Consider the following 115,343-nt stretch of genomic DNA (forward strand, 5'->3'; position numbering starts at 1 on the left):
CGTGCTCTACGGACTCGACAAGTCGTTTGCGCCCTTTACCTACTTCCAGCTTCTACTGCCGATATTTGCCTCTGCGGTCGTCGGAGGGCTCGGCAATCCGGTTGGTGCGATCGCCGGCGGTTTCGTCGTCGCGTTCTCCGAAGTCACGCTCACCTACGCATGGCGCAAGGTACTCGGCTACATGCTGCCGGCGGACCTGGCCCCGCACGGGCTCGTCCAGCTTCTGGCCACCGAATACAAGTTCGCGGTCTCCTTCGCGATCTTGGTGATTGTGCTTCTGCTTCGACCGACGGGGCTATTTAGGGGGAAATCGCTATGAGTTCGACGTTTCGTTCGACCCTCTTTTTCCTGGCTGTCGCCGCGCTCTACTTGCTTGCGGGTATTTTCCAGAGCTGGTCTTTGGCCATAACCATCCTCAACGATAGTCTGATCGTTGCAATCATGGCGCTCGGCGTGAACATGCAGTGGGGATATGCTGGCCTCTTCAACGTCGGCGTAGCAGGCTTTTTTGCTTTGGGCGGACTTGCGGTCATACTGGTCTCGAAGCCGTTTGATGCCGCCGCCTGGTCAGCAGGCACGCCTGCCATTCTGCTTGCGCTGGTTCTCGGGGCTGTCGGCATCTTCATCGCCACCCAAATCCGCAGCCGGATGGCCCGAGGCCCTAAGCGCATTGGTGCGATGATTGCAGTGTTGCTTGTCGGCTTGGTCGCGTTTCGCACCATCTTCGATCCGGCGGTAATTTCGGTCGAAGCGATCACGCCTGCATCTACCGGCAATATCGGCGGTATGGGTCTTCCGATCCCTATGTCCTGGCTCTTTGCAGGAGTGCTTGCGGCAGCCGCCGCTTTCGCAGTCGGAAAAATCGCATTGGGGCTACGCTCCGATTATCTCGCCATCGTGACGCTCGGCATCAGCCAGATCGTCATCGCGATCATGATGAATGAGGACTGGCTAGATCGCGGCGTGAAGAACGTCACCAATATTGGCCGATGGCCAGTGCCCGAAGAAGTCGCTTTGCAACAACAGCCGTGGTTCGCCTCACTCGCTCAATCGGTGGGCATGGATGTCCGCGCCGGTTCCACGGTCTTTGTCGGACTGTGTTTCGCGGGACTTTTCACGGCTGTGCTCATCATCGTACTTACGTTCGCCGAGCTTTCACTGAAGTCGCCCTGGGGTCGCATGATGCGGGCGATCCGGGACAATGAGGTCGCGGCTGAGGCGATGGGCAAAGACGTTAAGCGCCGACACTTGCAGGTTTTCATACTGGGCTCGGCGGTGATCGGCGTTGCGGGTGCGCTGTATGTGACGCTGCACGGGTTGCTTTCCCCCACGAGCTACAACGATCCCCTTCGTTACACCTTCCTGATCTGGGCCATGGTGATCCTGGGCGGTTCTGGGAACAACTGGGGTTCCGTGCTGGGAGCACTGATTGTCATGCTCGTTTGGGACGAGGCGGAAAGTCTTGGTCCCGCACTATTCAGAACCGCAACCGCGTTGCTGGATGATGGACCGCTGAAGCAGCATCTGCTCGACGCGGCGGTGCAGACGCGATTGCCGATCGTGGGCCTGGTACTTCTCCTGGTGATGCGATTCCGGCCAGCGGGGCTGGTGCCCGCGAAGGGCTAAACGCCAAAACCAGATCAACAATCCGATACCGCATTTAGACAACCCCGGTCCTGGAACAGCAGCAGGCGAGCGAAAGCCAAATGTCAGAGCAGCACGACAACAACATTGCGGGTGTCGCCGTCGACGGGGAAATCCTGTCACGTCTGTCACCGAACCGGATCGAGGCTATGAGCAGGGAGGCATCGGAGCTCTCGGCAGCAGTATCGAGAACGCCGCTTCCCCCTCATGCCGAACCTTCGTCCTTTCTGCGCGCAATGACGTTTTACGCTTCCAAGGTCGGTCAATGAAGACGCTCGCGGAACTTTCATACGCCATCAAGACACGCAGGATTTCTTCGGAAGAAGCCGTCGGCCGTGCACTCGGCGCCGCTGATAAATGGCAGCCTCGTTTGAATGCTTTCCGTGCGACTTACCCTGAGTCCGCGGCCCTGCTCGCCAGGCAGATCGACAATGCCAGCGAGGAGAAAGCGACAAAGCCTCTTTGCGGGGTGCCTCTCGCTCACAAAGACATGTTCGACTATCCGGGGCATCGTTCCTCTTATGGATCTCGCATACCACAAGAGGTCCCGGCCAAAACCGCGGCGACCGTAGTTGATCGCCTTGAAGCGGCGGGAACGGTTACGGTCGGGTTTCTCTCGATGGCCGAGTTCGCACTTGGTCCCACCGGACACAACACTCCCTTTCGACACTGCCGCAACGCGCGCGATCCCGAGCGGATCAGCGGAGGCTCATCGGCAGGATCTGGAGCCGCAGTGGGTGCCGGTATCGTGCCGGCGTCACTCGGATCTGACACCGGTGGTTCGGTGCGCATCCCGGCATCGGTCAATGGCATTACGGGGCTAAAGCCTACACAGGCACAGCTCAGCCGTGCCGGTGCGATGTTGCTTTCACCATCACTTGATTGCGTCGGGACACTAGCCCGCAGCGCCGAGGACTGCGGAATACTGATGGCGGCCGCTTCAGGTCGCGATCTCCGCGATCCCACTGCGCTTTCGGGCGCATTCGCGGGCAATGGTGTTTTTGATGGCCGCGCGGCCGACCCGGGCAAACTTCGGCTTGGTTTTCCGAAGGATGTCAGCGATGTAGATAGCGACGTGCTGATCGCGCTCACGGGCGCCACGCTCGATCTCGAACGAGCTGGCGTTGCGATCGACGATGTCGAACTTACCGATGTCAGTCATTTGCACAAGCTCGCAGACGTTATCCAGAAGGCCGAGTCCGCCGCCGTCCATCGCGGGCGCCTCTCGGAGCGCGGCGCTGACTATACGCCCCATATTCGCCGGAGGATCGAACCTGGCTACTTCGTGTCCGCCGCGACCTACATTGACGCTCTGTCGCAGCGGGAATTGTGGCTCCAGCGATTTGTCGAGGAGACGCTTGCGAAGGTCGATGCCTTGATTGTGCCGACTGTCGGGGTTGCCGTTCCGACTGTCGAGGAAACCGACGAGGAATTGCTGGGCGCAATGCCTGATCTCGTCGGCCGTATGACCCGATGGACCCGCTGGCTCAATTATCTCGGCGTGCCTGCTTTGACAGTGCCGTGTGGGCGCGACCGCAATGGAATGCCCGTTGGAATGCAGATCGTCGGCCGTCCGTTCTCGGAGGCTCGTCTCATCGAAATCGGCATGCTGTTCCAGACCCTCACGGACTGGCACCTCGATGTACCCGACCTCTTCTCGGATCCGCCACGGACGAGCACACGACAGGATCAGATCGAAAATAGGCAACACGCATGATAGTCAAGGACGTTATCTTCGCGCCAGGCATGGGCGCATTCTTCTACGATGACCAGGCCGCCATCCGCGCGGGTCGTGACACAGACGGCTTCGTCTACCTTGGCGCGCCGATCACCCCGGGGTTCGACACTGTCCGCAAGCCTGGCACCTCGCTTGGCATAGGGCTTGTACTCGGCCAGGGCACGACGGCTTGGGGCGACATGATGAGCGTTCAGTACGCCGGAGCAGGCGGGCGCGACCCGTTGTTCGATCCCGTCACCGCCCAACGATTGTGTGAAGAGGTTCTACTTCCGCGGCTGAACGGTTTGGACGTCACGGACTTTCGGGCTGCCTGCCGGGTCGTTTTGGCCGCTCTTCCCGGCGGAAAGCGCCTGCCACTTTCGATCGAATATGGCGCAAGCCAGGCGCTGTTGGCTGCTGCTGCAGCGGCGCGCAAGGTGACGATGGCCGAAGTCGTGGCGGCGGAATTCTCCTGTCCAGTCGTCGCGAGGCGGGTCCCGATTTACGCACAAAGCGGCGACGATCGGCGCAACAACGTCGACAAGATGATCCTGAAATCAGTCGATATTCTGCCGCATGGCCTTATCAATTCCCGCTCCAAGTTTGGCGAGCGGGGAGAAGTGTTCCTTGAATATGTGGACTGGGTCGCGCGACGCGTCGAGCGGCTCGGCCAACCTGCGTACAAGCCGGTACTCCATTTCGACGTCTACGGATGGGTGGGGCTCGGGCTCGGGCTCGATGTCGATCGGATCGCGGATTTCATGGCGCAAGCCGCGGAGCGCGCGGCGCCCTTCGATCTCCAAATTGAAAGCCCTGCCGACTTCGGCAGCCGCCAAGGTCAGATCGACGGCTTCATCATGATTATGGAAGCGCTTGCTCGAAAAGGATGTCGAGCGAAGATCGTCGCCGACGAATGGTGCAATACGCTCGATGACGTCAGAGCCTTCACTTCGGCCGGTGCCGCTCACCTCATCCAGATCAAGATGCCGGATGTGGGCAGTATCGCCGACAGCGCAGAGGCCGTGCTGCTTTGCAAGCGCCACGGCATCGGCGCCTATCTGGGAGGAAGCTGCGTCGAAACCGATCTTTCGGCCCGCATAGCAGTCCACATCGCAGTAGCGACCGGCGCCGACATGATCCTTGCCAAGCCAGGCATGGGTGTCGACGAGGCGATCTCGATCGTCGGCAACGAACAATCGCGCCTTCTCGCTGAACTGACACGGAAAGAGGCAGCTAACGTTAGAGGGCAGGATCACTGATGCAGGATGATCTCAAAGGCTTGACTGTCGTAGCGATCGAACAGGCGGTCGCGGCACCTTATGCGACATGTCGCCTCGCGGATGCCGGCGCACGGGTCATAAAGATCGAGCGGCCGGATGGCGGCGACTTTGCTCGCCACTACGATCGATTGGTCGAAGGGCAAAGCGCATACTTCATCTGGCTCAACAGGGGCAAGGAATCGGTCTGTCTTGACCTGAAGTCCCCGGCCGACGCGGCGCTGCTGAAGACGATGATCCTGTCGGCGGATGTCTTCATCCAGAACCTCAAGCCCGGTGCGCTCGATAAACTTGGTCTTCGTTCCGCTTCGCTCCGCGCCGAGAACCCCCGCTTGATTACCTGCGATATTACCGGATTTGGCACCGAAGGGCCACGCGCCGGCCTCAAGGCCTACGACCTTATCGTACAGGCAGAGAGCGGCCTATGCGCCATAACCGGAACCGTCGCGGGGCCGGCCCGCGTGGGGGTATCGGTTTGTGATATATCTGCCGGAATGACAGCCCATGCGGCAATCCTCCAGGCGCTGGTTGCCCGGAACCGTACCGGCAGGGGGCGTTCGATCCAGGTGTCGCTGTTCGATAGCATTGCCGACTGGATGAATGTTCCAATATTGCAGTACCTCTATGGCGGCCAGGTGAGCTCGCGGAGCGGTGTCGCTCATCCAAGCATCGCACCTTACGGAGCATTCGCCTGCAGCGACGGCTCCCAAGTCATCTTCTCCATTCAGAACGAGCGGGAATGGCGACTGCTGTGTGAGCAATTCCTGGAACTGCCGGACCTCGCGCGCGATCCCCGGTTCAGAGATAACAGCAGCAGGGTAGCCAATCGCCCTGAACTCGACCAACTGATTGCGGAGCGCTTCTCGCTGCTCGATGTTGATGTGGCCGTTCAGCGCCTTGAAGACACAGGCATTGCCTATGGCCGATTGAACGATCTTCACGAGGCGTCTGCCCATCCCCACCTGCGGTTTGTCGAGGTGGCTACGGAGACTGGCGAAATCCGCGTCATAGCGCCGGCTGCCATCGAGGACGCCATCGCGTTCCATGCCCGTCCGGTCCCGCCACTCGGCGAACATACGGCGGCGGTGCGACGCGAGTTCGCGACGGCGTTGAGCGCATGACAGGGAATGTGCAAGTGCGCCGCGCATGGCGGTCGCTGTTGTTCGTGCCGGGCAACCAGGCTCGCCTGCTTGCCGGCGCGGCAAAGAGAGGTGCCGATGCTGTCGTTGTCGATCTCGAAGACAGCGTTCCCGAAGCTCAAAAAAGCACAGCGCGCGATGGGTTCGCTGCCGCGCTCGCCCGGAACGAATGGCATGATTGCGACCTGCTCGTTCGAATAAACAACCTCCCGGATCGGTGTGAAGCAGATGTGATGGCGGCGATCCAGGCCGGTGCAAACGGTATCGTCGTTCCCAAGGCGGAAGATGCTGACAGCCTCAACCGTTTTTCCGATTTGCTCGGCAAAGCGGAAAAGGGGTGCGGCCGTGCCAGCGGTGCTACCGTTCTCGTACCCTTGGTTGAAACACCCGGCGGCCTGTTCCGCTTGCGGGAGATCGCCGCAGCAGCCCGCGTGGCGGCCATTGCATTCGGTGATGAGGATTTGGCGCTGGCACTTGGCTGTTCAGTCGAGTCCAGCACCCTGGCGACCTACAAGCATATGCTGATTGTTGCTGCGGCTGAAGCTGGTTGCCAGCCGCTTGGGCTCGGGGCCAGCATCACGCAGTTTGGCGATCTTCAAGTGTTCCGCGCTGGTGCGATGGCGGCACGGTCGTGGGGAATGACAGGTGCGTTTTGCATACATCCGGCCCAGGCCGCGGTCCTCAACGAAGTTTTTGCTCCAAGTGAGGAGGAAGTTGAGCACGCAAGAAACATAATACGCCATTTCGAAACTGGGAATCGGAACGGCCATGGCGCCGTAGCCTACAACGGCACCATGATCGACTGGCCCGTCGCTGCTCGCGCCTTTCGAATTCTGGAATTGGCAGGGTCTACACAAAGTCGCGCGCTTTGCGGAACAGGCAGATGATCGTCATTCGCGAAAACGACCTCCGCCAGAGTATCAGGGATGCCTTCCAACTGATCTCGTTTGCCCATCCAAGGGATTTCGTCCGTCATCTCGCCGCGGCATGGGAGCGTGAAGAAAGTCCACTCGCCAAGAGTGCGATGGGCCAAATCCTGGTCAATTCTCGAATGGCACTCCTAGGCCGGAGGCCCATTTGCCAGGATACGGGTGTTGCCAGCGTCTTCTTGCGCGTCGGCATGAATGTCCGCATCGATACAACCCGCGCGCTCGAAGACATCATCAACGACGGTGTACGGGCTGCCTATTGCGACGATGCAAATCCGTTGCGTTCTTCCATAGTCGATGATCCGCTCTTCGGCAGAAGCAACACGCACGACAACACGCCTGCAATTGTTCACGTGGAGCTGGTTCCCGGCGACACGGTTGAGGTTTTTGCCGTGGCGAAGGGGGCCGGCTCTGAGAACAAGACAAAGTTCGCCGTGCTGCTGCCGCGTGATGACGTTATTTCCTGGATAGTGGATCAAGTTTCGCACATGGGAGCTGGCTGGTGTCCGCCAGGCGTGCTCGGAATTGGCATAGGCGGCAACGTCGAACGCGCCATGCTCATGGCGAAAAAGGCGCTGCTCAGCCCACTTGACATGCATGAGCTCGTGGCAAGGGGAGCTGCGGATCGGCTCGATGAGATGCGCCTTGAAATATATAACCGCGTGAACGCTCTCGGTATCGGGGCTCAGGGTCTTGGTGGAAATACCACGGTACTGGACGTCAAAATCCTTACGCAGCCCACTCATGCTGCTTCCCTCCCCATCGCGCTGATTCCCAACTGCGCGGCGCACAGACATGTTCATTTTGTTCTGGACGGATCTGGACCCGCGGAGCTTGAAGCACCATGCGCGGATGACTGGCCGCAGGTCGTCCTCGACCAAACCGGGATTGTTTCTCGACAGGTCGACCTGGACACACTCTCCCGCGAAGACGTGCAGTCGTGGCGCGCAGGCCAAACCCTGCTGTTTTCAGGAAAGCTGCTGACTGCCCGTGATGCCGCCCACCACCGGATTACCAGACTTCTCAGTTCTGGAGACCCGCTTCCGGTTCCACTTGCAGGGCGGGTGATCTACTACGTCGGACCGGTGGACGCCGCAGGAGACGAGATCATAGGCCCGGCCGGGCCGACGACCGCAAACCGGATGGACCCGTTCATGGGTACGGTCCTCGGTGCGGGCGGGGCTTTCGCTACGATCGGCAAGGGAGAGCGTGGACCCGGTGCCATAGAGGCGATCCAGAAGAATGGCGCCGCCTCGTTGATCGCTGTCGGCGGTGCGGCCTACCTGATCTCGAAATCCATTCGTTCCGCAAGGGTCGTGGCATTCGAAGACCTGGGGATGGAGGCGATCCACGAATTCGAAGTAAAGGATATGCCGGTCATCGTCGCTGTCGATGCCAGCGGTCGATCCATCCATGATACGGGTCCGGCAAAGTGGCGCCGGTCGTAGGTTCGTTTCAAGACAGTCGTCGGAGCGTATCGCTGATTTGGCTGGTTCGCAGCGCCGACCTCTGGGCAAGCATAGAAAAATTGGGCCTCTGCTTGGCAGGTAATCTCCTCTGCGTGCAGGCTGAACAATTGTTGTACGAGCACACTGAGCACTCTGACGAAGCGACGATCGAGTAGCGTTGCCGAAAGATCGCCCGAAAACTGGATGTCTGTGACTTCAGCGTCTTTCCATGCAGCAGAGACTGTCAGCCTGACAGTCGAGAGACACCCTCGTATCACCCTCCTGCGTTCATCGTCCGGGCGAAGGTCTCGGCGATTGCCAGAACGGCGGCGTGGATCGGCCCCGCAGTGAGACCGGGCATCACTGAAGCATCGACGACAAAAAGATTGTCGAGCGCTTTGAGCAGCAGGTCCGCGTCGACGACGGCATCGGTATCCTTGCCCATCCTCAAGGTGCCGCAGGGATGATGATGGGTGATCACCGCCCGCGCTATAAAATTGTCGATCTCGGCTTCGTCGTTCAGGGACGTCGGCAGAAGTTCGTGCTCGCGCCATTCGGCGAGTTCGTCCCGATGGCCGATCTCTCTTGCCGCTTCTAGAGCCTGGCGAAACAATGCCCGATCCCGGTCAGTTTGCAGATACGCTGGGTCGATGATCAACCGGTCGCCGAGTTCCGGCCCACTGATGCGCAGGCTGCCGCGGCTGGTCGGATGGGTGATGCCGAACAGCAGTGAGTAGGCTGTGCCGGCGGCAGGCGCCTGGAAGCGTTCGGATACGATCGGCGCAACGCCGCAACCGACGACGATTTCGGGCTGCCCGCCGGCGGTGAAATTGCCGGCGCGCATATAGGCCATCGATTCGGAATGTTGCAGTCGCGATGGCGGGACAGGCTTGCGGGCGGCATAGAGATTTCCGGCGCCCAAAAGATGGTCCTGAAGGTTGCGACCGATTTCCGGCATGTCGATCAAGCAATCAACGCCGGCGGCCTGGAGTATGTCGTGCGGGCCGATGCCCGAGCGCATCAGCAAGGCCGGACTTTCCAGCGCCCCGGCGCACAGCACCACCTGATCCGCAGAGACTTCGAAAGGGCTACCCTGCCGCCCCACGACTTCGAGGCTACGCACCTGATTGCCGTCCAGGGTAAGCCGCCGCACCAGCGATCCCGTCAGGATGGTCAGGTTTTCGCGGCTTCGAACAGCCGGCGTGAGCCAGGCATCGGCCACGGTTACCCGCTTCCCGTCGTGAATGTTCAGCGAGTTCGGCGTGACGCCAATCATCTGTCCGCTGTTGTGGCCTTCAAGGCGCGGCAGGCCGAGTGAAGCGCCGGCTTCGATGAACGCGCGCGCGACCGAGCTTATCTCGTTCGTCGGCAAATGTACGGGCATCGGCCCGCCCTTGCCGTAAAGGCCGTTGCCTCCGCGAGGGTGATCTTCGACGGCTTGGAAGGCGGACAGCAGTCCGTCCCAACTCCACCGGCGATCGCCAGTCGCGTCGACCCATGTCTGAAAATCCGAAGGATGGCCACGCATATAGCCCATCGCGTGCAGGCAGCTCGAGCCGCCGACCAACCGCCCGCGCGCCCAATGATGTACCCGGCCCGCAGTCCCGGCTTGCGGCTCCGTGCGATAATCCCAATCATAGCTGCGGCCCTGAAGCGCCGGCCAAGCGGCAGGGTTCCAGATATCCGGGTCCTTCGCTTCTTCGCCGGCTTCGATCAGCAGGACACGACGGGCAGGCTCCTCACTCAAGCGCGCGGCCAACAACGCGCCGGCCGAGCCGCCACCGACGATGACGACATCGGCATACAGTTTGCGCTCAACAGCCGCGTTGGTCATTGCCACTCCCTATTGCGCGTGCTGGCTCCGATAGCCGGCATGTCCGGCATCGCCACGGCAAGCCCCCGGCGCGCCGATCTCTGTTGAGCGGATACGCAATCCGCGACGTCAGGAAGGATTTCGAGACTTCAGACGGCAGTGCCACCTTCCGGTAAAACTCAGCCCGCACTATCCATGGATATCTTTGCCGCCGCCTTTGCCTTCAGAAGGTGTTTCTTCGAAGCTTTGCGAGCGGCCTTCTCATCGCCGGCGGCGATGGATTCATATATCTCCCTCATCTCCGCCAGGCTGCTTTGTGCTCTGCCCTCAAGGGACATCGACCGTCCCCGGAAGAAGCTGATCCTGGCCACCAGGCCACGATGGACTTCCTCTAGGATGGGATTGCCGCAGTTCGCCAGTATGATCGAATAGAAGTCCGCGGCGGTCGCAACCTGCGCCAGGCTGTCATGGCTGGCTGCCGCCTCCTCGAATGCGGAAAGGGACTTCTCGAGTTCACGCAGCTGTTCCGCTGGAATTCGTGACGCGCATCGTCCCGCCGCCTCGACTTCCAAAAGCTCTCGAACCTCGTAGATGGCGGTTGCCTCTTCCCACGAAAGCGCTGGCACCGACGGCCCGCGATTGGGTACGATCTCAATCAGGCGTTCGGCCTCGAGACTCCGCAATGCCTCTCTTAGCGAGGGGCGGCTGATGCCGAGCTGCGCGCACAGCTGGCTTTCGACAAGGCGGCTTCCCGGCTGGAACAGACCGGACAGGATGGCGAGCCGCAACTTGTCGACGGTCTCCTGCTGAACCGTTCGTGGCGAAATCCGCAAATTCAGATCTGGCGGCATTGGTTACGACTCATCGGCTCCAGGTCACAGTCCGGCGCATCATATGCGACGCCATCAATATTGGACAGCAGGAGCGGTCAGATTGTCAATTCTCAAGATTGCAAGAATGTCAGACAATCTTGTTGACGGGTCTTTGCTAATATGATCCTCTTGCCTGAGACGGGCCGCAACAAAAAGGGTTATAAACATGGCGGCAGACACACCTTCCGACCAGCCAGGCTTGCGACGTATCGATACGGGTCGCATCGTTTTGAATGTACGCGAGACAGGCAGCGGCCCGTCGCTGCTGTTCTTCCATGGCATCACGTCCAACTCCGCCGTTTTCACGCCCCTGATGGCGCGGCTCTCGGATCGCTTCACGACCATGGCGGTTGACCAGAGGGGGCACGGCCTCAGCGACAAGCCGGAAAGCGGCTACGAGGCCAATGACTACGCGGACGATATCGCCAGCCTGATCCGCACGCTCGACCGGGGTCCTGCCATCCTCGTCGGTCATTCGCTCGGCGCGAGAAATTCCGTCACGGCCGCAGCGAGATATCCCGATCTGGTGCGGTCGGTCATCGCAATCGATTTCACGCCCTATATCGAGACCGAGGCACTGGATGCGTTGGAAGCCCGGGTGAACGCCGGAAACCAGCTTTTCAAAGATGTCGCTGCCGTCGAAGCTTATCTTGCCGGTCGCTACCCGAACGTCCCCGTCGAGGCGATCAAGATTAGGGCCAAAAGCGGCTATCATGCGGTCGATGGCGGATTGCGCCCATTGGCGTCGCCCCCGGCCATGGCTCAGACCGCCAAGGGCCTGCGGGCAGACCTGACTCCGGCCTATCGGGAAGTGAAAAAGCCTGTCCTTATCGTTCGTGGCGAACTCAGCAAGCTGGTGTCGGCGGCCGCGCTGGCGAAGACAAGTCGGCTGCGGCCCGATCTGCCGGTCGTCGTCGTCCCGGGCGCCGACCACTACGTCAATGAGGTGTCTCCCGAGATCACCCTGAAAGCCATCACCAATTTCATCGATGCCTGACGGCCGAATAAGCCGTCTTCTTGTACGCAGGATCAGGATAGAAAATGGCCAATGTAAACAAAACTCCGGGAAAGGCTCGTCGTGCCGAGGTCGCCGGCGGCGGCTTTGCCGGCCTGACGGCTGCCATCGCTCTGAGGCAGAACGGCTGGGATGTCAGGCTGCACGAAAAGAGCTCGGAACTCAGGGCCTTCGGCGCGGGCATCTATCTCTGGCACAATGGCCTTCGCGTACTCGAGGGACTGGGCGCCCTGGATGATGTTCTCCAGGGCTCGCACACACCGCCGACCTACGAAACCTGGATGCACAACAAGTCGGTTTCCAAGGAGACGTTCAACGGTCTTCCCTGGCGCATCATGACCCGGAGCCATTTGCATGATGCGTTGGTCAAGCGCGCCCGCGCCGTGGGTGTCGACATACGAGCCAACTCCGAAGCGGTCGCCGCCGATCCGCAAGGCCGCCTGACCCTTCAGACCGGCGAAGTTCTCGAAGCAGACCTGATCGTCGGCGCCGACGGCGTTGGCTCCAAGGTCCGGGACTCCATCGGCTTCAAGCAGGATCGATGGGTTTCGAAAGACGGTCTGATCCGACTGATTGTTCCTCGCAAGAAGAAGGAACTCGGTCATGGCGAATGGGACAACACCATCGACATGTGGAATTTCTGGCCGCGCGTCCAACGTATCCTCTACTCGCCCTGCAATGAGAACGAGCTCTATCTGGGCCTCATGGCTCCGGCCGCCGATCCGCGCGGATCAGCGGTCCCGATCGACCTCGAAGTCTGGGTTGAGATGTTCCCCTTCCTGGAGCCGTGCCTGATCGAGGCGGCGAAGCTGAAAACCGCCCGCTACGACAAATACGAGACCACCAAGCTGGACAGCTGGACAAGAGGCAAGGTCGCTCTTGTGGGAGACGCCGCGCATGCAATGTGCCCGGCTCTTGCCCAGGGCGCCGGTTGCGCGATGGTCAATGCCTTCAGCTTGTCGCAAGACCTGGAGACAGGCTCCTCCGTCGAAGACGCGCTCCTCGATTGGGAGAAACGCATTCGCCCGACCACCGATCGCTGCCAGGCCCTTTCAGGCGACTATGCGGCGAACCGCTCGCTCTCGAAGGGGAACATGTTCACGCCGGCAGCCCTGGAAGCAGCCCGCTACGACCCGCTGCGCCGCGTCTATTCGTGGCCGCAGTAGGACCTGACAGGCTGATCAACAAATGACTTGGCGCGGCGGAAACTGCGCTCTCCCCAGGAGATGGAAATGAACTATTCGGTAGAAGTTGAAAAACACTACGAGGTGCGGGGCTGGTATTCCACCGTCCACGAGATCCGGCATGACGGCGGAGAGCCGGGCGATGTTCTCGTCAAGGCCGTGGTGGGGGTTGTCATCCGCAATCCTTTTGCCGGCAAATTTGTTGCTCAGTTGTCCGATCTGACGGACCCGAGCCCCGTCATCGGCCATGCGCTCGGCGAACGAGCGGCCGCGTTGCTCGGCGGCCGCAAGGTCGAGAGCTATGGCAAGGGCGGTATCGCAGGCACGGCGGGTGAGCAGGAACACGTCGTGGCGTGCATCACCACAGTGTTCGGAAATCCCCTGCGCGAGCAGGTCGGCGGCGGCGAAGCCTGGATATCGTCGGTCAGCAAGGTCGGTTCCGCCGGCACGGCCATCGATATTCCGCTCGCCCACAAGGATGAGCTCTACATCCGCTCCCACTACGACGCCGTCACCTTTTCGGTGCCGGATGGTCCGCGCCCCGATGAGCTTCTGATCTGCGTCGCCGTCGCATCGGGTCCGCGCGTGCATCAGCGTGTCGGGGGCAAAACCGTCGCCGACCTCGAGACCGCCGTCTAGCTCGATCGATATTGCTTAAAGGACAATTTTTATGCCCCTGAACATCAAGGACCTCAAGATTACCTCGGCGGATTTCCAGCCACTCGGGAAATTGCGCGACGAGCATGCCGGCGACAAGGGCAACGTGTTGCCGAGGCTGACCGTCAGCGGCGTCCCGGCGGGCGCGAAAGAACTTGCGGTCATCTGCCACGATCCGGACGCCCCCTTGCCCAACGGTTTCACGCATTGGGTCGTCTACGGCATCGATCCGTCGACCACCGATCTTTCGAACGTGCAGGAAAAGTTCCGTGTGGCACCCAACGGCGCCGGCAACGCGTTCTACTACGGGCCGCAGCCGCCCGCTGGCCATGGCCCGCACCATTACTACTTCTGGGTCTATGCCCTGGACACGAAGGTCGAAGGGATGCCCAGCCGGGAGGAATTCCTCCAGAAATATGCCGGAAACATCATCGAGCAAAACCGGATCGTCGGCATCTACCAAAATTAATGAACGGCGCGGTCTCGGCGGTCAAAAACAAGAAGAAAGATCGAGACCGCCGCTTAATGGGAGAATTTGGATATGAAAGACAGCAGTCCCGCTCGCCGGAAGGTTTTCGAGGAACTGGTTACAGCGACGAAGATCCTGTTGAACGAAGGCATTCTGGACACGTTCGGGCACATCAGTGCCCGTGACCCAGAGGATCCTGAAAGTTTCTTCCTAGCTCAGAAACTTGCTCCGAGCCTGATAACGACAGCCGACATCCAGCGTTTCAATCTCGACGGCGAGACCTCGGACAATCGGCCGTCCTATCTGGAGCGCTATATCCACAGCGAGATCTACAAGGCGCGGCCGGACGTTCAGTGCGTGCTCCACAGCCATTCCCCGGCCGTCTTGCCCTATTGCTTCACGGATCAGCCGCTGCGTCCGGTGACCCATATGGGTGCATTTCTCGGCGAGAGAGTTCCGGTCTACGAAATTCGCGACAAGCAAGGTGACGCCACGGATCTTTTCGGGGGCAGCCCGAGCGTCTGCCGGGATATCGCCGAAAGCCTCAGCGACCGGCCCGTGGTCCTGATGGCGCGGCACGGCGTCGTCAATGTCGGCACTTCTGTCCGGCAGGTGGTGTTCCGGGCTTTCTATCTCGAGCAAGAGGCCGCGGCACAGACCGCCGGCCTGCGGATCGGCACGATCAAGTATCTGTCGCCGGGCGAGATCAAGGCAGCGGGAAACCTGGTCGGCGCCCAGATCGATCGAGGATGGGATCACTGGTCGGAGCGCCTCAGGCAAGCGGGCCTGGGCTAGCGTCCACGGGCTTTTGAGCACTACCTGGAAAAGCTTGGTCTCTGCCAAGGCTTCCAGCCCAACCTCAATAATTCTCTGACGCCATGGCGTCGGGCGAAGGCAATGAAACCATGCCGCACGCGGAAAGCTACGATTACGTTATCGTTGGGGCCGGATCGGCCGGTTGCGTGCTCGCCGACCGGTTGAGCACCGACCCGCGATGTTCGGTGTTGCTGCTCGAGGCCGGCGGCTGGGATCGCGACCCGATGATCCACATCCCGCTTGGATGGGGCAAGATCTTGACCGAGCGCCGCCATGACTGGATGTATTTCTGCGAACCGGAGGACAATGTCGGCGGACGCAGGGTTGAGTGCGCGCGCGGCAAGGTCATTGGCGGGTCGTCGTCGACCAACGCCATGGCCTATGTGCGTGGCAATAGAGGCGACTACGACCGATGGGCTTCTAGCGGGCTCAGCGACTGGTCATACGATAAAGTCCTGCCATATTTCCGGAAGCAGGAACGTTGGGAAGGTGGCGAGGACCGCTTTCGTGGTGGCTCAGGCCCGCTCAACACCCAGTTCTGCCGCTACAAGGACACGCTGATCGACGCCTTTGCGCAAGCCAGTGTGCAGGCAGGCTATGCCCAGACCGACGACTACAATGGCGAGCGGCAGGAAGGTTTCGGCCGCCTCCAGATGACCATCTCGAAAGGTCGACGCAGCTCGACTGCTTCCGCCTATCTGAGGCCGGCCATGAAGCGGCCGAATCTGACCGTGCTGACCGGAGCGATGGCGACGAAGATCGTCCTCGAAGGCACGCGTGCCGCCGGGGTGACGATCAATCATCAGGGCCGCGAACGGACGGTCGTCGCCCGCAGGGAAGTCCTGCTCTCGGGCGGCGTGATCAACACGCCGCAACTGTTGATGCTGTCTGGCATCGGGGCACCGGACGAGCTGGCGGCGCATGGTATCCAGACACGGGTCAATCTGCCGGCAGTCGGCAAGAACCTGCAGGATCACGTCTCGGTCATTCTGATGTACCGGCGCAAGACACCGGGTCCGTTCCTGCGCAACATGCGCGCGGACCGGATCGGGCTGGATTTCGCCAAGACCTATCTCACCGGCCAAGGCTTTTCGGCAGATGTGCCCGGCGGGGTCGTTGCATTCCTGAAAAGCGGTCCCGAGCGGCCGCTGCCGGACGTCCAACTGCTGTTCACGGCGGCTCCGCTCGCCGCTTGGCCGTATTTCAAGCCGTTCAAAGCGCCGTTCGCCGATGGTTTCGCGACGCGGATCGTGGCGACGCAGCCAGAGAGCCGGGGGACGGTGAAGCTGGCCTCGGCCGACCCTTCCGCCGCGCCGCTGATCCACCAGAACTTCCTCGCCTCGCCGAAGGACTGGCAATCGCTGCGCGCCGGCTTCCGGGTGGCAAGGGACCTTGCGGCCCAGCCCTCCATGCAGCCCTTCATCGAGGCGGAGTTCTTCCCCGGTCCCAAGTGCCAGAGCGACGACGAGATCGACGAGCACATCCGCAAGACCTCCATCACCGTGCATCATCCGGCCGGCACTTGCCGGATGGGCGCCGACGCAGCCTCGGTGGTCGACCCCGAACTGCGTCTTCGCGGCGTCAGCGGCCTTCGCGTGGTGGACGCCTCCGTCATGCCCGACCTGGTCTGCGGAAACATCAATGCGGCGGTCATCATGATTGCCGAGAAAGCCGCGGACCTCATCGCGGCATCAAAAGCAACAACGGAAAGCAGGGCAGCGTGATGATCCAGCGTATCGCCATCATCGGTCTGGGTACTATGGGACCAGGCATGGCCGCCCGGCTCGCCAGAGGCGACCTTCAGGTGACCGCCTATGATGTGGCCCCGGCAGCGATCGAGCGCGCACGCGCCATGCTGGGCACTGCGGAGGGCGTTCTCGACGCCCTGGGCATCGCGCCGCCGCCGGCAGGCGTTGGAACGGTTCGGTTCACCGACGATCTCGGCGAGGCAGTCTCAGGCGCCGACCTTATCATCGAAAACGTTCCCGAAAACATTGTGGTCAAGGCCGATGTCTATCGCGCCATCGACGGCCTGATCGCATCGGACACGATCGTTGCATCGGACACCTCGGGCATTCCGATCACCCAACTACAGGCGCATATCTCGCATCCAGAGCGCATGGTGGGGATGCATTGGTCGAACCCGCCGCACATCATCCCGATGATCGAGGTCATCGCCGGCGAGAAGACGGCGCCGCAGACCGTGGCGACGATCCGCGACCTGATCCGCTCGATCGGCCTGCTGCCGGTGGTGGTGAAGAAAGACGTTCCGGGCTTCGTCGAGAACCGCGTACTCTACGCGCTGTTGCGCGAGGCGGTCGACCTCGTCGAACGCGGCGTCATCGAACCGGAAGATCTCGACACCTGCGTCTCCTGGGGCATCGGCTACAAGATCGCCGTCGTCGGTCCGATGGCGCTGCTCGATATGGCGGGGCTGGATATCTACAAATCCGTCTCGTCCTTCCTGAACGCCGACCTTTCCAATCGCGACGACGTGGCGCCGATGGTGCTGGAGAAAACCGGCGCTTCGAAGCTCGGCATCAAGTCGGGCGAAGGCATGTTCTCCTACACGCCAGAGCAGACAAAGGCCCTGCAAGCCGACCGGGCGCGCAAGCTCGTCGCGGTGCGGCGCATCCTGGAAGGCCGGGAGTAGCCGATGGCTCACAACACGCAGCAGGGAACAGGCAGGATCGGGGATCACGCGGCGGCGCGAGGAGGTACAAGCCATGCGCATTGACACGATCCGGGCCGCCGGCGACAGGCCGGCTCACTTCCGCCATGACGACCTTATCGCCGTCAAGGGCGTGTCCGTGGTCTACGCCCGGCAGCTGGTGCTCCAGAACATCGATCTTTCGGTGCCGAAGGGATCGTTCGTCTCGCTGATCGGCCCTTCCGGTTGCGGCAAGAGCACCTTGCTCAAGGTGCTGGCCGGGCTGGTGGAGCCGACAAGCGGTAGCGTTTCGATCGCCGGGCTTTCGCCGGTCGAGGCGGCGCGCAAGCGCATGATCGGCGTTGTCTTCCAGGACGCCAACCTGTTGCCGTGGAAGAACGCCGTCGACAATGCGTCCATGCTGCTCGGCATCGCCGACAAATCGCTTTCGCGCGCCGAGCTTCGGGCACGCGGCCAGGAGATGCTGGAACTGGTGGGGCTTGGCGATTCCGCCCACAAGCGTCCGAACGAATTGTCGGGTGGCATGCGGCAGCGGGTGGCCATCGCTCGGGCCCTGGCGCTCGACCCAGCCGTGCTTTTGATGGACGAGCCCTTCGGCGCGCTCGACGCCATCACCCGCGACTCGATGGGCCAGTCGCTGCTGGAGATCTGGCAGCGCACCGGCAAGACGATCGTGCTCGTGACCCATTCGATCGACGAGGCCATTCACCTCTCGCGCCATGTGCACGCCCTGGGCATCAAGCCCGGTCGGATCACCGGCAGCATCGATATCGGCCTGCCCTATCCGCGCGACCTGGCGGTAACGGAAGACCCGGAATTCGTCAGGTTGGTGGTCCAGCTTCGCACGATGCTGCGCGCCAGCCATCAACCGGGAGACGCGTCGTGAGCGAGCAACCCATCAGCAGTGTTTCCGAGCCTCGGCTGACCTCCAGTTTCGCCGCCGCGACAAGCAGCTGGCTGCCGTCGGTCATTCTGCTGTTAGTCACGATCGTGGCCTGGGAAGCCGCGGTGCGGATCTTTGCCATATCGACCTTCATCATTCCGGCCCCATCGCAGATCGCACAATCGCTGGTCGCGCAATGGGGAACGCTGATGCAGGCCACGCTGGTGACGGCGGCCGAGATCCTGCTCGGCTTTGTTGTCTCGGTCGTCGTCGGCGTTGCCATTGCGCTCGTCATCGTGCGTTTCGACTGGCTCGGCCGGGCGCTCTATCCCCTGGTGGTGCTGTTCCAGAACGTGCCCAAGGTGGCGCTGGCACCGATCTTCATTCTGTGGTTCGGCTATGGGCTCGCACCCAAGATCGGCCTGATCCTGGTCATCGCCTTCTTCCCGGTGACGTTGTCGATGCTGGCGGGCTTGCAGTCGGTGGACCGCTCGCTGCTGTCGTTGATGAATTCGGTTGGCGCTAGCCGCACGCAGATCCTGTTCAAGATCCGGGTTCCACACTCGCTGCCGAACCTGATGGCGGGAACCAAGATCGCGGCCACGCTGAGCGTCATCGGCGCCATCGTCGGTGAATTCGCCGGCGCCTCGGATGGGCTGGGCTACGTCATCCAGTTCGCCTCGACCCAGCTCGACACCCCATTGGTCTTCGCGGCGCTGCTGCTCGTCTCCGTGCTCGGCATCGCCTTCTATTACGCGGCCGAGATTCTCGAACGCATCGTGGTGCCATGGGCACCCAAATTCAGCCACGCCTAGGTTTCTGGGCAGTCAAAGTCAGGGAAGGATCGAACAATGCTAAGACGCTCTTTTATCAAAGCAGCCACGCTTGTGGCGTTTGCCGGTGCGCTTGGCTTCTCCGGCGCGGCGCAGGCGGCGGACAAGGTCAATGTCCAGCTCGACTGGGTGGTGCGCGGCAACCACGCCATGTTCTTCGTGGGCAAGGAAAAAGGCTTCTTCGCCAAGAACGACATCGACCTGGCCGATATCCGCAAGGGTTCTGGTTCGCCAGACGCCATGCGGCTGGTCGGCAATGAGAACGCGGATTTCGGCTTCGGCGATCTTCCCACGCTCACCGTCGCCCGGTCGCAGAATGTCCCGGTCGTGGCGGTGGCAGCCGTCAACCAGCATTCGCCGCTGGCGATCATCTCGCTCGCCAAGACGGTGAAGCTCACCAAGCCGGCCGATCTCAAGGGCCTCACCATCGGCATTCATCCAGCCGGGTCGACCTACATCTTCTTCAAGGGCTTTCTGGCCGCCAACGGTCTGACCGAGAAGGACATGACGCTGAACAGCGTGTCGCCGCCCTATGAAAGCTACCTGCTCCTGGGGCGGGTCCAGACTGTGGTCGGCTATGTCGATGCGGAGGTTCCCGAACTGGAAGCCAAGGCAGGCGGTCCGGGTTCGCTCAGCATCATGATGGGCGCCGACCATGGCTGGAAGGCTTACGGCTCCGGCCTGTTCACCTCGGAGAAGATGATCAAGGACAAGCCCGATGTCGTGCGCCGCTTCGTCAAGGCCTACCGGGAAGCCTTCGACTATGTCGTTGCCCATCCGGAAGAGGCCGCCGAGATCACGGCCAAGGCGGCACCCGGCTACGCGGACAAGAAGGCCGTGCTGCTGGCACAGATCAACGCCGACATCGCCTCGACGTTCACCAGCCCCGAAACCAAGGAACACGGTCTCGGCTGGATGGCGAAGGCGCAATGGGAGGAAACCCTGAAGACGCTCACCGATCAGGGCGTGCTCAAGACAGCGCTGTCGGCGGACGATGTCTTCACCGACAAATTCCTGGCCAAGGAATAGGCGCGGTGCTCAAGGGGCGTGGATCGATGAGCGCCTACCGGCACGCCAGGCTGCCCTGCTCCATGCCGCAGGACACGGCGCGCATGCCCTTGGCTACATCAGTGCGGTCAAGCGCGATTTGCACGCGGGTCGCGTATGCGCGGCCCGACAGCCCACACCAGAGGCGCTCGACCGGCAGGTTTTCGCGCTTGTCATTGAGGATGGTGAAGGTGCCGGTCTTAGGATCGAACCAGAGTTCGACGTGGGCGCTCTTGCCCGGTTCGACCGTCGCGACCCCGCCCGAATACCAGTGGGCGAAGTCGGCATTGCAGGACAGGCCGTCCTTGCCGGAGTTCGAAATCGTTAACGGCACCATGTCGAGCCCATCGGTGCCGATGCGGACGATCACCTGGTGCAACTCAACCGCATTGGCGAGCGATGTAAACGCCAAAACCACCGGGAGGACATAACCGATTTTCACTTTGCCTGAGCTCCATACTTATTTGATCAGGCAGTCTATCTCGCAAACGCGCAATAACAATAAGAATAATGATCGAAAATCAACAAAAGAGGGTAACATGATAAAGCTCCTTAAAAGCAGTGTAAGTGCAATTATACTGAGCGGCGTCTTGCTCGGCGGCGCGTTCGCCGGAGAAGTCAAGTCGATCGCCATCCTGACGCCTGAAGAAGGCACGGACTATGGCTGGAACCAGCAAGGCATCGACGCTGCCAAGGCGGCCGGCAAGGCAGCCGGCATCGAAGTGGTCGTCGCCCAGGGCCTCGGCTATGGCGACGTTCGTCCGACGCTGCGGGAACTCGCTTCCGACGGCGCCAGCCTGCTGATCGCGCACGCCAGCGGCTACAACACCTCGGCGCCTGAAATCGCCAAGGAAACGAAGGTTCCGGTGGCGATCGTGGACACGCCGAACGGGTTGGAGAAAGGCCTCGTCGCCGACTACACGCTGAGCGGTCACGAAGGTGCCTATCTCGCCGGTCGTCTCGCCGCCAAGATGTCGCGCTCGAAGTCGGTCGGCATCGTGGTCTCCGGCGAACCTCCGTCATGGAACTCGCAGTCGGCGGCTTTCGCGCAGGGCGTGAAGGCGGAGAGCAAGGACGTCAAGATCACCTATGCGGTGATCGGGCCAGCCGCCTACAGCGATGCGGCAGGCGGCAAGCGCGTCGCCGAAAGCGTCATCGCCTCGGGCGCCGATATCATTTTCGGCCAGGGCAACGGTTCGAGTTTCGGCATGCTGCAGGCGGTCGAGACGACCAAGGCCGCGGATGGCGGCAAGGTCTATTTCATCGACGTCATCGGTGACAAGTCGCCGATCGACAAGGGCTTCCTGCTGTCGTCGGTGGTGTGGAACATCGAGCCGGTCTACGCCGCGATGATCGCCGATCTCAAGGCCGACACTTTCGGCACCAAGCATTACGGCATCGGCCTCAAGGACGATTCCGTGAAACTGCTGAAGACGGCCGCCATCCCGGACAAGGTCTGGTCCGAGATCCAGGCGGTGCGCGAGGACGTCATCTCCGGCAAGATCAAGGTCGAGCCGGTCTATGACGCGGCCGCCGTCAGGGCGTTGATGACAAGCGTCGCCAAGTAAGGCGATCAAAAGTCAGTTGCCGAAGGGGCGGTCGGGTCGCCCCTTCGGACGCTTCCCCTTTTTCAGTGCTGGGCTTTCATGAGCAATCCTTCTTCATCGCCCGTTGACAGGCGCGACATCGTCGCACTCGAAGGCGTGACCAAACGCTTTCCCGGCATCGTTGCCAATGACAGCATCGACCTGTCGATCCGGCCGGGCGAAGTGCATGTGCTACTCGGCGAGAACGGGGCGGGAAAATCCACCTTGATCGGCATGCTGTCCGGCCTGCAGCAGCCGGATGAAGGACGCATTCTGGTTGACGGCAAGCCGACGCCGATCACCTCGCCGCGCCGGGCACTGGCGCTCGGTATCGGAACGGTCTTCCAGCACATGATGCTGGTGCCGACGCTGACCGTGGCTGAAAACCTGTTGCTCGGCGGCCCCTGGTGGCAGCGCCCCAGGACCGAGGAGCTTGAGGCACGCGTCGCCGAGATCACCGAAAGCCTCGGCATCGTGGTGAAGTTGCATGCCAAGGTTTCGGAGCTTTCGCTCGGCGAGCAGCAGCAGGTCGAGATCCTGCGCGCCATGGTGCGCAACAGCCGGGTGCTGATCCTCGACGAATCCACCTCGATGCTGACGCCGAAGGGCATTGACGAACTTGGCGCGCTGATGCGCCGCCTCGTTGGGCAAGGTCTGGCGATCGTCTTCATCACCCACAAGCTCAAGGAAGCGGCCGCTTTCGGTGACCGCATCTCGGTGCTGAAGCTCGGCCGCAAGGTCGGTGAGATTCCACCCGAGCGTTTTCGCGCGCTCGGCGAACAGGAGATCATCTCCGAGATCGTGGAGTTGATGTTCGGCAAGCAAAAGGACGATCCGGAAGCGGCCGAGCTTCCCGTTCACGTCGTCCACGCCGAAGCCGCTCCACTGCTTCAGGTCACCGATCTGGAGGTAGCTTCCACCGACAACGCGCCCAGCCTGTCGTCGATCTCCTTCGACATTCGTCCGGGCGAGATACTTGGTATCGCCGGCATCGATGGCAACGGCCAGAAACAACTGGCGGAGGCATTGTCTGGCCAGCGCGCGGCGAACAGCGGTTCGGTACGGCTCGAGGGGATCGCGATCGAGGCGCTGAGCGTCGGCGAACGCAGCCAGCTCGGTCTTCGCTACCTGACGGACGATCGGCTGGGCGAAGGCACGGTCGGCACTTTCCCGGTCTCGATCAACTTCTTCCTCAAGCAGGTCGGCGCAGCGCCGTTCTGGCGCAACGGCGTCGAACAGCGCGCCGAGATCGACAGGCGCGCCGCTGAGCTCACGCGCGAATACGATGTGCGCACGCCAAGCCTGAAGACGCCCGTTGCGCGGCTCTCGGGAGGCAACATCCAGAAGGTACTTTTGGCCCGTGAACTGGCCGAAGGCGCGAAGGTGGTGATCTTCAATAAGCCCACCTACGGGCTCGACCTCGCCAACACGCTGGCATCGCGGCAACGCATCCGCGAGACCGCCGCGCGCGGTATCGCCGTGCTGCTGATCTCCACCGATCTCGAGGAGTTGCTCAGCATGTGCAACCGCATCGCCGTCATGGCCAACGGATCGCTGGTCGGCACGGTCGCGAATGCCGACGATGCCCGTACCAAGGTCGGCCGCCTGATGATCGGACTAGCCGCATGAGCATCGACACCGCCCCCACCGTCAGCGCCACCGCACTCGATGCCGCCAGCAGCGTCGCCACGCGCCGCGACATCCTGCGCAGGCTGGTCATGACACTTGGCCCGATCCTCGCCGCTCTCGTCATCGCCGGCTGCATCCTGCTTGCCGTCGGCGTCGATCCACTCGCCTATTATGGCTACGTGCTGGAGAAAGGGCTGTTCTCGCCGCTCGGCATCCAGCAAACGCTGACGCGCATGGCGCCGCTTCTGTTCCTTGCCGCCGGCCTGATCGTGGCTTTTCGCGCTGGCATGTGGAACCTCGGTGGCGACGGCCAGTTCCTGCTCGGCGCGGTCACGGCGGCGGCTTGTGCCCCCGTGTTCGTGCAGATCATGCCGGCCTGGCTGGCATTGTTCTGCGCATTCGTCGTCGCCACGGTTGCCGCCATGATCTGGTCGCTGGTGCCGGCGCTGCTGCGCGCCTATCAGGGCGTCAACGAGATCATCACCACGCTGATGATGACGTTCCTCGGCACCTCGCTCGCCAATGTGCTGGTCAAGCTGGTGTTCCGCGATCCCGGCACGACCGTGCCGCAGACTCGCACCTTGCCGGTGGAAGACAGGCTGCCGCGCCTGCTCGATACGACCGTCACCAGCGGACTGCTGTTCGGTCTGGCGGCGATCATCATCGTGCATCTTGTGATGACCAGGACGGCATTCGGACTGAAATTGAGGATCGTCGGAGCCAATCCGCGCGCGGCTATCCATGCCGGCTTGGCCGTGCCCGGCCTGACCATCGCCGTCTTCGCCATTTCAGCCGGGCTCGCGGGCCTTGCCGGCGCTGTCGACATCATCGGCGTGCAGGGCAATGTCCGCGCCGACTGGAACCCCGCCTATGGGCTGGCGGTCATCCCCGCCGTGTTCCTCGCCCGCATGAACGGCTTCGCCGCAATTGGCTTCGTGTTCCTGCTTTCGGTGCTGTCGATCGGCGGCGAGAGCGCGGCGCGGCGCCTTGGCGTGCCCAATCATTTCACGCTCGTGCTGGTCTCCATCGTGCTGATCGTGCTCGCACTCGCCGAATATGTCGACCACCGCTACAACCAGTCGAGAAAGGCCTGAAGCATGACCGGGCTCTTCAGCGAAGTCTTTCTCAGCGCGCTTCTGTTTGGCGCGATCACCGCGGCGATCCCGCTTTTGCTCGCCGGGCTTGGCGAGCAGATGTCGGAAAAGGCCGGCGTGCTCAACATCGGCATCGAAGGCATGATGCTGGCCGGCGCCTATCTCGGTTTCGTCGGCGCCTTCTATTCCGGTTCTTTGTGGCTGGGTTTCCTCACCGGCATCGCCGGCGGCGTTGCGGTGGCGTTGATCATGGCACTCCTGTGCGTGCGCATCGGACTGAACCAGATCGTCATCGGCATCGCGCTGACACTAGGCCTCGAAGGCCTGACGGCGCTTCTCCATCACTTCCAGTTCTCGCGCAGCTACCCGCGCCTGCCGGCGCCGAACGCCACCGTCATCCCGCTGCTGTCGGACATTCCGGTAATCGGGCCGGCCTTCTTCAAGCATCATCTGATCGTCTATCTGGCGGTCGCGCTGGTGTTCGGCATGGGCTACCTCTACCGGCGCACGCAGCTCGGCCTCAATTTGCAGGCCGCCGGCGACAAGCCGGCCGCGCTCGACGTCGCCGGCATCGATGTCATCCGAACCCGCACCATCGCCGTGCTGTCAACCGGCGCGTTGGCAGGGCTCGGCGGCGCCTATCTCGCCAATGTCGGGGCAGGTCTGTTCATTCCGTTCATCACCAACGGCGCCGGCTTCCTCGGCATCGTGCTGGCCATGCTTGCGCGTGGCCGGCCGATCTGGGTGCTGTTCGGCGCTCTTCTGTTCGGCGTCTGTTTGTCTTTGACCACCGCCATGCAGGTGGCGGGCATCAACATACCGACCGACATCATCCAGATGCTGCCGTTCCTGGCGGTGATGATCATGCTGGTGCTGTTCGGACGGCGGGCCAGCCTGCCGGCCGCGCTTGGTATTCCCTACGAGCGCGGCGCGCGCTGACAACAACGGATGCGCGGATGGGACCCGCGCCAAAACAGGAGGCAAGAATGTCGGATACCAAGGTTTACCTGCTCGACGGCGGCTCGCTCGTCCTCGACGGCTATCACGTGTTCTGGAATCGCGGCCCGGGCGGCGAAGTCCGCTTTCCGGTCTATTCTATCCTGATCGAGCATGCCGAGGGCCGTTTCCTCATCGACACCGGCTATGACTACGATCACGTCATGAAGGTGCTGCCCTTCGAGAAGCCGATCCAGGAAAAGCACCAGACCATTCCCGGCGCGCTGGCACTTCTCGGGCTTGAGCCGAAGGACATCGACGTCGTCGTCAACTCGCACTTCCACTTCGACCATTGCGGCGGCAACAAATATTTTCCGCATGCCAAGAAGATCTGCCACCGTTCGGAGGTGCCGCAGGCTTGCAATCCGCAGCCCTTCGAGCATCTCGGCTACTCGGATCTGAGCTTCTCGGCAGAGGCGGCAGAGGCGCGCGGCGCGACCTCGCAATTGCTGGAAGGCACGACGCGCGCCAACTCGACCTTCGAGGGCATCGACGGCGACATTGAGCTCGCCAAGGGTGTCAAGCTGATCTCGACGCCCGGCCATTCGATCGGCCACTACAGCCTGCTGGTCGAGTTCCCCAGGCGCAAGCCGATCATGTTCACGATTGACGCCGCCTATACGCAGAAGAGCCTCGAAACGCTCTGCCAGGCGGCCTTCCATATCGACCCGGTCGCGGGTGTCAATTCGATGCGCAAAGTGCAGAAGCTGGCCGAGGATCACGGCGCCGAGCTGATGTACTCGCACGACATGGACAACTTCAAAACCTACAAAACCGGCACGCAGTTCTACGGCTGACCGCCGCCATTCTGGAGACCAAGACCATGCGCTATTCCGATCATGCCGATCCGGTCATCACCCTGACCGCGGGGCCGGTGGACGCCTATGCACAAGTGCTGCGCGGCCTCGGCCGCACGGTGCTCTACGACTACGATCCGGCGTTCCAGCTCTTCTACGAGAAGGTCGTCGATAAGGCGCAGAAAGCGATGCGTCTGCCGAACAAGCCGGTCATCCTACACGGCGAGCCGGTTCTCGGCCTGGAAGCTGCTGCGGCATCGCTGATCACGCCCGACGACGTCGTGCTGAACCTCGCCTCGGGCGTTTACGGCAAGGGCTTCGGCTACTGGGCAAAACGCTATTCGCCCAACCTGCTCGAAATCGAAGTGCCCTACAACGAGGCGATCGACCCGCAGGCGGTCGCCGAAATGCTGAAGAAGCATCCCGAAATCACCATCGTTTCGATCTGCCATCACGATACGCCGTCGGGCACCATCAATCCGATCGATGCCATCGGCGCGCTGGTGTCGGCTCATGGCGGCTATCTGATCGTCGATGCCGTCTCGTCCTTCGGCGGCATGAAAACGCATCCGGAGGATTGCAACGCCGACATCTATGTCACCGGCCCCAACAAATGCCTGGGAGCCCCTCCCGGCTTGACCATAATGGGGGTGAGTGAGCGCGCCTGGGCCAAGATGAAGGCCAATGAGGCAGCACCGCGCGCATCGATGCTGAGCATCGTCGACTGGGAAAACGCCTGGTCGCGCGAAAGCCCGTTCCCGTTCACGCCATCGGTCTCGGAGATCAACGGGCTCGACGTGGCGCTCGACCTCTATCTCAGCGAAGGACCAGAAGCGGTGTGGGCGCGTCACGCGCTGACGGCAAAGGCCATGCGTGCCGGCGTCGCCGCCATGGGGCTGTCGATCTGGGCCGCCAACGAAAAGATCGCGTCGCCGACCACAACCGCCGTGCGTACGCCCGAAGGCGTCGACGAGAAGGCGCTGCGCCAGGCCGCGCGCGCCCGCTACGGCGTGGTGTTTTCGTCGGGGCGCGGCGAAACGCTGGGCAGGCTGACGCGCATCGGCCACATGGGCCCGACGGCGCAGCCGATCTATGCGATTGCCGCGCTGACGGCGCTGGGTGGCGCGATGAATGCTGCCGGCCAGAAGCTTGCCGTCGGCAAGGGCATCGACGCGGCGCTGGCCGTCATCGACGCCGACGCCTGAACACACCTCATCGGATTACGCATTAAGGGAGAGATTTCATGACTGAACGGCTTGCGGGAAAGACGGCGCTGGTGACGGGCGCCGCACAGGGCATTGGCAAGGCGATTGCGGCGCGGCTGGCGGCCGATGGCGCGACCGTCATCGTCAGCGACATCAACGCCGAAGGCGCTAAGGCCGCAGCCGCATCGATCGGCGGCAACGCGAAGGCTATTGCCGCCGACATTTCCGATCCGGCGTCGGTCAAGGCGCTGTTTGCCGAGATTCAGGCGCAATCCGGTGGCATCGACATCCTCGTCAACAACGCCAGCATCGTGCCGTTCATCGCCTGGGACGACGTCGACCTCGACCATTGGCGCAAGATCATCGACGTCAACCTGACCGGTACCTTCATCGTCTCGCGCGCGGCGACCGACCAGATGCGCGCGGCGAACAAGGTCGGACGCGTGATCAGCATCGCCTCCAACACCTTCTTCGCCGGCACGCCCAACATGGCGGCCTATGTCGCTGCCAAGGGCGGCGTCATCGGTTTCACCCGGGCGCTGGCAACGGAGCTCGGCAAATACAACATCACCGCCAATGCGGTGACGCCGGGCCTGATCGAGAGCGACGGCGTCAAGGCGAGCCCGCATAACGAGGCGTTCGGTTTTGTCGAAATGCTGCAGGCCATGAAAGGCAAGGGCCAGCCCGAGCACATCGCCGACGTCGTCTCATTCCTCGCCTCGGACGACGCGCGCTGGATCACCGGCCAGACGCTCAACGTCGATGCAGGCATGGTCCGACATTAGGTCCATTATCGCGGCGAGACAGGTGCGCGAGCGGCATGCAGGGCTTGGCCGAAGCGTTGCCGTCAGGATGTTCGTTCCATTGTCGCATCCGGATGCTCGCGTGCAGGCCGACTTCGGCGAGGCCCTGATGGTGGTCGGTGGCGTGGAGCGGAGGGCATTCTTCTTCGTGTTCGACCTGCTCCATAGTAACGCCCGCTGTATGTGGACCTATCCTGCGGCGGCATCGGGGGCTGGGTGGGCTAAGAGACCAACAAGCTGTTCGCGGTCCTCGTGCGTGCCGACAACCATACCGCGGAGATTTTGCCACAACGGAAATCAATCGCCGCAAGTGGAAGCATCGCCGACACCATGCACTACAACGACCGGGATGAGCCGCATGTCCTCGTCCTGAGGCGCGTGTTTCGCCGGCCATGGAGTATGGGTGCGAATATCCGATATCGGCTCTTGTTGCCTTGAACCTGCAACCCGTCAAGAAACTAACGTGTTTCGTCCACCTGCAGAGCACGGTTCTTTCCCGCTCAACCGAAGTTCCGCTCATAGGTGTCGGCAATGAGCTTTTCAGCCGCCTTGGCGGCTTTGGTGGGGGCGCGTTGTTCAATGGCCTTCACGATTGCCTCGTGCATGCCAAGCGCGTGGCTCATGCCGCCGAATTTGGCGAAGGTCTTTGGAACGCTGATGGTAAGGGCCGCGCGGATGACGGAACCGACGGGTGCGAGGAAGCGATTATGCGCGGCCTGGATGATGCCGAGGTGGAAGGCGATGTCGGCTTCCATGGCAAGCCGCGGATTGGAATTGTCTTCGGCCATCGTCGCGAGCGCGGCACGAAGCTGGGCAAGGTCTGCCTCGGTGGCGCGCGCGGCCGCCAGCCTGGCCGCGAGAGGTTCGATCGCCGATCTGATCTCGAACAATTCCTGGGCGAGGGCCTGTTCGTCCTCGTCGTCGTGCCATGACATGACCATGGGATCGAGTGTGTTCCAGGCACTTGGCGCGCGCACGCTCGTGCCGATCCGCTGCTTCGCCTCAATGAAACCCTTACTGGTCAGGATGGTGAGCGCTTCGCGCAGCGTCGTGCGGCTGACTTGAAGCTGGTCGAGCAGGTCGGTTTCCTTCGGCAGCTTGTCACCGGGTCGCAGTTCGCCGCGCAATATGCTGCGCCCCATGCGGGCGGCGATCTGCGCGGGTAGACCGCGTTCGGCAGCCGGCACGGATCCTATCGTCTCGTTCGCCGATATCAGCCTGTTCGATCTCGTCATCTGCAGCCGTCCTCCCGTAGCGGCCCGCCTATTCAACCGCCAGCGGGCCGAGTTGTGCCGCGAAACGCTCCACCATCTCAAGCCCGATCTTGTCGGGGCGTAGCGCGGGGCCACGATCGTGGATTGGAATGCCCGAGCGGGCGCCGAATAGGCGCTTGCCGTAGCAGATCAGGTTCTCGATGCCTTGCATGACGAAAACGGCCGCCGGCAACATGGCCCGGTACTCGGCTTCCGCACCGTCTTCATCGCCGGCGTGGAAGGCATTATAGGCGCGCACCGCATGGTCGATACAGTCGGGGGCAAGGATCATGCCCCGACAGCCAATGCGGAAATTGTCGATCAATTCCAGTCCGCCGCGACCGTTGAATATCGGTACACGATTGTCGGTGCGGGTAATCAGGCCGGCTATGTCGACAACAGGTCCTTCACCCTTGATCAGACTGATGTTGGGGTGCTGCCTAGCGAGATCGCGTATTTCATCCGCTGTCAGCCCACGTCCGAAGAAGGCCGGAGCATTCTGAATGGCCACCGGCAGATCGGTTGCCCCGGCAACGCGCCCGAAGAAGCGGATATACTCGGCCGCTCCATAAGTGCCGACCGGCGGCGGTTGGAGGATTACCCAATCCGCGCCGACGCTTTCGGCATGACGGATCTGGCCGATCTGCTCGGCGACGGAGGCACCGAAGATGGTGAAAGCCAGCGGTACCCTGGCACCGGTGTCTTCCGCCACCCAGTCCATCAGCGTGCGACGTTCAGCCCCCGTCAGCTTCGAGACCTCGGTGGCGAGGCCGAGCGCCGCCATGCCGTGTACCCCGGCTGCAAGGCAAAGTTCCACCTGCCTTCGAATGGCGGCGCGATCCAGTCGTTCCTCGCCATCGAACAGCGCATAGACAATGGCATGGATGCCGTGGAAGTCGACCGTTTCGAACTTGTTCATATGATGCCTCAATGGCTTTCGCGGGGAATGGCGTGGCCGCGGCAACCAACGAGGAAGTCGAGATCGGCACCGCGATCCGCTTGCAATACGTGCTCGACATAGAGGCCTTGATAGCCACCCTGCATGGTGGGGACCGGCGCTTCCCATTCGAGCCGCCGCCGCTCCAGTTCTTCATCGGTAACGTCGAGATGGAGCTTGCGCGCATCCACGTCGAGCTCGATGATGTCGCCGCCGCGCACGAGTGCAAACGGTCCGCCAATGGCGGCTTCCGGCGCCGTATGCAGCACAACCGTGCCAAAGGCGGTGCCGGACATACGCGCATCCGATATCCGCACCATATCGCGCACGCCTTTCTTGAGAAGCTTCTGCGGCAGCGCCATGTTGCCGACCTCGGCCATGCCGGGATAACCCTTCGGGCCGCAGTTCTTCAGCACCATGATGCAGCTTTCGTCTATGTCGAGCGTCGGATCATCGACGGCGGCTTTGTAGTGATCGATGTCCTCGAACACGACCGCCCGACCCCGGTGGCGCATCAGTTCGGGCGAAGCGGCGGAAGGTTTGATGATTGCTCCACCCGGAGCCAGATTGCCGCGCAGGACGGCAATCCCGCCATGCGGTGTCAGCGCTTGTTGCCTCGGCCGGATGACTTGTGGATTGTAGTTCATCGCCCCGGCGAGTTCTTCGCGCAGGGTTCTGCCAGTCACCGTCAAGGCGTCGAGGTCGAGGAGGTTGGCGATCTCCTTCATGACGGCGGGAATGCCGCCGGCGTAGCAGAAATCCTCCATCAGAAAGCGTCCTGAAGGCATCAGATCGACAATGGTGGGTATGTTGCGCCCAAGCTCGTCCCAGTCGTCGAGCGTCAGTTCCACACCGATGCGTCCCGCAATCGCCAGAAGATGCACAACGGCATTGGTCGACCCGCCGATTGCTCCGTTGACGCGGATCGCGTTGGCGAAGGCTTCCTTTTTCAGGATCGCCGACAACCGAAGGTCCTCCCTGACCATTTCGACGATGCGACGGCCGCTCATCCGCGCCAGCCGTGCGCGGTGGGCATCCACTGCGGGGTAGGCCGCGTTGCCGGGCAGGGCGATGCCGAGCGCCTCCACCATCGAGGCCATTGTCGAGGCCGTGCCCATCGTCATGCAGTGACCGGGTGAGCGCGACATCGCACTTTCGGCCTGGGCGAATTCTCGTTCGGTCATGACCCCGGCGCGGACGTCCTCGGAAAACTTCCACACGTCCGTCCCAGAGCCAATCTCCCGGCCCTGAAAGCGTCCATTCAACATCGGACCGCCCGAGACGACGATGGAGGGCAGGTCGCAGGACGCGGCGCCCATGACGAGAGCCGGCGTGGTCTTGTCGCAGCCGGCCATTAGCACCACGCCGTCCATCGGGTTGCCGCGGATCGATTCCTCGACGTCCATGGAAGCGAGATTGCGGAAGAGCATGGCGGTAGGGCGCAGATTGGATTCTCCGCAGGAGAAGACGGGAAACTCCAGCGGCAGCCCGCCGGCCTCGAGCACGCCAGCCTTGATATGTTCGACAAGCCCCCGGAAATGCGCGTTGCAGGGGGTGAATTCGGAGAAGGTGTTGCAGATGCCGATCACCGGCCGGCCATCGAAGGCATCGTCCGGCAGGCCATTGTTCTTCATCCAGCTGCGGTGGATGAAGGCGTCTTTGCCGTGTCCACCGAACCAGTGCTGCGAGCGCCGTTTCGTCACCTTACCAACTCCAGTTTCCGTGCATCGGGCTTGCGGTCATTTGACGGCTCCCATGGTCAGGCCGCGGATCAATTGTTTCTGGAAAACCAGGACAAACAGCAGCACCGGGACCAGCAATACGATCGAGGCTGCCGACAGTTCGCCCCAGCGCACCTGCTGGTATCCGACAAAGGCATAGAGCCCGAGCGGCACGGTCCGCACATCATTGCCGCCGAGAACCAGCGCAAACAGGAACTCGTTCCAGGAAAACAGGAATGCCAGGATCGCCACGGCCGCGATTCCCGGCAGGACGACGGGAAGGCAGATGTGGGCGAAGGCCTGGAAATAGGTCGCGCCGTCAATAGCCGCGGCCTCTTCCAGTTCGCCTGGCAGGTCCTCGAAGAAACCTTTCATGAGCCAGACGACAATGGAAAGGTTGATCGCGACATGAGCGATGATCAGGCCGGCATGCGTGCCGATCAGGCCGGCCTTCACATACATCACGAAGAACGGGATCAGCACGGCGACCGGCGGTGTCATGCGGGTGGTCAAAATCCAGAAACCGTAGTCGGCATTGCCGCGAAAACGGTAGCGTGCCAGCACATAGGCGGCGGGAAGGCCGATCAGCAAGGCAAGCGCCGTCGAGGCGAGCGCTACAACGGCACTGTTGGCGAAATAGGTCCAGATCGTCGGATCGGAGAGAACCTTGAGGTAGTTGTCGAGGATCGGAGCGAACAGGAATTTGGGCCGGCGCGCCATGGCATCGACTTCCGTCTTCAACGACATCATCGCCAGCCAGTAGATCGGAAATAGGCACCAGAGAGCAAAAGCCCACAGTGACAGGCGGCGGGCGAAAGGCGTCAGGATGCGCAGCGCTTTCATAGAGCCGCCCTCGGCACGAACATGCGCATCCGACGCAGGAACATCTGCGCGGCGACGATGGTGATGACCAGCATGACGATCGCGATGGCGGCGGCATAACCCATCGAAAGGAACTCGATGCCCTGTTTGTAAGCCAGGAGATTGAGCGTTCTGGTCGCGATGCCCGGACCGCCGCCCGTCAGCACGAAGATGATGTCGAAGGTCTTGAAGGCGTCGATAGCGCGAAAGACGATGGCCACACCGAGATAGGGCAGAAGCGCCGGCAAGGTGTGATGGAAGAACACTTGGGTCTCGGTCGCGCCATCCATCCTGGCGGCCTGCAACGGCTCCTCATCCATCGCCGCAAGCCCGCCCGCCGCGATCAACAGGATGAAAGGCGCCCACTGCCAGGTGTCGACGACGAGCAGTGACGTCATGGCCATCGCTGCCGTGCCAAGCCAATCCTGCGGCGGCAGGCCAACGAGCTTCAGCAGATAGTTGAACACGCCGAGTGACGGGTTGAGCATCATGCGGAAGGTGAAGACGGCGGCGACGGGCGTGATCGCCATGGGAAGAAGATAGATCGCCCGCAGCAGCGGAACGGCGCGTGTCTCGTGGTGCAAAAACGTGGCTATGGCCACGCCGAGCATGAGCTGGATTGCGACTGCAAGCACGGTGAACAATGCCGTCGCGCGCAACGCCGTCCAGAACTCTTCCGACCGCAATAGGTTGAAGTAGTTCTGCAATCCGGCAAACGCGAGCGAATCCGGTGTCACCAGCGAATAGTTGCTGAGGCTCATCGCCACGGACGCGATGAAGGGAAAGATGGTTAGGCCGAACAACAGCACTGTCGTTGGCGCCAGCATGAGAATGATGAAGCGTGTGCGCGCGTCCATTTCTAGATCACGCCCTTTTTTGGAAGTTGCGCCGTCGTAGTGGCGCAACTCTTATCGAACGATTTCCTGTGCAAGTTCCTGGCCTCACATACTCAGGACCTGCCGAACCTTGCCGTCGGCATCGCCGAAGGCTTGGGTCGCATCCTTGCTGCCGGTGACGACCTCGTTGACGGCAATTCCGACCGCATCGAGGATTTCGGGCGCCTTGGGATGGAACCAGGCGGCTTTGAACAGATCGCCATCGGCGACCTGCAGGTTCTTCAGCGCGGCATCGGCGGCTTGAGCGCCGAAGCGATCGCGAAATGCCGATGTCTGCCAGGCCGAGCTGCGTGGTGTTGCAAGTCCGGCGGCGGCGGTGAGTGCCGATGTCGGCTTGGAAGTCGCCCACATCAAGAACAGCCAGGCAGCCTCCTTGTTTGCCGACTTGGCATTGATGCCAGTCATCCAATGCCACATGTTGGGCTTGGCCGACTTGTTCGCAGGAGCCGGTAAGACACCGAAAAGGGTGTTTCCGGCGACGGTGCTCTTGGACTTGTCTTCGATGTCGGTGGCGAAGTTTGAAGAATCGCAGCCGATGGCGACCGCGCCCTGCATGAAGTCGTTCAGGCATTCCATCCAGTGATAACCGGCGATGCCGACGGGACCTGCCTCGCGAAGCAGCCGGCCATACATGTCGAGCCCGGCGATCGATTCCGGCATCGTGAGGCCGGACTTGCCGTCCTTCGTCACATAGGCGCCGCCATAAGAGAAAACGAAACCCGCCAGCGTCCAAGGGGCGGCGTCGCCCGTCGGCTTTGCCCGCATGGCGATGCCGGCAACTTCCTCGCTCTTCAGCGTTTTGGCGAGTTTGAACAGTTCGTCCATCGAGGCCGGAGCGGAGAAACCCTTCGCGTCCAGCATCGACTTGTTCATGAACAGGGTCTGCGCTTCCGCGGTGATGGCCAGGCCGTAGGAGGCGCCGTCACTCCATTTTTCGAAACTGCGCGCAGAGGAAAAAATATCAGCGTCGTCGTACCAGGCGGCATCGAACAACGATGCGTCGTTGCGGTATGCATCGAGCGGCTGCAGCCATTTGGCAGAAATCGCTTGGCCAAGCGCCCAGATCATGAAGATGTCCGGCGTGGCGCTGCCGCCGCCCAGCTTTACCGGCATGGAGGCGGCGAACTCCGTCTCGGATTGCTTCTCGACCTTGACCTCGATCCCGGTCAGCTGCGTGAAAAGCGAGATCAGCGGCACGATCGCGTGCATCCAGACGTGTTCCAGCCCGCCCAGCACGATCGTTTGCCCCTTGTATCTTTGCCAGTCGACTTTCGCGCCGGCATAGAGCTTGAGCAGTTCGGTGCTGTTCTCCTGCGCATAGACCGGTAGCCCTGAGTGGAGGGCGATCACACCGCCCGCAGCCAATATCGAAGTCGCACGCAGGAACGAACGACGGTCCACTGCAAGGTGCAGTCCTCCCGTCGGCATTTTCACCTTGTCCATCACATCCTCCCACGGAGCCGGCGCCATGCCGGACAACAAGATCAACTCGCATCTTGAATACTCATATTATCGGAGTTATTGATGGTCAAGACGGAATGAAGGAGAGGACATTTGGTCGACGTCGAACTGTCCAGTGTGGGAAAAAGCTGGGGTGCGGTGCAGGTCATCCGCAACCTGGATATTCATGTGAAGGACGAGGAGTTCCTAGTGTTGCTCGGCCCGTCGGGCTGCGGCAAGACCACGACGATGCGCATGATCGCCGGTCTCGAGGACGTCACCTCGGGCGACATACGCATCGGTGGCCAGTCGGTCGTGGGCAAACTCGCACGCGAGCGCGACATCGCCATGGTTTTCCAGAACTATGGGCTCTACCCGCACATGAGCGTGGCCGACAATATCGGCTATCCGCTGCGGCTACGCAAAGTCCAGGTCGACGAGCGGCGGGAGCGCGTCAAATCCGCTGCCCGCAAGGTTCATCTCGAAGATCTACTCGAGCGCAAGCCGCGTGCCCTATCGGGCGGGCAACGTCAGCGGGTTGCACTGGCCCGGGCAATCGTGCGCACTCCGCGCCTGTTCATGCTCGATGAGCCGCTTTCCAACCTCGATGCCAAGCTGCGGGTTTCGATGCGCGCGGAACTCAAGCACCTGCATCATGAGATGAGGACGACCACGATCTATGTCACGCACGATCAGATCGAGGCCATGACGCTGGCAACCCGCGTTGCCGTCATGCATGGTGGCCGCATCGTCCAGCTCGACACGCCCGAAAACATCTACAAGGACCCTTCCGAGCTGTTCGTCGCCGCTTTCATCGGTTCGCCACCGATGAACCTGCTACGTGGGACGATGTCTATTGGAGCCTTCCGCGGCGCCGGATTTGAAATAGCCTCGCTACCGGCATCGCTTGGCGGAAGCGTCACGCTGGGTATCCGCCCCGACGATGTCGCGCTCGTGCCGGGGCCGGACGGCGCAGACATCGTCGCCACGGTCTTTGCCACCGAGTTCGTCGGTCAAAGCACCCTGGTTTCGATCAAGGCTGGCGACGACCTCTTCTGCGCGGTAGCCGACGCCAATCGGAAGGTAACGATCGGCGAGACGGTCTTTCTCAAACTCGATCGCAGCCGCATCTTTTTCTTTGATACGGCAAACGACAAGCGCCTGCGGCCGGCTTGAATCAACCCATGAAGGATTACGACTATATCATCGTTGGCGGCGGTAGTTCGGGCTGCGTGGCGGCCTGGCGCCTGGTCGAGGAATTCGGCGCCCGGGTCCTGCTCCTGGAGGCAGGAGCACGCCGCATGAGCCCGCTCATGCATATGCCCGCCGGCTACATGAAATATCTGGGGCGCGATACCTATCTCGACATGCATCACATGGTGCCGCAGCCACAACTGGACGGCAGAAGCACGATCGTGCCGCAGGCCAGGGGTCTCGGCGGCGGTTCGTCAGTGAACGCCATGGTCTACATGCGCGGACAAGCGGCCGACTACGACAATTGGGCCGACATGCTGGGCACCGGTCACGACTGGTCGTGGGCCGACATGCTCGAGCACTTCAAGGTACTCGAAAACAACGATCACCTGGGCGCGCCCGCCCATGGCAATGCCGGTCCGCTTAACGTGTCCGCACCTTTTCACCGCTGCGCGATGACCGACGCTTTCGTGGCCGCCGTCCAGAATGCTGGCGAAGTCTTCACCCCGGATTTCAATGGCGGCCGCCAGCGCGGTGTCGGTTACATGCAATCGACGATCGGGCCGGATCGCCGTCGTTGCAGCGCCTCCGATGCTTTCCTGTCGCGGGTGCTGGACGATCCCAGGCTGGAACTGCGCACGCAAACCACGGTCGACCGGGTTCTGGTCGAGGCGGGCCGGGCCAAGGGTGTCGAGTTCCGCCGCAACGGCCGGGTCGAGCGTCTCTATGCCGGCTCCGGCGTCATCCTCGCTTCCGGCACCTACATCACTCCCAAGCTCTTGATGCTGTCGGGGATCGGCGATGCCGATCATCTGCGATCGCTGGAGATTGCTCCGGTCTGCGACCTACCCGGTGTCGGACGGAATTTGCAGGATCACTGCGAGGTGCCCGTGATCTTCAAGAGCAATGGACGGTATGGTTATTTCGGCGAAGATCGCGGTTGGCGGATGCTTCGCAACGGACTGCAATATCTGCTTTTCAGATCCGGGCCCGTCACGTCGATCGGCGTTGAGGCCTGTGCTTTCGTCAATCCCGACGATGCTAAGGCCGATGCCACGCTCAAGATCTACTGTGTTCCAACCGTCTATGTGGACCGCGATATCTCCGGCGTCGAAGCCTGCGACGGCCTGACGATGACCTGTTGCCTGCTGCGCCCGCGTTCGCGTGGCAAGGTCACGCTGCGCTCAAACCGGCCTGACGACATGCCGCTCATCGACGGTGGCTTTCTACGCGATCCGCATGACGTGGAAACGATCATCAAGGGGCTGAAGACGGCGCGTTCCTTCGCGCGCCAGCAGCCGCTAACCGGTCTGCTCGAAGAAGAGATCGTACCGGGCGGCACGGCCGCTGACGATGAGGCTTTGCGCGTTCACGCCAAACGAATGGTCAAGACAAATTATCATCCGGTAGGCACCTGCCGGATGGGGCCGGACGGCGACCCGTCGGCGGTGGTCGACCCGAAATCCATGTCGGTCCGCGGACTGGAGGGGTTGCATGTGATCGACTGTTCGGTGATGCCGACGATCGTCAGCGGCAACACCAATGCGCCGGCCATGGCGATTGCCCACAAGGCCGCCGGCCTGATCCACGCGGCCCAGCGCTAGAGCCGCGCAGACGAACTTCGCCCGTTCACCACTCGGCGAAGGATCCGTCCGCATGGCGCCAGATGGGATTGCGCCAGCGATGACCCTTCCGCGCCTGCTCCTTGACATAATCCTCGTCGATTTCGACCCCCAGCCCCGGGCCGTCGGGAATGGCCACGAAGCCGTCTTCATAGCGGAAGACGTCCTTGTTCTTCGCATAGTCGAGCAGGTCGTTGCCCGTATTGTAGTGGATGCCGAGGCTCTGCTCCTGGATGAAGCAGTTGTAGCTCACTGCGTCGAGTTGCAGGCAGGCGGCCAGCGCGATCGGCCCGAGCGGACAATGGGGAGCCACCGCAATGTCGTAGGCTTCGGCCATTGCGGCGATCTTGCGGCATTCGGTGATACCGCCGGCATGCGAAAGGTCTGGCTGGATGATATCGACGGCGCCTTCCTCGAACACGTGCTTGAAATCCCAGCGGCTGTAGAGACGCTCGCCCAAAGCGATGGGGGCGGACGACATGGCGGCGATTTCCTTCAGCGCCTCGCGGTTTTCGCTCAGCACGGGTTCTTCGATGAACATGAGCCGATACGGTTCCAGCTCCTTGACGAGAGCCTTTGCCATGGGGCGATGTACGCGGCCGTGGAAGTCGACGGCAATGCCGATATGCGGCCCGACGGCCTCGCGCACGGTCGCCACGCGCTCGACGGCGGCATCGATGCGGTCGTGGCTGTCGACGATCTGCAGTTCCTCGGTGCCGTTCATCTTCAGCGCGGTGAAACCGCGCGCCACGACCTGCCTTGCGCCCTCGGCGACCTCCGACGGACGATCGCCGCCTATCCAGGAGTAGACTTTGATGCGGTCGCGGCAGCGGCCGCCAAGAAGCTCGTGGACGGGCACGCCAAGCGCCTTGCCCTTGATATCCCAAAGCGCCTGATCGATGCCAGCGATGGCACTCATCAGGATAGGCCCACCGCGATAGAAGCCGCCGCGATGCATGACGGACCAATGGTCCTCGATCAGCCGCGGATCCTTGCCGACAAGATAGTCCGCCAGTTCCTTCACCGCTGCCTCGACCGTCAGGGCGCGTCCCTCCACGACGGGTTCGCCCCAGCCGCAGATACCTTCATCGGTTTCGATCTTCAGGAACAGCCAGCGCGGCGGCACGATATAGGTGGTGAGGGCGGTGATCTTCATCTTGTCGGGTCCGGCTCAGCTGTTCTTGATTTGCTTGGCGCTCACCAGGTCACGGGCCGCGAGATCGAGAATATGGTTGGCCGCCTTCCTCGCCGCGTCGCCGTTGCGCAGCCGCAACGCCTCCACAACTTCCTGGTGGGCCTTCACGGCCTCGGCGCGCCGATCGAGCGAGATCACGGCGGTTGCTTCCAATGAAAACTTCAGCGCCGTATCGATCATCCCGCCGATCTGCCGGAAGATCGGATTATGGCTTGCCCGGTAGAGGGTCTGGTGAAAGGTGATGTCCGATCGCGAGAACTTGACGATGTCCTCGCCGGCGTTGGCCATTCCCTCCCAGGCCGTTTCCAGATCGGCGATTTCGCGCAACGTTGCTCGTGTGGCGGCAAGTTCCGCCACCAGCGGCTCTATCGCACGCCGAGTTTCGAGGATGGCGTCGAACAATTTGTCGTCCAGCGCATGCGGAGCATGCCAGGCGAGCACCTGGGAATCGATGATGTTCCAGTTGTCTTCGTCGCAGACGATCGTACCCACCCTGGGGCGACTCAGGACCAGTCCCTTGGCTGCCAATACCTTCAAAGCTTCGCGGATCACCGTTCTGCTGACGCCATGCTCGGCACCCAGATCGTTTTCGGTCGGCAGGAAGGTGCCCGGCTGGTAGCGGCCCGAAAATATGTCGGACGCGATCGCCTGCGTGGTGTCTGACATCACGCGAGGCCGCTGCACCTTTCGCTCCTTCTCCCGCAGTCCCTGCGAGGTGTCAGCCATTTATTCCTCCCTCCACGGGCAATCTCGTGATTCCCTTGCCGAGACTACTGGGGACAGCGGTTACCGCAATCTTCCTAATTCGTATTCTGTTATCTCATTTATCATACCAAGACAATTGACTGGTATGATGATATCAAATATTGGTGCAACCAGGGCATGCAGCCCAAGTCGCGTTCTGGGAGGAAACCATGCGATTTCTGAAGAAGGCGCTCGTCGCCAGCGCATTTGCCGTGACTGCCATTGTCATGAGCGCATCAGCCTATGCGGCGGACGTGAAGATCGGTTTCGTTGTCAAGCAGCCGGAGGAGCCCTGGTTCCAGGACGAATGGAAGTTCGCTGACCAGGCTGCGAAGGAAAAAGGCTTCACGCTTGTGAAGATCGGGGCCGAAGACGGCGAGAAACTCATGTCGGCGATCGACAATCTGGGCGCCCAGGGCGTTCAGGGTTTTGTGGTCTGCACACCCGACGTCAAGCTCGGCCCGGGTATCGTCGCCAAGGCTGCGGCGAACAATCTCAAGCTGATGACGGTCGACGATCGACTGGTCGGCGCCGACGGCAAGCCGCTGGAAGACGTTCCGCATATGGGCATTTCCGCCACCAAGATCGGCGAGGCCGTAGGGCAGGCGATCGTCGACGAGATGAAGGCGCGCGGCTGGAATGCCGACGAGGTCGGCGCGATCCGCGTTTCCTACGACCAGCTGCCGACCGCAGTGGACCGTGTCGAAGGCGCGATCTCGGTCCTCAAGAAGAACGGCTTCAAGGCTTCGAACATCTTCGACGCACCGCAGGCCAAGACCGACACGGAAGCTGCGCTGAATGCCGCGACCGTCGTGCTTAACGCCCATCCGAATATCAAGAAATGGGTTGCCTTCGGCCTCAACGACGAAGCTGCGCTCGGTGCGGTTCGTGCCTCGGAGAGCGTCGGCATTCCGGCCACCAACATGATCGGCGTCGGCATCGGTGGCGCGGATTCGGCGATCAACGAATTCAAGAAGCCGCAGCCTACCGGCTTCGTCGGCAGCGTCATCATCTCGCCCAAACGCCATGGCTACGAGACGTCGCTCAACATGTATGGCTGGATCGCCGACAACAAGGAGCCGGAAAAGCTGATCCTGACATCAGGCTCCCTTGCCAAGCGCGACGACTACCAGAAAGTTCGCAAGGACCTCGGTCTCGAATAGGTTCGAGTAAACAGGTGGAATGGCGGCGGGTTTTCGCCCGCCGCCCCTCTCAGGGGCTTGCCGATGTCCTTTCTCGAATTCTCCGAAATTTCCAAATCCTATCCCGGCGTACGGGCGCTGTCCGGCGTATCCTTCGGTGTCGAGAAGGGCGCCGTGCATGGCCTCATGGGAGAGAATGGGGCCGGAAAGTCGACGCTGATCCGCATTCTTTCCGGCGATCAGAACGCCGATTCCGGAGAAATCAGGATCGACGATCGCGCTCAGCATTATCATTCGACGCGCGACGCCTTTCATGCCGGCGTCATCGTCATCCATCAGGAACTGCAACTGGTTCCCGAATTGACCGTCGCTGAAAACCTGCGGCTGGGCCGCTTCCCCAGCAATGGCGGCGTCATTCAGGCCAGGCGGATGTTCGCCGATGTCGGCGACAAACTGAAGGCGGCCGGCATCGATATCGACCCCGGGCGCAAGATCAAGACACTCTCCATCGGCGAACGGCAGATGGTGGAGATCGCCAAGGCGATGATGCTCGACGCGCGTGTCATCGCGCTGGACGAGCCGACATCCTCGCTTTCGTCCCGCGAGAGCGAAATCCTCTTCTCGCTGATCGACCGGCTTCGGGCCGAGGGCAAAGTCATCCTCTACATCTCCCATCGCATGGACGAGGTCTTTCGCCTTTGCGACAGCCTGACGGTGCTGCGCGACGGCAAGCTTGCGGCCCATCACCCGCATCTGGCGGGTGTTACGCGCGATCAGGTCGTGGCTGAAATGGTCGGGCGCGAAATTTCCAACGTCTGGGGCTGGCGCGGCCGACCGGCCGGCGAAGTGCGCCTGAAAGTCGAAGGCGTCGCCGGCGACAAGCTGCGCCTGCCGGCAGGCTTCGAGGCGCGTGCCGGTGAGATACTGGGCTTCTTCGGCCTGATCGGCGCCGGTCGATCCGAATTGATGCGGCTGGTATTCGGCGCCGACCCACGCTGGGCAGGCACGGTGCATGTCGATGGCAAGGCTGTCGCGGCTTCCGATCCGCATCACGCCATACGCTCCGGCGTCGTACTGTGTTCGGAAGACCGGAAGTATGACGGCATCATCCAGGGTCGCTCGATCGAGGAAAACATCAACATCTCCTCGCGTCGGCACAATGCACGCCTCGGGCTGCTCGACCGGAAACAGGAAGCGGACACGGCGGAAACCTTCATCCGCAAGCTCAAGATCCGCACGCCTTCGCGTAAGCAGGATGTTGTCAACCTGTCCGGCGGCAACCAGCAGAAGGTCATCCTGGCGCGCTGGCTAGCCGAGCAGGGCATCGGCACCCTGATCGTCGATGAGCCGACCCGCGGCATCGATGTCGGCGCGAAATCCGAGATCTACGAAATCCTGTACCAGCTTGCCGAAAGCGGCATGGCGATCGTCGTCATCTCCAGCGAACTGCCCGAGGTCATGGGCATCTGCGACCGCATCCACGTCATGTGCGAAGGGCGCATCCGGGCGGAATTGACACGCGACCGTTTCAACGAACGCGAAATCCTGGCCGCCGCCTTGCCGGACAAGAGCGTTCCGGCGGCAATCGCATCCTGAGGAGCTTGTTCATGCATACATCGCTCAAGAAAGTCCTCCTCGGCGAACAGGGTCTGGTGGTCATCTTCGTGCTTGCCTTCGCGCTGGTTTCGCTGCTCGTCCCGAACTTTCTGACCGAGCGCAACATGCTTGGCCTGCTGCAATCGGTGGTCACGGTCGGCATCGTCGCCTGCACCATGATGTTCTGTCTGGCGGCGCGGGATTTCGACCTGTCGGTCGGTTCCAACGTGGCGTTTGCCGGCATGGTCGCGGTCATGGCCTCCAATGCGACGGGATCGATCCTGCTCGGGCTCCTGGCCGCCTTGGCCTGCGGCGCCGTCGTCGGCGCCGCCAACGGCGTGGTCATCGCCAAGTTTCGCATCAACGCGCTGATCACCACGCTCGCCACCATGCAGATTGTGCGCGGCCTGGCGCTCATCGCATCGGACGGGCGCGCGGTGGGCATCAACGATCCCAATTTCTACCAGCTTGCCTTATCGAAACTCCTGGGTGTGCCGACGCCAATCTGGGTGTTGATCCTGCTGTTTGTCGCTTTCGGCTTCGGGCTCAATCGCACCGTTTTCGGCAAGAATACGCTGGCCGTCGGCGGCAACCCCGAGGCGTCGAGGCTTGCGGGCGTCAATGTTGACATGACGCGCATCTGGATTTTCGCCCTTCAGGGCCTCACCTGCGCGGTGGCCGGCATATTGCTGGCCTCCCGCATCACCTCGGGGCAGCCCAACGCTGCGGTCGGACTGGAACTCTCGGTGATCTCCGCGTGCGTGCTGGGGGGCGTTTCACTGGACGGCGGCCGCGCCACCATGTCGGGCGTGATCGTTGGCGTACTCATAATGGGCATCGCCGAGAACGTCATGAACCTGCTCAACATTCCGGCCTTCTACCAATATATCGTCCGCGGCGTGATCCTGCTCATCGCGGTACTGCTCGACAATCTGCGTTCATCCGCCCTCGGCCGCCGTTAAACATCCATGGCAGACAGGCTTCTGCGACACAACAGGGTGGCGAAGTCGGCACAAGTCCGCGCGGAGGGGCTTCCGTCGGATAAGCTTTGCCAACACAAAGGCGCTTTCTACGAGTGGCAGGCCTTACTGTTACCGATGGTCTGCCTGCTCTACAGGCGGCCTCACGATGACGATCAAGAACTGAGATGGACATGATGGGTGAGCGGCTGGCAGGCAAGCGCATTTTTCTCACCGGAGCAGCGCAAGGTATAGGCGAAGCCATCGCCAGGCAATGTCTGGCGGAAGGCGCGCGCGTTTTTCTCGTCGACCGCGACGGCGACCTGCTCGCCAGCACCGCCAAAACCCTCGAAGCGCCGAGCGGATCATTCGGCTTCGCGACGGTCGATATCACCGACGGGCAAGCAATCGAGGCCGCCATGGCCGATGCTTGCGTGGCCATCGGAGCCGTCAACGCGGTCATCAACAATGCCGGTATTAATGTCTTTCACGCACCGCTTGAAACCAGCGGCGCGGAATGGGATCGTTGTTTCGATGTCAATCTGAAAGGGGCCTGGAATTGCTGCAAGGCGGCCCTGCCAGGAATGATAGCGGCCGGCGGCGGCGTCATTCTCAACATCGCCTCGACACATGCGTTCACCATCATCCCGCACACTTTTCCTTACCCGCTCGCCAAGCATGCGCTGCTCGGCATGACCAAGGCGCTGGCGCTGGAATATGCCGCGCAAGGTGTGCGCGTGAATGCGCTGGCACCGGGTTATGTCGAGACGCAGAAGGCGGTGGACTACTGGAACTCGTTTCCCGATCCGGAGGCGGCGCAGGCAAAGACGCTCGCTCTGCATCCAGGCAATCGCATAGCCACACCAAGCGAAATCGCCAAAGCCGCCGTTTTCATGATTTCCGACGAATGTCCGTTCATGAACGCAGCCTGCCTCGTCATCGACGGCGGCCTCAGCATGCTCCAGCATCCGGCTTGAAGGCGGGTTGATAACTCCTGAGAAGAAGTGGTCGTCGAAAAATCCGGAACTAAAAAGTTCTGAGGATGATCGTAAGTGATGAAATCCGAACGTTAGGATTTTAGCGTTTCACGACGGTAGCGCGTAAGGCGTTTCCGCTATAGAAGTAAGATTGTAATTTCTTATTAATGTGATTTTTAAGTACACATTGATAAATATTTCAGTAATTTTGGAAATTTGTTCCGATTATTACTAAGATTAGCAGTAAAGATTTTTTGTTACCACGAAGGAGTATGAGCATATTCCGCTTGTACATCGTTGCAGCCATGCGCAACGGTAGTTGTAGTTCGGATCGTAGCGATATTCAGCGCGTCTCGCGTCAACCCATCGACTGCAGGCTATCACCGGCAGCTTGGCTTAAAGATATGTCCACACACAGTGGTATCTTTGCGCCCTTTGCTCGAGGGGCCGCGAGCAGGGTTGATCGGGCAGCCGGCGCCGGGACTAGCGAAGCCCTTCCGCCAATCTGATCGGTCGATTGCATCCCTCGCGGTGCGGATGTGCCAGGTGCGAGCGAAGAGCCGCGCTTGTTGCAAAAATCGAAACCTGTTACTTAACATGATAAATGACATGTCGTGCGAAGGCGTGAGGCAGCGTTGGACCTATTGAGCTCTGCGGAATTGCTCCACAAGGACCGGATACGGACGCCTTTCAGCCGCTGGGTCGACGATCTGCACTCCACTTGCGGGAGTTTCCGACCCCGCGCCATGGATACAAGTCTCCACATTCGTGGCGAGGCCCGCCGCATCAATGCCTGCGGCATGGAATTTTCGCACATCTCCAACGATCTCGACCGCGTCGATCATGACTGGGACGATGTTCGGCGCGATGCCATCGAACAGCTTTTCCTGCTTGTGCAACTCGAAGGTGGGTGCGGTGTGGAGCACGGCGGCCGGCAAAGCGCACTGAATGTGGGCGACTGCATTCTGGTCGATTCCACCAAGCCGACGACATTCCATTTCGGCGGCAAGTTCAGCAACCATCTATCTCTCAACCTGCCCAGGCAACTCATCTATTTCCACGGTGGCGACAAGCTCGATATAGCGCGCACGCTGGATGCGGCCGATCCGATGGCCGTCACGCTGCGGGCTCTTGTGGCCAAAGTTCTCGCAACGGCCGAGAACGATGCTCACGCTGCGAACCTGCGCCAATTGATGCTCGACGCGACCCGTCAGGCCTTTGTGTCCGACGTGGAAGGCGTACTTTCGTTCGAATCGCTCAGCGACCTGGCATCCCGGCGACTGCGACTGGTCGATGTTCTGATCGATCAGCATCTGACAAATCCTCGTCTTTCCGCGCAATGGCTGGCAAAGCGCATGGGCGTTTCGATGCGGATCCTGCAATTGCATTTTCAGGATCTCGGCATGACTTGCACCACCTTCATTCGCGACAAGCGCTTGCGTTTCGCGCGCGAGAAGATCAGGCAGCTCCAATTCCAGCCCGGCACACAGACCATAGCGGATGTCGCCTATTCCGTTGGCTTCAACGACCTGTCCTATTTCAACCGCTGTTTCAAAGAATTGTTTGCCTGCGCGCCGAGTGACCTCTTGAGGCCGGTATCGCGAGGAAAGATGCACTAGCTCCTGGCCTCCGCCGTGCTCTTTTTCGACATCGAGAGCCATTGCTGAAGCCGCATAAGTAGGCATTTCTCGACCGGGGCTCCGCAGCCAGGGACGATAGCGCTGAGAGCCTTCGCTCGGCCAAAACCTCCACCTCAATTTTACGTTCAAGTCCGTCCGGGTTTCGTTTCGCTCCAAGACAGGTCTTGGCGGGACGTGTTGGTTTGTGCCGACGCGGTTGCAAAAAGAACCCGTCCCAAGATCGGGGCAGGGGCGCGGACCGCACATCTGGAGGAGAACGAAACATATGGTTCCGGTGAAATTCAGCCGCGCTATCGCGGTCGCTCTGCTGACTGCCACGACGGCCCTGACGACCCACACTCTTGCGCGTGCGCAAGAGCTGGTGCTTGGCGTCATCGGCAACAGCAAGGACATGGTGCAGCCCTATACGCCGACCAGCTCGGCATCTGCCGGCTCGCTGTACAACCAACTTTATGACGGGCTGACGGCGTATGATTCCAAGGGCGCGGTGGTGATGGAACTCGCCGAGTCCATGACACCCAACGCCACCCTGGACGCCTGGACCGTCAAACTTCGTCCGAACGTCAAGCGCCATGACGGTAAGCCGTTCACCGCCGCCGACGTGATCGCCAGCATCAAATACATGATGGACCCGGCGAACAATTTCGTCGTCTCGAGCCAGATCGATTTCGTCGATCCCGCCAAGATACGCAAGGTCGACGACCTGACGATGGAATTCACGCTCAAGCGTCCCTTCGGTCTTTTTGCCAATGCCTTCGCGGACAATGATTTCAGGATGCGCGCCATTGCCGACGACGGATCGGTGGTCGGCACGGGCCCGTTCAAGCTCGATTCCTTCACCCCGGGCCAGGAAGCGCGCCTGACCCGTTTCGACGATTATTGGGGCGAAAAGCCCGGCTTCGACAAGCTCCGCATCATCGGGTTCAGGGACCAACAGGCGGTCACCAATGCGTTGCGCGGCGGACAGATCGACGTTGCCTATTCAGTGCCGTACACGGACGTTCCGGCGTTGACCAAGGACCCAAAGCTGAAAACCGTGGTCAGCGGCACGACAACCTATCCAATGATAGCCGTGCGGGTGGATACACCGCCATTCAACGACCAAAAGGTTCTGGAAGCGCTCAAGCTGGTGGTCGACCGCCAGCAGATCGTCGACAATGCGTTCGGTGGCTTTGGCATGATCGCCAACGACTATCTGGGCAACAACACGGCCTGCCCAGCACCAGCCGAGCCGCAACGCGTGCAGGACATCGCCAAGGCAAAGCAATTGCTGGCCGAGGCCGGGAAAAGCAACCTCAAGCTCGAACTGGTGACCGACGGTGCCTTCGCCGGCATGATGGAAATGGCGCAACTCTTCGCGCAGCAGGCCGCGCAAGCAGGCATCACCATCAAGGTTCGCCGGCTTGATCCCGCTTCCTTCCTCAACCGCTGGAGGGAATGGCCGTTTCTGATCAGCCTGACCAGCGGGCCTTATGAAACGGCCACGCTCGCAGCGCTGCTGCCGGAGCAGGGTGAGAACGCAACGCATTTCAACGATGCGGAATACAACGATCTCGCCAAGAAGCTGCAGAGCACCGGCGATCTGGCGGAGCAATGCAAGCTGATCACCCAGTTGCAGGCGATCGAATACAAGCGCAGCGGCCACATCGTCGCCGCCTATCCCGAAAACATCACTGTCTACCGCGATACGGTGAACGGACTGACGCCCGACCTCTACGGTCGCACCGCGATCCAGTTCGGTGGCGTCACCGTCAACAAGTAGCCAGTCTTGTCGCTAGGAAGGGTGTTCGATGACGGTCGATAACCACAATGACAATGCGGCGATTGGAGTCTTCGCCTGGCTGCAGCCGTTCCTTGTGAGGCTGTTGCAAGGGACGCTGACCCTGCTCGCCGTGTCGTTGTTGATCTTCCTGGCGGCCAGGGCCTTGCCCGGCGATGTCGCCAACATGATCCTCGGCCAAAGCGCGACGCAGGAGCAGTTGGTTTCGCTGCGTGCCCAGCTTGGTCTCGATCAGCCGCTGTGGTGGCAATACCTCACCTGGCTGGGCGGCATTTTGCATGGCGACTGGGGAACCTCGCTGTCCAATGGGCAGCCGGTGGCGGATCTGCTTGCGCTGGGGGTTCGCAATTCCGCGACGCTGAGCGGAGTGGCGCTCGCGGTCATGCTGCCGCTCTCCCTGCTTGTCGGCGTGATTGCCGCCCAGTTTCGCGACGGGCTCGTCGACAAGGTCTTTCTCGGCATGTCGATGGTCGCCAATGCCGTGCCCGACTTCGTCACCGGGACGGTGTTGGTCGCGCTCTTCGCAACGACGGTCCTGCATGTGCTGCCGGCGGTTTCGTTCATCCCGCCGGGAGACTCGCCTTTTTCCTATCCCGACGCGCTGGTGCTGCCGGCCACGACCGTGATCATCCCCGGCGTGATGTATCTCGCCCGGCTGGTGCGGGTGGCGGTCATCGACGTGATGGCAACCGAATACATCCAGACCGCCGAGCTGAAAGGCCTGTCGCCGAGCCGGGTCCTGTTCCGGCACGCTCTTCCGAACGCGGTGGCCCCGATCATCCCGGCGGCCAGCCTCGTGGCGGCATTCACTGTCGGCGGAGTGGTCGTGGTGGAATATCTGTTCGCCTATCCCGGTGTCGGCAGCGCTCTTGTCGATGCCGTCACCAACCGCGACCTGCCGGTCATCCAGGCCAATGTGCTGGTGATCGCCTCTGCCTATTTCATCTTCAACCTCATCGCAGACTCGCTTGCCCAACGCGATGAGGCTTCGGGCGCGCAAGGGCGGTCCAAGGCGTGAGCACCGGCGTAGAAATGACCCTGACGACACATCGGCGGGTTCGCCCGCGCGCCGCCAGTGGCTGGTGGCGGCTTTGGGCGTCCGCGCAAGTTCGCTGGGGCGTCATTCTGCTGGTCGCCATGACCGCGCTGGTCGTCATTGGCCCGTTCCTGGCTCCCTATGATCCCGCCGCACCCGTGGGCAAACCTTATGCCGCGCCATCGGCGGTAGCCTGGCTGGGCACCGATAATCTCGGACGCGATGTTCTGTCCCGCGTGCTTGCGGGCGGGGTCTATCTCGCCTGGATGGCACCGGTTTCAGCCCTTCTCAGTGTCGTGACCGGCGCTGCCATTGCCCTGGTGACCGCCTATTATCGCGGCTGGACAGATCTCGTCCTGAAGCGGTCGCTTGATGTCCTGCTCGCTTTCCCCGGCGTTCTCCTGACGCTGCTGTGCGTTTCGGTGTTCGGGCCGCGGCCTGTTCTCCTGGTCGGCCTTGTCGTTCTCACCTTGATGCCGGGCGTTGCCCGTGTGATCCGCGGTGCGGCCCTGCCGCTTCTCGACCGGGAATATGTGCTGTGGGCGAAGGCCGTCGGCACGCCCGGACCGGTCATCATCCTGCGCGAACTTCTGCCCAATGTCTCTTCCCCGCTGCTGGTTGAACTGGGCCTGCGATTGAGCTGGTCGGTCGGCATTCTCTCGTCGATGAGTTTCATCGGCTACGGCATCCAGCCACCGGCCGCCGACTGGGGGCTGATGGTGAGCGAAAACGGCACCGGCCTCGGCACTCAGCCTTTTGCTGTGTTGGCGCCGATCGCGATGATCATCCTCTACACAATCGGTGGTGGTCTGATCGCTGAAGGCGCGGCGCGCGTGATGGCGCGGACGGAAGGCAAGGCATGATGACGGTGTTGAAGGCCACGGGGCTCACCGTCGAACGCGCGGACGGCGCCCCAATCATCGAGGATGTCTCGCTGAGCCTCGATAAGGGCGAGGTGATGGGCATTGTCGGCGAGTCCGGATCGGGCAAGTCGACGCTGGCGCTGGCGCTGCTTGCCTATGCGCGGCGCGGTGTGCGGATCGCGGGCGGCGCGGTTCGCGTGGCCGGCACCGACATGCTCGAACTTGATACGGCCGGTCTGCGGAAAGCACGGCGCGAAGTTGTGGCCTATGTCGCTCAGGACCCCGGTGCCGCCCTGAACCCGATGCTGTCGCTTGGCACCTTGCTGACCGAGGGGCTCGCCGGCAGCAAGGCAGAGAAAATCGCCCGCGCGCGCGAAATCCTGCGCAAGGTCGGCTTGCCTGACGACGAGGCCTTCCTGCATCGCCGTCCGCGCCAGCTTTCTGGCGGGCAGCAACAGCGCATCGCAATCGCCATGGCGGTGATCGCGAAGCCCAAGCTGATCATTCTCGACGAGCCGACGACCGGGCTCGATGTCTCGACCCGCGCCAAGGTGCTGGATCTGATCCGCCAGCTCTGCGTCTCGGATAATCTGACCGCGATCTATGTCAGCCATGACCTCGCGGTGATTGCCAATGTCGCCGACCATGTGACGGTAATGTATGGTGGCCAGGTCGTCGAACAGGGCCGCATGCAGGAGGTTCTGGCGAAGCCGCGCCATCCCTATACGCGTGCTTTGCTCGACGCCGTGCCTTCGCTGCAGGCGCGGCAGCTGCTGCGGCCGATCCGCGGGCGCGTGCCGGCGGTCGGCGAAGCGCCGAGTGGCTGCATCTTCTCGGACCGCTGCGATTACACTGTCGAAGCCTGCAACACCCGGCCAAGGCTGGAGGTGGTGGGCGGCACTCTCGTGCGCTGCGTGCGTCCCGAATTGGTCCGGGTATTCGAGGCGCGTTCGGAAGCCATCGACCGTTCCGACAGGCCGGCGGCCAGCGCGCCGGCCGTGCTGCAGGCAGACGGCGTCGATGCTTTCTACGGCCATCGGCAGATCCTGTTTGACGTCAGCCTCAAGGTGGAGCCGGGTCGATGCCTTGCGGTGGTAGGCGAGTCGGGCAGCGGCAAGTCGACCTTGTCGCGATGCCTGATCGGACTGCACAACAACGTCACCGGTCAACTCAGCCTCGACGGCAAGCCCATGCCGCTGACTGTCGGTGAGCGCGATCAGAATGCTCGCCAGCGACTGCAATACATCTTCCAGAATCCCAACGCCTCGCTCAATCCCCGACGCACGATCGGGGCCAGCCTGGTTGCGGCGCTGGCCAACAGGCCGGAAGCCGGCGGCGGCCGCTCCGACGCCATCATCGCCGAGGCGCTTGAAAGAGTGGGCATCTCGCCCGACCTTGCCACGCGCTATCCGGCTGAACTGTCCGGCGGCCAGCGCCAGCGTGTCGCCATCGCCCGCGCCCTGGTCGCCAAGCCGGCCGTGCTGCTGTGCGACGAGGTGACGTCGTCGCTCGACGTCTCGGTGCAGGCCTCAGTGATCGAATTGCTGCGCAGCCTGCTCGCCGACGGTCTCGGCATGCTCTTTGTCACGCATGACCTCGCCGTGGTGCGCAACATCGCGGACACGGTCGCGGTGCTCAGCGCCGGACGGGTCGTCGAACAGGGCGAGGCTCGCGCGGTACTCAGCGCTCCGAGCCATCCCTACACACAATCGTTGCTCGCCAACACGTTGCAACTGCCCACCGACGCAACCGGTTTCGACATGCCGGCTATCGCGCCGAGGCAGTCCGCGACCGGTTCGCGGTGAATTCCAGAACTTCCGTTCATCAAGAGGAGAAGATGATGACGAGCCATTTTGACGGTCTGCTCAACGACACGCTGCCATTGCTGCAGGTGGATTTTACCGCCGAGGGCGCGCTGGCTGACCTGGAAAATCCGCCGAACACAGGTGGGTTCGAATTGGTCGGCACGCTGGTACAGCCCGGTTCGAAGATTCACATGACCCATGTGTGGATCACGCCGTTCGACCGCCACCTGCACTGGGTTTCCGAACATGTGCACGATTATGACGAAGTCCTGATCTGGACCGGTAACGATCCTGACAACCCACAGGATCTTGGTGCCGAACTCTACATCGACATCGAGGGCGAGCGCCGCATCATCAACAAATCGGGCTCGATCTATATCCCGGCCGGTGTCCGGCACTGCCCGCTCGGCTTCCATTATGTGAAGCGCCCCTTCCTCTTCCACGCTCTGTCTCTGGATCCGACCTACAAGGCGAAGGTCTGAGGCAAGGTCGCAAAAGAAAAGCCGCCGGCGGTTATCCGCCGGCGGCTTCCGATTTTAAGGGAAGGTGAGTTCCGGTCGCGCCTCAGTCAATTCGGCCGGTGTGGATATTGACCCTCGCCAGGGCATCTCCCACTGCGTCGACGACATGGCTTACTTCCCGTGCTGTGATAACCAGCGGCGGTGTCAGCGCAATCGTTCCACCGTGAATGCCGACGATGACGCCATGTTTCGTGCGCAAGAACCGGTCGATGTCTTTCCTCAGGCTGGGGAAGCGTCCGAACAGGGGCTCACGGGTCGCCTTGTCGGACACCAGTTCGACGCCGACCATCAGGCCGCGGCCGCGCACGTCGCCGACAACTGGCAGGTTGATCAGCTCGCCAAGCTCGTCGAGGAACTGCCGACCACGTTCTCTCGACGCTTCGAGCGGGTTCTCCCGCTCGATGATATCGATATTGGCCGAGGCGACTGCTGCCGCCACAAGGTGGCCCGCATAAGATCCGCCGCCACCGGCGCCGTCGAGGACATCGGCGACATTTGCGTCAAGCAACAGCGCTCCGAGTGGCATGTAGCCGCTGGCGATACCCTTGGCGAGAACGATGATATCGGGCGCCAGATTGTAGTCGAGCGAGCTGTACCAGGCGCCGGCGCGACCAAAACCGGTCACCACCTCGTCCGCGACAAACAGGATGCCGTGCGCCTTCAGCACCGAGACCATGCGTGGCCAATAGTCGTCTGGGGCGGGGATCATCCCCGCCGGTCCCATCACCAGTTCGCCGAACATGGCCGCGATGTTCTTGGCGCCCACCCGCGCAATCGTCTCTTCAAGTTCGCGCACGCAGAAATCGGTCAGGTTCTCGCCGCCGAAAAGCTCGGTGTGATACGGCCATGGCGGCGTCAGCGTGATTGCATTGTCGGGAACATCACCGATTCCCGGCCGCCCTCCTGCAAGCTCGGCCCCGCCATAGGTGCGGCCGTGGAACGAGCCGCGCAGCACCAGCACCTTGGTTCGTTGCGGCTGGCCGCGCCGGTGATGATAGAGCCGCACAAGCTGCAACGCCTCGTCGTCGGCTTCCGAGCCGCTGCTCATCAGACGGACTTTCGCGATGTTCCTGGGCGCGCGCTCGACAAGCCTTTCGCAGAATTCGATCGTCGGAGTGTTGGCGAAATCGGCCATGATGGTGAAATGGGCGAGCGTCGACATCTGCTCGGCTGCCACTTTCGCCAATTCCTCTCGTCCGTGTCCGACTTGCGTCAGCCACGCACCGGCGTGGGCATCGATATATTCCCGCCCTTCCGCATCCCAAAGCGTCGATCCCTTGCCCCGAACCAGAACCAGGCGTTCGGGATCTTGTGGATTGCCATGCGGATGTTGGACGACGCGGGCGTCTCGCTTTGCCCAATCCGTCGCGGCGCCGTTCGTGGAGGTCATGTCTGCTTCCTGAGATAGTGAAAACCGCGCTGTTGGCCGGTCGACAGGCATGCTGCCGCGCTTGCCACGACCGGCGGGTCAAACGGTGGTGAAGAGTTTGGAGATGATGCTCCAATGGCCGTCTTCTTCGACAAGGTGCATGAAGTCGTTGAAGTTCAGGCCCGCCAGCCCGGACATGATGACAGTGGCACTGGCGACCGAGCCTTTGACGATCAGGCTCTCGATGCGAGCCTCGTAGCCCTCATTGGACACGCCTTGCGAGGCCATCCTGTCGATGTCGGCCAGATAGAGTTCCGGTGTCCCCGCAATCGGCTTATCGACCAGAATGCCGGTCATGATCGCCTTGGGATGGAAACATTTGACCAGCTTGGTGCAGTCCAGGTCCCGCGATCCGTCGACATAGGCCTGCAATACGGCGCTCGGGGAAGTGTTTTGCACGGTTGCTCCAATCATGTTGGCGATGGCCATCGCAGGGCATCGACGGGTGTCGTGTTCCCTTGAGCGAGAGCCCGGATTGAGCCGGCATCATGCCGTTGCCGTTCACACTGCGCATCGACATGCCGTCGGCCTCGGGGCCGATCTCTCCGCCTCAATGGACTGTCTGTGATCGAACAATATGTCCGGTTCTTTGGAGACAAAAGCCGTGACGGCTTATACATATTGTTCTACCAAAGCGAACGATGGCTGATCTGCGCAACATCAATCTCAACCGCCTCTCGATTTTCGTTGCGGTGATCGAGGCAGGGTCTCTGTCGGAGGCGGCAAGGCGCACCGGTTTGGCCAAATCCGTGATCAGCACGCATCTGTCGCGGCTCGAGGCCGAAGTCGGCGCGGCGCTCTTGCTGCGCAATCCCCGCAATCTGGGATTGACCGTCGCCGGGCGGCAATTCTTCGAAGCTTGTACGGCGATACTGCGCCAGGTGGACGATGCGGTCGCCGCTCTTGATCGCGAAAACCTCGACATTCGCGGGCTGCTGCGCGTGACGACTTCAGTGGATTTCGGGGCAACCGTCGTGACGCCGGTGCTGGTTTCGTTGGTCAACCAGTTTCCCGGTTTGAAGGTTGATCTGATCGCCTCGGATCGGGTCCTCGATCTTGTTGGCGAAGGCATCGATGTCGCCATCCGCCTGGGCTGGCCGCGCGACAGCAGCTATACCGCGACATTGCTTGGCTCCTTCGCGCAATGGCTGGTCGCACCACCGTCCTGGTCCGATCGCCTCGCCCGCATCCAGAGGCCGCAAAACCTGATGGACTGGCCGTTCGTCGAACTGTCCATTCTCGAACGCGCGGAAAACTGGTCCTTCACCGATCCCGACGGGAAGGTTCAAAAAATCCGGTTCGATCATCGCCTGTCGGCATCGACGACAAGCGCCGTACGCGCCGCTGTCATGGCGGGCGGTGGCCTTGCCGTTCTCCCGGACTACCAGGTTGCCGAAGACGTCACCGCGGGACGCTTGTTGCGGGTTCTACCCGAATGGGCGCTGCCCGATGGCGGCATCTATGCGGTCTTTCCGCAGAAGCGTCACAGATCCCGCAAGGTGGATCTGTTTCTAGATGTGATGAGAAGTAAGATTCGGTATCTGAATAACGAAAACTAGGTCCATGCGGGTTTTCTTGAGTGCCGAATTTTACGCCGAACCGCGCATGATCAGCTTGGCTTCCAGCCGCTTGATCTCCGGTTTGGCGGCCTGCGTTTCCGGGCCGCCGGCAATGCGCGTGAACAGCATGTCGACGCCAGTTGCGGCGATGCCCTGATAATCCTGCGCCACCGTCGTCAGCGGCGGGCAAGTGAAGCGGCTTAACGGGTGGTCGTCATGGCCGGCAACGCGCAACTCGCAGCCGTCATCCCGTCCCACCGGCAGCTTGCGCTCGAAGGCAGCGGCTATCACCCCGAAGGCAAGGCGGTCATTGGCGCAGAGTACGGTCCGGGTCGGAAAGCTGCCGCCGTCCAGGATGCGGCCAGCTTCGCGGTAGCCGAGTTCCTCGAACTCCCAGCCCTTGGCCGAGGTCGGCAATACGATGGGCTCGAAACCGAGCCGCTCCATGGTGGCGATATAGGCCGCGCGGCGCTCCAGCGCGTTCTGGTTGACCGCCGGCATTTCGAGGAAGCAAGGGTGCTCGCCGGTGCGGCACAGATATTCGGTGATCATGCCGATGCTTTGCCGGTTATCCGTGCCCACGAAGGACTGGTCGGTGTTGACCCGATTGTCGAGGAAGATGATCGGCATTGTGCTGACGAGGCTGGCCAGCAAAGTGGCGTCGGTCTCGAACCCCAGCGGCGCCATCAGCACCCCCGCAATGTTCAGCGACATCAAGGTGCGCATCGCGCGGGCTTCTAGCTTGCGTTCGCCATGCGAGGAAAGAACGATCGCCCAATAGCCCTCGGCGAGGCAGCGCATTTCGATCTGGCGGACGACCTCGGCATAGAAGGGGTCGGAGATGTGGGGCACGATCACGCCGATATTCTTCGGCTGCTTGCGGTTGAGGCTGACCGCGAAGATGTTGGGCCGGTAGTCATAGTCCTTGAGCGCTTTTTCGATGCGCGCCCGGGTGGACGGTTTCACGTTGTCGGGGTTGTCGAAATATTTCGAGACCGTCGGACGCGACAGGCCGGTTGCCGCCGCGAACTCCTCCATGGTCCGGATCTTTTGCTCGTTCATGCTCGGCTTCCTGGCCTGCGGGCACGCCGCGAACGGGATAAATCGATTTGTTTCCATGCGTAAATTTATTTTTTGACCGAGGCAAGCCGCCGCAGGTCCGAAAACGATGCTCTCCTGTTAGAGACGCCGCGATAGATGCTGTAGTTCAAGGATTATTCGACTGAGTCAGATTTTATCACGTGTAAAAAAATAAATTGACACGTAGGAGATAATGCGGCATCTGAATGGCGGCTCGGTTTCCGGGCTGAAGTTCCTGCCCCGGAGGTAGCGGCCGACGATGGTCCGCAAGGGCGGGAGACGCTTCGTTCGCGTTCTAATCATCAACCGGCTGGCCGGCGCCGGCCCATGGAGGAACTCATGTTTCGCAAAACGCTTGGCCGCATTCTTCTGTCGGGCGCGGCCCTTGCCATGATGGCGGGCGTCGCTTCGGCCGAAGGCATCGGCGCATCACTGCTGACCCAGCAGCATCCCTTCTACATTTCGCTCGCTGACGCGATGAAGAAGGAGGCCGAGGCCGAGAAGGTGCCGCTCGAAATCGCCATCGCCAACCAGGATCTCTCCAAGCAACTCGCCGATGTCGAGGACTTCATCACCAAGGGTGTGAGCGTCATCATCATCTCGCCGGTGGATTCGAAGGGCGTGAAGGCCGCCATTGCCAAGGCCGAAAAGGCCGGCATCAAGGTCATCACCGTCGACATCCCGGCGAACGGCGTCGACGTCACCTCCTTCGTCGGCACCGACAATTTCGCCGGCGGCGAAAAGGCGGCCGAGCTGATGGCCAAGTCGATCGGCGGCAAGGGCAACGTCGCGGTCATCGATTATCCGACGGTGCAGTCGGTGGTCGACCGCGTCGAAGGCTTCAAGAAGGGCCTGGAAAAGCATCCGGACGTCAAGATCGTCGCGATCCAGCCGGGCATCACCCGCCCCGAGGCGCTGGCCGCCGCGCAGAACATCCTGCAGGCCAATCCCGACATCGTCGGCATCTTCGGCTTCGGCGACGACGCGGCACTTGCCGCCGCCGCTGCGGTCAAGGCCGCCAAGCTCGACGCCCAGGTCAAGGTGATCGGCTTCGACGGCATGGAAGAAGCCCGCAACGCGGTCAAGAACGACCCGGTGATGGTGGGCGTCATCGCCCAGTATCCGGGCGAGATGGGCAAGGTTGCGGTGGAGACCGCGGCCAAGGTCATCAAGGGCGAGACAGTCGCGGCCAAGCAGCCGATCGTTCCGGGCGTCGTCACCAAGGACGGCGAGACCAAGTAAGCCCAACTGGGGACGGCGGCGGGAACCGCCGCTGTCCTTTCTCCTGGCGCCCGCCCGGCCGGGCGCCGACACTCACGCATGCCCCGCACAAAGGAAGCGTTTCGCGCGCCGCGCCGTCGGCGGGCGAGCCGTCTGGTTATCGAGGAGCGATCCGTGACAGCCACCAGCCAAACCACTCATCCCGATGCCCCGCAGGCCGCGGGCGACGTGGTGCTCGAAATCCGCGACATCGCGAAGTCGTTCGGGCCGGTGGTGGCGCTCAAGCGCATGAACCTCACCGTGCGGCGTGGGCGCGTTCACACGCTGCTGGGGGAAAACGGCGCCGGCAAGTCCACTTTGATGAAGATCCTCGCCGGCGTCTTCACGCCGACGGCGGGCAACATCGTGCTGAAGGGCAGCGCCTACACGCCGCGCAATCCGCGCGACGCCCGCGCGCACGGCATTTCCATCGTGTTCCAGGAACTCAGCCTCTGCCGCAACCTGTCGGTGGCCGAGAACATCTTCGCCAGCCATGAGCCCAGCCGTTTCGGCTTCATCCGCGACCGCGAACTCAATGCCGCCGCCGAGCGCCTGATCCGTGAACTAGGCCTGCCGGTCGACGTGCGCGCCAAGGTCGGTGATCTGTCGATCGCCCAGCGCCAGCTGGTCGAGATCGCCAAGGGCCTCAGCCTGCCGGCCGACGTGATCATCCTCGACGAGCCGACATCGTCGCTGTCCGACAGCGAGGCCGAAATCCTGTTCACCATCGTCGAGCGGCTTAAGGGCCAGGGCAAGGCGGTGATCTACATCTCTCATCGCATGGAAGAGATCATGCGGCTCTCCGACGACATCACCGTCATGCGCGACGGCGAATACGTCACCACCACCGAGAAGAGTGAGACCAGCATCGACAAGCTGATCACGCTGATGGTCGGCCGCGCGATGAACGACATCTACCCGCCGCGCGAGGCGCCGCGTCCGTCGCCCAATACGCCGCCGGTTCTGGCGACGAAGCAACTCACCCTTGCCGGCAAGTTTCGCGACGTCTCGATCGACGTGAAGCCGGGCGAGGTCGTCGGCCTGTTCGGCCTCGTCGGGTCGGGCCGCTCCGACGTGATGAAGGCGCTGTTCGGCATGTATGCGCCGCACGGCGAAATCCTGCTCGACGGCAGGCCGGTCGCGTTCGCCTCGTCGGCGCAGGCCATTCGCGCCGGCATCGCCTTCGTCACCGAGAATCGCAAGGAAGAAGGCCTGGTGCTACCCCACAGCGTGGAGCGCAACATCAACATGGTCGCGCTCGGCCAGCTTTCCGCACCGCTCGGCCTGATGCGCGGCGCGGCGGAGCGCAAGGCGGCCCGGGCCGAGGTGAAGCGCCTGGCCATCAAGACCGCCTCGATCGACACCAGGGCCGGTTCGCTGAGCGGCGGCAACCAGCAGAAGATCGTGCTGGCCAAGTGGCTCCGGATCAAGCCGCGCGTGCTGATCCTGGACGAGCCGACCCGCGGCGTCGACGTCGGCGCCAAGTTCGAGATCTACTGCATCATCCGCGAACTCGCCGCCAACGGCACCGCGATCCTGATGGTCTCCTCCGAGCTTCCGGAGGTTCTGGGCCTCAGCGACCGCGTGGTGGTGATGCACGACAAGTCCATCGCCGCCGTGTTGGAAGCCGACGGCCTCACACCCGAAACCGTCATGACCCATGCAGCGGGGATAAACGCATGAGCAACGTGCAGGACATCCAGAAGAAGGCCGCAGACACCGAGGTTCGCGGCTCGTTCCTGGCCTCGCCGACGGTGCGCCAATATAGCGGCATCATCATTTCGCTGGCCGTGCTGTGCGTCGTGTTCTCGGTGATGAGCCCGCGCTTCCTGGCCTTGAACAACTTCATGAACATCATGCAGCAGGTGGCGGTCATCGCGGTCGCCGCCTACGGCATGACCTATGTCATCCTGCTCGGCGACATCGACCTGTCGATCGGCTCCATCATCGCCGTCTCCGGCATGGTGGCGGCGCAGGCCTTCGCCATGGGTTTCGGTTTCGTCCCGGTCGTGGCGCTGACGCTGGCGGCGGGCGCGCTCATGGGCGCGCTCAACGGCACGCTGTCGGCGAAGCTGATGTTGCCATCCTTCATCGTGACGGTGGCGACGATGGGCATCTATCGCGGCGCGGTCAGCCTGCCTACCAACGGCGCGCCGGCGATGATCGAGAACGAGACCTGGCTCGCCATCGGCGCCGAAAGCTGGCTTGGCATCCCGATCATCATCTGGATCATGGCCGTGCTGTTCGTGGTCAACCACATCGTCCTGTCCAAGACGATCTTCGGGCGGCAGGTCTATCTCACCGGCGGCAACCGGGAGGCGGCGGTCTATTCGGGCATCCGCGTGGACCGGATCAAGATCATTGTCTTCACCATCTCCGGCATGATGGCCGCGATCAGCGGCATGCTTTTGTCCTCGCGCCTGTCGTCGGCACAGACCAATGCCGGCATGGGATACGAACTCGACGCCATCGCGGCCGTGGTTCTCGGCGGCACCTCGCTCGCCGGTGGTGTCGGCACCATCGTCGGCACCATCCTCGGCGCGCTCATCATCGGCGTCATCAACAACGGCATGAACATGCTGTCGGTGCCCTATTTCTACCAGCTCATCGTCAAGGGCGTCGTCATCCTCGTCGCCGTCTGGCTCGACGTGCGCAGCAAATCCGCCCGGGCCTGACCGGCAAGCAATCCTCGGTAAGCAATCATGAAAAAGATCATCACCATCGGCGAGATCGTCGTCGAGATCATGGCCGTTGAGCCGGGGCACGGTTTCACCACCGCCATTCCGCTTGTCGGTCCCTTCGCGTCTGGTGCGCCGGCGATCTTCATCGACCAAGTGGCGAAGCTCGGCCAGCCCTGCGGCATCGTCAGCGCCGTCGGCAATGACGATTTCGGCGTGCTCAATGTCGAACGCCTCGCCCGGGACGGCGCCGATGTGTCCGCCATCGGCGTCCATCCCACTGCGGCCACCGGCAGCGCCTTCGTGCGCTACCGGCCGGACGGCAACCGCGATTTCATCTACAACATCCGGCATAGCGCTTGCAGCGCTATCGGCTTGACGCCCGAGGCGGAGAAGCTGATCGACGGCGCTAACCACCTGCACATCATGGGCTCGGCGCTGTTCTTCGACGGCATCGTGTCGGCCATCTTCGAAGCGACGTCGCGCATCAAGGCCAAGGGCGGCACCGTCTCCTTCGATCCCAACATCCGCAAGGAGATGCTGGAGCTGCCCGGCATGCGCGCAGCACTCTCCCACGCTCTGGAAAACACCGACCTGTTCATGCCGAGCGGCGCGGAGATCTTTCTTTTCACCGAAGCGATGGAAGAAAAACTGGCCGTCGCAGAGCTGCTCGCGCGTGGCATCAAGGTCGTGGTCATCAAGCGCGGGGCGGACGGCGCCAGCTATTTCGATGCCGCCGGCGAGGTTTTCGTCCCTGCGTTCGAGGTGGACGAAATCGATCCGACCGGCGCGGGCGACAGTTTTGGCGCAGCCTTCGTCACCTGCTGGCTGCGCGGGATGGAATCTCGCAAGGCGCTGACCATCGCCAATGCCACCGGTGCACGCGCCGTGGGTGTGAAGGGGCCGATGGAGGGCACCTCCACCATGGCCGAGATCGAAACATTCTTGCACAATCAGGGAGGTGCGGCATGAGCGCCACCAGCACACTCGCCGATCTTCCCGCCCGCTATGCGGCTGGCGAACGGCGAGGCATCTCCTCCATTTGTTCGGCCCACCCATTGGTGATCGAGGCCGCCTTCCTCGAAAGCCTCTCGGTCGAAAAGGACGTCCTGATCGAGGCCACCTGCAACCAAGTGAACCAGGAGGGTGGCTATACCGGCATGACGCCTGCCGAGTTTCGCCGCTTCGTGGAAGAGATCGCCGTCCGTGTCGGCTTCAATACGCGCCGCCTCATCCTTGGCGGCGACCATCTCGGCCCCAATCCGTGGAAGCACCTGCCGGCGGAAGACGCGATGCAGCGCTCCGAGGCGATGATGGATGCCTTCGTGCGCGCCGGCTTCACGAAGATCCACCTCGACACCTCGATGGGCTGTGCCGGAGAGCCGGTGGCGCTGTCGGATGCCGAGACCGCCGCGCGTGCCGCGCGCCTTGCGCTGGTTGCCGAGCGTGCGGCGGCAGAATCAGGCTACGATCTGCCCGTCTATATCATTGGCACGGAAGTGCCGATCCCCGGCGGCGCCATGGAGGCGCTCGATCATCTGGAACTGACAACGCCGGCTGCTGCCCTCGAAACCGTGGAGGTCCATCGCAAGGCATTCGGCGCACTCGGTCTCGAGGATGCCTTCGCCCGCGCCATCGGCGCCGTGGTGCAGCCGGGCGTGGAGTTCGGCAATGAGAACGTCGTGGTCTACGACCGTGCCGCCGCCCGCGATCTCAGCGGCGTCCTGCGCCAAATGCCGCAATTCGTCTTCGAGGCGCATTCGACTGACTATCAGCCGGTGTCGGCTTTACGGGCGCTCGTGGAAGACGGCTTTGCCATCCTGAAGGTTGGCCCGGGCCTCACCTTCGCGCTGCGCGAAGCGCTCTACGGCCTCGACCAGATCGCCGCCTTCCTTGATGGCGGACCCGAGACCATTCGCCCTGGCATGGAGGCACTGCTGCTCGCCGAGCCCAAGAATTGGGAGAAGTATTATCACGGCGCGGCTGCCGACCTTCGCCTCCAGCGCCACTTCTCCTACAGCGACCGCATCCGATATTACTGGCCACATCCGCAGGCAACTGCCCTCGTCGATGCGCTGTTCAAGCGGCTCGAAGGTCGCATCCTGCCTGAAACGCTGATCAGCCAGTATCTCGGCGCGCTCTACCCGGCCGTCGCGGCCGGCAAGGTGGAAGCAGCGGCGCGGGCGCTGGTGCTGGAGGCAATACGCAGCGTCATACGAAGCTACAACGACGCAACCGGGTGATCGAGCGCTTGGAGCGACAAAATAAAATGACGTCGAAAAACCTCAAGTAGAAGAGGCTGCATGAAATTATGCCACACTGACGTGTTTAGGGCGTATCGATCAAGCTAGGCACCCAGGGGCATTGCAACGCGATCTCACATCGTCGACGTCAATGCCCAAATCCCAACTCGATGATGCCCGAACCACAACCCGCAAAACCCTGTTGACCTTCCAATCATTGGAACCCGTACCGTCGCCGCAAATCATCAAGCGGTGTCGCCGGAAACGGCGCTCGCTGAAGCGGCGAGGCGGTGCAATTGGTTCTGAAATCGAGAACGTTTCTGTTTGTGGCGGTGGCGTTGAGCGGCGGCGCTTTGCTTGCCTATCTCAATGGTGTGCCGACCTATATTGGCCGGGCATCCGCGTCAGGTGAAGCAAGTGAGGCCGCATCTGTTCCCCCGCCGCCTCAAGTTCCCGTGGCCGAGGTCGTCACGCGCGTTATGGCGACGTCGTCGGAGTTTACCGGCGTGGTGGAGGCGGCCAAGATGGTTGAGCTGAGGTCGCGCATTGGCGGCACGATCGAGACCGTCGACGTACCGGAAGGGGGGCTTGTCGAACGTGGGCAGCTGCTTTTCCAGATTGATCCCAGGCCGTTCGAGGTCGCGCTCCAGAATGCTGAAGCGCAATTGCAGCGGGCCGAGATCCTCTTGTCCCAGGCTGAGACCGACCTCGATCGCTCGCAGCGGCTGGCTCCAAGCGGTGCCATCTCCAGGAAGACTTACGACGATGCCTTGTCCAGGAAACGGGAGCGGCAGGCGCAGGTACTGGAGGCGACGGCCGCGGTCGCCGCAGCCCGGCTCGATCTTTCGTATTCGCGCGTCACCGCGCCGATCGACGGGCGCGTCGATCGGGTGCTGGTGACGGAAGGCAATCTCGTCACCGGCGCGTCAGGGGCGTCCGCGACGCTGCTCACCACGATCGTTTCAGTCGATCCCGTGCAGGTCTATTTCGATATCGACGAGCCGACCTATCTGGATTTCCTCAGCCAGGCACGACCCGAAACAGTCGATCAAAAGGGCGGCTCGCTTCCGGTCAGCGTTGGCCTTGCGACCGAGAACGGCCATCCGCATTCCGGCAGACTGGATTTTGTAGGCAACCGCATCGATCGCGCCACCGGCACGATCCGCGCCCGCGCGGTGCTCGCCAATCCCGACGGCCGACTCATTCCCGGCCTGTTTGCGCGGGTGAAGCTTGCCACCAGCACTCCGCGCGAGACCGTCCTGATCGATGATCAGGCAATCGGCACCGACCAGGGGCGTCGCTACGTGCTCGTGCTCGGTGCTGGCGACAAGGTCGAATACCGGCCTGTCGAGCTTGGTCCGATGAACGAGGGACTGCGTGTCGTTGCAAGCGGTCTCGGGCCCAAGGAAACGATCATCATCAAGGGTCTGGTTAGACCTGGCATGCAGGTGACCCCGAACCGGATCGCGATGGCGCCGAGTCAACGCTCCGCCGAGGGCGTAATCAGCGGTGAAACACAGGAGGCGCGTCAATGAACCTGCCTCGCTTTTTCATCGACCGCCCGATCTTCGCCGTCGTCCTTTCGGCACTGATGCTGATTGCCGGCGTGATCACGCTGTTCCGGCTTCCCTTGAGCGAATACCCGGCCGTCACCCCGCCAACGGTGCAGGTGACGGCGAGCTATCCCGGCGCCAGCCCTGAAGTCATTGCCGAAACCGTGGCCGCCCCGCTCGAACAGTCGATCAACGGTGTCGAAGGCATGCTCTATATGAGCTCGCAGGCGGCGACCGACGGCAGGATGACGCTGACGGTGACCTTCGCCCAGGGCACCGATCCGGACATGGCGCAGATCCAGGTGCAGAACCGCGTCTCGCGCGCGCTGCCGCGTCTGCCCGAGGAGGTTCAGCGCATCGGTGTCGTGACGCAGAAGACGTCGCCCGACATTCTCATGGTGGTTCACCTCGTCTCGCCCGACAAACGCTACGATCCGCTCTATATCTCCAACTTTGCCACGCTTCAGGTTCGAGACACGATCGCGCGTCTGCCTGGGGTCGGCGATGCCATCGTATGGGGCGCGGGCGAATATGCCATGCGCATCTGGCTGGACCCAGCCAAGGTTGCCGCGCGTGGTCTGACAGCAAGCGATGTCATCGCGGCCATTCGCGAGCAGAACGTCCAGGTGGCCGCTGGTTCGGTTGGCCAGCAGCCGTCGCAGGCGGCAAGCTATCAGGTCACCGTCAGCACGCTTGGGCGGCTATCCAGCGAAGAACAGTTCGGCGACATCATCATCAAGACAGGTGAAGACGGGCAGACCGTGCGCCTGCGCGATGTCGCGCGCATTGGGCTAGGCGCCGATGCTTATGCGCTGCGCAGCCTGCTTGACGGCGAGCCGGCCGTCGCAATGCAGATCATTCAGCGTCCCGGGGCAAACGCGCTCGATGTTTCAAGCGCGGTTCGCGCCGAGATGGAGCAGTTGAAGCGCAACTTCCCGGAGGGCCTCGAATACCGGATCGCTTATGATCCAACCGTGTTCGTGCGGGCGTCCCTGGCGGCGGTGGTGCAGACGCTGGTCGAAGCGATCATTCTGGTGGTGATCGTCGTTGTCCTGTTCCTGCAAACCTGGCGCGCCTCCGTCATCCCGCTCGTCGCCGTTCCGATATCGCTCATCGGCACGCTCGCGGTGATGTATCTGCTGGGCTTCTCGCTCAACACCTTGTCCCTGTTCGGCCTGGTGTTGTCGATCGGCATCGTGGTCGACGATGCCATCGTGGTCGTCGAGAACGTCGAACGACATATCGGGCTTGGTGAAACGCCGAAAGAAGCGGCTCGCAAGGCGATGGATGAGGTGACCGCGCCGATCATCGCGATCACATCGGTTCTTGCCGCGGTCTTCATCCCTTCGGCATTCCTGTCCGGCCTGCAAGGCGAATTCTATCGCCAGTTCGCGGTTACCATCGCCATCTCGACGGTTCTGTCGGCGATCAACTCCCTGACCCTGTCGCCGGCGCTGGCTGGTCTGCTCTTGAAATCGCACCACGCCGGGCATGGCCGCGATTGGCTGACCCGCGGCATCGACTTCGCGTTCGGCTGGTTCTTCCGCCTGTTCAATCGTTTCTTCGACAGCGCGTCGAATGCCTATGTCGGCGCGGCGCGGCGCGCGGTTCGCGTCAGCGGCGTTGTCTTGGTGGTCTATGCGGGGTTGCTGGGGGCAACCTGGATGGGGTTCCAGAGCATCCCGACGGGTTTCGTACCCGCGCAGGACAAATATTATCTTGTCGGTATCGCGCAGTTGCCATCCGGTGCCTCGCTCGACCGGACCGAAGCCGTCGTCAAGGAGATGTCCAGGATCGCACTGGCTGAGCCCGGCGTTGAAAGCGTGGTGGCCTTCCCCGGTTTGTCGGTCAACGGTTTCGTCAACCTGCCAAACGCCGCCGTCATCTTCGCCATGCTCGATCCGTTCGAACAGCGCAAGGATCCCGCACTTGGCGCCAATGCCATCGCCGGGCGATTGATGGGCAAATACAGTCAGATTCCGGATGGCTTCGTCGGCATATTCCCGCCGCCGCCGGTGCCGGGGCTTGGCACGACCGGTGGGTTCAAACTTCAGATCGAGGATCGCTCAGGGGCGGGCCTTGAAGCCCTTGCCAAGGCGCAGGGCGAGATCATGGCGAGGGCCATGCAGGCACCGGAGCTTGCCGGCATGATGGCGAGTTTCCAGGTGAACGCGCCGCAGGTCCAGGTCGATCTCGACCGCGTGAAAGCCAAGGCTCAGGGCGTTCCGCTGACGGCGGTCTTCGACACGTTGCAGGTCAATCTGGGGTCCCTGTACGCCAACGACTTCAATCGTTTCGGGCGTACCTACCGCGTCATCGTTCAGGCCGACGAGCCGTTCCGCGCTCAGGTCGACGACATAGCGCGCCTCAAGGTTCGCAATGCGGCGGGCGAGATGCTGCCGCTCGCAGCCCTTGCAACCATCGCTACCAGTTCGGGGCCGGATCGAGTGATGCATTACAACGGCTATCCGTCGGTCGACATCACCGGAGGTCCGGCTCCGGGGTATTCGTCGGGGCAGGCTACGGCGGCGATCGAACGTATTCTGAACGAAACGCTGCCGGCTGGCATGGCCTTTGAGTGGACCGACCTGACCTATCAGGAGAAATTAGCCGGCAACACGGCAATGATCGTGTTCCCCCTGGCGGTGCTGTTGGCGTTCCTGATCCTGGCCGCTCAGTATAACAGCTGGTCTCTGCCTTTCGCGGTGCTGCTCATCGCGCCGTTGGCGCTGCTCTCCGCCATCGCCGGGGTCTGGTTTTCCAGCGGTGACAACAACATCTTCACCCAGATTGCTTTCGTCGTGCTGGTGGGTCTCGCGGCCAAGAACGCCATCTTGATTGTGGAGTTTGCCCACGAAGAGGAAAAGAAGGGCAGGGATCCGCTCGCGGCGGTACTCGAAGCCGCGCGCCTGCGTCTGAGGCCGATCCTGATGACATCGCTTGCCTTCATCGCGGGCGTGGTGCCCCTCGTCATTGCGACAGGCGCGGGCGCCGAGATGCGTCATGCCATGGGCATCGCGGTGTTCGCCGGCATGCTTGGCGTCACGCTTTTCGGATTGATCCTGACGCCGGTCTTTTATGTCGTGATCCGTCGGATCGTTCTGAGGCGGGAGGCTCGCACCACGGGACGGCCGGTGCCATCTCCTTAGCCGGCGGCCATTCGGCAAGCGCTGGCTCGTGGTGATGGATCGGGAAACGGCCGGAGCCACCGGTTCGATCAGTCGCGAACCGGTGGTTGGTGGTCAAGGTAGATGGAATCGAACCCGGCCATTTCAGCAAGCCGCTTTCTGTCCAGGATGGTGATGACACCATCCTTGAACACAAGCAGTTTTGCTTCGCGCAACTGGCGAAGAACACGGTTGAGGTGAATGGCGGTGACGCCCAGCGCGTCGGCGAGGATACTCTGGGATAACGGGCAGGCATAGCTGTCGGCCTCGCCGTGACCGACCAGGCTCAACCTCGACCCGAGCTCCAGCAGGAAGTGAGCCGTACGTGCCAGAGCATCGCGCTTGCCGATATTGACCAGGTGCTCCACCACCACGGCCTGGTCGCATGAGGCAACCCACAACAGGGCCACGGCCAGACGCGGGGTAACGCGAAACATGTCCCAGATCTTTTCCGTACCGATCTTGGCCAGTTCGACGTCGGTCAGCGTGGTAAAGCCCTGGTCCGAGGTCCGCAACAGCAAGCTGCGCAGCCCGATGAAGTCGCCGGGAATCTGGATGTCGATGATCTGCCGCCCGCCGTCCCGCATTTGCTTGTGGGAGCAAGCCCATCCGTTGCGCAGGATGTACGCGGCGTGATGGTGCTCCCCTTCCTGGATGAGGTCTCTACCCGGCTTGAGGGTGATGGCGGTTTCCTGCAGCGCCTCAAGCATCGTTTTTTCCCGCGGCCCAAGCGTGAGAAAGGCGCCAAGCTTGAGAGTGATGGCGTCCATTAGTTTGGAAGGGTTAGATGCTGTGACCAAACAGGTTACCGTTGTTGTTCTGGTTCCAACTTCCGCTAGCGGGTTAATCGGTTTTCAGATCAGATCTGGAACAGTTGCGGACTCTCGCGGTTGTCGGAAATATTTTCAATTGCACTTTACGCCATTGCTTTGCCGGTTCTGTCATTGAGCCTGAAAGGCGTTCATGTCGGTCGAGGAAACATAATAACGTTTCTGCCATCATGTGCGGAATGCCTGCAGCCAACAAGATCGGCCCGTTCGGTGCTCAGCGGCGGCTTCGAGTTTATCGCGGCGGTCTTCATGATACCAACATACTTCTCCATCGACGCGCACCGAAATCTTGCATTCATATCGACATGTTATGATGGTTGATATCCATTGATCTAGTCTTCCAAAACGGTCTAGCCTTCATATGTGCTTGAGATTGCTTTGGCGTATGATTGTGTAAATTCTCGCACGATTGATCATATGGATTAGTATATTTAATTTTAGAAGATATGCGTTGTGGTAAAATTCATAGAGCTATGGGAGTAGCGGCCGCGACGTGGTGAACAATCGGTTAATCCAAATTAATTACGCCGAATGGGTTTCGTGCAAATATTCAGCGTTCGCGCTGCCGACGGGGAGTTGATGGGGGTTGCATCAGCCACCACGAAAGCTCTGAAAAGCGGTAGCGGGCATGTTCCGACATCGTGCCGGATATCCCTAAAGGAGTTCAGAGCCATGAGTCTGACAGTTGAAAATAGCAGTAGTCTTGATCCAGTGCATTTCCACCCGGAGCGGTCAACAATTGCTGGCGAGAATGCCATTGCGCTACCGCATCCGACCATACGCGCCGTGGCAATGATCGACACCCGCATGCTCGGCCGGGAATGTTTTGCCCAGAGTATTGCCGCGCAGAATACTGGGCTGGAAGTTCGGGCTTTCGCCTCGATAGAGGAGTGGAAGTCGAAGCGCAGTCTTCATCCGAACATATCGGCCATTCTCTTCAATATAGGTGGCCGGAAAATGAGTGAATCCTCGGTCGCCGAGGAACTTCGCGGGCTGACCACCGAATTCCAGGATACGCCGGTCATCGTCATGGCGGATTCTGATGAATTGCCGCAAATCCTGAAGGCCTTGGAATGCGGCGCACGCGGCTACATCCCATCGTCGGTAAACATTGGCATATGCGTCGAGGCCATTAGCCTTGCGCTCGCCGGCGGTGTCTTTGTGCCGGCAAGCAGCGTGCTTGCGATGCGCAAGGCACTCGAAGCGGGCGGCGAAACCATTCACCCGATGGCGGGCATGTTCACTCTACGCCAGACAGAGGTCGCCGAGGCCTTGAGGCGTGGAAAGGCAAACAAGATCATCGCTTACGAGCTTCATCTGCGCGAGAGCACGGTGAAGGTGCATATTCGAAATATCATGAAGAAGTTGAGAGCCACCAACCGAACGGAAGTGGCCTTCAAGATCAACGATATGTTCCCGGACGATTTCAGCGCCAGGCATCTGGAGGCCTATTCTCACAAATAGGTCCGCTTCATCGCCGGCTGGGGGTGTCAGCATGATCTTGCATCGGTCAGAGGCCTGTTCCTCGGACCAGCACCCCAGCCGTCCGCAGGATGATCCGCATGTCCGTACTGAATGACATGGTGTGAAAATAGCGCGTGTCATAAGTCGCGCGCTCCGCGAACGGGCATCCGTTGCGGTCGCTGATTTGCCAGGGGCCGGTCAGGCCCGGGCGCAGAAAGAAATAGGCGGTGCCGGGATAATATGGCTGCTGTTCAGGGCACATCGGGCGTGGGCCGACAAGGCTCATGTCGCCGAGCAGCACGTTGAGCAACTGCGGCAGCTCGTCGATCGAGTATTTGCGCAGATAGCGGCCGAGTCTGGTGATCCTGGGGTCGTTTCTGAGCTTCTGATTGGCGTCCCATTCGGCTCGCGCAGCGGGATTTTCGCAAAGATATTGCTCCAGAACAGCCTCCGCGTTCGGTATCATCGAGCGCAGCTTCCAGAGCTTGAACGTCTTGCCGTTTCTGCCGACGCGGTCCTGGCAATAGAATGCCTTCTCGCCGTCCCGGCGCACGAAAAATGCGAGCGTGCCTATCACAGGCAGCACCAGTGGTGCGGCCGCCAGTACGGCGACGCAATCGAACATGCGCTTTGCACGGAAATAGACTTTCCTCGGCCATAAGCCCTGACCGGCAGGGATCATGTCGAGCGGAAGGCCAAGCGGATACGCTCTGGGCGGATCGTCCAGCATTCATGACACCGTGATTTTTGACAAAGGGAGCGGCTGCAAGCAGTCGCGCAGTAAATTATGCTCGGCGGGTGTGAATGTTCCGCCGTTTCACATATATATTGTAACTATTATGGTCTTGTATTCTGATATTTGTTTCAATATTCAATTGTATCTAGATACGTATAGCTTCTATCTATCCATGAATTTAAAGTATTGATCTAGTTCGGTTCGAAAAATAGAAAATGGCAACGGTAAGTAGTATTTCTGATATCGGACGCGCTGTCTTGTTGGATGAAATCGGTATCGCCCAATCCCGACGCGTCGAGTGCGGTCATCCGAAGATACGCTGCGTACGCCCCGGCAGGCTGCGGCAATCTTGAAACTGATGATAGCGATGAGCTTTCGGTGGAGATGGGAGGCGGTGCGCCGCCCTCGACCGCATCTTTGATGCTGCTGGGCTACGCCAGTTGGAGTGTCCCCTACGACTTTTCCCTATTCCATGACCCGACCACGACTGCGGTATTGTTGTGGAATGCCAGGCTGAGCATGCGCCGGGCGCGGTAGAGGCGAACCCGGGTCAGACAAGCAAACGCCAGGCACCGCTCTCGCAACCCGGCGACACGGTTCGATCGGAGGATCGAAACAAGGCCGATCGGCGGGGAGGCTGCGACCAGCGTGCTTTCCGCGAGCCATGAAAGGACACGCGCGGGATGACGACCGACCTTTCCGAATTCATGCGAAATGTGCCTGTCCCACCGACGTTTCAATTCCGCGAAGGACTTGCAGGAAGGCGTGAGCACCTTGGCTTCCGGCAGATAAGCGATGCGCAATCCGCGGCCGCTGGCGCGCTGGCCCCATTCGGTGTCTTCCATCGTCGCAATGCCGCCGAACGGCCCCACAGCGCGAAATACATCGGCCCGCACCGCCATGTTGCCGGTAGCGGCAAATCCATACCGTTCGACATAGAGTTTGGCGCGATAGCTGAAGACGCATTCATAGGCTTCGATGGCTGTCAACCGCTCAGGGCGCGTGGGCAAGATTCCGATATCCCCGCCGAGGAAGGCGATGTCGGGTTGGCTGTCCATGAATGCAACGATCGACTGGACCCATCCTGGTGCCGCGACACAGTCGGCGTCGATGAAGGCGAGCAGATCCGCATTCGCTACCGCTGCGCCGCGGTTCCGGGCCGGGCCCGGACCGGGAATGGATTCTCTTTCGAGCCTAACCCCCGGAACCGCCGCGCAAGCGGCGCGCGGCGGTATCCGCGACCCGTTGTCGACCACAATGATCTCGAACGGAATGTTCGGATTCCTCTGTGCGTTCAATGCCGCCAGGCAGCGTTGCAAACTGTCAGGTTCGTTCAGGTGAGGAATGACAATGCTCAGGCGAGGATGCGAAGACATATGCTCTCCTGTCGATTGCCGATAAGTAAGGCACGTATAAATTGTAAAGTCAATAATTAATATTGGATATATTTACAGTTTTAAAGAAAAACATTAAAGTAAGCAATCGTATTTATAAGAAAAGAAGTTAGATATGGCAAAGATATTACTAGATGAAATCGAAGAAAGCTCGAGGTTTATTGACGCGCAGATATGCGTGATCGGTGCCGGCATTGGCGGACTCCTGTTTGCACGCCGGCTCGCCCAAGGCGGGCGGAAGGTCGTTGTCGTCGAGAGCGGCATCGAAGGCTTTGATGACGAAATCCATCGCCTGAACGAAATCGAGGACCCGGCTACGCGCTATACGCGGGCCTTGACCGGGCGCTATCGCGGTCTTGGCGGCTCCTCAACCCGTTGGGGCGGGCGGATGATCCCGATCAGCGCGCACGAAAGCAGTGCACGCCCCTATATTTCGCAATCCCGATGGCCGTTGCAGCTCGGCGAGCTCGAGGCATATCATCATGAGATCGAGAGCCTGTTTGGTACGGGACATGATTCCTACGAGCATATTTCGGGCGACCGGCCGGACGTAGCCATGTTTCCCGCTTTCGACACGACCTTGACGCCGCGCTGGGCGAAGTGTCCGACCTTCAAGCAATGTAACATCGCAACGGTGCTAGCCGACGACCTGAGAAACCTGCCGGGAGTGGAAATCTGGCTGGGCGCGACCGTCTGCGATTTCGAGCTGGATAGGGCCGCGGGGTGCTTGAGTGCCATCACTGCTCGAAGCCTGGGTGGTAAGACACTTACGGTTCGCGCGAACGATTTCGTCATCGCCGCCGGCACCATCGAAACGACGCGGCTGCTTTTGCTGCTGGATCGGATTTCGGAAGGACATGCCTTCCGCCGTTGCCGGGTGCTCGGCCGCTATTTCCAGGATCATCTCAAGGCGGAAGTCGCCACGATCGGCCGCGGTGATCCGTCGGCCACCAACCGGCTTTTCGGCTACCGCTTCGTCAATTCCGTGCGCCGAGACCTGCATCTGGAACTGTCGAAATCAGCACAGCATGACGATGCGGTCGCCAGTGCCTTTGCCTATGTCGCCATGGACATCGCCGAAAGCCCACTGGCCGACATCAAGCGTCTGGCGCAGGGATTGCAGCGGGGGCGCGTCGATCCCGGCGACATATGGCGCGTGTCCAGGAACCTCGGCCTTGTATCGCGTGCCGCCTGGTGGCGCATCATGCGCAACCAGCTCTACATTCCCGCTTCCGTTGACTTGCGGCTGCTGGTCTGTGTCGAGCAATTGCCGCACCGGGCCAACCGCATCAGCCTTGCCGAGAAGCGCGACCGCTTCGGCATGCCCAAGGCGCTGTTCGAATGGGGACCAACGGAAACGGAAGAGCAAACTTTCCAATCCTGTGTCGCGCGCATCGGCGCGTACTGGACCCAGGCCGGTTTCGACCGGATATGCCCGTTGACCTGGTTGGTGGCGCGAGGAGAGGGAGCGGCGCAAATCATCGACCGGGCCGAAGCGTGCGCGCATCCGTCCGGCTCGACCAGAATGGGTACGGTGGTTGAGGATTCTGTTGTCGACCCTGATTTGTGGTGTCACGAAGTGCCCAATGTGGCCGCGCTCAGCGCGTCGGTGTTTCCGACGGCGGGCAGCGCCAACCCGACCTTCACGATCATGAAACTGGCTCTGTGGCTGGGCGATTCCTATCTGCGCAGGCTCAGCTCGCAAGTCGCCGGCGTCGTCGCAAAGAGGCCGTCGATGCGAACCGTTCCGATCTGATCGGGCGCGATGTGGGGCAGTCGAGTCCGTAGTAGCGGACCGGGCCGCGGCCACAGTCTAAGGAGGAGAAGGGACCAATGGCGTTGTTCAGTTTCGGGGTTCGAAACCACGTACGCGATCGCGAAAACGACGCCGCGCTTTTGCGCCAGCTGGTGGACACACTGAAAGTCGTTGGCACGAAGATCGACCGCGAGCGCAAGGGTCTGCAGGTACGATATCGACAGGCGGCGGAGCGCGCTGCCTTTTCGATGCAGGCGCTTGAAAATGAAGGTGGCAAGGCCATTTCCGGCAAGGTCGACGACCTGACCAATGCGATGACGCAAGCCATGCAGCGGATATTGTTCCTGCAGGATGAAATAGCCTTCATCGAAGGTCTTCGCGTGGAAACCATACAGTTCGCGCGCACCCACAACATCGAAATCTCCTCGCGCTCAGGCCGAGATGGCGAGACCAGAGGTCCCGTCGAAGGCGACCGTAATGCGTAGGGGGGATGCGCCCCGCAAAAAGGATGAACGCCAGCAACGCCACACACCGGCGGGACAGCACCTATAGGCTGTCTATCGCCGGGCCTGCCGGTCCTCGAATATGGCCGGATACACATCGGGCCGAGCGACCTCGCGATGGACGACCTGGACATCCGTTTTTATCTCTCCATTCTCCTCAGGCGGTTGCCTTACCTGGTGGGGATTGTTGCCGCCTTTACGATCGGCGGCATCGTCTTGGCATTGCTGTTGCCGCCGCTCTATCGCGCCAGTGCCAAGATACTCGTCGAGGCCCCGCAAATTCCCGCCGAGATGGCGCGCACGACAGTACCGATCAGCGCTGCCGACCAGTTCGCGCTCATCGAGCAGGAAATCGTCACGCAGGATAATCTCGTTGCGCTCGCCCAGCGTCAGAACGTTTACCCCAACAAGGGTGAAGGGCTCACAGGGCTCGAAATGGCCGACGACATGCGCGACCGCATCCATTTTGAGCCGGTCGAGCTGAGCACGACCAGGGATCCTCAGAACACGACAGTCTTCAGCATTTCCTTCGACGCGAAGGATCCCGATCTCGCGGCAAAGGTCGCCAACGATCTGGTCGAGACGATGCTGAGCAAGAACCTCAGCATGCGCACCGGACGGGCCAGCGACACCATGCAGTTCTTCGATCAGGAAAACAAAAGGCTGGGCGTCGAGTTGACCCGCATCGAGGCTGACATCCTCAAGTTCAAGAACGCCAACAAGGATGCATTGCCCGACAGCCTCGATTTCAGGCGCAGCCAGCAGGGTGCGCAGCAGGAAAGGCTCGCGCAGCTGGAGCGTGACGAGGCGGCGCTGCACAGCCGGCGCGACAATCTCGTCTCGCTGTTCGCCAACACCGGCCGTGTTGCCAGCGCGGGTCCCCTCAGCCCCGAAGAACAGATGCTGCAGGACATGAACAGGGCTCTGGCCGATCAGCTCACCGTCTTCGCGGAAAACAGTCCCAACGTCGTTGCGCTGCGCGCCCGCATCGCAGCGGTGCAAAAGAGCCTGAAAGACGCTCAGGCTGCCAATGCCGCTGGCGGCAAGGCCGGGCCGACCGAACTGGATGTCCAGCTGTCGGACATCGACGAGCGGCTGCGTTTCATCACCCAGGAAAAGGCTTCGATCACCAAAAACCTCGCGGATCTGGCGAAGTCCATCGCGGCGACGCCGGCCAACGAGACGACGCTGAACTCGCTCAACCGCAACCGCGCCAATATCCAGGAACAGTATAATACCGCCACCGCGATGCTGGCGCAGGCCTCGACCGGCGAGCAGATCGAAATCCGTTCCAAGGGCGGACGCCTGTCGATGATCGAGCCGGCCGTCGTGCCGGAGAAAGCCTTCCAACCGAACCGTCGCCGCATCGCGGGCGTCGGGCTGGCTGCGGGCATCGGCGCCGGTCTCGGTCTAGTCGTCCTGCTCGAATTGCTGAACAAGACCATCCGCCGGCCGAACGAGCTGGCCGAGTTGCTGCAAACCCAGCCGCTGGCGACGATCGCCTACATCCCCCGCGACAATGAAGGGCCGAGCGAGATCTGGAACCAGCTTCCGGGCTTCACACAGATGATGCGCCTGGCCGGATTGATCCAGACGTCGGCCTCTTCATGGCTGCGCCGAACCGGCTTGGGCAACCCATTCACGCGGCGGGCGGTGTGACGTGACCATGAAACAGGAAACCATCATCCCGGCTTTTCCCGAACATGCGCAGTCCGACGGTGGCGTTGGGCGGATTCAGACGGCCTTGCGCAAGGCTCGCGAAGAATTCGGCCCGGCACCCGCCAGCGAAGAATTCGGTTCCGTGCCCGTCGCCGAGAAGGTAGCGCCACTGCCCCCACGCGACCGGTTCCCGACATCGCTCTGGTCCACTCTGCCGATTTGTGAGCCGGATGCCCGTCAGCTAAACCGCAACCGCATCGTCACCACCACGCGGTCGGACCCGGCCTATGTTGCGTTCGACATGCTGCGCACGAAGGTTCTCCAGCTTCTGCGCCAGAACAAATGGGACACCGTCCTCATCACCTCGCCCACACCGCAATGCGGCAAGACGCTGGTCAGCCTGAATCTGGCGTTCAGCCTCGCCAACCAGAAGGATTGCCGCACCCTTCTCGTCGACCTCGACCTGCATCGCCCGCAGATCGGCGCGTTGCTCGGGGTCCGCGACGCTCCCCCGCTCGAGGATTTTCTTGCCGAGCGCATTGGCGCCGAACAAGCGTTTCGGCGCTATGGCGAAAACATCGCCATAGCGCCCAACGGGCGGCCCGTCACCCTGGCGGCCGAATTGCTGCAAAGCCCCGGAGCCACACGGGCCGTGAGAAGCCTGAAGCCGAAGTTGGCGCCCGATGTCGTCATCTTCGACCTGCCGCCGATGCTCGCCAATGACGACGTCGCGGCATTCCTACCGAATGTGGATTGCGCCATCCTGGTCGTTGCCGCGGAGCAGACGACGCGGGCTGAGGTCGACCTGTGCGAGCGCGAGCTGTCGCAGAAGACCAATCTGCTCGGCGTCGTCCTCAACAAATGCCGTTATGCACCCGAAAAATACGGTTATTGACGCGGAGCTACGCCGTTGCACGATCCGCAAGCCTTCGCACCACAATCGTCCGTAACCAGGGGCGGCCCATTTTGCGACGATGGCGGTGAACCGCCGGACAATGGCCGGTTTCCGATCTATTCCAGGCATTTCGGCCTGAACGGAAGGCCGTTCAGCCTGTTGCCCGACCCGAATTTTGTCTTCTGGTCGGCGGTTCACGCCCGCGCCTATGCCATGCTGGAATATGGGCTGGCGACCTTCGCGCCGATCATCATGATCACCGGCGAGATCGGCGCGGGAAAGACCACCCTCGTGCGCCATCTGCTGAATACGGCCGGCACCAACCTGCGCATCGGTCTGGTCTCCAATGCGATCGCAGGGCGGGGAAGCCTGCTTCACTGGGCGCTTTTGTCGTTACAGGAGCCTCTCGAGGGGCGGATTCCCCATGTCCAGCGGTTTTCGCATTTCGAGATGCTGCTGCGCGGCGAGAAGGCCAGGGGGCGCCACACCGTTCTGATCATCGACGAGGCACAGAACCTCTCGGTGAAGATGCTGGAGGAGCTGCGCTGCCTGTCCAATCTGAACGACGAAAGCGACGAGCTGCTGCAGATCGTGCTGACCGGTCAACCCGAGCTCAATCGTACCATCGACCGCCCGTCGATGCTGCAGTTCGCGCAACGGGTTTCGGCGCGCTTCCATCTCACAGGGATGCCCGCCGAAGCGGTGGAGCAATATGTCGCCCACCGGCTGAGGGTGGCAGGCGCCGACCGCCAGATATTTTCGCCGGCGGCTTGCGACCTCGTCTATTCGGTCAGTCGCGGGCTGCCCCGCGTCATCAACCAGATCTGCGACTACGCGCTTGTCTACGCCTTTGCGGACGACCGCGCGACGGTCGATGCGGATCTGATCCGGCAGGTCCTCGTCGACCGCAAGACCCCGTTCCCAACCGCCTCGGCCATGCCCGCTGGCCTGTAAGGCCGGAGTCGTAAGCGCTGGCTGGCGGTGGCCTCAAAAAGGAGTTCGGCATGCGCAAGATACTCATCGTCTACGGCACCCGTCCCGAAGCCATCAAGATGGCGCCGCTCGTTGCCGAGATCGACCGCTCCGACCATCTTCAGGCCGTGGTGGCGGTGACGGGACAGCACCGGGCGATGCTGGATCAAGTGAATGCCCTGTTCGGAGTGGAGCCGGCTTACGATCTCAACATCATCACCCAACGACAGCGCCTGGAGGACGTCACCAGCCGCGTCCTCGGTGGCGTTTCCGATATCATCGCTCAGGAAGAACCCGACGCGGTCCTGGTGCAGGGCGATACGACGACCTGTTTCGCGGCTGCACTCGCGGCGTTCTACCGGCAGGTTCCGGTGGTGCATCTGGAGGCGGGACTGCGAACCGGCAATCTCTACAATCCATTCCCCGAAGAGGCGAACCGTCGGCTGACGACAAGGCTCGCAGCGATCCATCTGGCACCCACCCCAAGCTCCAAGGCAAACCTATTGCATGACGGCGTCGACGAGGATGCCATCACCGTCACCGGCAATTCGGTGATTGATGCCTTGCTGGATGTCGTCGGACGAAACATTCCCGTCAGAAATCCGGATATCTTGAGGATTTGCGGGCGGCGCAGCGTGCTGGTGACCATGCACCGACGCGAATCCTGGGGCGAGCCGATGGCCCGGGCGGCTTGCGCGATAGCGCGTCTGGCCAAGGCCTTCCCGGACACGGTCTTTCTTCTGCCCGCACATCTAAACCCGGCCGTGCGCGACGTGTTGTTGCCGCCTTTGGCGGGGCACGACAATGTGCTGATCACCGCGCCGCTCGATTACAGCGATTTCGTGCGCTCGATGCATGACTGCGCGCTGGTGCTGACCGACAGCGGAGGCGTGCAGGAGGAGGCGCCCACTTTCGGAAAGCCGGTGCTTGTGCTTCGCGACACCACAGAACGTCCCGAGGCGGTGACCGCCGGCACCGTCAGGCTTGTGGGAACCGACGACGAGCGGATCGTCAGGGACACGACCCGACTGCTTGTCGATGCCGTCGCCTATGACGCGATGGCGCGGGCGGTTAACCCCTACGGCGACGGCCGTGCTGCATGGCGCGCGGTACGCGCCATCGAGCACTTCTTCGGTCTGGGAGAACTGGCCGCCGAGTTCGATTGCTGGCGTTCGGTGCGCGACCGCAACTCAGCGCCAGACGCCACGCGTATCATAGGCGACTTTGCCGCCTAGGCGGGTGTGGCGCATCGCCTTGAACGGCTCGTGCTCGACGAGCAGAACAACGATGTCGGCGCGCTCTACCGCCGCATGGGCATTTTCCAGCCTCACATTGGCGTAGCCCGACAACGCTGCTGGAACGTGGTCGACATAAGGATCGCAAACCAGGATATCGACCTCCGGCAGGGCGGCAGCGATCAGCCCCACAACCTCGATGGCCGGGCTTTCCCGGATGTCGTCGACATTCGCCTTGAAGGTCAGCCCGAGGCAGGCGATCGTTGGCGAACGGAAGCGTTGTGCCTTGGCCACGACCTGCTCCGCGACGTGATGCGGCCGGCGATCGTTGACCTCGCGGGCGGTGCGGATCAATGTCGACAGCAGCGGTGCGGCCGATACGATGAACCAGGGGTCGACCGGAATGCAGTGACCTCCGACACCGGGGCCCGGGCTTAGGATTTTGACACGTGGATGCCGGTTCGCCAGCCTGATAACCTCCCAGATGTCGATATGCAGCGACTCGGCGATGAGCGAAAGTTCGTTGGCAAACGCGATGTTGACGTCGCGATAGGCGTTTTCGACCAGCTTGGCCATTTCGGCGCTGGCAGCGTCGGTGAGCAATATCTCGCCCTGGGCGAAGACACGGTAGATTGAGGCCGCGCGCTCGGCGCAGCGCGGTGTCAGACCGCCGACGACGCGGTCATTGGTGATAATCTCGATCATGATCCGGCCGGGCAGCACGCGCTCCGGGCAATGGGCAATGAATATGTCGGCGTTCGGCTCGCTGTCGTCCGGCATCCTCAGGTCCGGCCGCTGCGCGGAAATCCACTCCGCCAGCTTTTGGGTGGTGCCGGGGGGCGACGTGGATTCCAAAACGACGATGTTGCCGGGTCGCAGCTTCGGCGCGACCTGTTCGACAGCTGCCTGTACGAAGGAAAGATCGGCCGTATGATCGCCGTTGAAAGGTGTTGGAACTGCAATGATGTAGGCATCGGCTTCCGGGGTTTCGGTCGTCGCGGTCAGCCTGCCCATCGCCACCGCGCCGCTGACGCTGATTGCCAGATCAGGTTCGACGAACGGCACCTCGCCGCGCGATACGGCCGCCACGATGTCGCGATTGACATCGACGCCGATCACCTCGATGCCGCGCGTCGCCAGTGCCACGGCTGTCGGCAATCCTATGTAGCCCATGCCGAGAATGGCCAGCTTGCCGCTGAACGGTGCATTCATGGGGCCACTCAAGCTCTCGTTGCGGTGAGTGGCGGGGGTGTTGATGGCGGTGCCGCCATCTTGCGTGACCACGATGTTCAATGCCGGAGACTCCCGATTGGAGTGGGATGAGTGGCGATTTTCGTCGACTGAAAGGCACGGGCCGGCGCGATGACCTCCCGCGCCGTCAAAAGGATGAAGACGCTGTTGGTGACCAGATAACGCCCCAAAAGGCGGCGTGGCTCCTGCAGCAGCCGATACGCCCATTCCATCCCCCAACGCTGCCAGCGGAGCGGAGCGCGTTTGGTCAAGCCCGCCATGATGTCGAAGGAACCACCCACACCGTGCAGGATCGGTACTCCGAGCGATCCCCCATACGCGCTGAGGAAGATTTCCTTTTTCGGCGAGGTAATGCCCAGGAACAGCATGTCTGCGCCGGAGGCGCGGATATCATCGGCGATCGCTGCACTTTCGGAAGCTTGGAAATAGCCGTGATGGCTGCCGACGATGCGCAGCCCCGGAAATCGTTCCGATAGACGATCCTGCAATTTTGCTAACACCTCGGCGCGCGCGCCGAGCAGATAGATCGAGCGCCCTTCGCGATGCGCCAGGGTAAGCAGGCCTTCGAACACGTCGATGCCGGCGATGCGTTCCGGCAAGGGACGCCGAAGCAGCCGGCTCGCCCATATGATCGATTGTCCGTCGGCCAGCAGGAGGTCGCAATCGATCAGCGAATTCCGCAGCAGCGGGTCGTTTCGCATATGAACGACCTTGGCGGCGTTCAACACGCCCAGCAGCATGCGGCTGCGGGTGACCAAGGCGGTGCGGCAGCGGGCGATCACGTCTTCCATGCGCAGGGCGTCGAAATAGACTCCGAACAGCAATTGTCGATCCGCGCTCATCGATAACTCCTCAGGATTTGGCGGCGGCTCCATGGGCCGGCATGCCGCGCAGGCGCTCCACCGTGCCGCCACACAGCCAGGCGTAAAGCAGCCAGCCCAGTTCGTAGGGCCGGCATTCGTAGTCGATCTGGCCGGGCGGAAAGAGCGTATCCAGGCCAGGAATGTGCAGTCCGGGCCGGAGCGCCGTCGTGGCGGCTGAGATCGCACGCGCGGCCTTCATCGGCTCGCGCCGTGCCGCCTTGCGCCAAATCACGCCGTGGCTCTGGCTGATGAGCGGCGCCTCCATCTCGGGATGATGGTCGAGCCAGGCCAGGCCTTTCACCAATGCGTCGAGATGGTCGGTGCCGCCGGCTTCGCGCAGGTCAAGCAGCGCCATCGGCGCCATCGCATGCTGGTGAACGGAGTAGACTGGATAGCCCTCGACGATGCTGCCGTCGCGCACATCGTAGTGCCACCACCATTGGCCGGCGGGTCCCTGCAGGGCGCAGATGCGCGCCGCGCAGGCTTCTGCGGCCACCAGCGCCTGCGGATCGAATTGAGCGACGGACAATCGCGCCAGACCTTGCGTCGAATAGACCTGGTCGGCGAAACAACCGACATGGGCGCGCAAGCGTCCGTTGGACGAGGCGGGCAGTCTGTGAGGGAACAGGCCGGATTTGCTCTGCGCGCCGATCAGCCTGTCGCGGGCCATGGCCGTCAACCGGCTGGTGTCGCCAAGGTGTCGGCCGGCGAGCCCGGCCAGCAGCATCCATGAACAGTCGACGGTCGCGACTGGCACTCCCGATGCAAGAAGTACGGTCAGGCCGGCGAAAAGCGGCGCGGCATAGAGGCCGCCAGCCTCCGCTGCGGTCCATGCCGCCAGCGCGACCGCACCGGGATCGTGGGAAAATTCCGCCCGCGTGGCTGTCGTCTGGATGAGGTCGGCGGCGGTGGCGCCATTCAGAATGCCGCACTGCTCTTCTACATCGATGAAGGAAAGTCCCAGCGCCACGTTGATCGCATAACGAAGGCTGTCGCCCTCCGGCCGAACGGGGGCGTCCGGCTGCGTCTCGCTGCCGCGCACGGTATGGACGAAGGCGCCTTTCCTGTACATTTGCGGCAGGCCGTTCTTGGCCAGTGCGATCAACTCTCCCAATCGCGCCCGCGTGATCGGAGAGGCGGCTTCAAGTGCGTCGAGCCGATCGATCACCGGCAGGCGGGTCGCGCCTGCGCCATTCGGTCTAGGGCTGTCCGCCCGTGAAAAGGCCATCGCTGTCAAATGCTCTCTCCCGCTTCGGCTCGCAGACAGTGCGGTGACTTTGCCGCCGCCAAACCGCCGTTTTCGAACGGTCGGCGTTTCGTGCGACCCGCCACAAAAGATACGAGAAATCCCGTGCCGCATTCCATTGACCAGAAAGGATTACGCGGTCGCGTTGGCCGTCGACGGCGCTGTTGCTGGCTACGCCGATAGGACTAAGCCGCATACGAAAGGCACTCTTTCGCTGCCCGATCCGGCAGGTGAATCTGCCTTCAACAGTCACCCAAATTCGTGCGGGGCGAAACGGATGGATTCTGCCGATGCGATGATTGCCGGGGCGTGGCCTCCGCTCGCCGTCATCATCGTCACCTACAACAGCGCCGATGTTCTGCCTGGCCTGCTGGCCTCGTTGCCGGCTGGGTGCGAAGGCGCCGGAAGCGTCGAGATCATCGTGGCCGACAATGATTCCGCCGACGCCTCCGTCGACATAGCGCTGACCCATCCGACGCGCCCGCGCGTCATTCGCATGGGCCGCAATGCCGGTTATGCGGCGGCCATAAACGCAGCGGCGGCATCGGTAGGGCCGCAGGCGGATTTGCTGGTCCTCAATCCCGATATCCGCCTTCAACCCGGCGCCGTACGCGCCCTGCGCCTCAAACTCTGCGACCTATCGGTCGGTGTCGCGGTGCCGCAGGTGCTGACCGAATCCGGCGCGGTGTCGCGTTCATTGCGCCGCGAACCGTCGGTCAGGACCGGATGGTCCGATGCTCTCCTCGGCACGGGGCTGGCGGCACGACTGAGAGCGGGTGAAATCGTCGACGATCCCGGTCTCTATGCCAAGGGCGGAAGTGCGGAATGGGCGACAGGCGCCATTCTGGCGGTTTCCGCCCGGGCTAGGCGCATGGTCGGCGACTGGGACGAGAGCTTCTTCCTCTACAGTGAGGAGGTCGACTACATGAAACGCGTGCGGCGGTCAGGGCTTGCCGTGACCTATGTTCCCGAGGCGCGCGCCGTGCACATCGGCGGGGAATATCAGAATAACCCCTATCTTTCGGCGATGATGACAGCCAACAGGATCCGTTATTTCCGCCGGCATCACGGTCTGCTGTCGACGGCTTTGTTCCGGCTAAGCATCATTGTCGGCGAAATGATGCGGGCCCCGCTCGGCCCCGGGCATCGAGCGGCTTTGCGAGCAGCGGTTACGCCGCTGCGTCAGCCCTGAGCGTCGGCCCGACCTTGGCGCCCAGCAATTCGGCATAGATGGAATCCATGCGATCGAGCTTCGCCGACCACAGCGCGGTCTTCTCGACATGCGTATGGGCGGCCGCACCCATCTTGAGGCGCAAGGCCGGATCGGTGGCGAGCTTGCGGATAGCCGCGGCGATATCCCCGGCCAGCACCTCCGGCGTGCTGACCGGGAGTTTGATGGCGCAGGCATCGGATGTGGCGCTGCCGGGGCCGCCGCGGTCGACGACGATCAGCGGCAGCGAATAGCCCATCGCCTCCAGCGCCACGTTTCCACCGGGCTCGCGATAACTTGGAAACACGAAGATGTCGGCTGCCCGGTAGAAATCGGCGACTTCCGCCTTGGATCGCCAACCATGGAAGGTCACCCGGTCGGTAAGCCCGTTGGCGGCGGCCAATGCTTCGCAGGCGGCGCGGTCAGGGCCTTCGCCGACGATGTCGAGCCTGACCGGAAGATCGGCGGTGAGCGCCATGGCGCGAAGGATGTCGCGCGCACCCTTCGTCCTGACGAGACGCCCGACATGAAGCAGGCGCAGCGGCTCCGACCTGCCGCGACGGTCGATCGGCGCCGGAATTTCGTCGAGCCCCGTCTCGCTCATCACTTCGAAACGGCGCAGTGGGATTTCGGCGAGCTGGGCTTCGACATAGCTGGCGATGCCGAGTACGCAGTCGGCGCTGCGATAGGTCTGGCGCAGCATCGGGTCCCACATGCGCCTGTAGCGGTCGAGGCCGCGCAGCGCGACAAACCATTGTTGACGCCCGTCGTCCGCGGAAAATCCCGCTGGCGTCGAGAGACCACCACCGACCGGTCCGATGACGAAGGGAATGCCGAGGCCGGCCAGCGGCGAAGGGTAGCGCATGGCGACCGGCACCGGCTGGTGCGCGATGTCGAAGTGCTGTCCGTTGGCCAGTTCCTGCCGGATCCAGCGCCGGGCGTGGATATAGAACGGAACATAGGCGGGTTTGAGCATGCTGTTCAGCCGCTCGGCCCGGCCGAGCAGCGGCGGCTCTACCCACTCGACGACGCGCAGGCCCGAAAGTTGTTCTGCTGCCGGTCTGGCGCCCCGCTTGTGATAGGTGAGCAAGGTGACGTCGTGGCGCTCGCCGAGACGGCGCGCCCATTGATGCGCCACCCAGGCTTCGCCGACATCCTCGCCGTTGCAGGTCGGCGCGACCAGGAGCAGTTTGAGCATGATCAGCCGCCTTGTGCCTTGCCATGCCGCCAACCCGCCTTGAGGCGTCGCCCCAGTTCGGTGTTTTCGGCGAAGCGCCGGGCCTGTTTGTTGATCATCGCAAGAGCGGACACCGCCAGCACCACGAGCATCGGCCAGGGGCGGCGGGCAGCCAGCATCACGTCGCTCTCCATGCGGATGCGTTGCGCATAGGCGGATTTGTATTCGGCATCGCCGTGGCCGAAATCCAGACACTTGATGTCCGGGTCCGCGCAAAGGTCCTCGATCATGCGCAACATGGTCAGGCGACCCACCGAGTATTTGCCATATTCCGGATCGAAGCCGGGTGTGCCGGCAAAGAAGGTTCCTGCATAAGCCAGACCGGTCCAGAACGCGACGGGCTGTTCGTCGATGGAGAGCATCCAGGTCCGGTGCCATCCTCGCTCCAGGCCGAGTTCGATGAGCCCCCTTTGCATCGGGTCGCCCAGATAGCCGACACCGAGCCCGCGTTGATAACTCTTGGCGGCCACCGTTTCCATGTCGCTGCAGATGCGAGGCAGGTCTTCCAGGCTCCTCCATCTGTGCAATCGTAGACGGTCGCCAAATTTGTCGGTCAGCCGCCGATCGTGCCGGCGCAGCGTTTCGCGGGTCTTCACCGAACGGCTTTCCAGGAATTGTTCCAGCGAACCCGCCATGCAGGCCACCCATCGTGGCGCCGCCGGCTGCCCATGGGCGCGGCGCGCCGTTCCGGTCGCTGCAGTGGCTTCCTGATAGAGCGTGCTTTCGATATCGACATTGCGCATCAGCAGCAGGTCCGCCTTCCCGCTCTTGAAGGCGTCTGTCAGATGCCGCATGACGAGCGCTTCGTCCTCTCGCGTTCGCGCACCCAGAATGCCGTCGAATGTTACAACAATCGCCCGCAACGTTACGCGGCCAAGCGTGCGATAGCCGAAGCGGAACGCCACCGGCAGGTTTTCGAGCCGCGCCACGGCGATCAGGCTGGACCCGTCATCGCGCCGGATATGCACGACATGGGGCCTGACGACCTGCTTGGCATGCTTTACCACGGTCATGAAGTAGTCGATGTCGGAATCGATATCGACTACGGGCAAGGTGTTCCAGGCAGGACGCAAGGCTTCGACCTGTTCCAGGGTTGTTGCCACCGTTGCGATGTCGTCACGCATGGCGACGGCCCCGGTCTGGCTGGATAGCGACACAGCGCTCATCGACAATGTCCCTGACCGCGATGGCTTGAAAGGGGAGGCGGCCGTTGCGTTGCCCAGAGGCTAGCCGAGGGCCGGTGCGTCGACCATCCAGCACCGAGGGAGCAAAAGATTGAGCCCGTTCGGCAATTGGACGTATCGAGGCCGCTCGGGGCGAAACCTTCCATCAGTTTGGACGCTCTGGCAGCATCGCGCCGATCGCACGCGTGGCACCCGGCCTTGCCGCGCGCGCAGGCTTGCTCAGCTGCGGCGTGTCGAGAATCCAGGCCCCGCTACCCAGCGCGAAGATGAAAACGACGTAGGTCGCGTTCCAGAAATAGACCGTCCACCCAACCAGGAAAAAACCGGTCAGCGCCATCAGATAGGCCGTACGATAAACCTGCGTTCTTTCGTCCAGCCCGGATCTGTAGGCGACCGGCAGGTAGGTCGAAAAGAAGGTGAACATCACGAAGAAGCCGGCCGGTATGCCGTGCCTCACGGCGTCGACGATCCAGTACATGTCGATGCTCGTGGTCATCCAGTCTGGCCGGTTCCACGGATTGAACCCGATGCCGAACAGCGGGTGGTTGAGGATTGAGGCTGTGCCGTAGCGCCAGATCAGCACGCGCATATAGGCCGAGCTTTCGTCGAATGAGAAATACGACATGAAGACGACGGGAACCGCGCGGTTGGACAAGACCTCGATGGAAGCAGCCATGAGGAAAAGCAGGCCGCACAGAATCTTCCAGCGGCTCGTTATGCTTCCAAACAGCCAGTACCAGAAGAGCAGCAGCGCCTGGCAAGTCAGCGCGGTCAGCGGGCCGGACGACAGCGACAAAAGCGTTGCGGCAGCTACGACGATCGTCGCACTCCAGCGGCGCGCCAATGTCTTGCCATAGCCAAGAACCAGATGCGTTGGCGCCAGAATGCTGGCGCAGACGACACCATACAGGATCGGATGTTCGAACAGGCTCTGGACACGGCGAAGCCCCCAGCGCGGTTGGAGGTAGTCGTCGGGGAAAGTCCGGCTGATCGACGAAAAAGCGCTCAACAGCCAATTGCGGCCTGTCCAGGCCTCGATCACGGCGAAGGGCAGCAGGAAGGCGACCAGCTTGAAGAACAGCGACACCATGGCATGGAAGTCGTCAGCGTCGCGGATGAAGCAGCGGGCGAGCAGATAGGTGCCCATCGTCTCGATGAAGATCATGCCCGACGGCTGCACGGCGTAGCCGAAACCGTGCACCATCGAGATGGCGAGAAAGCACCACAGGCAGTAGAGCAGCAACGAGATGTCGGCGAGGCGTATCCGGCCTGCCTTTCCGCTCAGCCACATTACCAGGCACGGGAACAACCACGCCAGCAGCACCAGGCGATAAACCGACAGACGCATCGGACCGATATTGATGATCCATGGGACAAGCAGTGAGATCAGGAAGAGGAATATCGGCCAAGACAGGGGCCTGGATGCCACTATGTCCTGCTTGCCGGACGCCAGGCGGCTCGAAGCGGAACCGCGCCGGCCAGGCCTCGCGCCGAACGCAGGGTCTGCCAGGCCGTTCGCGACAGCCCCGTCTGGTCCGATGGGGTAGGTTTCTCGCTTGCGCATGACACGCCCCCGCCCTCGAATTCGACCAAGGGCGCCGGAGAGCCTAGAGTCAATCCGCGCGGCGTGGGATTACTCACTTTGATGTAGGGGCGGCTATATTGTCTAACCTGCGGTGCGGCGTATTTTTTGATGGACCGCTGGAACCTGGCTGAAGGCTCGACGGTTCGGTCGGTTTCGCACATGGATGCCGGCCGGTTTCGGGCAAGATCGAGACGAGGACATTTCGATGTCGGTCGAGGGCATGGCGCGGTCGCTCTATCGGAACATGGCCACCTTCGGAGACCGCTATCGCCGGGAGAGGTTGAGGATCCCGATCGGCGAGGGGCGCAGCAGCCAACCCGCTGTCTATTTCCTGACACCGGATCATCCCGAGCCTTCGGGTGGCATCCGCGTCATCTACCGTCACGTCGATATCCTCAATGCCGCGGGCATAGACGCCTTTGTCCTTCATTGGCGCCCCGGCTTCCGCTGCAGCTGGTTCGACAACGCCACCAAGGTAACGGACTGCGTTCACGCCAAGATAAGACAAGGCGATCTGCTCGTCGTTGCCGAAATCGATGTCGACCTGCTCTCAAACCTGCCCAAACCGCTCGCCTATGTCATCTTCAACCAGAACAGCCATTTGACTTGGCGGCACGCGCCGGAGCGGATCGCGTGCTGTTATCGGCCCGGCTCCGGCCTGATCCGTACCGTCACGGTTTCCCGTCACAACCAGCGCATGCTGGAAATGGCGTTCGGCGAGGGGTTGGTCGAACGCATCCATCTTTCCATCGACGGCGCGTTGTTTCATCCTGGCGGACGCCCTCGCACGCGTAGCATCGCCTATATGCCGCGTCGCGGCCACGAGAGCGCCCGGCAGGTGATCGAGATATTGCGCGCGCGGGGCAGCCTCCGCGACTGGGAATTGCTGCCGCTCGACGGCCTGTCCCATGCCGAAGTGGCCGCTTATCTGCGCACGACGCGCATCTTCCTCGCATTCACCCAGCACGAGGGGTTCGGCTTGCCCGCGGCGGAGGCGATGGCTTGCGGCAATTATGTCGTCGGCAACCATGGTTTTGGCGGCAGCGAATTCTTCCGGCCGGAGTTCAGCGCCACGGTGGAAAGCGGCGATGTGGTCGGGTTCGTCGAGGCGGTGGAAGCGGCCATCGCTAGTGAGCGCGCCGACCCCGACTGGTGCCGCGACCGGGGCCTTGTGGCGTCGCACTTCATCCGCAGCGAATATTCCGTCGAACGGGAACGCGAAGAAGTGGTCAGGCTTTATACGGGAATATTGCAACGTCTTCAGCCCGCGAGCGACGACAAGCCGGCTAGAAATAGCGGGACTTCAGCTTCGGCTGGGAGAACTGGCATCGAACAAGGCTGACAAGCAGCCGTGCATTGAATACGCGTTCCCGCCACGCGGAAACCGGCCTGAACACCCTGTAGATCACGCGGGCTAGATAGGGCAGGCCGAGCATCTCCGGCTTCACATAGAGCGCCACCGCGATGTTCTCGTTCAAGCGCTTGCGCATGGGATGTTTGCGAGGGTTCCGGTAACCCATGCCTCCACCGGAAATGCGCGCCACGGATTTGCGCTCGACTTTGAACAGCCATGCCGACCATTCCTGGTCCTCGGCGGAAAACACTTCCGGCCGGAAGCGCCGCTTCTTCAGCAGCGCCGTCTTGACCACCGCGCATGTGTTCCACACGCCGTTGAAACCGGTGAAGTTGGTCTGGTCGATCAGGATGTGGGACAGGCAACCTTCATCCTCCGCGCAGAAATAGGCGGCGCCGATGCCGTCATTTTCGGCAAGCAGGGTTATCGCATAAGCCACGGCATCGGGATTGGTCAGAACCGTGTGCGAGGAAACGATCAGCACATAGTCTGTATCCAGATAGTCTATGCCCTGGTTCAGCGATCCTGAATAGCTGAATTCCTCGCCGACATAGCGATGCACGACCGAGCCGGCCGGAACGATATCGAGTGTCCCGTCGGTCGATCCCGAATCCACGAAAACATAGCGAAGCGGCCGCCAGTTCTGCGCTGACAGCGACTGGATCGTCGCCGGCAGGGTCGCACGGGAATTGAAGGTGCGGATCAGGGCGGAATAGCGCCGAGGCTCCATCGGTCACTCCGGATGAGGTGTTGTTTCCGCGAGCTCAGCAAGCGAAAGCGACGCTGAAAATACAAAAATAGAAAACAGCAGTTGGAGGTGATAAACAATATCAAGGTGAAAGTGTCAAAACCGTGCAGGAAATAATCAAGAAACAACGTTAGATAGGAGAACAAATTGTCTATTTCTGTCGATGTGATTGTGCCATGTTACCGATACGCGCACTTTCTTCAGGGGTGTGTTGAAACTATTTTGGAGCAGAGAGGTGTGGATGTTCGCGTTCTTATTATTGACGATGCCTCACCGGACAACACCGAAGAGATAGGAATGGGGCTTGCCGACAGTGATAGCCGGGTGACCTTTCGAAGGCATCAGACCAATCGGGGGCACATACCCACCTTCAATGAGGGGATCGAATGGGTATCGGCTGAATGTCTGCTCCTGCTTTCGGCTGACGACTACATCCTTCCGCAGGCGTTGAGCCGGGCCTGCCGGCTCATGGCGGATGCGCCCGAAGTGGGCTTCGTGTTCGGCAACGCCATCACAAGGCACTCGGACGGCACGGAAGAACAGGTTCGGCCGCTCGGCAGGAAGGCGGGAACGGCAAAGTCGCTGGTCATGACCGGCGCGGAATTCGTGAAGGTCTCCGGCGGCAGCAACATCGTGCCGACGCCGACGGCTGTGGTGCGTACCAAATTGCAGAAGCGCCTTGGTGGGTATCGGCTGGAGTTGCCGCACAGCGGCGACATGGAGATGTGGCTAAGACTGGCATCGCATGCGCAGGTAGGGTTTATCAACGAGGATCAGGGCGTCTACCGCAGGCACGACGCCAACATGTCGCTGGCCTACAGTGCCGGCCACATGCTGGCCGACCTCAAGGAACGTCACAAGGCGATCATGGCTTTCCTGACCGAAGCTGGTGGGACGCTGGCCGCCGACCCGGCGGTGCGATCGACGCTTTCCGAAGGGTTGGCGCGACAGGCCATCGGGCGGGCGAGTGCCGCCTTCAACGCGGGCGATCTTGATGCGGTCGATGCTATCTCGGCCTTCGCGCAAGACGTATGTCCCGGAATTCGCAAGTCATGGCCGTGGGCCAAACTGGCAAGCAAACGGTTGATCGGCCAGGCGGGATGGCAGGCCATGAGTTCGGCGAAGTCGAGCTTCTCGCGTCGTTTCTGATCGTACGATGGCACCAGGTCGACAGATCCATTCCACGGCCCCTGCCGCGTCATCACAAATGCGGTCGCGCATGCGGCTTCCGACAGGGCGTCTACTCCTTTGTGGGATGACGCTACCGCGTTTTCTTCAATTTACTCAGGGCCCGAAAAGCCATCTCGTTGTCAGCGGGGTTTCGTCCCACTTCGCATGAAACCGCCGTGCACCCGTCAGGTCGCAGGCGGCGCCATCCAGGGCAACGGTGCTGGCAACAGGAGAGCCGGGGCAGCATGATTTCTTCTTCCGTCATCCTGTCCGAGGGTGTCGTCATCCACCAACCGGACCTGGTCAACCTCTACGGATGCAGCATCGGCGCGGGCTCTCGCATCGGCGCCTTCGTTGAGATTCAGCGCAACGCCGTCGTCGGCAAAAACTGCAAGATTTCCAGTCACAGTTTCATCTGCGAGGGCGTCACGCTCGAGGACGGCGTCTTCATAGGTCATGGGGTCATGTTCACCAACGACCTCTATCCGCGCGCCGTCACGCCAAACGGCGCGCTGCAGTCCGACGCCGATTGGACCGTCACTCCCACCACCGTCAAACGACATGCCTCGATCGGCTCCAACGCCACCATTCTGGCCGGCATCGTGATTGGCGAAGGCGCGCTAGTCGGCGCCGGTGCCGTCGTTACCCGCGACGTGCCGGACTTTTCCATCGTCGCCGGCGTGCCGGCGGCCGTCGTCGGCAAGGTGGAGGGCGCGCCTGTCCGCGCCAGGGCCGTGGGAGAAGCACGATGATCGGCGTCGCCGTGGTGGGCTATGGTTATTGGGGCCCCAACCTCGTTCGCAATCTTTCCGAGGCAGCCGGCACCGAACTCATCGCGGTCTGCGACCTTAATCTGGACCGGCTTGCAGCCGTGCGCGGCCGCTATCCGAGCGTCGCGGTCACCGACGATTACGAGGCGATCCTGCGTGACCCGCGCATCGCCGCGATTGCCATCGCTACGCCGGTGTCGACGCACTTCAGGCTTGCCATGAGTGCCTTGATGGCGGGCAAGCACGTGTTTCTGGAGAAGCCCATCGCTCCTTCTTCCGAGGAAGCCGAACGGCTGATCGAAGAGGCCGAGCGCCGTGGATTGGTGTTGGCGGTCGACCACACATTTGTCCACACCAGCGCCGTGCGCAAGATGCGCGAGTTGGTCGAGGGAGGGCTTGGCGAAATCTACTATTACGATTCCGTGCGCGTGAATCTCGGCCTTTTCCAGCACGATGTCAGCGTGATCTGGGATCTGGCCGTGCATGATCTCTCGATCATGGATTACGTGCTGCCAGCGCGACCGGTGGCGGTCTCCGCGATGGGCATGAGCCATTTCCCCGGCGAGCCCGAGAACATCGCCTATCTCAACCTCCACTTCGACAGCAAGCTGATCGCGCATGTCCACGTCAACTGGCTGGCGCCGGTCAAGGTGCGCCGCACGTTGATCGGCGGTAGCCGCAAGATGGTCGTCTATGACGATCTGGAGCCGAGCGAGAAGATCAAGGTCTACGACAAGGGCATCACCCTCAAGGGCGAGTTTCAGGCCAATGGCGAAGCGGTGCGGCAGGCCCTGATCGGCTACCGCAGCGGCGATATGTGGGCGCCGCATCTCGATATCGCCGAGGCGCTCGCGACCGAACTCAAGGAGTTCGTCGGCTGCATCGAGACAGGCGGCACCCCGGTCGCCGACGGGCACGCCGGCCTGCGGGTCGTTCGCATCCTCGAAGCGGCAAGCGCGTCGCTTTGCCAGCGCGGCCGCGTCGTCGAACTCGAACCCGCGAGGCGCGTCGCATGATCCCGTTCCTCGATCTCAGGGCGCAATACGCTTCCATCAAGCCCGAACTCGACGACGCGGTGCTTCGCGTTCTGGCGTCCGGGCAATATGTGCTTGGCGAGGAAGTGGCCGGTTTCGAGCGCGAGTTCGCCGCCTATTGCGGCACTAGCCATGCCGTCGCGGTCAACACCGGAACCAGCGCATTGCATCTGGCTTTGCTGGCGGCGGGCATCGGACCGGGCGACGAGGTCATCACCGTGCCCTTCACATTCGTCGCCAGCGTTGCGGCCATCCGCTACACGGGCGCGCATCCGGTGTTCGTGGACATCGATCCGCATGCATTGACCATGGATCCCGCGCAGCTTGAGGCGGCGATCACGCCGCGCACCAAGGCCATCGTGCCGGTCCATCTCTACGGGCGCATGGCCGACATGGCGCCGATCATGGAGATCGCCGACCGCCACGGCCTGCCGGTGATCGAAGATGCATGCCAGGCGCATGGCGCCGATTTCCGCGACAAACGTGCCGGCAGCATCGGCCATTCCGGCTGCTTCTCCTTCTATCCGGGCAAGAACCTCGGCGCCTGTGGCGAAGGTGGCATCGTCGTCACCAACGATGCTGCTACCGCCGCCATGGTGGCGACGCTGCGCGACTGGGGACAGGAGCAGCGCTATCACCATCGGCTCAAGGGCTTCAATTTCCGCATGGACGGCATCCAGGGTGCGGTCCTGCGCGTCAAGCTTCGCCACCTCGAACACTGGACGGCGGCCCGGCGCTCGCATGCCAGGCTCTACGATGCCCTTTTGGCCGACATCGAGACGATCCGCTCGCCGGCGAACCCTGCCGACGGGAGGCATGTCTACCATGTCTATGCCATACGCTCGGTCGACCGGGACAGTCTGCGGCGAAGCCTTGACGTTGCCGGCATCCAGACCGGACTGCACTATCCGATACCGGTTCATCTGCAGCCGGCGCACGCCGATCTTGGCCACCGCGTTGGCGATTTTCCGGTTTCCGAGAAGGCAGCCAACGAGGTCCTGTCGCTGCCGCTCTATCCCGAGATGACGGCCGGCCAGGTGGCCGAGGTCGTCTCGGTGATCCGGGCAGCGACCATGGCTTCGAGCGAAGTGCGGGTGGCCCATGTCGGCTAGGTCCGAACCGCATGGCAGGGTCGTTCCGGCTGTACATGGGCGCCGGCTCGAACCTTCGGACCCGAATTTCGCGAGCGGTTTCGCCGAAGCGCTGATCGAGGCCTATGGCGACAAGGGGCTGGAGGATCTCTATGCGCGTTTCGCGGTGGGAGACGGCTTCATCGACGCGACCATGCGCAAGACGATTTGGTATGCTCTGGCGATGCACTGTGGTCCCGGGCTTCAGGTCGGCGCCGGCGCGTCATTCAGGCATGCCGGTACATTCCGGATCGGCGCCGGCGTGTTCATCGGTGCGATGGCCATCATCCAGGGGCGGCACGACGGCACCTGCATCATCGGCGACAACAGCTGGATCGGCCCGCACGTCTTCCTCGACGCGCGTGATCTGATCATCGGCGAATCCGTCGGCTTCGGACCGGGCTCGAAGGTGCTGGGGTCCGAACATAGCGGGCTGCCGATCGACCAGCCGATCATCCGTACCGATCTTGAGATCCGGCCGGTGCGGGTGGGCGACTGGGCCGATATCGGCACCGGTGCCACCATCCTTCCCGGCATCACGATAGGCAAGGGCGCCATTGTCGGGGCGGGCGCGATGGTCGCTGCCGACGTGCCGCCATTCGCGATCGTGGCGGGTGTGCCGGCGCGGTTTCTGCGCTGGCGGGAAGGTGTCGAAACGATGCGCATCAAGCCCGAGGGAGCGGACAGGTGATGAAAGACAAGCGTGTACTGATCACCGGCGGTGCCGGCCTCATCGGCTCCCACATCGCCGATCTGGTCGTGCAGGAGCAGCCGCGCGAGATCATTATCCTCGACAATTTCGTACGCGGGCGGCACGAAAATCTGCGCCAGGCCATGGCGGCGTTTCCGCTCACCATCGTCGAGGGCGACATCCGCAACCGCGCCTTGCTCGCCCGTTTGTTTGCCGGCGTCGATGTGGTGTTCCACCAGGCAGCGATCCGCATCACCCAATGCGCCGAGGAGCCGCGACTGGCTTTCGACGTCCTGGCCGGCGGCACGCTGAACGTGATCGAGGCCGCGGTGGAGGCGGGCGTGTCCAAGATTGTCGCCGCCTCGTCCGCCTCGGTCCTCGGCCTCGCTGACACTTTCCCGACGACTGAGGATCACCATCCCTACAACAACCGCACCATCTATGGCGCCGCGAAGGCCTTCAACGAAGGGCTGTTGCGGTCCTTTGCCGAGATGCGCAGCCTCCACTACGTCGCGCTGCGTTATTTCAACGTTTACGGCCCGCGCATGGATATCCACGGCGCCTACACAGAGGTGCTGATCCGCTGGATGGAGCGCATCGCTGCTGGTGAGGCGCCAGTCATCCATGGCGACGGCACGCAGACGATGGATTTCATTCATGTCCACGACATCGCCCGCGCCAATCTCCTGGCTGCGAAATCCGAAATCACGGACGAGGTGTTTAACGTGGCGAGCGGAACCGAGGTCAGCCTGCTCCAGCTCGCCCGCATGCTGTGCACGGTCATGGGCTCGACGCTGCAGCCTGTACACGTTCCGGCGCGCGCCGTGAACGGCGTGACGCGCCGGCTTGCCGACACCAGCAAGGCACGCACGCGCCTCGGCTTCGAAACGAACATTTCGCTGGACAGCGGGTTGCGCGACCTCGTTTCCTGGTGGCGCCAGGAACAGGCGCAAGCCAAGGTCGCGGCAGAATGAGCGCGGCCCTGGCACAGATACCGGTCGCTAAGCCGATGCTTGATGAGAGCGAGGCCGACGCGGCGCGGCGCGTGATCCTGTCGGGCTGGGTGACGCAGGGGCCGGAAGTCGCGGCCTTCGAACGCGAGTTCGCAGCCCTTGTCGGCGCACCACATGCTTGTGCTGTCTCCAATTGCACGACCGCGCTGCATCTTGCCTTGAAGGCCGTCGGTGTTGGACCGGGCGACGAGGTGATCACCGTCAGCCATTCCTTCATCGCCACCGCCAATGCCGTGCGTTATTGCGGCGCGCTGCCCGTGTTTGTCGACACCACCGCCGGCGACTACAACATCGATCCTGATCTGGTCGCCGCCGCGATCACGCCGCGCACCAAGGCAATCCTGTGCGTCCATCAGATGGGCATGCCCTGCGATCTGTCGCGGCTCATTGATATCGCCAGGCGCCATGCGATTCCGCTTGTCGAGGATGCCGCTTGCGCGATCGGTAGCGAGATATTCTGGAACGGCAAATGGGAGCCGATCGGCAAGCCGCATGGCGACATTGCCTGTTTCTCGTTCCATCCCCGCAAGGTGGTGACCACCGGCGACGGCGGCATGCTGACGACGGCCAATCCAGATTACGACGCGAAATTCAGGCTCTGGCGCCAGCATGCGATGAGCGTGGCCGACACGGTGCGCCACAGTTCGAACGCCGTCATCTACGAGAGCTATCCCGAACTCGGCTACAACTACCGCATGACCGACATGCAGGCGGCGATCGGGCGTGAGCAGCTGCGCAAGCTACCCGGGATCGTGGCGCGACGCCGGCGGATCGCCACCCTGTACGGACAGCGTCTTCGCCACATCCCCGGCCTGCGCACGCCGGCCGAACCGGACTGGTGCCGTTCCAACTGGCAAAGCTATTGCGTAGCCTTGCCGGAACGCGCCGACCAGCGCCAGGTCATGCAGTTGCTGCTCGATCGCGGTATCTCCACGCGGCGCGGCATCATGAACATTCACCTGGAAGGCGCCTATGCGGAACCGGGTGCTTGCCGGCGCTCTTCGACGCTGCGGCACAGCGAGCGGGCACAGACCGGTTCGATCATCTTGCCGCTCTACGCGCAGATGTCCGAACAGGAAGTCTTCCGGGTCACCGAGGCGCTCGAGCACGTCCTGGCATTGATCCCGCTGCTGCGCGCGGTGGCTCCCGTCAGGCCGCTTTCATCAGCCACGGCCGGATGAAGGCAGGAAGCGTCTCTTCCGGCAGCAATGTCGCCAGCATCCGCAGCGAATAGAGGCCGGTGATCAGCGTCAAGGCCACGCCCACGGCCGCCGCTGGCCAGACCGGCAGCAGGAACACGACGCCGAAGACGATGACGGTTGCCGGCAGGAAGATCAGGCCGAGCCGCAGGTTGGAGGTGGACCAGCGGAAACCGCTCATCCGGTTCACCAGTACATAGATCAAGATGCCGTGCCAGATATAGAGGCCAAAGAAGGCCATGCCGGCGCCGACCAGGCCGACGCGTGGCACCAGGAGCCAGGCCAGGCCGACATTGACGACCGTCGCCGCCACCTCGGTCCAGAAGAAGGTGTTGCGGTCGCCCTTGGCCAGCACGATGAACCCCATTGGCCATGACACGATGCGCAGCATCATGCCGAGGCAGATCCAGCGCAGCACGTCGACCGCGGGATGAAACGCCGGCGAATAGAACAGCGTCATCACCAGAGGTGCGATGGTCAGCGTGGCGATCAGCCCCGGGCCGGCCAACAGGATGCTTATCTGCGTCTGTTCGTTCACCAGGCGGTTGCATTCGTCGTCGTCGTCGGCCACGGCGGTCAGCCGCGGGTAGAAGTCCGTGCCCATCGCCTGCAGGATGAAGCCGGCATAGAGGCCGCCCAGCGTCCAGGCCGCCTGGTAGAGGCCAGCCGCCTCGAAGCCCTCCTGGCGCATGACGATGATCCTCACCGCATAGGCCGCACCCACGGTGAGGAAGCCACTTGCCATGAACACCACGCCGAGCTTGAGCAGGGCGGCCGACTCTTCGAAAACCTGGCTTGTCGATATCGCCGTGGCTTCGACCTTGATCTTGCGGGCATACCACCAGGAGGTGAGGATCGACATCGCCGCCATGGCGACGAGCGCCGGCACTATCCCGGCTTGACCAAACCGGTAGACCATCGGGATACCGATGGCCGTGCTGAACAGGGCGGCCAGCATGTTGATGCGGGCAAGATCGGCGATGTGCCGCATGCCTTGCACGAGCGCTATCTGTCCCGCCGAAATCAGCCGGAGCAGCACGGCGACGGCAAGCAGCGCCACACCCATTGTGTGGCTGCGGTCGCCGAAGGTGAATTGCGCCACCGGCATGGCGAGTGCGGCGAGCAGCACCGCGCCCGCCAACCCCAGCACGATGGAGATGCGCCGCAGCACTGTCGCCGTCCGGACGATCCGCTCGCTATCCTCGGCTCCGGCCGCCTCGGCGATCTGGCGCACGCCGCTCACCTGAATGCCGAGCCCGGCCAGCGTCTGGGTGAGATCGGCGATGGAAGTGTAGAGCCCCATCAGTCCGACGCCTTCAGGCCCCAGAAGCAGCGCCATGGCCTTGTTGCGGATGATAGAAAAACCGATGTTGACGACCGAGGAGCCGCCGATCATCGCGGTCGATTTCAGGATTTGGGTGTAGGTCTGCCTTCTGGCCGGGGCGGGAGCGGACATCGCAGGGGCAGACATGGTTGGGTTGTCCGTCATGATACGAGCCTCATCCGGCCTGGGCAGTAAGCAGCCGCCGCACCACCGTCTCGGTGCTGGCGCGCCAGTCGGCTGTGGTCAGCTTGAAGGTTGTTTGCGCCTTCGCGCAGGAAAGCCGCGAATTGCGTGGACGCCGGGCCTTGGCCGGATAGTCGGTGGATGCGATATCGATGACTTCCGCGAACGGACCCCCATTGGCCTTGCTTGCGTCGAAGACATGGCGGGCGAAACCGGCCCAATTGGTCTCGCCTGCACCGGCATAGTGGTAGATGCCGGGCGGTGCCTCGCGCGCTTGCCGCGCGATCGTCAGGATGGCACGGGCGACGTCCAACGCCGACGTCGGGTTGCCCCATTGGTCGCAGACCACGCTTACCCGGTCGCGCGTTGGGGCCAAGGCCAGCATCGTCTTGACGAAATTGGTCCCGAACGGACTGTAGACCCAGCTTGTGCGCAGGATGATGTGGCGCGGGTTGGCGCGCGCGACGGCTTTTTCTCCCGCGAGCTTACTCTGACCGTAGACCGTGCGCGGTCCGGTCGCACATGTCTCCGTATAGGGTTCGCCGCCGTCTCCCGAAAAGACGTAGTCGGTCGACAGATGGATGATCGGCACGCCTAAAGCTCGCGCTGCGGCGGCTACTGCGGCTGGCCCTTGCGCGTTGATCGCGTAGACCAGTTCCGGCTCGTCCTCGGCCTTGTCCACGGCGGTATAGGCAGCGGCCGAAACCACGACATCGGGCCGCACTTCGGTTATCGAACCGAGGATGGTGGCGCTGTCGGCAAGGTCGAACTGCGGCCGGCCGACGGCGACCAGCCCGATATCCGGCCATTGCGCGGCCGCTTCGGCCAGGCTCGTGGCCACTTGCCCCGTCCGGCCTGTGACGAGAACCTTCACTGTGCCGCCACCAGCGTGCCGAGGCGTTCGCCGCGATAGGCGCCGCTGCGGATGGGCGCCCACCACCACTCATTCTCCAGATACCAGTCTACCGTGCGGGCAAGGCCTGCTTCGAAACTTTCGGCGGGGTTCCAGCCAAGCTCGCGCTCGATCTTGGATATGTCCATCGCATAACGCCGGTCGTGACCGGGGCGGTCGGTGACGAAAACAATGAGGTCGCGATGGCGCGCGCCGTTCGCGCGCTGCCGGCGGCGGTCGAGGATTTCGCAGACGGTTTCGACGACTTCAAGGTTGGTGCGTTCGGCCCGCCCGCCAATGTTGTAGCTCTCGCCGACGCGGCCGCATCGGCCCACCTCGACCAGCGCGCGCACATGGTCCTCGACATGCAGCCAGTCGCGGACATTGCTGCCATGGCCATAGATCGGCAGCGGCTTGTCTTCGATCGCGTTGAGGATGGTCAGCGGAATGAGTTTTTCGGGGAAATGGAACGGGCCGTAATTGTTCGAACAGTTGGTCAGCAGCACCGGCAGCCCGAATGTCTGGTGCCAGGCGCGCACCAGATGGTCGGATGCAGCCTTGGATGCTGAATAAGGCGAGGACGGCGCGTAAGGGGTTTCCTCGCTGAACAGGCCGGCGTCGAGCGGCAGGTCGCCGAACACCTCGTCGGTGGAGATATGTTGGAAACGGAAGGCACGCGCCGCCTCGGCGTCCAGGCATCGCCAGTAGCCGAGCACCGCTTTCAGGAGATGGAAGGTGCCGACGATGTTGGTTTCGACAAAGGCGCCAGGCCCGTCGATCGAACGGTCGACATGGGTCTCGGCGGCCAGATGCATCACCCGGTCGATCTTCTCTTCGCGCAGCAGTGCGCCGACCAATGCCTCATTGGCGATGTCGCCGCGCACGAACCGGTAGTTGGGCGCGGCCTCGACCGCGCGCAACGAGGCCAGGTTGCCGGCATAGGTCAGCTTGTCGAGATTGATGACCCGGTTGCGCGGGTCTGCAGCGAGATGCCGGCAAAGAGCCGATCCTATGAAGCCGGCACCGCCGGTTACCAGTATGTTCATGGCCGCAGCCTCGTCATGACGGTTCGAGCATCTTCATTTGCGCCAGCCCGGGGGCGCGGCGGTCCTTCTCCGAAAGGACGAACCGGGTCGCCATCTTCGGCCAGGAGATACCGATGTCGGGATCGTCGAAGCGGATCGATCGGTCGTGCGCGGGCGAATAGTGGTCCGTCGTCTTGTAGATGACCTCGGTATCGGGCTCGAGCGTCAGGAAACCGTGGGCAAATCCCCTGGGGATGAAGATCTGGTTCCACTCCCGCGCCGAAACCTCGATGCCGAACCATTTCGCGAAGGTCGCCGACCCCGGCCGGATATCGACCGCCACGTCGAAGATCGCGCCACGCGCCACCCGCACCAGCTTGTCCTGTTCGCGCGGAGGAGCCTGATAGTGAAGTCCGCGCAGCGTTCCCTTCGCCACCGACAGGGAATGGTTGTCCTGCACGAAGGCGAGCGAAAGGCCTGCCTCGCGAAACCGCTCGGAACTCCACGTCTCGGAAAAGAAGCCGCGCTCGTCGCTGATCCTGTGCGGTCGTATCTCCAACAGGCCGGCAAGTCCGAGCGGTGTAACGGTGAAGGTCATGCGGCTACCTCCGACACGCAGCTGCGCAGATAGGCGGCGTAGGCCGTGTTGCCGAGTTCGTTGGCACGGGCGAGAACCCGGCATGGTTCGAGCCAGCCCTTTTCCAGCGCGATTTCCTCCGGACAGGCGATCAGAACGCCTTGCCGTCGTTCTATGGTGCGCACGAAGGACGATGCGTCATGCAGGCTGTCGCAGGTTCCGGTGTCGAGCCATGCGTAGCCACGGCCGAGCCTGCACACATGCAGTGCATCGCGTTCGAGATAGGTGTTGTTGACCGAGGTGATCTCGAGTTCGCCTCGCGCCGAAGGCCGCACCGACGCTGCGATGTCCACGACGGCATTGTCGTAGAAGTAGAGCCCGGTGACGGCCCAGTTGGATTTCGGTCTTGCCGGTTTTTCCTCGATGCCGGTAGCCTTGCCGGTGCTGCTGTCGAAATCGACCACGCCATAGCGTTCCGGTTCGTCGACATGATAGGCGAAGACAGTGGCCCCGCTTTCGCGGGCCGCAGCGTTGCGCAGCACGTCGGACAGCCCGTGCCCGAAGAAGATGTTGTCGCCCAGGATCATGGCGACGCTGCCGTCGCCGATGAAATCACGTCCCAGGATGAAGGCCTCGGCAAGTCCGTTGGGATGCGCCTGCTCGACATAGGAAAGCGACAGGCCGAATGTCGACCCATCGCCGAGCAAAGCCTTGAAACTCGGCAGGTCGCGTTCGGTGGAGATGATGAGGATTTCGCGTATCCCCGCCAGCATCAGCACGCTCAGCGGGTAATACACCATCGGCTTGTCGTAGACGGGCAGGATCTGTTTCGAGATGGCGATCGTCAGCGGATAAAGCCGCGTGCCGTTGCCTCCTGCCAGGATGATCCCCTTCATGGCGCCCAATGTGTTGGCCCCTATGCTGCGGCTCGGTCTTGCCGGTGACTGTTTCCGAACCGCTGAACTCGGTTCATTGGCTGGCCTCGGTGGCGCTGGTCTTCTCCGGCACGGCATCGTTCGATGCGTCCGACAGGCCGGCCGGCACGGGTGCTTTTGGCAGGTGCACCTCGACCACGTCGCTTGGCATCAGCAATGTCGATTCCGCCGCATCGAAGACATTTTCCGATCCCTGATCGTGTCTCTTGATCGTGTAGGTGACTTGGCCGGCATCGCCGGCGGGGGGCGGCCTGTTCTTCTGGGCAAGCTGGTCGAGCAGAAGCCTCTGCGACGTGTCGCGCTTCAGCTTCAACTGGTCGAGATTGGCCTGCTCGCTCTGCATCTCCGACGCCACGTCCGTTTTTTGCTTGTCATGCAGGCCCTCGAGACTGCGTGTCGCCTCGGTGATGTTCTGCCGGGCCCGCATGATGGCCGTCACCTGGTCGAGGCGCTGCCCGCGATAATCCGCCAGCGCGCGTTCGAGGTCCGACTGCCGCGACGCAATAGCCAGGCCCTTGTCGACAAGCGTCTTGACGTTGTTGAGCTCCCTTTCGGCGGCGGCAATGCCGAGGTCTGCTGACTTGTTCTTTTCTTCGAGCACGTTGATTTCCGCCGTGAAAAGCTCGCGCAGGTCGGACAGCGACTTGGTCTGCCGGTCGAGCTCGTTGGCACGGGCCGCGAAGATGATTTTTTCCTGGCCGTAGACCTGCGCCGCAAGGGCGCTGTCGACGCCGGCATGCATTGCCGGAAAGTCGATCGTCGTCGCGCCTATCGTCTCCGCCTGCAATCTGGCGATGCGCGCCTCCGAGCGCAGCATTTCGACCTGGATTCCTTGCAGGGTCCCGACGAGCTGAATCTCGTTCTTCGAGGCGTCGGGGCTGGGTTGCACCTGCCCGCCACCCAGCGCCACAGCCTGCAGCACGGTCAGCCCGGTGCGGAATTTGTATTCTCCCGGCTTGTTGACGCCGCCAACCACGTAGATCGGGGGAAACTCGACCACCTCCACGGTGGTGTCCGGTTTGTTGACCAGGCCGGTCTTCTTCTGGATGCGGTCGGCAACTTCATCGGCCAGCGCGGCATTGTCCAGGTCTTGGACCGGGATCGTCCCGACCACGGGCAGGGTGATGGTTCCGGCGTCGGACACAACGAACTCGCCGCCAAGCGCGGTCCAGTTCTCGTAGACGCCTTTGACCGGCATCCATTGCAGCACCGTGACACGAAGTCGGGTCTGCGGCGGCAGTGGGGTGCCATCGGCAAGGGCCGATGTGGGCAATGCCGCGGCAGAGCAGGCAAGCAGGGCGATTGCCAATCCGCCGCGAAGGCGTGTGCCGAGCCTCCGGCGAAAACCATCCGCCGTGTTTGGTGAACTGTGCCGCCGATGCGCGTTAGGTTTCATGCGTACGAACCAAGCCATGTTTTGCCGAACAAAAGCGTACTCAGCTTGCATCGGCGGCAGTCTGTTTCGGATCGACAAGCAATCCGTCCGGCAATGTGCCAGAACGTCCAAAACTGACTAGGCTCTCGTCGGGAGAGGGCGGCTCATCCTTAAGGTTGTGCGGCCGGCGCCTCGTCCTCCAAACAGATTGCAACGGGCGCTGCCGACGAGCGCGGGGCATCAAAGCCGGCGGTGCTAATCCATTTGGGTGTGTGGAAACTTGCCCTGGCCCTGACCGCGCCAAATGGATGGTTACAGCCTATCCTATTGGGTTGTGCCGATTGTCGCCGGATCGATTTATGCTTTGCTCTGCCGCTTTCCGGATTGGCGGTGCGTAGCTTGTACTGAAAACCCGCCAACAAGATCGGGTGTGAAACGTGGAAACACAGGGCTTGGCGTTGACCAACGGGGCCGACAACGCGGAGAGAATGCTGGAAGCGCGGCGGATGCTTCTTTTGGTGACAGCGCCAGGGGTGGTTTCTCCCAGCCTGGTCTTTGCGCTCGAACGGGAGTTTCCCGAACTGGTTGTCGCCTGGATGGATCGGATCGATGTAGCCTGCGAGGAGTTCATCCACCCGGTTGCATTGATCCTGGTCGATTGCGAGCGTTTGCAGGAGTTCGAGAAGATCTCCGCCGACATCCTCCGCCGACATCCGTTTGCCCTGGTGGCGATGATCGAGCCGGATGCTCGAAACTCAGTCTACGACCTCCCGCAGATCGTCGGGTCCCAGCTGGTCAGGGGCGTCCTGCCGATGAATTTGAGGCTCGACATCTGGCTGTCCATCGTGCGGCTGATGTTGCGCGGCGGCGAATATTTTCCAGCCAGCCTGCTTCAGTCCCAGGTCAGGAAAGCCGACGCCGAACCGCCGACGATGGCTCATCCCGGCAACATGATGCGCATAACCGACCTCTCCCCGCGCGAGATGCAGGTGCTGGAACTCGTTTCGCGCGGACTGCAGAACAAGCAGATCGCGGCCGAGGTCCGCCTCTCGGAAAATACGGTCAAGATCCACCTCCACAACATCATCCGCAAGCTTGGCACCCACAACCGCACCGAGGCGGCCGCCCGCTTCCGTGATCACGAAACGCTTCTGCGCGCCCGGGCAAACGACGATCACGGCGGCGGCCGATAGCTCAACATCCGGGGACGAGTTTCCAGGCACCGCGCCTAAGCCCGAAAGCGGTGCATGACGCGGACAGCGCGCCAGCTGCAAGCATCTGACATTATCGAACTGGTATCTCCAGATTGCGCATTTCTGGTGCTTTTTCTGGACTGCTGTCGATGTTTTCTTTCCGCCCGTCACAGAGAGACAAAGAGGGACGAGCGAGATGAGACTGACAGGCGGCCAGATCGTGGCGAGAGCACTGAAGGAATACGGCGTCGACTATGTCGCCGGCGTGCCCGGTCATGGCATCTGGTCGCTGTTCGACGCCTTTCTCGCCGAAGGCTCGCAAATCCCTTTCATCCAGGTCATGCACGAGCAGAGTGCCGTCCATATGGCCGATGGCTATTTCCGCGCCAGTGGCAAGCCGATGGCCTGCTCCACCTCGATCGGGCCGGGCGCCACCAACACCATCATCGGGCTCGCCACCTGCTACACGGATTCCATCCCGGCCTTTTATGTGTCGGGCGGCCCGGCAACCCATATGAAGGGCCACGGCGTCATGCAGGAACTGGAACGCCAGCAGGAAAACGCCTTTCCGCGCATCACCGAACAGGTGACCAAACGCGCCTATAAGGCCGGCCGCGTCGACGAATTGCCGTTCATCATGCACCGCGCCTTCAACACCATGCTGTCGGGGCGTCCTGGCCCGGTCCATGTCGAAGTGCCGATGGATATCCAGACCGAAGCCGCCGATGTCACCATCCATCCATTGGCCAAGCGCATGGCGGTCGGCGTCGCTTATCCCGACCCGGTCGCCGTCGAGCGAGCGGCTGCGTTGCTGCTGTCGGCCGAACGGCCGGTCATTCTGGCCGGCGGCGGTGCCATCAGCGCCAATGCCTCGCTGGCCCTCACTGCGCTCGCCGAAAAAATCGGCGCGGCGGTCTCCACAACCTGGAACGGCAAGGGCGCGATTTCTGAAGACCATCCGCTGTCGATCGGCGCCATCGGCCAGACCGGCACCTCCTGTGGCAACAAGATCACCGCCAGTGCCGATGTCGTCATGTCGGTGGGCTGCCGCTTCACCGACTGGTCGGCGTCGAGCTACCGCAAGGGCGCCTCGATCTCGATCCCTCCGGGCAAGCTGATCCATATCGATCTTGATCACCACGAGATCGGCAAGAACTACGCCACCGAGGTCGGCATCGTCGCCGATGCTCGAGCCACGCTGGAGGCCATACTGGCGGCGATATCCGATCAGCAGGCGGCGAAGGCGATGAACCGCCGCGAGCGCTATCTCGGCGACATCCATGCCGCCAAGGTCGAGTGGGAGGAAATGTTGGCACCGCGCCGCGATTCCCACGAAAGTCCGTTCACCTCGCAGCGCCCGCTCGGCGCGCTGCGCAACGTCATGGCGCGCGACGGCATCATCCTCGCCGGCTCCGGCAACACGCAAGGCGCGGTCAAGCAGACCTTCCCGGTCTATGAGCCGCGCACTCACCTGACCTCGGGCTCCTTCTCGCCGATGGGCTGGGCGGTGCCGGCAGCCCTCGGCGCCAAACTCGCCATGCCGGACAGGCAGGTGGTCGCGGTCGTCGGCGATGGCGATTTCATGATGTCGCTGCCTGAAATGGGCACAGCCGTCATGAACGACATCCCGGCCGTCTTCCTCGTCCAGAACAACCGTGGCTACATGTCGATCCGCGGCGGTCAGCGCAAATTCATGGGCCGCCACGTCGCCAGCGAATTCAACCATCACAAGGGCAATGGCGAGCCTTACACGGCCAACATCTCCGAAGTGGCGAAAAACTTCGGCATGCAGGCCTGGAAGGTCGAGGAATCCGACCAGCTCGAAAAGACGCTGAGGGCGGCGCTCGATTGCGGCGCGCCGGCGCTGGTCGAGGTGACGACCTCTCGCGATGCTGCTGGTCCTTTCGTCACCGGCTGGTGGGATTTCCCGTCGCCCGAATATTACGGCAAGGAACAGGAAGCCTACGCCGAAGGCCGTGCGCTGGAACAGCACATGTAAGTGTGTGCGGTCGCAATGCAGCGGCCACCGACATCCCGATGAACCAACCGGCGCCGCGGCCTTACCGTGGCGGCCGGTCTGCCTGTGATCCGGAAAGGCCAATCCCATGATACGACACTTGAAGGCATCGCGGCTCACAGGCGAGGCTGCTCAGGCGGCGGCCTTGACCAAAGCCGTCGAGGCTCTGTTGGCCGAGGTCGAAAAGGGCGGCGATCAGGCCGTGCGTGCGCTGTCGGTCAAGTTCGACGGCCTAGACCGCAAGTCCTACCGGCTGACGGACGCGGAGATCAAACGCTGCGTCGACGGCCTCACCAGCCGCCAGCGCACCGATATCGAGTTCGCGCAGGTGCAGGTCCGCAATTTCGCCCAGGCTCAGAAGGATGCGCTACGCGACATCGAGGTCGAAACGCTTCCGGGCGTCGTGCTCGGCCACAAGAACATCCCCATCGCCAATGTCGGCTGTTATGTGCCCGGCGGCAAATATCCGTTACTCGCTTCCGCGCACATGTCGGTGCTCACCGCCAAGGTCGCCGGCTGCGAGCGCGTCATCACCTGCGCACCGCCATTCCAGGGCGAGATTGCACCGCTGATCGTCGCCGCCCAGCATCTGGCCGGCGCAGACGAGATTTATTGCCTCGGCGGAGTGCAGGCGATCGCTGCGATGGCCTTTGGCACCGAAACGATTGCGCCGGTCGACATGCTGGCCGGTCCCGGCAATGCTTATGTCGCCGAAGCCAAGCGCCTGCTGTTCGGCCGCGTCGGCATTGATCTCTTCGCCGGCCCGACCGAAACGCTGGTCATTGCGGACGGCACGGTCGATGGCGAACTCTGCGCCACCGATCTGCTCGGCCAGGCGGAACATGGTATCAACTCGCCCGCTGTCCTGCTGACCAACTCGGAAAAACTCGCCCGGGACACACTTGCGGAAATCGAGCGCCTGCTGAAAATCCTGCCGACCGCCGAGATCGCGCGCAAGGCATGGGACGATTACGGCGAGGTGATCGTCTGCGACACGGTGGACGAGATGGTCAAGGAAGCCGACCGCATCGCCTCCGAACATGTGCAGGTGATGACCGCCGAACCCGACTATTTCCTGCACAAGATGAAAAACTACGGCGCTTTGTTCCTCGGCGCGCGCACGACGGTTGCCTATGGCGACAAGGTGATCGGCACCAATCACACGCTGCCCACAAAAAAGGCCGCGCGCTACACCGGCGGCCTGTGGGTCGGCAAGTTCCTCAAGACCTGCACCTACCAGCGCATATTGACCGACGAGGCCTCTGCCGTGATCGGTGAACATTGCTCGCGCCTCTGCATCATGGAAGGGTTTGTCGGCCACGCCGAACAGGCCAACATTCGTGTCCGGCGTTACGGCGGGAAGAATGTTCCCTATGGCGTCGCTGTCGAATAGGAATGGCAGCCTTGGGATTTTGAGGGGCACGATGCTGACTGGGTACACCGACCGCCTGAGTGTCCGTCCGGGCGAAACGCTGTCCTTCATGGTCAGCACGGATGCTCCGGTGTTCAAGGCCGAGATCGTGCGCCTGCTGCATGGCGATGCCGATCCGCGCGGGCCGGGTCGCCGCGAAGTGCCGATCGAAAGCCCCGCAAATGGCGAATATCCCGGCATGGAACAGCCGCTGTTTCCCGGCTCCTGTGTCGTCGTGCCGGACCACGCCGATCTGCGACTGACCGACGACTTCACCCTGTTTGCCTGGATTTATCCGACGCGCCCCGGCCACGGCGAACAGGTCATCCTGTCCAAGGAAGGAGAAGACGAAACCGGTTATGCGCTCGGCCTCACTGACACCGGCAGGCTGTTTCTGCGCCTCGGCCCCTCACGGATCGAAGGCGAGGAACCTGTCGCCGAGCGCCGCTGGCACTGGATCGCCGCGCGCTATGATGCCGCTAGCGGGTCGGCCCGGCTGTCGGCCGGATTGCATCCGCGCGACCTGTCGATCGCCGGCGAGCCCGGAGCGGCAGGCCATTTGCCACGCGCCGCCGGTTCGGATACCGCACTTCTGATTGCCGCGTCGATGGCAGGCGGGCGTCCCGGCCTGTTCTTCAACGGCAAGATCGCCGATCCCTGCATCTTCGGAAAATGCCTGGGCGATGCCGAGCTTGCCGGGTTCGTGTCGGCTGCGGATTTTTCGGCTTTGCCGCAGCCCTTGATCGCGGCCTGGGATTTCAACGTCGGAAGCGATGGCACCGAGGTTCGTGACATTGGCGGGCGCGGACTGCACGGCACCACCCATCAATCGCCGGTCCGCCTCATGACCGGTCCGCATTGGAGCGGCGAAAACGACGATCCCATGGCCGACCCTCGCGGTTATTCGGCCATCCATTTCCATGAGGATTCGCTGTCCGACGCGAACTGGAGCGAGAGTTTTGCCTTTGCCGTGCCCAGCGATCTGCCGAGCGGTGTCTACACGGCGCGGCTGAAGGCGGGCGGCGAGACCGACGATCTTCCTTTCCTCGTCTGTCCGCGCAATGGGCAAGCGACGGCGCCGCTGGCACTGCTGGTGCCGACCTTCACCTATGTCGCCTATGGCAACGAGATGTGGAGAGATTATGGGCTGAACTGCGCCTATGACCGCTATGTCGACGGCGCAGGCGTGCCGTTCGCCTCGCTGCGCCACCCAATCAAGACGTTTCGACCGGGTCGAGGACTGCTGAAATCAGTAGCCGGCGAACATTTCGGCCGTCATCTGTGCGCCGACCTATATGCCGTCGATTGGCTCGACGCCATTGACCAACCGGTCGACATCATCACCGACCACGACCTTCACCGCGAAGGCGAGGCACTGCTGAAGCCTTACAAGGCAGTCATGACCGGCTCGCATCCCGAATATGTGTCGGGGCGGATGCTGGATGCGTTCGAAACCTATCTCGGCGCCGGCGGCAGCCTCGCTTATCTCGGTGGCAACGGGTTTTACAGCGTCACCTCGTTGTCGGAAGACGGCAACACCATCGAGGTGCGCCGGCCCAATGGCACGCGGCCCTGGATCTCCAATCCCGGCGAGGCACGGCACGCGCTGACCGGCGAGATCGGTGGTCTGTGGCGGTCTCGCGGCCGCGCGCCCCAGCGCCTTGTCGGTGTCGGCTTCACCGCCCAGGGCTGGACCTCGCATGACGTCTGCGGCCTGCCGCGCCCGTACCGACAGGTGGCCGACCGAAAGCATCCGTTGGCGGCGGCCTTGCTCGCAAATATCGTCGAAGACGAAATGATCGGCGATTTCCAGACCTTGGGCCTTGGCGTCGGAGCTGCCGGCGATGAGGTCGACCGCGCCGACCCGGTGCTTGGAACGCCCGCGCATGCGTTGGTTCTGGCCACGGCAACGGGCTTCTCGGCGGATTATCAGCTGGTGATCGACGAGCGCCGCGACATCAATGAGGCTTCGACGCTTCCGGACAACCCGCTGGTGCGGTCCGACATCGTCTGTTTCGAAACCGCGCAAGGCGGTCTCGTCTTCTCGGTCGGCTCCATGCAGTGGTTCAGTGCCCTTTCGCACAATGGCTACGACAACACCGTAGCGACAATGACGCGGAATGTGCTGAAGCGGATGCTGCGCGCCGCCTAACCCGTCCGCTAATCCAGATGCTGGCGGATGGCCTGGTTGAGCTTTTGCAGCGCGCGCGGGATCTGTTTTTCCTCGGTCGCCGCATAGCCGATCATCAACCCCTGTTCGGCTTTGCCGTGAATGTAATGCGCCGACAAAGGGGTGGTGTTGACGCCGGCCTTCAGCGCGCTCTGGGCGATCGCGACGTCGTCCGCTTCACGCCGGAACCGCCAGGTGGTTTGCAGGCCGTTGCCTTCGTCGAGCTGTTCCATGACATCGCCGAACAATGCCTCGGCTTGCGCCACCAGCAACGCCCGCTTCACTGCGTAAAGCCGCTTCATGCGCCGTGTGTGTCGCGCGAAATCGCCGTTGCGGATAAAATCCGCTAGCGCCGCCTGCGTTACCAGCGGGGCAGCTGTCCCCATCAGGAAATTCGCCTTGCGCACCGGCCGCACTACGGCGCCCGGGAAGATGATGAAGCCCAGGCGCAAATCCGGCAGCATGGTCTTGGCGAAGGAGCCGACATAGATCGTGCGATGGTCGACGTCCTGTGACTGGAGCGTCGGCACACGACTGCCGCTGAACCGGAACTCGCTGTCGAAATCGTCCTCGATCACCCAGGCGCCAGTCTCGGCCGCCAGTTGCAGTATGCGCAGCCGTTGCTCGATCCGCATCGTCGAGCCGAGCGGAAACTGGCAGGACGGGGTGAGGTAGATCAGCTTCGGTCGCACCGTGGCGATTGTCTTCAGGTCCCAGTTGCGTCCGTCGACCGCAAGGGGTTCGATGCGCGCGCCGGCCGCCACGAAGGCGCCATGCGCGCCCGTATAGCCCGGTTCCTCGATCATCACCGGGTCGCCGGCGTCGATCAAAAGATGCGCCAGCAGCTGGAACGCGCTCTGCGCACCGGCGGTCACCATGATCTGGTCGGGCAGGCACTTCACCCCGCGCGAGGATTGCATGTATTGCGCGATCACCTCGCGAAGTCCCTGATGGCCCCCATAGCTGTGATAGCCGAAGGTCTCGCCGGCGGCATGGCGTGTATGCTTCGACATCAGGCGGCGCCAGATGGTGAAGGGAAAGCTGAGTGCGTCGGGCAGACCCGGTTGCAGGGTATAGCTGCCCGGAAACCCGGTTTCGTGGCGCAGCGTCACCAGCGTCTGGCCGCGTTGCGAGAGATTATCCTGAAGTGTCGGCAGCCGCTCGACGTCGCGGCCTTGGTCGAGGAAAGGCAGCGGCAGCACCCTGGCGCGCGCGCCCTTGCGTGTCTCGATATAACCCTCTGCCTCCAGTTGCTCGAAGGCGGCGATGGTAGTGGTGCGCGACAGGCTGAGATCGGCGGCCAGCGCGCGCGTCGACGGCAGGCGGGCACCGTCCTTCAGGATGCCGGAAACGATCTGGTCGCGGATCTGCCGGTACAGCTGCTGGAAGATCGGCACCGCGTCCAGCGGATCGATTACCGTCGAGTCGATGGCGATGTCGCGGATCGGTTCGCTCAAACTGGTATCCCCATTTTGTACATTTCTGGCGATTTTGGCCCATTCAGTAGTCTCCTATCGTTGTGGCCTCAAGACCAAAGTCAAGCTGGAAGCCCGTCGGTTCATGAACACGCAAATGCTGAGAAATTCCGCTCACGACGCCGAGGCGAGCGCCAGGCACCTGATCTTCCCGCTGGTGCCGCGCGAGGATATGGATGCCCATGGCCCGAGCATCCTGATGTCGGGCAGCGGTGTCCGTGTCACCGACCAGCACGGCACCACGCTGCTCGACATGATGAGCGCCACGACACGTGCCGGCTCGCTGGGCTACGGCAACCGCGAAATCGCTCAGGCGATGTACGACCAGGCGGTCACTATGCATTATTCCGGCGCCGGGCGTAACACAAACGCCGCTGCCGCCGAGCTGGCGCGGAAGCTGGCCGAAATCACGCCCGGCCGGCTGAACCGGGTGACCTTCACCTCCGGCGGCTCGGAGGCGACGGAAACCGCGCTGAAGATCGCCAAGCAGTATCTTCAGCAGAGCGGCAGGAAGCCGCGTGCCTTCAAGGTCATCTCGCGCTGGAGCGCCTATCATGGCGCGACCATGGGTGCCTTGTCCTGCACCGACTGGCTGGCGGTGCGCGACGTGCCGGATCCGCGCGTGCCGGGCCATTCCTTCGTTGCCAATCCGATGCGTTACCGCAATCCCTACGGGCTGGACGAAGAGACCTATTCCGACATCTGCATTGCCCATCTCGAACGCCAGATCCTGCTCGAGGACCCCGAACTGGTCGCTGCCTTCATCGGCGAGCCGTTCCAGCAGGCCAATGGCGTGCAGATCCCGATGCCGAGCTACTGGAAAAAGGTCCGCGCGCTTTGCGATAAATACGGCATCGTGCTGATCATGGACGAAGTCATCACCGGCTTCGGTCGCGCTGGCACCTGGTTCGCCACCGAACAGCTCGGCATCGAGCCCGATATCCTCAACATGGCCAAGTCGATGGGCGCCGGTTACGCCCCGATCGGTGCCGTCGTCACTCGCGACGAAATCGCCGAAGGCATCAGCCATTTCCGCCACGTCCACACCTATAGCGGCCACGCCATCTGCTGCGCGGCCTCGCTAAAGGTGATCGAGATCATGGAGCGTGAAAAGCTGGTCGAGAATTCGGATGTGCTCGGTCGTGAATGGCAGCAGGGCATGAAGGACGCTTTCGGCGATCACCCGATCGTCGGCGACATTCGCGGCCGCGGCTTCTGGCAGGCCGTCGACTTCACAGCGGACAAGGCAAGCCGCGCCGCTTTCACCGACGACACCGTCGTGGCGATCGCCCGGCGCGCGCGGGAACTCGGCGTCATCGTCGGTCCCATCGGCACCGCCATCGAGATCGCGCCGGCGCTCATAGCCACACGTGATGATCTGGCACTTTGCACGCGTCTTCTCCGCCAAGCCATTTCCGAGGTGGCTCTGGAGCGCGGTCTCGGTCGGGTGTAGTGGCGACCTGGCATCGAGCGGGACAAGGACGGGAGGCTAACATCGTGGACGACGGAGGGCTGTATCGGATCGCGGAAATGTCGCCGGCCGGGGCTCGTGTCAGCGGGGCAGGCGCTGTCCTGCTTGGTATCGATCACGTCGACAAGCGTTTCGGTTTCGGCGCGGGCCAGATCGCCGCGCTGGACGATGCCACCTTTGAAATCCGTGACAATGAGTTCTTCACCTTGCTCGGCCCCTCCGGCTGCGGAAAGACCACGCTGTTGCGCATCATTGCCGGCTTCGAGCATCCGACCTCGGGGCGGGTGCTGCTCGACGGTCGCGATATTGGCCACGAGCCGCCGTTCAAGCGGCCGGTCAACACCATGTTCCAGAGCTATGCGCTCTTCCCGCATCTGAACGTGCGCCAGAACATCGCCTATGGGCTCGAAATGCTCCGCTGGAAACCGGCGGACATCAAACGCCGCGTCGACGAGGTGCTCGAACTGGTGCAGATGCCGGCCTTTGCCGACCGCCGCACCACGCAGATGTCGGGTGGCCAGCAGCAGCGTATCGCGCTGGCTCGCGCACTGGCGCCGCGTCCGCGGGTGCTGCTCCTCGACGAACCGCTGTCGGCGCTCGACCTCAAGCTGCGCAAGGCGATGCAGGGCGAATTGAAGCGGCTGCAGAAGGAAACCTCGCTCACCTTCGTCATGGTCACCCACGACCAGGAGGAGGCGCTGGCCCTGTCGGACCGCATCGCGGTGATGAACAAGGGCAAGGTGCTGCAGGTGGCCGCGCCCGCCGAAATCTACGCGCGTCCCTCGACCTGTTTTGTCGCCGATTTCATTGGCGAGGCGAACCTCATCCCGTCCGGTCTTGTCGGTCGGCCCGAGGGCAGGACCATCTCGATCCGCCCGGAGCAGATTTCGGTCGATCCAAGACCCGCCGCCGGACATCGCGGCATCGCCGCCACAGTCACCGGTGTGACCTTTCTTGGCGCGGATACGCTGATCGAGGCGCGCTGCACGGGTGACATTTCCATCCGCGCACGCCTGCGCGGCGCCGTCTCGGGTATTTCGGTCGGCGAGCGGGCCGAATTTTCCTGGGATCGGGCAAACGAATGGATGCTCGACGCATGAACGACCGGCTGGCCACGATCCTTTTGCGTTCCCCGGTCCTGGTGACCATGGTGCTGTTCATGCTGGCCCCAATGGGGCTGGCGGTGGTCTATTCCTTCATGACCAACGGCGCCTATGGCGGCGTGACCATGCCGTTCACCGCGCAGGCCTATCGGCAGTTGCTGTTCCAGGAAGATTTCGACGGCAATCTCGTCTTCTCTACCGGATATCTCGCCATTCTCTGGCGTTCCGTGCTTCTGGCCGCGCTGACCGTGGCCATCAGCCTCGCCATCGGCTTGCCGTTGGCCTGGCACATGGCGTGCAGCGCGCCGGCAAAGCGCGCCCGGCTTCTGTTGCTCATCACCTTGCCGTTCTGGATCAACACCCTGATCCGCACCTATTGCTGGGTGCTGATCCTGCGCGACGAGGGCCTCTTGAACAATGGTCTGCGCCGCATCGGCCTGGTCGAGGGTCACGTCCAGTTCCTCTACAACGACGTCGCGATTCTTCTGGGCATGGTCTACACCTATCTGCCCTTCATGGTGCTGCCCATCTACGCCGTGCTCGAGCGGCTCAACGGCGACGTTATCGAGGCCTCGCACGATCTTTATGCCGGGCGCTGGAGCACCTTCCGCCGCGTCGTATGGCCGCTGGCGAAGCCAGGCGCGGTAGCCGGCAGCCTGCTGGTCTTTGCGCCGGCGCTGGGCAGCTTCCTTGCACCGGACCTGCTCGGCGGCGGCCGCCGCCTGATGATCGGCAGCCTGATCCAGCTGCAATTCAGCAGTTCGCGCAACTGGTCCTTCGGCGCGGCACTCGCCACCGTCGTCTCGGTGGCCATCCTGGCGGCGCTGTTCCTGGTCGTGCGCAAGACCGTCAACAAGGTGCCCGCACGATGAGCGCCAAGCCCTTCGACTGGAAGACGACGCCAGGGCTGAGCTCGCTCACCTGGATCGTCTATCTTTTCCTCTATGCGCCGCTTCTGGTCATCGTCATCTACAGCTTCAATGTCGGCCGCCAGGCGACGATCTGGGAAGGCTTCAGCTTCGACTGGTATGTCCGGGTGTTCCAGAACCGCGACATCGGCGTTGCCCTGTCGAACAGCCTGATCGTCGCCGTCGCCTCGATGATCCTCTCGACATTGCTCGCCGTCACCGCCGCGCTCAGCCTGCGACAGGCGAGGATGGGGGCCGGCGCCAAGATTACGCTCGGCCTGATCCTGATGCCGCTGGTGGTACCGGAGATCATGGTGGCGGTGGCGACGCTGGTCTTCTTTTCCGGCATCGGCCTGAAGCTCGGCCTCGGCAACCTCATCATCGCCCACACCGTGTTCTGCGTGCCCTTCGCCTACTTGCCGATCCAGGCGCGGCTGGCCGATATGGGCTCCGCGGTGGAGGATGCTGCCCGCGACCTCT

General features: G+C 62.2%; 100 protein-coding genes (2 of these 100 cut by a window edge). 68 read left to right on the forward strand and 32 right to left on the reverse strand.

What is annotated here, in order from left to right:
- The 7 genes from QFZ88_RS19005 to QFZ88_RS19035 all read left to right on the forward strand — a co-directional run.
- A protein-coding gene (locus QFZ88_RS19005) for a branched-chain amino acid ABC transporter permease (protein WP_024924988.1) crosses the window boundary here: on the forward strand, positions 1-319 show its 3' end. The gene continues 692 nt to the left of window position 1, outside the view; only the last 319 of its 1,011 coding nucleotides appear in the window; its start codon lies off the left edge, out of view; it ends in the stop codon at positions 317-319.
- Positions 316-1,626: a branched-chain amino acid ABC transporter permease gene (locus QFZ88_RS19010; RefSeq protein WP_024924987.1), complete on the forward strand. Its 1,311-nt coding sequence runs from the start codon at positions 316-318 to the stop codon at positions 1,624-1,626. Before QFZ88_RS19005 ends, QFZ88_RS19010 begins: the two co-directional genes overlap by 4 nt.
- Positions 1,627-1,909: 283 nt before the next feature.
- Positions 1,910-3,361 carry an amidase gene (locus tag QFZ88_RS19015; RefSeq protein ID WP_024924985.1) on the forward strand — a complete coding sequence of 484 codons (1,452 nt, stop codon included), beginning with the start codon at positions 1,910-1,912 and terminating at the stop codon, positions 3,359-3,361.
- Positions 3,358-4,620: a methylaspartate ammonia-lyase gene (locus QFZ88_RS19020; protein ID WP_024924984.1), complete on the forward strand. Its 1,263-nt coding sequence runs from the start codon at positions 3,358-3,360 to the stop codon at positions 4,618-4,620. The genes QFZ88_RS19015 and QFZ88_RS19020 overlap by 4 nt, the downstream gene beginning before the upstream one ends.
- On the forward strand, positions 4,620-5,759 hold the full coding sequence (locus QFZ88_RS19025) for a CaiB/BaiF CoA transferase family protein (RefSeq protein WP_024924983.1): 1,140 nt from the start codon (positions 4,620-4,622) through the stop codon (positions 5,757-5,759). The genes QFZ88_RS19020 and QFZ88_RS19025 overlap by 1 nt, the downstream gene beginning before the upstream one ends.
- Entirely contained in the window at positions 5,756-6,664 is a 909-nt protein-coding gene (locus QFZ88_RS19030) for an HpcH/HpaI aldolase/citrate lyase family protein (RefSeq protein ID WP_024924982.1), read from the forward strand. Before QFZ88_RS19025 ends, QFZ88_RS19030 begins: the two co-directional genes overlap by 4 nt.
- Positions 6,661-8,154 carry a fumarate hydratase gene (locus QFZ88_RS19035; RefSeq protein WP_036254121.1) on the forward strand — a complete coding sequence of 498 codons (1,494 nt, stop codon included), beginning with the start codon at positions 6,661-6,663 and terminating at the stop codon, positions 8,152-8,154. Before QFZ88_RS19030 ends, QFZ88_RS19035 begins: the two co-directional genes overlap by 4 nt.
- A gap of 274 nt (positions 8,155-8,428) precedes the next feature.
- On the opposite strand, the gene QFZ88_RS19040 is transcribed toward QFZ88_RS19035, so the two are convergent.
- Positions 8,429-9,988 (reverse strand): GMC family oxidoreductase, encoded by a 1,560-nt coding sequence (locus QFZ88_RS19040; RefSeq protein WP_024924979.1) that lies wholly within the window; start codon positions 9,986-9,988, stop codon positions 8,429-8,431.
- 158 nt (positions 9,989-10,146) lie between these two features.
- A complete protein-coding gene (locus QFZ88_RS19045) occupies positions 10,147-10,818 on the reverse strand; it encodes a GntR family transcriptional regulator (RefSeq protein WP_024924978.1) in 672 nt (223 codons plus the stop codon).
- 181 nt (positions 10,819-10,999) lie between these two features.
- Here QFZ88_RS19045 and QFZ88_RS19050 point away from each other — a divergent pair, with 181 nt between their 5' ends.
- From QFZ88_RS19050 to QFZ88_RS19095, 10 genes are all read left to right on the forward strand, one after another.
- The gene (locus QFZ88_RS19050) at positions 11,000-11,836 is read left to right on the forward strand and encodes an alpha/beta fold hydrolase (RefSeq protein WP_024924977.1); all 837 of its coding nucleotides are present in this window, start codon (positions 11,000-11,002) and stop codon (positions 11,834-11,836) included.
- A gap of 44 nt (positions 11,837-11,880) precedes the next feature.
- On the forward strand, positions 11,881-13,020 hold the full coding sequence (locus QFZ88_RS19055; RefSeq protein ID WP_024924976.1) for an FAD-dependent oxidoreductase: 1,140 nt from the start codon (positions 11,881-11,883) through the stop codon (positions 13,018-13,020).
- Between the two features lie 66 nt (positions 13,021-13,086).
- Positions 13,087-13,677, forward strand: coding sequence for an amino acid synthesis family protein (locus QFZ88_RS19060; RefSeq protein ID WP_024924975.1), 591 nt, complete (start codon positions 13,087-13,089; stop codon positions 13,675-13,677).
- Positions 13,678-13,708: 31 nt separating this feature from the next.
- Complete coding sequence (locus QFZ88_RS19065; protein WP_024924974.1) at positions 13,709-14,164, forward strand: YbhB/YbcL family Raf kinase inhibitor-like protein; 456 nt, start codon at positions 13,709-13,711, stop codon at positions 14,162-14,164.
- Positions 14,165-14,236: 72 nt separating this feature from the next.
- Complete coding sequence (locus QFZ88_RS19070) at positions 14,237-14,959, forward strand: class II aldolase/adducin family protein (protein ID WP_024924973.1); 723 nt, start codon at positions 14,237-14,239, stop codon at positions 14,957-14,959.
- 110 nt (positions 14,960-15,069) lie between these two features.
- Positions 15,070-16,704, forward strand: coding sequence for a GMC family oxidoreductase (locus QFZ88_RS19075; RefSeq protein ID WP_024924972.1), 1,635 nt, complete (start codon positions 15,070-15,072; stop codon positions 16,702-16,704).
- Entirely contained in the window at positions 16,704-17,633 is a 930-nt protein-coding gene (gene fhmpcd1 / locus QFZ88_RS19080) for a 5-formyl-3-hydroxy-2-methylpyridine 4-carboxylate 5-dehydrogenase (RefSeq protein ID WP_024924971.1), read from the forward strand. The genes QFZ88_RS19075 and fhmpcd1 overlap by 1 nt, the downstream gene beginning before the upstream one ends.
- Positions 17,634-17,706: 73 nt before the next feature.
- The gene (locus tag QFZ88_RS19085) at positions 17,707-18,537 is read left to right on the forward strand and encodes an ABC transporter ATP-binding protein (protein WP_024924970.1); all 831 of its coding nucleotides are present in this window, start codon (positions 17,707-17,709) and stop codon (positions 18,535-18,537) included.
- Positions 18,534-19,349, forward strand: a complete 816-nt coding sequence (locus tag QFZ88_RS19090; RefSeq protein WP_024924969.1) for an ABC transporter permease — start codon at positions 18,534-18,536, stop codon at positions 19,347-19,349. The genes QFZ88_RS19085 and QFZ88_RS19090 overlap by 4 nt, the downstream gene beginning before the upstream one ends.
- A 36-nt stretch (positions 19,350-19,385) precedes the next feature.
- Complete coding sequence (locus QFZ88_RS19095; protein WP_024924968.1) at positions 19,386-20,396, forward strand: ABC transporter substrate-binding protein; 1,011 nt, start codon at positions 19,386-19,388, stop codon at positions 20,394-20,396.
- Between the two features lie 34 nt (positions 20,397-20,430).
- On the opposite strand, the gene QFZ88_RS19100 is transcribed toward QFZ88_RS19095, so the two are convergent.
- Positions 20,431-20,856 carry a hypothetical protein gene (locus QFZ88_RS19100; protein ID WP_024924967.1) on the reverse strand — a complete coding sequence of 142 codons (426 nt, stop codon included), beginning with the start codon at positions 20,854-20,856 and terminating at the stop codon, positions 20,431-20,433.
- A gap of 97 nt (positions 20,857-20,953) precedes the next feature.
- Between QFZ88_RS19100 and QFZ88_RS19105 the strand changes: the two genes are divergently transcribed.
- From QFZ88_RS19105 to QFZ88_RS19135, 7 genes are all read left to right on the forward strand, one after another.
- On the forward strand, positions 20,954-21,982 hold the full coding sequence (locus tag QFZ88_RS19105) for a putative B6 ABC transporter substrate-binding protein (protein ID WP_024924966.1): 1,029 nt from the start codon (positions 20,954-20,956) through the stop codon (positions 21,980-21,982).
- 78 nt (positions 21,983-22,060) lie between these two features.
- The gene (locus QFZ88_RS19110; RefSeq protein ID WP_024924965.1) at positions 22,061-23,629 is read left to right on the forward strand and encodes a putative B6 ABC transporter ATP-binding protein; all 1,569 of its coding nucleotides are present in this window, start codon (positions 22,061-22,063) and stop codon (positions 23,627-23,629) included.
- Positions 23,626-24,723, forward strand: a complete 1,098-nt coding sequence (locus QFZ88_RS19115) for a putative B6 ABC transporter permease subunit 2 (protein WP_024924964.1) — start codon at positions 23,626-23,628, stop codon at positions 24,721-24,723. The genes QFZ88_RS19110 and QFZ88_RS19115 overlap by 4 nt, the downstream gene beginning before the upstream one ends.
- Before the next feature lie 3 nt (positions 24,724-24,726).
- Complete coding sequence (locus QFZ88_RS19120) at positions 24,727-25,662, forward strand: putative B6 ABC transporter permease subunit 1 (RefSeq protein WP_024924963.1); 936 nt, start codon at positions 24,727-24,729, stop codon at positions 25,660-25,662.
- A gap of 47 nt (positions 25,663-25,709) precedes the next feature.
- Positions 25,710-26,516, forward strand: coding sequence for a 4-pyridoxolactonase (locus tag QFZ88_RS19125; protein WP_024924962.1), 807 nt, complete (start codon positions 25,710-25,712; stop codon positions 26,514-26,516).
- 26 nt (positions 26,517-26,542) lie between these two features.
- A complete protein-coding gene (ppaT, locus tag QFZ88_RS19130; RefSeq protein WP_024924961.1) occupies positions 26,543-27,721 on the forward strand; it encodes a pyridoxamine--pyruvate transaminase in 1,179 nt (392 codons plus the stop codon).
- 38 nt (positions 27,722-27,759) lie between these two features.
- Positions 27,760-28,506, forward strand: coding sequence for a pyridoxal 4-dehydrogenase, SDR-type (locus tag QFZ88_RS19135; protein WP_024924960.1), 747 nt, complete (start codon positions 27,760-27,762; stop codon positions 28,504-28,506).
- A gap of 518 nt (positions 28,507-29,024) precedes the next feature.
- Here QFZ88_RS19135 and QFZ88_RS19140 read toward each other — a convergent pair.
- The 6 genes from QFZ88_RS19140 to QFZ88_RS19165 form a co-directional block, all read right to left on the reverse strand.
- Positions 29,025-29,759: a FadR/GntR family transcriptional regulator gene (locus tag QFZ88_RS19140; RefSeq protein ID WP_024924959.1), complete on the reverse strand. Its 735-nt coding sequence runs from the start codon at positions 29,757-29,759 to the stop codon at positions 29,025-29,027.
- A 28-nt stretch (positions 29,760-29,787) separates the two neighbouring features.
- The gene (locus QFZ88_RS19145; RefSeq protein WP_024924958.1) at positions 29,788-30,696 is read right to left on the reverse strand and encodes a dihydrodipicolinate synthase family protein; all 909 of its coding nucleotides are present in this window, start codon (positions 30,694-30,696) and stop codon (positions 29,788-29,790) included.
- Between the two features lie 8 nt (positions 30,697-30,704).
- Positions 30,705-32,417 carry an IlvD/Edd family dehydratase gene (locus tag QFZ88_RS19150; RefSeq protein ID WP_024924957.1) on the reverse strand — a complete coding sequence of 571 codons (1,713 nt, stop codon included), beginning with the start codon at positions 32,415-32,417 and terminating at the stop codon, positions 30,705-30,707.
- A gap of 36 nt (positions 32,418-32,453) precedes the next feature.
- Positions 32,454-33,278, reverse strand: coding sequence for a carbohydrate ABC transporter permease (locus tag QFZ88_RS19155; protein ID WP_024924956.1), 825 nt, complete (start codon positions 33,276-33,278; stop codon positions 32,454-32,456).
- Positions 33,275-34,153 carry a carbohydrate ABC transporter permease gene (locus QFZ88_RS19160; protein WP_024924955.1) on the reverse strand — a complete coding sequence of 293 codons (879 nt, stop codon included), beginning with the start codon at positions 34,151-34,153 and terminating at the stop codon, positions 33,275-33,277. The genes QFZ88_RS19155 and QFZ88_RS19160 overlap by 4 nt, the downstream gene beginning before the upstream one ends.
- A gap of 84 nt (positions 34,154-34,237) precedes the next feature.
- Positions 34,238-35,635 (reverse strand): ABC transporter substrate-binding protein, encoded by a 1,398-nt coding sequence (locus QFZ88_RS19165; protein WP_024924954.1) that lies wholly within the window; start codon positions 35,633-35,635, stop codon positions 34,238-34,240.
- Between the two features lie 111 nt (positions 35,636-35,746).
- Here QFZ88_RS19165 and QFZ88_RS19170 point away from each other — a divergent pair, with 111 nt between their 5' ends.
- On the forward strand, positions 35,747-36,808 hold the full coding sequence (locus QFZ88_RS19170) for an ABC transporter ATP-binding protein (RefSeq protein WP_024924953.1): 1,062 nt from the start codon (positions 35,747-35,749) through the stop codon (positions 36,806-36,808).
- A gap of 8 nt (positions 36,809-36,816) precedes the next feature.
- Positions 36,817-38,430 carry a GMC family oxidoreductase gene (locus tag QFZ88_RS19175; RefSeq protein WP_024924952.1) on the forward strand — a complete coding sequence of 538 codons (1,614 nt, stop codon included), beginning with the start codon at positions 36,817-36,819 and terminating at the stop codon, positions 38,428-38,430.
- A 25-nt stretch (positions 38,431-38,455) separates the two neighbouring features.
- Here QFZ88_RS19175 and dgoD read toward each other — a convergent pair whose 3' ends face one another.
- Together dgoD and QFZ88_RS19185 are read right to left on the reverse strand one after the other, a co-directional pair.
- Positions 38,456-39,604 carry a galactonate dehydratase gene (dgoD, locus tag QFZ88_RS19180; RefSeq protein WP_024924951.1) on the reverse strand — a complete coding sequence of 383 codons (1,149 nt, stop codon included), beginning with the start codon at positions 39,602-39,604 and terminating at the stop codon, positions 38,456-38,458.
- A 15-nt stretch (positions 39,605-39,619) separates the two neighbouring features.
- Entirely contained in the window at positions 39,620-40,369 is a 750-nt protein-coding gene (locus tag QFZ88_RS19185; RefSeq protein WP_024924950.1) for a FadR/GntR family transcriptional regulator, read from the reverse strand.
- Positions 40,370-40,557: 188 nt separating this feature from the next.
- Here QFZ88_RS19185 and QFZ88_RS19190 point away from each other — a divergent pair, with 188 nt between their 5' ends.
- The 10 genes from QFZ88_RS19190 to QFZ88_RS19235 all read left to right on the forward strand — a co-directional run bounded on the left by QFZ88_RS19190 (position 40,558) and on the right by QFZ88_RS19235 (position 52,667).
- Entirely contained in the window at positions 40,558-41,550 is a 993-nt protein-coding gene (locus QFZ88_RS19190; protein WP_024924949.1) for an arabinose ABC transporter substrate-binding protein, read from the forward strand.
- Positions 41,551-41,613: 63 nt separating this feature from the next.
- The gene (gene araG, locus QFZ88_RS19195) at positions 41,614-43,125 is read left to right on the forward strand and encodes an L-arabinose ABC transporter ATP-binding protein AraG (protein WP_024924948.1); all 1,512 of its coding nucleotides are present in this window, start codon (positions 41,614-41,616) and stop codon (positions 43,123-43,125) included.
- Between the two features lie 11 nt (positions 43,126-43,136).
- The gene (gene araH / locus QFZ88_RS19200; RefSeq protein ID WP_024924947.1) at positions 43,137-44,087 is read left to right on the forward strand and encodes an L-arabinose ABC transporter permease AraH; all 951 of its coding nucleotides are present in this window, start codon (positions 43,137-43,139) and stop codon (positions 44,085-44,087) included.
- Positions 44,088-44,281: 194 nt separating this feature from the next.
- Positions 44,282-45,061, forward strand: a complete 780-nt coding sequence (locus QFZ88_RS19205; RefSeq protein WP_024924946.1) for an SDR family oxidoreductase — start codon at positions 44,282-44,284, stop codon at positions 45,059-45,061.
- A 635-nt stretch (positions 45,062-45,696) separates the two neighbouring features.
- Positions 45,697-46,680, forward strand: a complete 984-nt coding sequence (locus tag QFZ88_RS19210) for a helix-turn-helix domain-containing protein (RefSeq protein ID WP_024924945.1) — start codon at positions 45,697-45,699, stop codon at positions 46,678-46,680.
- A 286-nt stretch (positions 46,681-46,966) separates the two neighbouring features.
- Positions 46,967-48,463, forward strand: coding sequence for an ABC transporter substrate-binding protein (locus tag QFZ88_RS19215; protein WP_024924944.1), 1,497 nt, complete (start codon positions 46,967-46,969; stop codon positions 48,461-48,463).
- Between the two features lie 28 nt (positions 48,464-48,491).
- Positions 48,492-49,499: an ABC transporter permease gene (locus tag QFZ88_RS19220; protein WP_081766913.1), complete on the forward strand. Its 1,008-nt coding sequence runs from the start codon at positions 48,492-48,494 to the stop codon at positions 49,497-49,499.
- Between the two features lie 14 nt (positions 49,500-49,513).
- Positions 49,514-50,380 carry an ABC transporter permease gene (locus tag QFZ88_RS19225; protein ID WP_024924942.1) on the forward strand — a complete coding sequence of 289 codons (867 nt, stop codon included), beginning with the start codon at positions 49,514-49,516 and terminating at the stop codon, positions 50,378-50,380.
- The gene (locus tag QFZ88_RS19230) at positions 50,377-52,185 is read left to right on the forward strand and encodes an ABC transporter ATP-binding protein (protein ID WP_024924941.1); all 1,809 of its coding nucleotides are present in this window, start codon (positions 50,377-50,379) and stop codon (positions 52,183-52,185) included. Before QFZ88_RS19225 ends, QFZ88_RS19230 begins: the two co-directional genes overlap by 4 nt.
- Positions 52,186-52,220: 35 nt before the next feature.
- The gene (locus QFZ88_RS19235; RefSeq protein ID WP_024924940.1) at positions 52,221-52,667 is read left to right on the forward strand and encodes a hypothetical protein; all 447 of its coding nucleotides are present in this window, start codon (positions 52,221-52,223) and stop codon (positions 52,665-52,667) included.
- An 82-nt stretch (positions 52,668-52,749) separates the two neighbouring features.
- Here the strand turns inward: QFZ88_RS19235 and QFZ88_RS19240 are convergent, their stop codons facing one another.
- Both QFZ88_RS19240 and QFZ88_RS19245 read right to left on the reverse strand, forming a co-directional pair.
- A complete protein-coding gene (locus QFZ88_RS19240; RefSeq protein ID WP_024924939.1) occupies positions 52,750-54,096 on the reverse strand; it encodes an aspartate aminotransferase family protein in 1,347 nt (448 codons plus the stop codon).
- 78 nt (positions 54,097-54,174) lie between these two features.
- Positions 54,175-54,534 (reverse strand): nuclear transport factor 2 family protein, encoded by a 360-nt coding sequence (locus QFZ88_RS19245; protein WP_161773098.1) that lies wholly within the window; start codon positions 54,532-54,534, stop codon positions 54,175-54,177.
- Between the two features lie 242 nt (positions 54,535-54,776).
- Here QFZ88_RS19245 and QFZ88_RS19250 point away from each other — a divergent pair, with 242 nt between their 5' ends.
- Positions 54,777-55,694: a LysR family transcriptional regulator gene (locus QFZ88_RS19250; RefSeq protein ID WP_024924937.1), complete on the forward strand. Its 918-nt coding sequence runs from the start codon at positions 54,777-54,779 to the stop codon at positions 55,692-55,694.
- 30 nt (positions 55,695-55,724) lie between these two features.
- Here the strand turns inward: QFZ88_RS19250 and QFZ88_RS19255 are convergent, their stop codons facing one another.
- On the reverse strand, positions 55,725-56,756 hold the full coding sequence (locus QFZ88_RS19255; protein WP_024924936.1) for a LacI family DNA-binding transcriptional regulator: 1,032 nt from the start codon (positions 56,754-56,756) through the stop codon (positions 55,725-55,727).
- A 357-nt stretch (positions 56,757-57,113) separates the two neighbouring features.
- On the opposite strand from QFZ88_RS19255, the gene QFZ88_RS19260 reads away from it, so the two are divergent.
- The 7 genes from QFZ88_RS19260 to QFZ88_RS19290 all read left to right on the forward strand — a co-directional run bounded on the left by QFZ88_RS19260 (position 57,114) and on the right by QFZ88_RS19290 (position 67,657).
- A complete protein-coding gene (locus QFZ88_RS19260) occupies positions 57,114-58,016 on the forward strand; it encodes a substrate-binding domain-containing protein (protein ID WP_024924935.1) in 903 nt (300 codons plus the stop codon).
- 78 nt (positions 58,017-58,094) lie between these two features.
- The gene (locus tag QFZ88_RS19265; RefSeq protein ID WP_081766912.1) at positions 58,095-59,717 is read left to right on the forward strand and encodes a sugar ABC transporter ATP-binding protein; all 1,623 of its coding nucleotides are present in this window, start codon (positions 58,095-58,097) and stop codon (positions 59,715-59,717) included.
- Positions 59,714-60,709, forward strand: coding sequence for an ABC transporter permease (locus QFZ88_RS19270; RefSeq protein ID WP_024924933.1), 996 nt, complete (start codon positions 59,714-59,716; stop codon positions 60,707-60,709). The genes QFZ88_RS19265 and QFZ88_RS19270 overlap by 4 nt, the downstream gene beginning before the upstream one ends.
- 27 nt (positions 60,710-60,736) lie before the next feature.
- Positions 60,737-61,684 (forward strand): tagatose kinase, encoded by a 948-nt coding sequence (locus tag QFZ88_RS19275; RefSeq protein WP_024924932.1) that lies wholly within the window; start codon positions 60,737-60,739, stop codon positions 61,682-61,684.
- Complete coding sequence (locus QFZ88_RS19280) at positions 61,681-62,955, forward strand: D-tagatose-bisphosphate aldolase, class II, non-catalytic subunit (protein ID WP_024924931.1); 1,275 nt, start codon at positions 61,681-61,683, stop codon at positions 62,953-62,955. Before QFZ88_RS19275 ends, QFZ88_RS19280 begins: the two co-directional genes overlap by 4 nt.
- Before the next feature lie 296 nt (positions 62,956-63,251).
- Positions 63,252-64,490: an efflux RND transporter periplasmic adaptor subunit gene (locus QFZ88_RS19285; protein ID WP_024924930.1), complete on the forward strand. Its 1,239-nt coding sequence runs from the start codon at positions 63,252-63,254 to the stop codon at positions 64,488-64,490.
- Entirely contained in the window at positions 64,487-67,657 is a 3,171-nt protein-coding gene (locus QFZ88_RS19290; RefSeq protein WP_024924929.1) for an efflux RND transporter permease subunit, read from the forward strand. The genes QFZ88_RS19285 and QFZ88_RS19290 overlap by 4 nt, the downstream gene beginning before the upstream one ends.
- A 68-nt stretch (positions 67,658-67,725) precedes the next feature.
- Here the strand turns inward: QFZ88_RS19290 and QFZ88_RS19295 are convergent, their stop codons facing one another.
- Complete coding sequence (locus QFZ88_RS19295; protein WP_204367415.1) at positions 67,726-68,385, reverse strand: Crp/Fnr family transcriptional regulator; 660 nt, start codon at positions 68,383-68,385, stop codon at positions 67,726-67,728.
- A gap of 792 nt (positions 68,386-69,177) precedes the next feature.
- Here QFZ88_RS19295 and QFZ88_RS19300 point away from each other — a divergent pair.
- Positions 69,178-69,969, forward strand: a complete 792-nt coding sequence (locus QFZ88_RS19300) for a response regulator transcription factor (protein ID WP_081766920.1) — start codon at positions 69,178-69,180, stop codon at positions 69,967-69,969.
- A gap of 46 nt (positions 69,970-70,015) precedes the next feature.
- Here QFZ88_RS19300 and QFZ88_RS19305 read toward each other — a convergent pair whose 3' ends face one another.
- The 3 genes from QFZ88_RS19305 to QFZ88_RS19315 form a co-directional block, all read right to left on the reverse strand.
- Positions 70,016-70,699: a sugar transferase gene (locus QFZ88_RS19305; protein ID WP_024924926.1), complete on the reverse strand. Its 684-nt coding sequence runs from the start codon at positions 70,697-70,699 to the stop codon at positions 70,016-70,018.
- Between the two features lie 458 nt (positions 70,700-71,157).
- Complete coding sequence (locus QFZ88_RS19310) at positions 71,158-72,081, reverse strand: glycosyltransferase (protein WP_036254123.1); 924 nt, start codon at positions 72,079-72,081, stop codon at positions 71,158-71,160.
- A 148-nt stretch (positions 72,082-72,229) separates the two neighbouring features.
- Entirely contained in the window at positions 72,230-72,388 is a 159-nt protein-coding gene (locus QFZ88_RS19315; protein WP_161773097.1) for a hypothetical protein, read from the reverse strand.
- Positions 72,389-72,487: 99 nt separating this feature from the next.
- On the opposite strand from QFZ88_RS19315, the gene QFZ88_RS19320 reads away from it, so the two are divergent.
- The 6 genes from QFZ88_RS19320 to wecB all read left to right on the forward strand — a co-directional run bounded on the left by QFZ88_RS19320 (position 72,488) and on the right by wecB (position 79,119).
- Positions 72,488-73,855 carry a GMC family oxidoreductase gene (locus tag QFZ88_RS19320; protein ID WP_036257083.1) on the forward strand — a complete coding sequence of 456 codons (1,368 nt, stop codon included), beginning with the start codon at positions 72,488-72,490 and terminating at the stop codon, positions 73,853-73,855.
- Positions 73,856-73,932: 77 nt separating this feature from the next.
- Positions 73,933-74,340 carry a hypothetical protein gene (locus QFZ88_RS19325; protein WP_024924923.1) on the forward strand — a complete coding sequence of 136 codons (408 nt, stop codon included), beginning with the start codon at positions 73,933-73,935 and terminating at the stop codon, positions 74,338-74,340.
- A gap of 135 nt (positions 74,341-74,475) precedes the next feature.
- Positions 74,476-76,017, forward strand: a complete 1,542-nt coding sequence (locus QFZ88_RS19330) for a GumC family protein (protein WP_024924922.1) — start codon at positions 74,476-74,478, stop codon at positions 76,015-76,017.
- 7 nt (positions 76,018-76,024) lie between these two features.
- Positions 76,025-76,912: a CpsD/CapB family tyrosine-protein kinase gene (locus QFZ88_RS19335; RefSeq protein WP_024924921.1), complete on the forward strand. Its 888-nt coding sequence runs from the start codon at positions 76,025-76,027 to the stop codon at positions 76,910-76,912.
- A gap of 15 nt (positions 76,913-76,927) precedes the next feature.
- Positions 76,928-77,866, forward strand: coding sequence for an ExeA family protein (locus tag QFZ88_RS19340; RefSeq protein WP_051504908.1), 939 nt, complete (start codon positions 76,928-76,930; stop codon positions 77,864-77,866).
- Positions 77,867-77,916: 50 nt separating this feature from the next.
- Positions 77,917-79,119 carry a non-hydrolyzing UDP-N-acetylglucosamine 2-epimerase gene (gene wecB / locus QFZ88_RS19345; protein ID WP_024924919.1) on the forward strand — a complete coding sequence of 401 codons (1,203 nt, stop codon included), beginning with the start codon at positions 77,917-77,919 and terminating at the stop codon, positions 79,117-79,119.
- Here the strand turns inward: wecB and wecC are convergent.
- The 3 genes from wecC to QFZ88_RS19360 are packed head-to-tail and all read right to left on the reverse strand — an operon-like array spanning position 79,075 to position 82,461.
- A complete protein-coding gene (wecC, locus tag QFZ88_RS19350) occupies positions 79,075-80,403 on the reverse strand; it encodes a UDP-N-acetyl-D-mannosamine dehydrogenase (protein WP_275040865.1) in 1,329 nt (442 codons plus the stop codon). The two genes, wecB and wecC, sit on opposite strands and share 45 nt — an antisense overlap.
- A gap of 5 nt (positions 80,404-80,408) precedes the next feature.
- Positions 80,409-81,245: a WecB/TagA/CpsF family glycosyltransferase gene (locus QFZ88_RS19355; protein WP_244437869.1), complete on the reverse strand. Its 837-nt coding sequence runs from the start codon at positions 81,243-81,245 to the stop codon at positions 80,409-80,411.
- The gene (locus QFZ88_RS19360; RefSeq protein WP_024927540.1) at positions 81,223-82,461 is read right to left on the reverse strand and encodes a hypothetical protein; all 1,239 of its coding nucleotides are present in this window, start codon (positions 82,459-82,461) and stop codon (positions 81,223-81,225) included. Before QFZ88_RS19360 ends, QFZ88_RS19355 begins: the two co-directional genes overlap by 23 nt.
- A gap of 295 nt (positions 82,462-82,756) precedes the next feature.
- On the opposite strand from QFZ88_RS19360, the gene QFZ88_RS19365 reads away from it, so the two are divergent.
- Complete coding sequence (locus QFZ88_RS19365; protein ID WP_051504907.1) at positions 82,757-83,671, forward strand: glycosyltransferase; 915 nt, start codon at positions 82,757-82,759, stop codon at positions 83,669-83,671.
- On the opposite strand, the gene QFZ88_RS19370 is transcribed toward QFZ88_RS19365, so the two are convergent.
- The 3 genes from QFZ88_RS19370 to QFZ88_RS19380 all read right to left on the reverse strand — a co-directional run bounded on the left by QFZ88_RS19370 (position 83,649) and on the right by QFZ88_RS19380 (position 87,539).
- On the reverse strand, positions 83,649-84,887 hold the full coding sequence (locus QFZ88_RS19370) for a glycosyltransferase family 4 protein (RefSeq protein WP_024924915.1): 1,239 nt from the start codon (positions 84,885-84,887) through the stop codon (positions 83,649-83,651). The two genes, QFZ88_RS19365 and QFZ88_RS19370, sit on opposite strands and share 23 nt — an antisense overlap.
- A gap of 2 nt (positions 84,888-84,889) precedes the next feature.
- The gene (locus QFZ88_RS19375; RefSeq protein ID WP_024924914.1) at positions 84,890-86,092 is read right to left on the reverse strand and encodes a GNAT family N-acetyltransferase; all 1,203 of its coding nucleotides are present in this window, start codon (positions 86,090-86,092) and stop codon (positions 84,890-84,892) included.
- Positions 86,093-86,255: 163 nt separating this feature from the next.
- The gene (locus QFZ88_RS19380) at positions 86,256-87,539 is read right to left on the reverse strand and encodes an O-antigen ligase family protein (RefSeq protein WP_137901080.1); all 1,284 of its coding nucleotides are present in this window, start codon (positions 87,537-87,539) and stop codon (positions 86,256-86,258) included.
- Positions 87,540-87,900: 361 nt separating this feature from the next.
- Between QFZ88_RS19380 and QFZ88_RS19385 the strand changes: the two genes are divergently transcribed.
- On the forward strand, positions 87,901-89,037 hold the full coding sequence (locus QFZ88_RS19385) for a glycosyltransferase (RefSeq protein WP_244431319.1): 1,137 nt from the start codon (positions 87,901-87,903) through the stop codon (positions 89,035-89,037).
- Here QFZ88_RS19385 and QFZ88_RS19390 read toward each other — a convergent pair.
- Positions 88,982-89,779: a glycosyltransferase family A protein gene (locus QFZ88_RS19390; protein ID WP_024924911.1), complete on the reverse strand. Its 798-nt coding sequence runs from the start codon at positions 89,777-89,779 to the stop codon at positions 88,982-88,984. The genes QFZ88_RS19385 and QFZ88_RS19390 overlap by 56 nt on opposite strands.
- Before the next feature lie 165 nt (positions 89,780-89,944).
- Between QFZ88_RS19390 and QFZ88_RS19395 the strand changes: the two genes are divergently transcribed.
- The 7 genes from QFZ88_RS19395 to QFZ88_RS19425 all read left to right on the forward strand — a co-directional run bounded on the left by QFZ88_RS19395 (position 89,945) and on the right by QFZ88_RS19425 (position 96,786).
- Complete coding sequence (locus QFZ88_RS19395) at positions 89,945-90,946, forward strand: glycosyltransferase family 2 protein (RefSeq protein ID WP_171020973.1); 1,002 nt, start codon at positions 89,945-89,947, stop codon at positions 90,944-90,946.
- A 266-nt stretch (positions 90,947-91,212) separates the two neighbouring features.
- Positions 91,213-91,719, forward strand: coding sequence for an acyltransferase (locus QFZ88_RS19400; protein ID WP_024924909.1), 507 nt, complete (start codon positions 91,213-91,215; stop codon positions 91,717-91,719).
- Positions 91,716-92,753, forward strand: a complete 1,038-nt coding sequence (locus QFZ88_RS19405; protein WP_024924908.1) for a Gfo/Idh/MocA family protein — start codon at positions 91,716-91,718, stop codon at positions 92,751-92,753. The genes QFZ88_RS19400 and QFZ88_RS19405 overlap by 4 nt, the downstream gene beginning before the upstream one ends.
- A complete protein-coding gene (locus QFZ88_RS19410; protein WP_024924907.1) occupies positions 92,750-93,883 on the forward strand; it encodes a DegT/DnrJ/EryC1/StrS family aminotransferase in 1,134 nt (377 codons plus the stop codon). The genes QFZ88_RS19405 and QFZ88_RS19410 overlap by 4 nt, the downstream gene beginning before the upstream one ends.
- Positions 93,873-94,592 (forward strand): acyltransferase, encoded by a 720-nt coding sequence (locus tag QFZ88_RS19415; RefSeq protein WP_024924906.1) that lies wholly within the window; start codon positions 93,873-93,875, stop codon positions 94,590-94,592. The genes QFZ88_RS19410 and QFZ88_RS19415 overlap by 11 nt, the downstream gene beginning before the upstream one ends.
- Positions 94,592-95,566: an NAD-dependent epimerase/dehydratase family protein gene (locus QFZ88_RS19420; RefSeq protein WP_024924905.1), complete on the forward strand. Its 975-nt coding sequence runs from the start codon at positions 94,592-94,594 to the stop codon at positions 95,564-95,566. The genes QFZ88_RS19415 and QFZ88_RS19420 overlap by 1 nt, the downstream gene beginning before the upstream one ends.
- Positions 95,563-96,786: a DegT/DnrJ/EryC1/StrS family aminotransferase gene (locus tag QFZ88_RS19425; RefSeq protein WP_024924904.1), complete on the forward strand. Its 1,224-nt coding sequence runs from the start codon at positions 95,563-95,565 to the stop codon at positions 96,784-96,786. Before QFZ88_RS19420 ends, QFZ88_RS19425 begins: the two co-directional genes overlap by 4 nt.
- Here QFZ88_RS19425 and QFZ88_RS19430 read toward each other — a convergent pair.
- The 6 genes from QFZ88_RS19430 to QFZ88_RS19455 form a co-directional block, all read right to left on the reverse strand.
- On the reverse strand, positions 96,755-98,293 hold the full coding sequence (locus QFZ88_RS19430; RefSeq protein WP_373426390.1) for an O-antigen translocase: 1,539 nt from the start codon (positions 98,291-98,293) through the stop codon (positions 96,755-96,757). The two genes, QFZ88_RS19425 and QFZ88_RS19430, sit on opposite strands and share 32 nt — an antisense overlap.
- A 10-nt stretch (positions 98,294-98,303) precedes the next feature.
- Entirely contained in the window at positions 98,304-99,185 is an 882-nt protein-coding gene (rfbD, locus tag QFZ88_RS19435; protein ID WP_024924902.1) for a dTDP-4-dehydrorhamnose reductase, read from the reverse strand.
- Positions 99,182-100,249: a dTDP-glucose 4,6-dehydratase gene (gene rfbB / locus QFZ88_RS19440; protein ID WP_024924901.1), complete on the reverse strand. Its 1,068-nt coding sequence runs from the start codon at positions 100,247-100,249 to the stop codon at positions 99,182-99,184. The genes rfbD and rfbB overlap by 4 nt, the downstream gene beginning before the upstream one ends.
- Positions 100,250-100,262: 13 nt before the next feature.
- Positions 100,263-100,826 (reverse strand): dTDP-4-dehydrorhamnose 3,5-epimerase, encoded by a 564-nt coding sequence (gene rfbC / locus QFZ88_RS19445; RefSeq protein WP_024924900.1) that lies wholly within the window; start codon positions 100,824-100,826, stop codon positions 100,263-100,265.
- Entirely contained in the window at positions 100,823-101,701 is an 879-nt protein-coding gene (gene rfbA, locus QFZ88_RS19450; protein WP_024924899.1) for a glucose-1-phosphate thymidylyltransferase RfbA, read from the reverse strand. The genes rfbC and rfbA overlap by 4 nt, the downstream gene beginning before the upstream one ends.
- Positions 101,702-101,774: 73 nt before the next feature.
- A complete protein-coding gene (locus QFZ88_RS19455; protein WP_024924898.1) occupies positions 101,775-103,049 on the reverse strand; it encodes a polysaccharide biosynthesis/export family protein in 1,275 nt (424 codons plus the stop codon).
- A gap of 518 nt (positions 103,050-103,567) precedes the next feature.
- Here QFZ88_RS19455 and QFZ88_RS19460 point away from each other — a divergent pair.
- The 4 genes from QFZ88_RS19460 (at position 103,568) to QFZ88_RS19475 (ending at position 109,888) form a co-directional block, all read left to right on the forward strand.
- Positions 103,568-104,308 carry a helix-turn-helix transcriptional regulator gene (locus QFZ88_RS19460; protein ID WP_024927818.1) on the forward strand — a complete coding sequence of 247 codons (741 nt, stop codon included), beginning with the start codon at positions 103,568-103,570 and terminating at the stop codon, positions 104,306-104,308.
- Between the two features lie 196 nt (positions 104,309-104,504).
- On the forward strand, positions 104,505-106,307 hold the full coding sequence (locus QFZ88_RS19465) for a thiamine pyrophosphate-binding protein (RefSeq protein WP_024924896.1): 1,803 nt from the start codon (positions 104,505-104,507) through the stop codon (positions 106,305-106,307).
- 106 nt (positions 106,308-106,413) lie between these two features.
- On the forward strand, positions 106,414-107,718 hold the full coding sequence (gene hisD, locus QFZ88_RS19470; RefSeq protein ID WP_024927299.1) for a histidinol dehydrogenase: 1,305 nt from the start codon (positions 106,414-106,416) through the stop codon (positions 107,716-107,718).
- 31 nt (positions 107,719-107,749) lie between these two features.
- Positions 107,750-109,888, forward strand: a complete 2,139-nt coding sequence (locus QFZ88_RS19475) for a N,N-dimethylformamidase beta subunit family domain-containing protein (RefSeq protein ID WP_024927298.1) — start codon at positions 107,750-107,752, stop codon at positions 109,886-109,888.
- An 8-nt stretch (positions 109,889-109,896) separates the two neighbouring features.
- Here the strand turns inward: QFZ88_RS19475 and QFZ88_RS19480 are convergent, their stop codons facing one another.
- Positions 109,897-111,363: a PLP-dependent aminotransferase family protein gene (locus tag QFZ88_RS19480; protein WP_024927052.1), complete on the reverse strand. Its 1,467-nt coding sequence runs from the start codon at positions 111,361-111,363 to the stop codon at positions 109,897-109,899.
- Positions 111,364-111,466: 103 nt separating this feature from the next.
- Between QFZ88_RS19480 and QFZ88_RS19485 the strand changes: the two genes are divergently transcribed.
- From QFZ88_RS19485 to QFZ88_RS19500, 4 genes are all read left to right on the forward strand, one after another.
- Positions 111,467-112,834 carry an aspartate aminotransferase family protein gene (locus QFZ88_RS19485; protein WP_024927051.1) on the forward strand — a complete coding sequence of 456 codons (1,368 nt, stop codon included), beginning with the start codon at positions 111,467-111,469 and terminating at the stop codon, positions 112,832-112,834.
- Between the two features lie 77 nt (positions 112,835-112,911).
- A complete protein-coding gene (locus QFZ88_RS19490; RefSeq protein WP_051504906.1) occupies positions 112,912-113,952 on the forward strand; it encodes an ABC transporter ATP-binding protein in 1,041 nt (346 codons plus the stop codon).
- On the forward strand, positions 113,949-114,827 hold the full coding sequence (locus QFZ88_RS19495) for an ABC transporter permease (RefSeq protein WP_024927049.1): 879 nt from the start codon (positions 113,949-113,951) through the stop codon (positions 114,825-114,827). The genes QFZ88_RS19490 and QFZ88_RS19495 overlap by 4 nt, the downstream gene beginning before the upstream one ends.
- Positions 114,824-115,343, forward strand: the 5' portion of a protein-coding gene (locus QFZ88_RS19500) for an ABC transporter permease (RefSeq protein WP_024927048.1). It continues 281 nt past the right edge of the window; the window shows 520 of its 801 coding nt (coding positions 1-520); it begins with the start codon at positions 114,824-114,826; the stop codon falls past the right edge of the window. The genes QFZ88_RS19495 and QFZ88_RS19500 overlap by 4 nt, the downstream gene beginning before the upstream one ends.

Source organism: Mesorhizobium sp. YL-MeA3-2017, assembly GCF_030814575.1.
Lineage (GTDB): Bacteria > Pseudomonadota > Alphaproteobacteria > Rhizobiales > Rhizobiaceae > Mesorhizobium > Mesorhizobium terrae.

Bases quoted from the DNA above. Each gene is read 5' to 3' on its own strand.
- QFZ88_RS19365 (WP_051504907.1), top strand. From the start codon at position 82,757: ATGGATTCTGCCGATGCGATGATTGCCGGGGCGTGGCCTCCGCTCGCC.
- QFZ88_RS19360 (WP_024927540.1), bottom strand. From the start codon at position 82,461: ATGGCCTTTTCACGGGCGGACAGCCCTAGACCGAATGGCGCAGGCGCG.
- QFZ88_RS19295 (WP_204367415.1), bottom strand. From the start codon at position 68,385: ATGCTTGAGGCGCTGCAGGAAACCGCCATCACCCTCAAGCCGGGTAGA.
- QFZ88_RS19485 (WP_024927051.1), top strand. From the start codon at position 111,467: ATGAACACGCAAATGCTGAGAAATTCCGCTCACGACGCCGAGGCGAGC.
- QFZ88_RS19375 (WP_024924914.1), bottom strand. From the start codon at position 86,092: ATGAGCGCTGTGTCGCTATCCAGCCAGACCGGGGCCGTCGCCATGCGT.
- QFZ88_RS19185 (WP_024924950.1), bottom strand. From the start codon at position 40,369: ATGGCTGACACCTCGCAGGGACTGCGGGAGAAGGAGCGAAAGGTGCAG.
- QFZ88_RS19315 (WP_161773097.1), bottom strand. From the start codon at position 72,388: ATGGATTTCGTCATCAAAGCCTTCGATGCCGCTCTCGACGACAACGAC.
- araH (WP_024924947.1), top strand. From the start codon at position 43,137: ATGCATACATCGCTCAAGAAAGTCCTCCTCGGCGAACAGGGTCTGGTG.
- QFZ88_RS19125 (WP_024924962.1), top strand. From the start codon at position 25,710: ATGTCGGATACCAAGGTTTACCTGCTCGACGGCGGCTCGCTCGTCCTC.
- QFZ88_RS19490 (WP_051504906.1), top strand. From the start codon at position 112,912: ATGTCGCCGGCCGGGGCTCGTGTCAGCGGGGCAGGCGCTGTCCTGCTT.
- rfbB (WP_024924901.1), bottom strand. From the start codon at position 100,249: ATGAACATACTGGTAACCGGCGGTGCCGGCTTCATAGGATCGGCTCTT.
- QFZ88_RS19215 (WP_024924944.1), top strand. From the start codon at position 46,967: ATGGTTCCGGTGAAATTCAGCCGCGCTATCGCGGTCGCTCTGCTGACT.
- QFZ88_RS19310 (WP_036254123.1), bottom strand. From the start codon at position 72,081: ATGTCTTCGCATCCTCGCCTGAGCATTGTCATTCCTCACCTGAACGAA.
- fhmpcd1 (WP_024924971.1), top strand. From the start codon at position 16,704: ATGATCCAGCGTATCGCCATCATCGGTCTGGGTACTATGGGACCAGGC.
- QFZ88_RS19070 (WP_024924973.1), top strand. From the start codon at position 14,237: ATGAAAGACAGCAGTCCCGCTCGCCGGAAGGTTTTCGAGGAACTGGTT.
- QFZ88_RS19370 (WP_024924915.1), bottom strand. From the start codon at position 84,887: ATGCTCAAACTGCTCCTGGTCGCGCCGACCTGCAACGGCGAGGATGTC.
- QFZ88_RS19290 (WP_024924929.1), top strand. From the start codon at position 64,487: ATGAACCTGCCTCGCTTTTTCATCGACCGCCCGATCTTCGCCGTCGTC.
- QFZ88_RS19040 (WP_024924979.1), bottom strand. From the start codon at position 9,988: ATGACCAACGCGGCTGTTGAGCGCAAACTGTATGCCGATGTCGTCATC.
- QFZ88_RS19415 (WP_024924906.1), top strand. From the start codon at position 93,873: ATGTCGGCTAGGTCCGAACCGCATGGCAGGGTCGTTCCGGCTGTACAT.
- QFZ88_RS19175 (WP_024924952.1), top strand. From the start codon at position 36,817: ATGAAGGATTACGACTATATCATCGTTGGCGGCGGTAGTTCGGGCTGC.
- QFZ88_RS19095 (WP_024924968.1), top strand. From the start codon at position 19,386: ATGCTAAGACGCTCTTTTATCAAAGCAGCCACGCTTGTGGCGTTTGCC.
- araG (WP_024924948.1), top strand. From the start codon at position 41,614: ATGTCCTTTCTCGAATTCTCCGAAATTTCCAAATCCTATCCCGGCGTA.
- QFZ88_RS19225 (WP_024924942.1), top strand. From the start codon at position 49,514: ATGACCCTGACGACACATCGGCGGGTTCGCCCGCGCGCCGCCAGTGGC.
- rfbA (WP_024924899.1), bottom strand. From the start codon at position 101,701: ATGAAGGGGATCATCCTGGCAGGAGGCAACGGCACGCGGCTTTATCCG.
- QFZ88_RS19075 (WP_024924972.1), top strand. From the start codon at position 15,070: ATGCCGCACGCGGAAAGCTACGATTACGTTATCGTTGGGGCCGGATCG.
- QFZ88_RS19105 (WP_024924966.1), top strand. From the start codon at position 20,954: ATGATAAAGCTCCTTAAAAGCAGTGTAAGTGCAATTATACTGAGCGGC.
- QFZ88_RS19420 (WP_024924905.1), top strand. From the start codon at position 94,592: ATGAAAGACAAGCGTGTACTGATCACCGGCGGTGCCGGCCTCATCGGC.
- QFZ88_RS19135 (WP_024924960.1), top strand. From the start codon at position 27,760: ATGACTGAACGGCTTGCGGGAAAGACGGCGCTGGTGACGGGCGCCGCA.
- ppaT (WP_024924961.1), top strand. From the start codon at position 26,543: ATGCGCTATTCCGATCATGCCGATCCGGTCATCACCCTGACCGCGGGG.
- QFZ88_RS19030 (WP_024924982.1), top strand. From the start codon at position 5,756: ATGACAGGGAATGTGCAAGTGCGCCGCGCATGGCGGTCGCTGTTGTTC.
- QFZ88_RS19165 (WP_024924954.1), bottom strand. From the start codon at position 35,635: ATGGACAAGGTGAAAATGCCGACGGGAGGACTGCACCTTGCAGTGGAC.
- QFZ88_RS19110 (WP_024924965.1), top strand. From the start codon at position 22,061: ATGAGCAATCCTTCTTCATCGCCCGTTGACAGGCGCGACATCGTCGCA.
- QFZ88_RS19275 (WP_024924932.1), top strand. From the start codon at position 60,737: ATGAAAAAGATCATCACCATCGGCGAGATCGTCGTCGAGATCATGGCC.
- QFZ88_RS19235 (WP_024924940.1), top strand. From the start codon at position 52,221: ATGACGAGCCATTTTGACGGTCTGCTCAACGACACGCTGCCATTGCTG.
- QFZ88_RS19240 (WP_024924939.1), bottom strand. From the start codon at position 54,096: ATGACCTCCACGAACGGCGCCGCGACGGATTGGGCAAAGCGAGACGCC.
- wecB (WP_024924919.1), top strand. From the start codon at position 77,917: ATGCGCAAGATACTCATCGTCTACGGCACCCGTCCCGAAGCCATCAAG.
- QFZ88_RS19300 (WP_081766920.1), top strand. From the start codon at position 69,178: ATGAGTCTGACAGTTGAAAATAGCAGTAGTCTTGATCCAGTGCATTTC.
- QFZ88_RS19425 (WP_024924904.1), top strand. From the start codon at position 95,563: ATGAGCGCGGCCCTGGCACAGATACCGGTCGCTAAGCCGATGCTTGAT.
- QFZ88_RS19265 (WP_081766912.1), top strand. From the start codon at position 58,095: ATGCCCCGCACAAAGGAAGCGTTTCGCGCGCCGCGCCGTCGGCGGGCG.
- QFZ88_RS19115 (WP_024924964.1), top strand. From the start codon at position 23,626: ATGAGCATCGACACCGCCCCCACCGTCAGCGCCACCGCACTCGATGCC.
- QFZ88_RS19255 (WP_024924936.1), bottom strand. From the start codon at position 56,756: ATGAACGAGCAAAAGATCCGGACCATGGAGGAGTTCGCGGCGGCAACC.
- QFZ88_RS19060 (WP_024924975.1), top strand. From the start codon at position 13,087: ATGAACTATTCGGTAGAAGTTGAAAAACACTACGAGGTGCGGGGCTGG.
- hisD (WP_024927299.1), top strand. From the start codon at position 106,414: ATGATACGACACTTGAAGGCATCGCGGCTCACAGGCGAGGCTGCTCAG.
- QFZ88_RS19205 (WP_024924946.1), top strand. From the start codon at position 44,282: ATGGGTGAGCGGCTGGCAGGCAAGCGCATTTTTCTCACCGGAGCAGCG.
- QFZ88_RS19250 (WP_024924937.1), top strand. From the start codon at position 54,777: ATGGCTGATCTGCGCAACATCAATCTCAACCGCCTCTCGATTTTCGTT.
- QFZ88_RS19220 (WP_081766913.1), top strand. From the start codon at position 48,492: ATGACGGTCGATAACCACAATGACAATGCGGCGATTGGAGTCTTCGCC.
- QFZ88_RS19065 (WP_024924974.1), top strand. From the start codon at position 13,709: ATGCCCCTGAACATCAAGGACCTCAAGATTACCTCGGCGGATTTCCAG.
- QFZ88_RS19025 (WP_024924983.1), top strand. From the start codon at position 4,620: ATGCAGGATGATCTCAAAGGCTTGACTGTCGTAGCGATCGAACAGGCG.
- QFZ88_RS19230 (WP_024924941.1), top strand. From the start codon at position 50,377: ATGATGACGGTGTTGAAGGCCACGGGGCTCACCGTCGAACGCGCGGAC.
- QFZ88_RS19280 (WP_024924931.1), top strand. From the start codon at position 61,681: ATGAGCGCCACCAGCACACTCGCCGATCTTCCCGCCCGCTATGCGGCT.
- QFZ88_RS19320 (WP_036257083.1), top strand. From the start codon at position 72,488: ATGATCCCGATCAGCGCGCACGAAAGCAGTGCACGCCCCTATATTTCG.
- QFZ88_RS19430 (WP_373426390.1), bottom strand. From the start codon at position 98,293: ATGACGGACAACCCAACCATGTCTGCCCCTGCGATGTCCGCTCCCGCC.
- QFZ88_RS19045 (WP_024924978.1), bottom strand. From the start codon at position 10,818: ATGCCGCCAGATCTGAATTTGCGGATTTCGCCACGAACGGTTCAGCAG.
- QFZ88_RS19325 (WP_024924923.1), top strand. From the start codon at position 73,933: ATGGCGTTGTTCAGTTTCGGGGTTCGAAACCACGTACGCGATCGCGAA.
- QFZ88_RS19120 (WP_024924963.1), top strand. From the start codon at position 24,727: ATGACCGGGCTCTTCAGCGAAGTCTTTCTCAGCGCGCTTCTGTTTGGC.
- QFZ88_RS19260 (WP_024924935.1), top strand. From the start codon at position 57,114: ATGTTTCGCAAAACGCTTGGCCGCATTCTTCTGTCGGGCGCGGCCCTT.
- QFZ88_RS19160 (WP_024924955.1), bottom strand. From the start codon at position 34,153: ATGGACGCGCGCACACGCTTCATCATTCTCATGCTGGCGCCAACGACA.
- QFZ88_RS19035 (WP_036254121.1), top strand. From the start codon at position 6,661: ATGATCGTCATTCGCGAAAACGACCTCCGCCAGAGTATCAGGGATGCC.
- QFZ88_RS19355 (WP_244437869.1), bottom strand. From the start codon at position 81,245: ATGGAGCCGCCGCCAAATCCTGAGGAGTTATCGATGAGCGCGGATCGA.
- QFZ88_RS19495 (WP_024927049.1), top strand. From the start codon at position 113,949: ATGAACGACCGGCTGGCCACGATCCTTTTGCGTTCCCCGGTCCTGGTG.
- QFZ88_RS19015 (WP_024924985.1), top strand. From the start codon at position 1,910: ATGAAGACGCTCGCGGAACTTTCATACGCCATCAAGACACGCAGGATT.
- QFZ88_RS19140 (WP_024924959.1), bottom strand. From the start codon at position 29,759: ATGACGAGATCGAACAGGCTGATATCGGCGAACGAGACGATAGGATCC.
- QFZ88_RS19085 (WP_024924970.1), top strand. From the start codon at position 17,707: ATGCGCATTGACACGATCCGGGCCGCCGGCGACAGGCCGGCTCACTTC.
- QFZ88_RS19055 (WP_024924976.1), top strand. From the start codon at position 11,881: ATGGCCAATGTAAACAAAACTCCGGGAAAGGCTCGTCGTGCCGAGGTC.
- QFZ88_RS19010 (WP_024924987.1), top strand. From the start codon at position 316: ATGAGTTCGACGTTTCGTTCGACCCTCTTTTTCCTGGCTGTCGCCGCG.
- QFZ88_RS19400 (WP_024924909.1), top strand. From the start codon at position 91,213: ATGATTTCTTCTTCCGTCATCCTGTCCGAGGGTGTCGTCATCCACCAA.
- QFZ88_RS19465 (WP_024924896.1), top strand. From the start codon at position 104,505: ATGAGACTGACAGGCGGCCAGATCGTGGCGAGAGCACTGAAGGAATAC.
- rfbC (WP_024924900.1), bottom strand. From the start codon at position 100,826: ATGACCTTCACCGTTACACCGCTCGGACTTGCCGGCCTGTTGGAGATA.
- QFZ88_RS19145 (WP_024924958.1), bottom strand. From the start codon at position 30,696: ATGAACAAGTTCGAAACGGTCGACTTCCACGGCATCCATGCCATTGTC.
- QFZ88_RS19305 (WP_024924926.1), bottom strand. From the start codon at position 70,699: ATGCTGGACGATCCGCCCAGAGCGTATCCGCTTGGCCTTCCGCTCGAC.
- QFZ88_RS19330 (WP_024924922.1), top strand. From the start codon at position 74,476: ATGGACGACCTGGACATCCGTTTTTATCTCTCCATTCTCCTCAGGCGG.
- QFZ88_RS19270 (WP_024924933.1), top strand. From the start codon at position 59,714: ATGAGCAACGTGCAGGACATCCAGAAGAAGGCCGCAGACACCGAGGTT.
- QFZ88_RS19335 (WP_024924921.1), top strand. From the start codon at position 76,025: ATGAAACAGGAAACCATCATCCCGGCTTTTCCCGAACATGCGCAGTCC.
- QFZ88_RS19475 (WP_024927298.1), top strand. From the start codon at position 107,750: ATGCTGACTGGGTACACCGACCGCCTGAGTGTCCGTCCGGGCGAAACG.
- QFZ88_RS19410 (WP_024924907.1), top strand. From the start codon at position 92,750: ATGATCCCGTTCCTCGATCTCAGGGCGCAATACGCTTCCATCAAGCCC.
- QFZ88_RS19020 (WP_024924984.1), top strand. From the start codon at position 3,358: ATGATAGTCAAGGACGTTATCTTCGCGCCAGGCATGGGCGCATTCTTC.
- QFZ88_RS19405 (WP_024924908.1), top strand. From the start codon at position 91,716: ATGATCGGCGTCGCCGTGGTGGGCTATGGTTATTGGGGCCCCAACCTC.
- dgoD (WP_024924951.1), bottom strand. From the start codon at position 39,604: ATGAAGATCACCGCCCTCACCACCTATATCGTGCCGCCGCGCTGGCTG.
- QFZ88_RS19190 (WP_024924949.1), top strand. From the start codon at position 40,558: ATGCGATTTCTGAAGAAGGCGCTCGTCGCCAGCGCATTTGCCGTGACT.
- QFZ88_RS19390 (WP_024924911.1), bottom strand. From the start codon at position 89,779: ATGGAGCCTCGGCGCTATTCCGCCCTGATCCGCACCTTCAATTCCCGT.
- QFZ88_RS19155 (WP_024924956.1), bottom strand. From the start codon at position 33,278: ATGAAAGCGCTGCGCATCCTGACGCCTTTCGCCCGCCGCCTGTCACTG.
- QFZ88_RS19385 (WP_244431319.1), top strand. From the start codon at position 87,901: ATGTCGGTCGAGGGCATGGCGCGGTCGCTCTATCGGAACATGGCCACC.